The sequence below is a fragment of the Actinacidiphila cocklensis genome, assembly GCF_907177275.1.
Classification (GTDB): Bacteria; Actinomycetota; Actinomycetes; order Streptomycetales; family Streptomycetaceae; genus Actinacidiphila; species Actinacidiphila cocklensis.
Genome location: NZ_CAJSLV010000125.1, coordinates 57,672 through 173,014, shown reverse-complemented (window position 1 = coordinate 173,014; position 115,343 = coordinate 57,672). Strand labels below are relative to the sequence as shown.

The following is a 115,343-nucleotide window of genomic DNA, read 5'->3' as shown; positions in this document are numbered from 1 at the left end:
AGGGGGTGACCAGGTGGAAGGGCCGCTGAGCGACGCGGAGCGGTACGGACCGTGGGCGATCGGGCTGATCGGCTTCGGAGTGGCGGCGTCCGCGCTGGCCCTCTACGTGCTGATCCCCGCCTTCCACGGCCCCGGCTACGACGCGTTCAACCACATCAACGGCGACGGCACGATGACCGGGCACATCCCGTTCGGCACCGCGGTGCGCACCCTGCTGTGGATACTGCTGCCGACCAGCGGGCTGCTGGCGCTGCGGTCGCCGCTGATCGTCGCGGCGATGCCGACCATCGGCTGGCGCTTCCTGTCGCACTACCCGGAGAACTGGGGCACGGCCTGGCACTACAGCGCGGTGCTGATGCCGGTGGTCTTCCTGGCCATGGTGGACGCGGCGGCCCGGTCCAGGCAGAGCCCGCGGCCGTGGCTGCGCTCGTACGCGTCCGGAGTACCGGCCGCGGCGGTCGGCGCGGCGATGGCGCTGACCTTGTCGCTGCCCCTGGCGTCACTCGGCCATACCGACACCTACAAGGTCGACGCGCGCACCAAGGCGGTCGAGAAGGTGCTCGACCTGATACCCGACGGCGCCACCGTGGAGGCCAATGTCGGGCCGATCAGCCGGCTGGTGCACCGCACCACCGTCTACTGGGTCGGCGGCACCAACGGCGTGGTGCCGCAGTACATCGCGCTGGACAACTCCAGCGGGTGGGTGCCGGACCCGCTGACGTACGGCACCCAGCTGCACCCGGGAGCAACGTACACGCAGATAGCCAACCAGGACGGCTACGTGATCCTGCGCCGCAACTAGGACAGGCCCTATGACCCCGGCTCGACCGGGTAGTCGACGTAGGCGAAGTGGCGGCTGTCGGGGGACCAGCTGTTGACGTTGAGGCTGCCCTGGCCGCCGAAGAAGGCGAGCAGGTCGCGCGGGGCGCCGCCGGCGGGGTCCAGCAGGCGCAGCACGACGTCGCGGTCGGCGGGATGGCCCTCGGTGCCGGGCGGGAAGCTGATGTAGAGGACGTGCCGCCCGTCGGGGGAGGGATGGGGGAACCAGTTGACGCGTTCGTCCGAGGTCAGCCGGGTCAGGTCGGAGCCGTCGGGGCGCATACGGAAGAGCTGGGCGTGACCCGGGACGGTGGCGCCGTGCTCGGAGTTGAAGAGGATCCAGTCGCCGTCGGGGGTGAACTCCGGGCCGTCGGCAGGCGCCGGGGTGTCGGTCAGCCGGGTGTCGGGGCCGCCTGCCGCGGGGACGGTGAAGATGTTGCGGTAGCCCCATTCGTCGCCGCCGTACGGCTCCACACCGACGTAGGACAGGGTCAGCCCGTCCGGTGAGACGCCGTGCAGGAAGTGCCGGAAGGGGCCGGGGCCGCGGTCGTTGGTGACCCGGCGGGCCGGACCGCCGGTGAAGGGGACCGCGTGGATGTGCCCGTCGCCCGCGGACAGGTAGACGGTGGCGCCGTCCGGCGACAGCACGTGGTCGTTGTTGGCGTCGGTGATGCCGCCGGTGTCGATGACCTCGGGCAGCACTCCGTCACCGGGTGCGGCGTCGGCGGGGATGCGCAGCAGCAGGCCGTCCTGGTTGAAGACCAGCCAGCGGCCGTCGGGGGACCAGTTGGGCGCCTCCAGGGCGCTGTCCGCGGTCTCGTGGACGAGCCGCGGAAGGCCGCCCTCGATGTCGCCGACCAGCAGCCGGGCGCGCTGCCCGGGGGCCAGCGGCCTTACGTTCGTCCCCGCACCGGTGATCGTCACGCCCGCACTGTAACCGCGGGCGGGGCGGCGGTCGCCGGCCGGGGGCGATCGGGAGGGGACTGAGGACAGGAGGGTGGAGGTGCGGGGGTTACGTGTCGAGGACGGTGGTCAGAAAGTCCGCGGTCCACTGGAGCAGTTCCCGGCCCACGACCGGTTTGCCGCCGATGCGGGCGGTGGACGGCCGGGGCACCAGGACCTGGTGGGTGGCGGGCTTGAGGACGGCGCGCGGGTGCAGCCGGGTCAGCCGCAGCTCCTGCGACTCGCGCAGTTCGACCGGGCCGAAGCGGATGTTGCTGCCCTGCAGGGTGATGTCGGTGACACCCACCTTGCGGGCCAGCATGCGCAGGCCGGCGACCAGCAGCAGGTTCTCCACCGGTTCCGGCAGCGGGCCGTAGCGGTCGACGAGCTCCTCCCGGACGGCGGTGACGTCCTCGGCGGAGTTGGCGGCGGCGATGGCGCGGTAGGCCTGCAGCCGCAGGCGCTCGCCGGGGGCGTAGTCGTGCGGGACGTGGGCGTCGACCGGCAGTTCGATCTTGACCTCGAGCAGCGTCTCCTCCGGCTCGCCGCCCGACTCCAGGGCCGACCGGTAGTCGGCGACGGCCTCGCCCACCATCCGCACGTAGAGGTCGAAGCCGACGCCCGCGATGTGGCCGGACTGCTCGCCGCCGAGGAGGTTGCCCGCGCCGCGGATCTCCAGGTCCTTCATGGCGACGTACATGCCCGCGCCCATCTCGGTGTGCTGGGCGATGGTGGCGAGCCGTTCGTGCGCGGTCTCGGTGAGCGGCTTCTCCGGCGGGTAGAGGAAGTAGGCGTAGCCGCGCTCGCGGGAGCGGCCGACCCGGCCCCGCAGCTGGTGCAGCTGGGACAGGCCGAAGGTGTCGCCGCGCTCCACGATCAGGGTGTTGGCGTTGGCGATGTCGATCCCGGACTCGACGATCGTGGTGGAGACCAGCACGTCGAAGCGCTTCTCCCAGAAGTCGACCACGACCGACTCCAGGGCCGCCTCCCCCATCTGCCCGTGGGCGGTGGCGATACGCGCCTCCGGCACGATCTCCCGCAGCCGGGCCGCCGCCCGGTCGATGGACTCGACCCGGTTGTGGATGTAGAAGACCTGGCCCTCGCGCAGCAGTTCACGCCGGATGGCGGCGCCGATCTGCTTCTCCTCGTACGGCCCGACGAAGGTCAGCACGGGGTGCCGCTCCTCGGGCGGGGTGGTGATGGTGGACATCTCTCGGATGCCGGTGACCGCCATCTCCAGGGTGCGCGGGATGGGGGTGGCGGACATGGTCAGGACGTCGACGTTGGCCCGCAGCTTCTTGAGCTGCTCCTTGTGCTCGACGCCGAAGCGCTGCTCCTCGTCCACGATCACCAGGCCGAGGTCCTTGAAGCGGGTCTCGGAGGAGAACAGCCGGTGGGTGCCGATGACGATGTCCACCGACCCGTCGAGCAGGCCCTCCAGCACCGCCTTGGCCTCGGAGTCGCTCTGGAAGCGGGACAGCGCCCGCACGTTGACCGGGAACTGCGCGTACCGCTCGGAGAAGGTGCCGAAGTGCTGCTGCACCAGCAGCGTCGTCGGGACGAGCACGGCGACCTGCTTGCCGTCCTGCACCGCCTTGAAGGCCGCCCGCACCGCGATCTCGGTCTTGCCGTAGCCGACGTCGCCGCAGATCAGCCGGTCCATCGGGACGGACTTCTCCATGTCCTCCTTGACCTCGGCGATGGTGGTGAGCTGGTCGGGGGTCTCCACGTAGGGGAAGGCGTCCTCCAGCTCGCGCTGCCAGGGGGTGTCGGGCGCGAAGGTGTGGCCGGGGGCGGCCATCCGGGCGGAGTACAGCCTGATCAGGTCGGCCGCGATCTCCTTGACCGCCTTCTTCGCCCGCGCCTTGGTCTTCGTCCAGTCCGCGCCGCCCAGCCGGTGCAGGGTGGGGGCCTCGCCGCCGACGTACTTGGTGATCTGCTCCAGCTGGTCGGTGGGTACGAAGAGCCGGTCGCCGGGCTGGCCGCGCTTGGCGGGGGCGTACTCGACGACCAGGTACTCGCGGGTGGCGCCCTGGACGGTGCGCTGCACCATCTCCACGTAGCGGCCGACGCCGTGCTGCTCGTGCACGATGTAGTCGCCGCCGGCCAGGGTGAGCGGGTCGATGGTCTTGCGGCGCCGGGACGGCATGCGCCCCATGTCCTTGGTGGAGGACCGCTGCCCCGACAGGTCGGTCTCGGTCAGCACGGCGAGCCGCAGCCCCGGGTCGATGAAGCCGTGCTCGATCGAGCCGGTGGCGACGTGCACCACGGAGGTGGCCAGGCCGGTCAGCTCCACGTCGAGCCGGGCGGCGATGCCCTCGCCCGCCAGCACCTCGGCGACCCGGGCGGCCGGGCCGTGGCCCTCGGTGACGTAGACCGTCCGCCAGCCGTCGGCGATCCAGCCCTTGGTGTCGGCCAGCGCCCGTGCGGTGTCGCCGCGGTACAGCTCGGGGGCGCGCATGCCCAGCGCGAGGGTGTCGCCGTCCAGCTCGTCCGCCTCGCCGGCGGCGAAGGGGCTCACCGACCACCACGGCACGCCCAGCTCGCGCGCCCGCTCGCGGACCTCGGCGATCGGCCACAGCGACGCGGCGCCCAGGTCGATCGGCGCCTCGCCGCCGCCGGCCGACGCCGCCCAGGACGCCTCCAGGAACTCCCGCGAGGTCGCCACCAGGTCCGCGGCCCTGGTCCGTACCCGCTCCGGGTCGCACACCACGGTCATCGCACCGGCGGGCAGCACGTCGAGCAGCAGCTCCATGGAGTCGACCAGCACCGGGGCCAGCGACTCCATGCCCTCGACCGCGATGCCCTCGGCGATCTTGTCCAGCAGCTCGCGCAGCTCGGGGTGCCGGCCGGCCAGCTCGGCGGCCCGCGCCCTGACGTCGTCGGTGAGCAGCAGCTCGCGGCACGGCGGCGCCCACAGGCCGTGCTCGGCGACCTCGAGCGAGCGCTGGTCGGCGACCTTGAAGTAGCGGATCTCCTCGACCTCGTCGCCCCAGAACTCCACCCGCAGCGGGTGCTCCTCGGTCGGCGGGAAGACGTCGAGGATGCCGCCGCGCACCGCGAACTCGCCGCGCTTCTCGACCAGCTCCACCCGGGCGTACGCGGCGGCCGCCAGGCCGTCGACGATTGCGCCCAAATCGGCGCTGCTCCCGCTGCTCAGCGCCACGGGCTCCAGGTCGCCGAGGCCCTTGACCTGCGGCTGCAGCACCGAGCGGATCGGGGCGACCACGACCTGTACGGGACCGGCCGACGGGTCGTCGGCCCGCGGGTGCGCGAGGCGGCGCAGCACCGCGAGCCGGCGGCCGACGGTGTCGCTGCGCGGGGAGAGCCGCTCGTGCGGCAGCGTCTCCCACGCCGGGTACTCCACGACGGCGTCGGGCGGCAGCATCGAGCGCAGTGCCGCGGCCAGGTCCTCGGTCTCCCGCCCCGTGGCGGTGACGGCGAGGACGGTGCGGTGCGCCTTGGCGGCGAGTGCCGCGACGGCGAGCGGGCGGGCGGCGGGCGGGCCGACCAGGTCCACGTGCGGCCGCGATCCGGAGACCGCGGCCTGGACCGCCTCAGCCAGCGCGCTGTCGGCGACGACGGCGTCGACCAGACCGTTGAGACTCATACAGGTTCCGTCCCGGGGGGTGGGTCAGGGGGGCGCCGCCACGCCCTGCTTCCACGGGCAACGCGAACCGCCCGACACGTGTCACGGGCCGGGGGTCACTCCAGCGTACGGCCTCCGGCCGGGGTTCACTCCCGGTACGCCTCCCCCCGGGCGCTGCGGGGCGCCCCCGGAACGCACGGCACCCCCGCGCCCTGGCGGGCACGGGGGTGCGCGGGTCGCGTACGGGCGCTAGTCCGTGGCGATGGCGTTGAGGACGTTCATGCGGCCCGCCCGGAAGGCCGGGAGGAGGGCGGCGAGCAGGCCCACCACCGCGGAGCCGATGAAGACGATCACGATCGTCGCCCAGGGGATCTGCAGGATGCCCAGGCCCTGGGAGGCGAGCACCCGCTGCCCGGTGGCGCCCCAGCCGAGGCCGAGGCCCAGGCCCACCAGGGCGCCGAAGAGCGCGATGACGACCGACTCCAGGCGGATCATCCGGCGCAGCTGGCGCCGCGAGGTGCCGATGGCCCGCATAAGGCCGATCTCCCGGGTGCGCTCCACCACCGACAGCGCCAGGGTGTTCACCACGCCGAGGATGGCGACGATGATCGCGAGGCCGAGCAGCGCGTAGATCATGTAGAGCAGCTGGTTGACCTGGCTCTGGATGAGGTCCTTGTAGTCGGCCTGGTCGCGGACGTCGATCTGCGGGTAGGACTTCACGGAGGCCTTGAGCGAGGCGTAGGCCTCCTTCTCCTTGCCGTCCACCGCCTTGGCGAACATCATGAAGTCGCCGGGCATCTTGTCCGCGGGCAGGTAGCTGCGGGCGGTGGCGATGTTGGTGAACATCGACCCGTGCTCGATGGTGGTGTCGTCGCTGGTGATCGCGGCGACCTTCAGGTGCGCGGGCCGGCCGCCGGTCATCAGCACGGTCAGCTCGTCGCCGAGCTTGAGGTGGTGGTCCTTGGCGAAGCCCTCGGGCAGCGACATCGCGTCCTTGCCGTAGGCGTCGGCGAGCTTGCCCTGGACGGTCTTGAGCTGCAGGTCCTGCGGGTAGGTCGGGTCGGCCGCACTCAGGTCCGTCTTGACGGTGCTGCCGGACGGCAGCGTGAGCTTGGCGTTGACGACCGTGTAGTGGGTGAAGTGCTCGATGTCCTTCGTCGAGGTGAGCGCCTTCTCCGCGGCCGGGGTGAGCGTCTGGTTGCCGTTGTTGCCGACCTGGACGATGAAGTCCGCGCCGACCGACTTGTCGAGCTGGTCGTTGGCGGAGGCCACCATGGACGAGCCGACCACCGACATGCCGGCCACCAGGGCCAGGCCGATCATCAGCGCGGAGGCGGTGGCGCCGGTACGCCGCGGGTTCCGCAGCGCGTTGCGCTCGGCGAGGCGTCCCATCGGGCCGAAGAAGCGCAGGACGACCGCGCTCACCGCCCGTACGATCACACCGGCCAGCAGCGGGCCGACGATGACGAAGCCGACCAGGGTGAGCAGCACGCCCAGGCCCAGCAGACCGCCGCCGGAGGAGGCCTTGTCGGCCTGTCCCGCACCGACCAGGGCCAGCGCGCCGGCCGCGCAGACCAGGATGCCGATCGCGGCGCGGATGCGTCCCGCCCTGCCGTCGGCCGGGGTGCCGGCGTCCCGCAGCGCGGCCATCGGGGAGATCTTGCCCGCCCGGCGGGCCGGGATGTAGGCGGAGACCACGGTGACGATGACGCCGATGGCCAGGCCGATGACCGGCGTGGTGGCCTTGATGGTCAGCTCGGAGGTGTCGAGCTTCATCCCGACCTTGCCCATCAGGTTCATCAGCCCGATGGCCAGGCCGATGCCGCCGCCGATGCCGAGCACCGAGCCGGTGACGCCGAGCAGCACCGCCTCGATCAGCACCGACCTGTTGACCTGCCGGCGGCTGGAGCCGAGCGCCCGCATCAGCCCGATCTCCCGGGTGCGCTGGGCGACCAGCATGGAGAAGGTGTTGACGATCAGGAAGATGCCGACCAGGACGGCGATACCGGCGAAGCCGAGCATCGCGTACTTCATGAAGTTCAGGAAGCCGCCGAGGTCGTCCTGGTCCTTCTTCTTGGTCTCGGCCGCGGTGTCGATGGTGTAGCCGCTGCCGATGGCCGCCTTGACGTTCTGCTTGAGCTGGTCGTCGGTGGTGCCGGCGGCGGCGGTCAGGCCGAAGCCGGTGTACTCCGAGGTGCTGCCGAGCAGCTTGGCCTGCGCGGTGGCGGTGTCGATGTAGACGACCGCCGCGCCCGGGTTGGTGGTCTTGAAGGTGGCGATGCCGGAGATGGTGACCTTGAAGTCGCCGGGGGCCGCGATGACCCGCAGCGTGTCGCCGATCCCCAGGTGGTGCTTCTTGGCGGTGTCGGCGTCCAGTACCGCCTGGTCCGCGCCCTGCGGGATGTGGCCGGAGGAGATCTCCACGGCCTTGGTCTCGGTGGGGTCCCAGTTGCTGACGATGGTCGGGGCGCCGGACGACGGGCTGATCTTGTCGTTCTCGGCGTCCGCGACGGTGACGTCCTGGCTGGTCACGTCGGGGTCGGACGTGGCGACGCCGGCCACGTGCACCAGCTTCTGCTGGAGCGAGGCGGGGACGGCGTCCGGCATCCCGGTGGCCTGCCGGTCGTCGACCTTCTTGGCGCTGATGGTGACGTCGGAGGCGGTGGAGCCGAAGAGCTTGTCGAAGGTGGCGGTCATGGTGTCGGTGAACACCAGGGTGCCGCAGACGAAGGCCACCGAGAGCAGGACGGCGATCGCCGAGAGGGCCATTCTGCCCTTGTGCGCGAAGAAGTTGCGCACCGAGGTCTTGAGGACGGTCATGAGGTCCTCCCGCGACCGTCGAAGGACTTCATGCGCTCCAGGACGGACTCGGCCGTCGGGTTGGCCATCTCGTCCACGATCCGGCCGTCGGCCAGGTAGAGGACGCGGTCGGCGTAGGAGGCGGCGACCGGGTCGTGGGTGACCATGACGATGGTCTGGCCGAGTTCGTCGACCGAGCGGCGCAGGAAGCCCAGGACCTCGGCGCCGGCCCGCGAGTCGAGGTTTCCGGTCGGCTCGTCGCCGAAGATGATCTCGGGGCGGGCGGCCAGGGCGCGGGCCACGGCGACGCGCTGCTGCTGGCCGCCGGACAGCTGGGTCGGGCGGTGCTTGAGCCGGCCGGCCAGGCCGACGGTCTCCACGACCCGGTCGAACCACTCGCGGTCGACCTTGCGGCCCGCGATGTCCATCGGCAGCGTGATGTTCTCCGCCGCGTTGAGGGTCGGGAGCAGGTTGAAGGACTGGAAGATGAAGCCGATCTTGTCCCGGCGCAGCTGGGTGAGCTTCTTGTCCTTCATGCCGGTGATCTCGCTCTCGCCGACCCAGATGCGGCCCTCGGTGACCGTGTCGAGTCCGGCGAGGCAGTGCATGAGGGTGGACTTGCCGGAGCCCGAGGGACCCATGATCGCGGTGAAGCGGCCGCGCATGATGTCCACGTCCACCGCGTCCAGCGCGACGACGCGGGTCTCGCCCGCGCCGTACGACTTCGTCACCGAGCGCCCCGCAGCGGCAACAGCTGAACGTCCTCCGTTGCCCCCGGCCTTGGGAATCGTCACTGCCGTTGTCACTGTGTCTCCTGTGTCGTCGTGTGGATCGGGCTGCTGTGTGTACATCAGCCTGCTGGAGCCCGCCGTGCCGCACGATGGGGAAGGTCTCCGTCTTGCTGGTGGGGGTATCCCCACCCCGCCCTATGACCGTAAGGAACGCCTAAGGCGCGAACGTCATCCGCCGGTACGAACCTGGGGTGCCCCAAAGTAGGTGCCTCCCCCTAGGGGACGGCAGGACCCGGCTCGTACCGGGGTAAGGGCCACGCCTCGGCGAGCCGCTCGGGCGCAGGTCAGTGGGCTGCGAGGGTGAGGCGTACGGTGCGGCCGCCGCCGATCAGCGTGGCCAGGGCGAGGTCGATGTCGGGGCCGGCGTACCAGTCCCCCGCGTGGTCGATGGCGTAGACCCGGCCCTCGGCGTCGATGGCCAGCAGGGCGCCGGAGCCGGGCTCCTCGCCGAGCGGGCTGACCTCGGTCTCCAGCGCCCGGCCGAGGTCGGAGAACGTACGCGCCATGTGCAGGCCCACGAGCGGGTCCACGGTGACCGCGCTGGGCGCGACCTGCCGGCCGGGTCCTGAGGCGGGCGGGTAGGCGAGCCCGCCGAACTCGGCCCACGCCTCGACGGCGGCCGGGAAGACGGCGTGCCGGTGGCCGCCGGGCGACACGTGGTCGCGCAGCAGGTCGGCCCAGTCCTCGGCCTGCTTGATGTCCCAGCGGCCGGGCTCCCAGCCGCCGGCCCGCAGCGCGGCGTCGACGCCGACGGGGAATCGCACACTGGCTGTCATCGGGGCGTTCATTCCCCTTCTGCTTCTGCCGACGGGTCGACCGCCCGTACCCCGAAGTGGGCCAGCAGCGGGGCGCAGGAGCGGCAGGGCGCGGCGTATGCGCCGTGCGCGGGGTCGCCGTCCTCGCGTATCCGGCGGGCCGTCAGCTTCGCCCCGCGCAGCGCCTTGCGCGCCTCGCCCTGGGTCAGCGGGCGGCGCGAGGCCCGCTTGCTGCGCTGCGCCTCGACCGCGGCCAGATGCCGTGAAATGAGCACCGGCTCCGCGCACCGGCCGGTGAAGCGCTCACGCTGCGCAGCGGGCAGCGCGTCCAGGAACTCCTGCACGATCGGGTGCAGTACGGGCGGCTGGTCGCCCTTGGCGCCGGTGCAGCTGAGCACCTCGTCGCGGATGGACAGCGCGGCGGCGACCGCGGGCAGGATGCCGTCCCTGCGGTGCCGCAGCGACGGCGGTCCCTCCCGGTGCCGGGGCGCGCTCCAGGTCAGCCTGGGGTCGGCGGCCCCTGCCGGCGGAAAGTGAGTTGTCATGTTTTACGTGCGTCCCTCCGTCCGCCCGCCGGGCGGGCGATCCCCCGTACGTTGATCAGAGTGCCAAACGCGCCGCGAGATGGGGAAGCGGAACACGTCTGCGCGCCCATTGTGTGTGGGCCATGTCACCATCGGGTGACCGAAAGCCGACACGGCAGGCACAGTGCGTACACACCGAACACATGAACGTCACATCCGGACGGCATGAAAGCCACCGGCGGCGTACATAGCGGCGGCGTGACACATGCGCGGCCGCCGGGCGGCCGCACATATGGCCGAGCCCGCCGCCCGAACCCGCCGCCGAGCCGCCGAGCCGCCGAGCCCGCCGAACCCGCCGACCGAACGCTCCGTCATGTGCGCCGCACAGCAGGGACACAGCGTCCGGTCCGGCATGGACGCGAGCCACCGCGAGCAGGGAGTATCGGCAGTCGGCCCGCGCCTGCGGGTCCCCCCACACCGCCGAACCAGGGAATGTGACCTCGATGCACAAGACCCGGCTCCGTCTGGCCGCGGCAGCGCTGCCCGCGCTGCTGCTCGCCGCCGCCTGCTCGTCCGCCGACTCCAAGGACTCCCCCAAGGTCCCGGACGGCACGGCGAACATCCTCAGCGGCAAGGCGCCGCTGACCACCGACCAGCTCAGCAGGGCACTGGTCACGGACTCCGACCTGCCCGGCTGGACCGTCCAGCCGTCGCAGACCGCCGACTCCTCCGACACCTCCACGCTCACCGCGGACAAGGCGGTCTGCCAGCCGCTCGCCGACGTCACCAGCAGCAGTCCGAAGATCCACCGGATGGCGTTCGTCGGCGCGGCCTTCGCCAAGACCACGAAGACCAGCGGCGCGACTCCCGACGTGATCAACCAGATGCTGGTGGCCAGCCATGCGCCGGGCGACGCGAAGAAGGTGATCGAGTCGGTGAAGACCGCGCTCGCCGGCTGCACGGGCTTCACCGCCACCGACAGCTCGGGGACGAAGACGCCCTTCACCGTCAGCAAGGGACCCGCGGTGCCGACCGGCGACGAGTCGGTGTCGTACGTGATGAACGACTCGGCGGACAAGAAGACCGGCGCCGCGCTGGTGGCCGTCGTGCAGACCGGCGACACGGTGACGGCGTACGTGTCGGTGAAGTCCAGCGGCGGCGCGGGACCGCTGCCCATCGACGTGGCGCGCAAGCAGAGCGAGAAGCTCAAGACCGCGCTGGCGGCCAGGAAGTAGCCCGCGCGGGCACCCTGCTGTGAGCAGACCCACAGCGGAGGGGGCGGCCCCGTTGCCGTAAAGTCGCGCGGCAACGGGCCGCCGCCCGGGGGATCGCCGTCGCCCGTGGGACGCCGGGGACGGAAACGACACAGGGGATCGCATCGATGCCGATACGCGCAGACCATCGCCTACTGACCGGTAGGCGGGCCGTGGCCGCCGCCGCGCTGCTGCCCGCCCTCGCGCTCGCGACCGCCTGCGGCGGCGGCGGCAAGGACACCCCGGGGCAGGTCAAGGCGTCCGGCGCGGTGCCCATCGCCAAGCTGACGTCGGCGCTGCTGACCTCCTCGGACGTGCCGCACGTTCAGGTGCTGCCGGCCGGCAGCAAGGAGCAGCTGCTCGGCGCCGCGCAGAAGGCCGACGTGGCGGCCTGCCAGCCGGTGGTCGACCAGTGGAGCAGCCAGCCCAAGCACCCGCGGCAGGTCTACACCGGCGCGATGGTCACCGACACCACGGACAAGGACAAGGGCGCCAAGACGATCTCGCTGACCGTCATCGCCTCGTACAGGGCGGGCGACGCGAAGGCGGTCCTGGACGAGCTGGCCGCGGCGGTCGCCGCGTGCCACGGCTACGCGGTGGTGCGCGGCGGCGTGACCAGCCACTTCGTGGTGAAGCCCGCGACCGCCGCGGCGGGGCTCGGCGACCAGCAGGTCTCCTACACGATCGGCGACACCGCCAAGGGCGCCGCGGGCCAGGTGCTGGTCACCGTGGTCAGGGCCGGCGACACGACGGCGGCCTTCGAGACGGTGCGCGCCGACCACCAGCCGGCGTCCCTGCGCAGCACGATCCCGGTGAAGCAGGTCGCCAAACTGCGCACCGCCGCCAAGGACGGGTGACGCGGCCGGGCACGCCGGTGCAAGTGCCCGTGCGCTGACCGGCGCACGCGCCGGTCAGCGCACCTGCGACAGGCCAGGACAACAGGCCCTAGGCTGTCGTCATCACCCGTACGCACCAGGGGGCAGCAGTCATGACGACAGGTCGGCAAGGGCTGGGGGCGGCGCCTCCCGGCCCCGGAGCGGGGGGTCGGACCGCGCCGCCGAACGCGGCCTATGCCGGGCAGGTCGTGCACTTCCCCGACCCGCTACGGGCCGGCCGCTACCCGCAGGGCGTCTGGATCGACGACGCGGGGCACCCCGACTTCTCGCCGTACGCCCGCGCCGCGGCCGACATAGCCGAGCCTCCCGAGGGCTTCGGCATCGACGAGCTGCGGCTGACCGACTACGTCTCGGCGAACGCCGCACTGCACGCCGCGGGCCACGAGCTGTGGGGCAGCCTGCCCCCGGTGGCCACCCCGCACGGCTGGACCTGGCACCACGTGGCTGGCAGCCGCCGGCTCGAACTGGTCCCGGCCGAGGTCAAGGCGCTGCTGCGGCACCACAGCGGGCTCGCGGAGTCCGTCGCCGACCACGCCAAGCGCGGCACCCGCCCGCTGCAGGAGACCCGGCCGGTGCACTTCGCGCTGCCGAAGGATCCGGTGGCGGTCAGCGAGGCGCAGGTGCGGGACGTCGAGGAGGAGCTCGGCTACCGGCTGCCGGGGTCCTACCGGGCCTTCCTGAAGGCGGCCGGCGGCTGCGCCCCCCGCGGGGTGGCGCTCGACCCCGAGCTGGGGCTCCTGATCGACCAGCCGTTCTTCACCGTCCGGGACACCGCGGCGGCCAACGACCTGGTCTACGTCAACAAGTGCCTGCGGGACCACCTCACCAAGGACTACCTGGCGATCGGGTACATCCAGGGCGGGCTGCTCACGGTGAAGGTGAAGGGCGGGAACGCGGGCTCCGTGTGGTTCTGCGCCTACGACGACGCGCGCGACGGCGACCGCTGGGACACCCCGGCCGACCGGGTCGCGGAACTGCTGCTGCCGTGCGGCGACTCGATCGACGCCTTCCTGCTGCGGCTGGCCGGCAATCCGCCGGAGCTGGAGACGGTCGCGAACCTGATGGTCGACGGCGGTTTCGCCACCGCCGTCGCGGTGGAGGGGTGAGCCGGACATGGTGACATTCGCTCAGGCGCAGGAACGCGCGGAGCACTGGATCAACGGCGACGTGCTGCCCTACGAGCACCGCGAGATCCAGGTCCGCGAGTTCGACCTCGGCTTCGTCATCTGGTCGGAGCCGCGCGAGGGCGGCCCCTCGGCGGACGACGGCGGCGACGTACGGGTGGTCATCGCCCGTGACAGCGGGGAGGCCACCTTGTGGCCGGCCCTGCCCATCGGCGAGTTGATACGCCGCTACGAGGAGGAGTACGGCGCGGTGCCGAACGACGCGGCGCCCGAGCCGCCGCAGCGCATCGACCTGGAGGCGACGTCCTTCCTGCTGAGCCCGCCGCAGTGGCTCCAGGACGCGGCGGACCGCATGGGCATCCCGGACCGCAGGCCGGACAGCGGGAGCGGCTCCAGCTCCGGCTCCGGCTCCGGCAGCGCGGACAGTGCGTCCGGGTCCGGTGAGTCCGCGGGCCGTATCGACTACCGCAGGCCCGCCGTCGCGGAGAGCACGCCGCAGGAGTCCGAGCGGCCCGCGGCCGCGTCCGCGGCTTCCGGCGGCGTGGACTACGTGCGCCGCTCCGCCGTGCCCGAGCAGAGCGGCCCGCAGGACGGCGGCAGTTGGGCGGGCAAGACGGTCAGCGACACCGGCGAGGGCCAGTCGGTGCCGGTGCCCGCCACCGTCTTCGCGCCGCCGATCAGCGGCGCCGACCTCCCGCAGGACCCGGCGCGGCCCGTCTCCTCCGAGGCGCGGACCAAGCTGCTGCCCGGCGGCGGCGGGCAGCCCGAGCAGCCGGCCGGCCCCACGCCGCCTCCGGCCCAGGGCGGGGTGCCGCACACGGTGGGCGGCTCCGCCTATCCCCCGCCGAGCGGCCCCGGCGTCCCCCTGCCGCCGCCGTCCGCGGGCGCTCCGGCAAGCAGTGGCGCCGGCAATGTACCGAGCGGCGCCGCGGACATCGCGGCCATGGAGACGGCGAAGGCGGTACGCGGCAATGTGCCGCCGGCTCCCCCGTCCCCGCAGGGCGGTACGCCCCCGCCGCCTCCCCCGGCGAGCAACGACCCGCACTACGCGGCCACCATGCTCGCCGGACCCGGCACACCGCCCCCCGCACCCTTCGCCGGTGCACAAGGCGGCGGTACGCCCCCGCCGGCACCCTTTGCCGCCGCCCAGGGCACCCCGCCGCCGTACGCCGGCGCGCAGGGCACCCCGCCCCCGCCGCCCTACGCCGGCAGCGGCCAGGCCGCACCCCCTCCCCCGGCGAGCAACGACCCGCACTACGCGGCCACCATGCTCGCCGGACCCGGCACACCGCCCCCCGCACCCTTCGCGGGCGCACAAGGCGGCGGTACGCCCCCGCCGGCACCCTTTGCCGGCGCCCAGGGCACCCCGCCCCCGCCGCCCCACGCGGGCAGCGGCCAGGCCGCACCCCCTCCCCCGGCGAGCAACGACCCGCACTACGCGGCCACCATGCTCGCGGGGCCCTCGGTCACCGGACCCGCGCTGGGCGGTTCGCCGCCGCCTCCGGCGCCCGGGCCGTTCGCCGGCGTGCCCGGCGGCGGTACGCCCCCGCCGCCGCCCTATGCGGGCGGGGCGGGTCCCGCGGCTCCGCCGCCCGCGCCCGCGTACGGCTACCCGCAGCCGCCGGCCGGTGTGCCGACGGTGGGGCCTGGCTACATGGCGGTGCTGCGCTACCGCGGCCAGGACGGCAGCGAGCAGCAGATCATCCGGCGCTCCGCCCCCGGCACCCCGCATCCGGAGTGGCAGATCCTGCACGAGCTGCGGTCGGCCGGGGTGCGCCCCGAGCAGGTGCTCGAACTGCACACGGAGCTGGAGTCCTGCGACCTGCCGGGCGGTTACTGCACCCGGATGATCAGGGAGACCTGGCCGCAGGTGCGGATCAGCCACACCGCGCCTTACGGTCGGGACCACGCGAGCCGCCGGCAGGGCGTGCAGCACCTGCTGACGCACCAGGGCGAGCTGCACCAGGTGGCGGGCGCCCCCGCCCGCCCGCAGCCGCAGCGGGTGCCGATGCCCGACCCGCACACCGTGCTGCGGGTGCCGCCGGTCGGGCTCGACGTGATCGGGCAGGAGCTCGCGGGTGCCTTCGGGCCGCCCGGGGTCTTCCGCTTCGACCAGCGGGCGGTCTCGCGGCAGGGGGTGCCGGACATCGTGGCGCAGACCCTGATGTGGGCCGGGCTGCCGGTGGACTTCGGGCCGTTCTTCTGGGCGCAGGCCCAGCCCGGCCAGCCGGTGCCGACGCTGGCGGAGCTGGCCGCCTCCCGCGGTGTGCAGCCGGCCGCGGACGCGGGCTCGTACCTGGTGATGGGCAACGACTTCGGCCGCCAGCTGTGCGTGCAGTACGGCACCGCGCACATCGTGGCGCTGCCGCTGGAGGCGGGGCCGGCCGGTTCGCCGCCCGCGGCGCCGCAGTTCGTCAACTCCAGCCTGCCCGAGTTCGCCCGCAGCCTGGCGCTGCTCGGCCGGATGTGGCGGCTGCGGATCGGGCTCACGCCCGAGCAGGCGGGGCACTGGACGGTGGACTTCCAGGCGCAGCTGGCCGCGCAGGACCCGGCGGCGATCGCGTCGCCCGACAACTGGTGGTCGGTGCTGATCGAGCAGATGTGGGACGGACTGCTGTAGCCGCCTCGCCGGAGGCGGCGGCGGCCTGACAGGTTCGCCGCGGTACATGGCGCAGGGCCGGGCGGAAGGGTGTGCACCCTTCCGCCCGGCCCTGCGGCGTTTTCCGGGTAGGAGAACAGCCGGAGTGTCGTAGCTCGTACAATTCGGTCATAAGCCATAAATAGATACGAGGGAACGGCGAGGAGTCAGCGGTACGCCAGCGGTAAAAGGGGCAGACGGATGAGCAGCAACACGACCGCATCGTCAACAGGCTTCGAGCAGGCGCGCGGGCGCGGCCACGGCTACCGCCCCGACCAGGTCGACCGCTTCCTCGAAGAGCTGTCGGAGGACCGCGACGCCGCATGGGAGCGGGCCGCCAGACTCACCGTCCTCGCCAACGAGATGGACGCCGAGTGCGCCGCCCTGCGCGAGCAGGTCGGCGCCCTGCCCCCGGAGAACTTCGAGACCCTCGGCCCCGGCGCCCAGGAGCTGATGCGGCTGGTCGAGGAGGAGGCCGCGGCGGTGCGCGAACGCGCCGAGGTCGAGGCGCAGTACGCCAGGGACGCCGCGGAGACCGCCCGCCGCACCCTCCAGGACGAGGCGCGCGCCGCCGCCTCGGCCCGGCTGGCCGCGGCCGAGGACCAGGCCGAGCGGATGCTCGACGAGGCATGCAGCCGCGCCGCCGAGATCCTCGGCCAGGCCCGCGCCGAGGCCGACGTCGTACGGGGCGAGGCCGGCCAGACGCTGGACGCGATGCGGCAGGACGTCGACCGCGGCGTCGCGGAGGCCGAGCAGGAGCGGCAGGGGCGTTTGGACGCCCTGAAGCACGAACTCGCGGAGCGCGACGCCGGGATCGACAGCCGGCTCGCCGGCCTCCTCGCCGACGCCGAACGGCGGCTCGACGCGGCGCACAGGGAGCGGGCCGCCGCCGAGGAGGCGCTGCGCACGCAGCAGGAGGAGGCCGAGGAGCGGGCCGCCGCGATGCTCTCGCAGGCGCGGCTGCACGAGGAGCGGGTGCGCCGGGACAGCGAGCGGTCGCTGCGCGCGCACGAGGAGCACCGCGACGAGATCCGCGCGCATCTCGCGCATGTGCGGGCCACGCTGGCCTCGCTGACCGGGCGCGAGGGCTCGCCCTCGTAACCCCTCGCCCTCGCAACGCCCCGTCCTCGCAACCCCTCGCCCTCGCGACGCCCCGCCCTCGCGACGCCCCGCCCTGCCGGTCGCTGCCGTGTCCCGGGATCTCGGGCCGGCCGTGGCAGGTCGTGCGGTTCCGCGCGGTGCGCGCGTTCAGGCACCGCCGCGCAAGGGCACCATCGCCGAGACGCGGAAGCCGCCGTCGGCCGTCGGCCCCGCGGCGAAACCGCCGCCGTGGGACATGACGCGCTCCCGCATGCCCATCAGGCCGTGGCCGCCGCTGGGCAGCGGGGTCTGGGGGGAGCCGTCGGAGGGGCCGTTGGTGACGAGGACGGCGACCTCGGCCTCGCGGTAGGCCAGGAGTACGACCGCCTTGGCGCCCGCCGCGTGCTTGTGGACGTTGGTGAGGGCCTCCTGCACGACGCGGTAGACGGTGGCCTCGATCCGGGCGCCGCACGGGCGCTCCGCCCCCTCGACGGCCAGTTCGACGCACATTCCCGCGGCCTGCGACTCCTCGACCAGTGCGGCGAGCAGCGCAAGGCTCGGCCCTTCCGCCTCGGTGTCGAGGCGGACGACGGCGGCAGCGGCTGCGGCGGTGGCTGCGGCCGGTGCCGGTACGGGCACCGCGGCCGTCCGCAGCACCCCCAGCATCTGGCGCAGTTCGGTGAGCGCCTGCCGCCCCATGTCGCCGAGCAGTTCCGCGCTGGCCGACGCCTTCTGCGGGTCCTTGAGCGCGACCGCCTTGAGCGCGGCGGCGTGCACGACCATCAGGCTCACCCGGTGCGCGACGACGTCGTGCATGTCGCGGGCGATCCGGGTGCGCTCCTCGGCCCTGGCCCGTTCGGCGCGCTCGGCGGCCTTCTCCGCGAGCAGTTCCAGCTCGCGCTCCAGGCCGTCCGCCCGCTCCCGCAGGCTCTCCACGAGGCGGCGCCTGGCGCGTACGTAGAGGCCGAGCAGCACCGGCGGCCCGGTCAGGCCCAGGGCCATCAGGGCCGCGACGCTCAGCGCCAGCGGCATCCGCAGCGAGGTGCTGCTGTCGGGGTCGCGCAGGTTGTCCTGGAACTGGAGGAAGGCGACGAGCATCGTGCCGAAGCCGTTCATCCCGGCCAGTGCGGCGGTGATCCGCCGCGGCACCTCGGAGGCGGCCAGGGTGTAGAGGCCGACCAGGGAGAGCATGAAGCCCATCTGGGCCGGCGTCATGGCGATGCTGACCAGCACCACCGCGACCGGCCAGCGCCGCCGCAGCACCAGGACCGCGCCGACGAGCACGCCGAGCAGCGCCCCCGCGCCGGTGAGGATGCCGGTGCGGTCGGCGAAGGTCGCGCCCTCGAAGGAGCACTCGATCGCGGAGACCGCGGCCAGCGTGACGTCCAGCACGAAACTGCGCCGCCGCTGCCACCACCACCAGCCGGGGCGGCGCGGCCGGGCCAACGCGATGGCGACCGCCGCACCTCCTCCGGCGCCGTCGTCCGGTACGTGCGCCCCCGTCGTACTCATGGCGTCCAGCGTAGGCGGTGCAGGTACCGGTGCACCGGGCGCATACCGGCCGGGCACCGGGGCGTCACCGGCAGGTCTTCCGCCGTACGCGTCGGCGCTGCCCGGGGCGGCACGAGCTGTCCGCCTGGTGGGCTGGCCGTCTCGCCGGACGGGCCGCGACCTATCCTTGAACGGCCGGACAGCGCGGTCCGCGAGTACGCCGTCCACTTCCCCTGCACAAGGAGCCGCACCTGTGAGCAGCGCCGACACCGCCCCGGACAGCAGTACCGCCAGCAGTACCGCCCTGCGTGCCGACATCCGACGCCTGGGAGAGCTGCTCGGCGGCACCCTGGTGCGGCAGGAGGGCCAGGAACTGCTCGACCTGGTCGAGAAGGTCCGTGCACTGACCCGCAGCGACGGCGAGGCAGCCGCCGCACTGCTGGGCGACACCGACCTGGAGACCGCCGCGAAGCTGGTCCGTGCCTTCTCCACCTACTTCCACCTGGCGAACGTCACCGAGCAGGTGCACCGCGGCCGCGAGCTGCGCTCCCGCCGGGCCGTCGAGGGCGGGCTGCTCGCCCAGACCGCCGACCTGCTCAAGGACGGCGACCCCGAGCACGTACGCGAGTCCGTCCGCAACCTCAACGTGCGGCCGGTCTTCACCGCGCACCCCACCGAGGCGGCCCGCCGCTCGGTGCTGAACAAGCTGCGGCGGATCGCCGAGCTGATGGAGGACGGCCACGGCAACGGCGAGGGCAGCACCGGCGACCGGCGCCGCGCCGACCTGCGGCTGGCCGAGAACATCGACCTGCTGTGGCAGACCGACGAGCTGCGGGTGGTGCGGCCCGAGCCCGCGGACGAGGCGCGCAACGCGATCTACTACCTCGACGAGCTGCACGCGGGCGCGGTCGGCGACGTCCTGGAGGACCTGGCCGCCGAGCTGGAGCGGGTCGGTGTGCCGCTGCCGGCGCAGACCCGCCCGCTGACCTTCGGCACCTGGATCGGCGGCGACCGGGACGGCAACCCGAACGTGACGCCCGAGGTCACCTGGGACGTGCTGATCCTGCAGCACGAGCACGGCATCACCGACGCGCTGGAACTGGTCGACTTCCTGCGCGGCGCGCTGTCCAACTCGATCCGCAACTCCGGCGCGAGCAGCGAGCTGCTGGACTCGCTGGCCACCGACCTGGTGGCGCTGCCCGAGATCAGCCCGCGCTACAAGCGGCTCAACGCCGAGGAGCCCTACCGGCTCAAGGCCACCTGCATCCGGCAGAAGCTGATCAACACCCGGGAGCGGCTGGCCGCCGGCACCCCGCACGTGCCGGGACGCGACTACCTGGGCACCGCGGGGCTGCTCCAGGACCTCCAGCAGATCCAGGACTCGCTGCGCGCCCACCGCGGCGGCCTGATCGCCGACGGCCGGATGGACCGGACGATCCGCACCCTGTCGGCGTTCGGCCTGCAGCTGGCGACGATGGACGTGCGCGAGCACGCCGAGGCCCACCACCACGCGCTCGGCCAGCTCTTCGACCGGCTCGGCGAGGAGTCCTGGCGGTACGCCGACATGCCGCGCGACTACCGCCGCAAGCTGCTCGCCAAGGAGCTGCGCTCGCGCCGCCCGCTGGCGCCGACCCCGGCGCCGCTGGACGAGGCGGGCGCCAAGACGCTCGGCGTCTTCCACACCATCAGGGAGGCCTTCGAGCGCTTCGGCCCCGAGGTCGTGGAGTCGTACATCATCTCGATGTGCCTGGGCTCCGACGACGTCTTCGCCGCCGCGGTGCTGGCCCGCGAGGCCGGCCTGATCGACCTGCACACCGGGGTCGCCAGGATCGGCATCGTGCCGCTGCTGGAGACCACCGACGAGCTGAAGATCGCCGACAAGCTGCTGGACGAGATGCTGTCCGACCCGTCCTACCGGCGGCTGGTGTCGCTGCGCGGCGACGTGCAGGAGGTGATGCTCGGCTACTCCGACTCCTCGAAGTTCGGCGGCATCACCACCTCGCAGTGGGAGATCCACCGCGCCCAGCGCCGGCTGCGCGACGTGGCGCACCGGCACGGGGTGCGGCTGCGGCTCTTCCACGGCCGTGGCGGCACCGTCGGCCGCGGCGGCGGCCCCTCGCACACCGCGATCCTGGCCCAGCCCTGGGGCACCCTGGAGGGCGAGATCAAGGTGACCGAGCAGGGCGAGGTCATCTCCGACAAGTACCTGATCCCCTCGCTGGCGCGGGAGAACCTGGAGCTGACGGTCGCCGCCACGCTGCAGGCGTCGGCCCTGCACACCGCGCCCCGGCAGTCGGACGAGGCGCTGGCGCGCTGGGACGCGGCCATGGACATCGTGTCCGAGGCCGCCCACGGCGCGTACCGCAGGCTGGTCGAGGACCCCGACCTGCCGCCGTACTTCTTCGCCTCCACGCCGGTCGACCAGCTCGGCGAGCTGCACCTGGGCTCCCGCCCGTCCCGCCGCCCCGACTCCGGTGCGGGGCTCGACGGGCTGCGGGCCATCCCGTGGGTCTTCGGCTGGACGCAGTCCCGGCAGATCGTCCCCGGCTGGTTCGGCGTCGGTACGGGCCTGAAGGCGGCCCGCGAGGCCGGTCTGGACTCGGTGCTCGAAGAGGCGCACGGCCAGTGGCACTTCTTCCGCAACTTCCTGTCCAACGTCGAGATGACGCTGGCCAAGACCGACCTGCGGATCGCCCGCCACTACGTCGACTCCCTGGTGCCGGACGAGCTGAAGCACGTCTTCGACGCGATCGAGGCCGAGCACGAGCTGACCGTGCGCGAGGTGCTGCGGCTGACCGGCGAGTCGGAACTGCTCGCCGCGAGCCCGGTGCTGGCGCAGACCTTCCACATCCGCGACCAGTACCTGGACCCGATCTCCTACCTCCAGGTGACGCTGCTGGCCCGGCAGCGCGAGGCGGCCGCCCGCGGCGACGAGCCCGACCCGCTGCTGTCCCGCGCCCTGCTGCTGACGGTCAACGGCGTGGCGGCGGGCCTGCGCAACACCGGCTGATCCGGACGCGGCTCCCCCCGACAGGAGACAGAGCCGCCCCCGAACCCGTCAGGGCTCGGGGGCGGCTCTACTCGTACGCGGTCAGTTCTTGCGGTGGCCGATCAGCCGGGGCCTGGGCTCCAGGCCTGACAGGCCGTTCCAGGAGAGGTTCACCAGGTGGGCGACGACCTCGGCCTTGTCGGGGCGCTGGGCGTCCAGCCACCACTGGCCGGTCAGCGCGACCATGCCGACCAGCGCCTGGGCGTACATCGGGGCGAGCTTGGGGTCGAAGCCGCGCTGCTTGAACTCATGGCCGAGGATGTCCTCGACCTGGGTGGCGATGTCGCTGATCAGCGAGGCGAAGGTGCCGGTGGTCTGGGTGACCGGCGAGTCGCGCACCAGGATGCGGAAGCCGTCGGTGTACCGCTCGATGTAGTCGACCAGCGCGAAGGCGGCCTGTTCGAGCAGCTCGCGCGGGTGGCCGCCGGTGAGGGCGCCGGTGACCATGTCGAGCAGCCGGCGCATCTCCCGGTCGACGACGACGGCGTAGAGGCCCTCCTTGCCGCCGAAGTGCTCGTAGACCACGGGCTTGGAGACGCCGGCCTTGTGGGCGATCTCCTCGACGGACGTCCCCTCGAAGCCGCGTTCCGCGAACAGCGTCCGACCGATGTCGAGCAGCTGCTCGCGGCGCTCCTTGCCGGTCATACGGACCCGGCGCGTGCGGCGCGCGGCGGATCCCGGGGAGGTTGCGGAGCTCGTCGTCGCCCTGTCGTCTCTGCCGTCGCTCACAGATCAATCATGCCGCTTCTTTGACGTCTTCTTGGCGTCGGGCGGCAATCCGCTCCGGGGTCGGCCAGCGGACGTCGGTGGCCCAGCCCGCCATCTCGAACCAGCGGATGGCGCGCGCGCTGGAGTCGATCTGGCCGCGCAGCACGCCGTGCCTGGCGCTGGTGGGGTCGGCGTGGTGGAGGTTGTGCCACGACTCGCCGCAGGAGAGCACCGCGAGCCACCACACGTTGCCCGAGCGGTCGCGCGACTTGAACGGGCGCTTGCCCACCGCGTGGCAGATGGAGTTGATCGACCAGGTCACGTGGTGCAGCAGAGCCACCCGAACGAGCGACCCCCAGAAGAAGGCGGTGAAGGCGCCATACCACGACATGGTGGCCAGGCCGCCCACCACCGGCGGCAGCAGCAGGGAGATCGCCGTCCACAGCCAGAAGTCGCGGGAGATGCGGCGGATCGCGGGGTCCCTGATCAGGTCGGGGGCGAACTTCTCCTGCGAGGTCTGCTCCTCGTCGAAGAGCCAGCCCATGTGCGCCCACCACAGGCCCTTCATCAGCGCGGGCAGCGTCTCGCCGTACCGCCACGGGCTGTGCGGGTCGCCTTCCGCGTCGCTGAACTTGTGGTGCCTGCGGTGGTCCGCGACCCAGCGCACGATCGGCCCCTCGACGGCCATCGAACCGGCGATGGCCAGCGCGATCTTCAGCGGCCTGTTGGCCTTGAACGAGCCGTGGGTGAAGTGCCGGTGGAAGCCGATGGTGATGCCGTGGCAGCCCAGGAAGTACATCCCCACCATCAGGCCGAGGTCGAGCCAGCTCATGCCGCGGCCCCACGCCAGCGGCACCGCGGCGGCCAGAGCCACGAAGGGGATGCAGATGAAGATCAGCAGTGCGATCTGCTCGATGGAGCGCTTGCTCTCACCTCCGAGCGTGGCGCTGGACTGCGCTTCCTGTCCTGACGTCCCGGGGTCCGGATCCCGGGACTCGGTGATCACGTCCGGCTGTGTGGTCATGTCTGTCCCTCGCGGATGTGGAAGTGGGGGGCGGTTATCTGCGGTTACGTCCGTAACCTACGCCGCCGTAAGTATTGCAGCGGCGCACGGCGGGCGACAGGACCGTGTCGGGCGTCCGCCGAACGATCCCTACCCGGATCTCCGTCGCGTCCACCCCGCCGGGTACGGCATGATGGGACCGACTGGTCGGCCGTTCCCGACGCGACACGGGGAAGGTCGAGTTGATCCGCCGTGGTGTAATGGCAGCACTGGGGCTTTTGGTGCCTTAAGTCCGGGTTCGAGTCCTGGCGGCGGAGCAGTACGTGGTCGTAGCCGGGAAGCCCTCGGTATCCTGCGGGTGTCCTGCACTCGAAGCCCAGGAGTCTCCCCTGTGAGCGCCACACGCCCGGCTGCCGTCGTCGTCCTCGCCGCGGGTGAGGGCACTCGCATGAAGTCGGCCACCCCCAAGGTCCTGCACCCGATCTGCGGCCGCACGCTGCTCGGCCACGTGGTCGCCGCGGCCCGCGAGCTGGAACCCGAGCAGCTGGTCGTCGTCGTCGGACACGGGCGCGAGCAGGTCGTCGAGCACCTGTCGGCGGCCGACCCGGCCGCGCTGACCGCCGTGCAGGAGGAGCAGAACGGCACCGGGCACGCGGTCCGCGTCGGCCTGGAGGAGCTGGCCCGGCAGGGCTTCACCCCGGACGGCACGGTCGTGGTGACCTACGGCGACACCCCGCTGCTGACCGCCGAGACGCTGGCCACCCTGGTGGCCGCGCACCGCGCCGACGCCAACGCGGTGACCGTGCTGACCGCGAGGGTCCCCGACCCGACCGGCTACGGGCGGATCGTGCGCGACCTGACCGACGGCCAGGTCAGCGCGATCGTCGAGCAGAAGGACGCCTCGCCCGACCAGCAGGCCATCAGCGAGATCAACTCCGGCGTCTACGCCTACGACGCCGCCCTGCTCGCGGAGGCGCTGACCAAGGTCACCACCGACAACTCGCAGGCCGAGGAGTACCTGACCGACACCCTGGCGATCCTGCGCCAGGCGGGCCACCGGGTGGGCGCCTACACGGCGGCCGACCACCGCGAGATCGCCGGGGTGAACAACCGGGTGCAGCTCGCCGAGGCCCGCCGGGTCCTCAACGACCGGCTGCTGCAGCGCGCCATGCTGGACGGCGCCACGATCGTCGACCCGGGCTCCACCTGGCTGGACGCCGGCGTGGTGCTGGAGCGCGACACCCTGATCCACCCCAACACCCAGCTGCTCGGCAGCACCAGGGTGGCCCAGGGCGCCGAGGTCGGCCCGAACTGCACGCTCACCGACACGGTGGTCGGCGCGGACGCCCGGGTGTCGAACACGGTCGCGCAGGAGGCCGAGATCGGCCCGGAGGCGAACGTGGGGCCGTACGCGTACCTGCGGCCCGGCGCCAGGCTCGGCAGGGGCGCCAAGGCGGGGACGTACGTCGAGATGAAGAACGCCTCGATCGGCGACGGCACCAAGGTGCCGCACCTGAGCTACGTGGGCGACGCCACCATCGGCGACCACACCAACATCGGCGCGGCCAGCGTCTTCGTCAACTACGACGGCGAGGCCAAGCACCACACCACGGTCGGCAGTTACTGCAAGACCGGCTCCGACAACATGTTCGTCGCCCCGGTGGTGATCGGCGACGGCGCCTACACGGCGGCCGGCTCGGTGATCACCAAGGACGTGCCCGCCGGGTCGCTCGCGGTGGCCCGCGGGCAGCAGCGCAACATCGAGGGCTGGGTCGCCCGCAAGCGCCCGGGCAGCGCGGCCGCGCAGGCGGCGGAGCGGGCCAAGGAGTCCGAGTGACCCTTGCGGGAGGGTGGCGCGGCGCGTCTTCGAACGGGTGAGCCGCGCCTTTCCGCAGGCCCCGCGCGCGTCGTCGAACGGGTGAGTGAGGGCCGTCTCATCGGCCCCTCCGAGGTGCACAGATGCGCCGGAGGGGGCGTACCGTGTGGGGTGCACACAATTCCGCCAGCACGCCCACTTCGGGGCGTCGCTGTGTCGAACACCAGTCGAACACCAAGGAGACGGTGCAGTGACCGGGATCAAGACGACCGGTGAGAAGAAGCTGATGCTCTTCTCCGGCCGCGCCCACCCCGATCTGGCGGAGGCGGTGGCACGGGAACTCGAGGTCGAGCTGGTGCCGACCAAGGCTTTCGACTTCGCCAACGGCGAGATCTACGTGCGGTTCCAGGAGTCGGCGCGCGGCGCCGACTGCTTCTTGATCCAGAGCCACACCCGCCCCATCAACCAGTGGATCATGGAGCAGCTGATCATGCTGGACGCCCTGAAGAGGGCCTCGGCGCGCAGCATCACCGTGATCGTCCCCTTCTACGGGTACGCCCGGCAGGACAAGAAGCACCGCGGCCGCGAGCCGATCTCGGCCCGCCTGATGGCCGACCTGTTCAAGACCGCGGGCGCCGACCGCATCCTGACCGTCGACCTGCACACCGACCAGATCCAGGGCTTCTTCGACGGCCCGGTCGACCACCTGTTCGCGCTGCCGATCCTGGCGGACTACGTCGGCTCCAAGGTCGACCGCGACAAGCTGACCGTGGTCTCGCCGGACGCCGGCCGGGTCCGGGTCGCCGACCGCTGGTGCGACCGGCTGGGCGCCCCGCTGGCCATCGTGCACAAGCGCCGCGACCCCGACGTCGCCAACCAGGTGAAGGTCCACGAGGTCGTCGGCGACGTCAAGGGCCGGGTCTGCGTGCTGGTCGACGACATGATCGACACCGGCGGCACGATCTGCGCCGCGGCCGACGCGCTGTTCGCCAACGGCGCCGAGGACGTCATCGTCACCGCGACGCACGGCGTGCTGTCCGGCCCGGCGGCCGACCGGCTGAAGAACTCCAAGGTCAGCGAGTTCATCCTGACCGACACGCTGCCCACCCCCGGCGAGCTGAACCTCGACAAGATCACCGTGCTGTCGATGGCGCCGACCATCGCCAACGCGGTGCGCGAGGTCTTCGAGGACGGCTCGGTGACCAGCCTGTTCGAGGACAGCCACTAGAGATCGATTTCGTCCGGGGCCTCCCCGCCGGTTACGCTGTGCGCGTTGCTCGGCGAGGGAGGCCCCGGACGTCTGCGTCCGGACCCGGCTCCGTTATCGACGCGCTCCTCATCCTTGTGGATTCGTGGATCGGCCCGTCGGGGCCGGGCGACCGTACCGTCTGCCACCACGAGGAGTGAACCTCATGTCCGAGGTCAAGATCGTCGCCCAGCTGCGCACCGAGTTCGGCAAGGGCGCCGCCCGCCGCATCCGCCGGTCCGCCCAGGTTCCCGCCGTCGTCTACGGCCACGGCGCCGACCCCAAGCACGTCTCCGTCCCCGGCCACGAGCTGCTGCTCGCGCTGCGCACCGCGAACGTCCTGATCTCGCTGGACATCGACGGCAAGTCCGAGCTGGTCATCCCCAAGGCCGTGCAGCGCGACCCGCTGAAGGGCTTCCTGGAGCACGTCGACCTGCTGTCGGTCAAGCGCGGCGAGAAGGTCACCGTCGAGATCCCGGTCAGCACCGAGGGCGAGCTGGCCCCCGGCGGCAACCTGCTGGAGCACGTGCTCAACACCCTGCCGGTCGAGGCCGAGGCCACCCACATCCCCGAGGGCGTCACGGTTAACGTCGAGGGCCTGGAGGCCGGTGCCTCCATCCTCGCCAAGGACATCGCGCTGCCGAAGGGCACCACGCTGGCCGTCGACGAGGACGCCGTCGTGATCCAGGTCGTGGCCGCGCAGGCCGAGGTCACCGAGGAGGCCGAGGAAGAGGGCGAGGCCGCCGAGGAGGCCGCTCCCGCCGAGGAAGCCGCCGCAGAAGAGGCCTGATCCGGCGTCACCGTCCGGTGACTCCCGGCCGCCGCCGTACCCTTCGGGGTGCGGCGGCGGATTCGCGTTCCGCTCCCCGCACGACGCACCTTCCGCGGCACCGCACCGCGCCCGCACCCGCACCCGCCCCGAGACCTGGAGACGTGGATGAGCGACAGCACAGCGCCCTGGCTGGTGGCCGGGCTGGGCAATCCGGGACCGGAGTACGCGGCGAACCGGCACAACATCGGCTTCATGGTGGCCGACCTGCTGGCCGAGCGGATCGGCGGGAGATTCAAGCGCTCGGGCAAGGCGCAGGCCCAGGTCGTGGAGGGCCGGATCGGCCCGCCGGGACCCGCGAGCCGGCGGGTGGTGCTGGCCAAGCCGATGACGTTCATGAACCTGTCCGGCGGCCCGGTCACCGCGCTCAAGGACTTCTACAAGGTGCCGACCGAGCGGATCATCGCCGTCCACGACGAGCTGGACATCCCCTACGCCACGCTGCGGCTCAAGCTCGGCGGCGGCGACAACGGCCACAACGGGCTGAAGTCGATCACCAAGTCGCTGGGTCCGGACTACCTGCGGGTGCGGGCCGGCATCGGCCGGCCGCCCGGGCGGATGGACGTGGCCGCCTTCGTGCTCAAGGACTTCTCCGCGACCGAGCGCAAGGAGCTGGACTGGTTCGTGGACCGGGCCGCCGACGCCGTCGAGGCGCTGATCGCGGACGGCCTGGAGCGCGCGCAGAGCACGTACAACAGCTGACCGCGGCGGCAGCGGGCCACCAGGTTTGACCGGACGGCATGCCATGGCCAAAGATCGCCCGCATGGTCAAACGGAGCCGTTCCCGCCGGGTGGCGGAAGGCGCTTGGGGACTGGTGCTGCTGGCCCGGGTCGCCGGCGTGACCGCGGTGGTGGTGCTGCTGCTGGTGTCGGGCGCCTGGGACTCGTGGCGGACCGCGCAGCACGTGATGCTCACCAAGGGCCGCGAGCGCGGCACGATGACGCTGGTGAGCTGCGGCGACTCGGTCTGCACCGGCCCCTTCGCGCCCAAGGGCACCGCCACCGCCCGCGCCAAGGTCACGATCAGCCTGCCGATCAGGCACACCACCGGCGCGAAGATACCCGTCGCCATCGAGCCGGGTACGGACAAGGCCGTCAGGGCCGGCTGGGGCGGCGTGCTGTTCGCCTGGGTGCCCTTCGGCGGCGCCCTGCTGCTGGCCGCCGTCGTCCTGGCCGGCGGCCTGCGGATGCACCGCACCGCCTGGGCCACGGCCGGCTGCGGCGCGGCGCTGCTGGCCGGCGCCTTCCTGACCCTGTAGGCGGGTCCGCCCCCGGCCCGGGTGGGCACGGGGGCGGACGGTTCACCGGGCGGTGCCGGCGGAGCCGGCGGCCGTGCGGGCGACGGCGAAGATCCGCCGGAAGGGGAAGACCGTGCCGTGCGGCCCCGGCGGATACGCCTTGCGCAGCAGGTCGCGGTACTGGCCGACGAACTCGCGCGCCGCCTCCGGGTCGCCGTCCAGCGCGGTCAGGACCGGGCGCAGGGCGGTGCCCTTGGTCCACTCCAGGACCGGGTCCTCGCCCTGCAGCAGCTGCACGTAGGTGGACTCCCAGACGTCCACCTCCGCGCAGCCGAGCTCGGTGAGGCGTTCCAGGTACTCGGCGGGGCTGAGGATGTGGACGTACCGCCTGCCGTGGCCGTCGAGCCGCCCGCGCCACTGCGGGGTGTCGCACAGCTCGGCGAGCAGGGCGTGGCTGGGCGCGGTGAAGTTGCCGGGCACCTGGAAGGCGAGGGTGCCGCCGGGGGTGAGGTGGTCGAGCCAGTCGCCGAAGCGGTCGGCGTGGCCCGGCACCCACTGGAGCGCGGCGTTGGAGACGATCAGGTCGTACGGCTCGTCCGGCGTCCATTCGGCGGCGTCGGCGCGGCGGAAGTCCAGGGTGCCGCCGCCCGGGGTGGGTCCGGCGTGCTCCGCGGCCGAGGCGAGCATCTCGCGGGAGCTGTCGAGGCCGGTGACACGGGCGGCCGGCCAGCGGTCGGCGAGCAGTGCGGTGACGTTGCCGGGGCCGCAGCCGACGTCGGCTATCCGGGGGGTGTCACCGCCGGGCGGTTCGGCGACCCGGGCGAGAAGGTCGAGGAAAGGGCGGGTGCGGTGGGTGGCGTGCCGGAGATACTGGTGTGGGTCCCACGTCGGTGCTGCGTGCATCGTTCGTACTCCCTGGGTGGTACGGAACCGCTGCCGAAAGCGGAAGGCCAGGTTCTGCCCTTCGCTTCCAGAGTCCTCCCCCGGTTATCTTGATGTCAAGAGACTTCATATCGACAGACCTATTACACTGATCTCCATGGAGGACGAGGTCGACCGTCTGGTCGCTGCATGGCGCCGTGAGCGCCCCGACCTCGACGTCGAACCGCTGGAGGTGCTCAGCCGGGTCAGCAGGCTCGCGCGGCACCTGGACCGGGCCAGGCGGCTGGCCTTCGCCGAGCACAGCCTGGAGCCGTGGGAGTTCGACGTGCTCACCGCGCTGCGGCGCGCGGGCACCCCGTATCAGCTCTCACCGGGGCAGCTGCTCACCCAGACGCTGGTCACGTCGGGCACGATGACCAACCGGATCGACAGGCTCGCGGAGAAGCGGCTGGTCGAGCGGCTCCCCGACCCCTCGGACCGCCGCGGGGTCCTGGTCAGGCTCACCCCGGCCGGGCAGGACCGCGCCGACCGGGCGCTGGCCGGCCTGCTCGCCCAGGAACGTGCCATCCTGGGCGAGCTGAGCCAGGCCCAGCGGGCCGAACTGGCGGCGCTGCTACGACAGCTGACCGCGCCGTTCGACAACGTCCCCGGCTGAGGGGACCAGTTCCACCGGTCCCACGCCCGCCCGCCGGGCCAGCGCCACGGCCGCGAGCGTCGAGTGCACACCGAGCTTGCCCAGCACGTTCTGCATGTGCGTGCGGACCGTGTGCGGGGACAGGAACAGCCGCTCGGCGACCGCCTTGCGGCCCAGGCCCGCGACCATGCAGCGCAGCACCTCCTGCTCGCGCGGCGTCAGCGACTCGACCAGCTGCTCGCTCTCGGTGCGGTGCCTGCGGGCCGCGGTCAGCTCCCGCAGCACACCGGTCAGCAGGGCGGGCGGCAGATGCGTCTCGTCCCGCAGAACCCCGCGCACCACGGCGAGCAGCCGGGACAGCGAGCAGTCCTTGGCGACCCAGCCGGACGCGCCGGCCTGCAGTGCGACGGCCGCACGATGCGGGTCGTCCCGCTCGGCCAGCACCACCGTGCGGGTGCCCGGGTGTTCCGCGCGGACCCTCTCGACCAGCGCGAGGCCGTCGATGACGGGGTCGCGCGGCTCCGCCCGCCGCTGCTCGGACAGCGGCGGCACGGCGGCCAGTTGCGGCCTGTGGTCCCGCGGACCTGTGCCCAGGTCGGCGTCGACCAGCAGGACGTCGTAGCGCCGGCCGTCGACCGCCGCGCGGTCCAGGCAGCGCTGGGCGGCGGGCCCGCTGCCGGCCGCCGAGACGTCGACGTCGGATTCCGCCGCGAGTGCGGCGGCGAGCGACTCGGCGAAGATGCGATGGTCATCGACGACGAGCACGCGGATTCGTCCCACGGACACCACTCCCGCTGTACGGCACTCCCCCAGTGGCAGGGCCTGTTCGCGTGGGATCCGGCACCCGTGGCGGGACCGCCGCCCCGGGCACGGGTGCCGAATCCCGTGCGTCTCGCCCCCTGATGAACGCCGGCCCCCACCGGCGTTGTGGGAAAAGCGTAGGGGTTTCCCCGGACATTGGCGCCGTCTTGACGGAACTTGCCCATCCGGGCAACTTCGCCCCCTTCGGCAGGGGGAGCCCTGCCGAAGGGGGCCGGGAGTCAGGACAGGCGGTGGGCACCCTGCGCGGGGGTGGAGGAGAAGATGCGGGACGCCGGGAGGGCGGCCTGGACGGCGGCGGTGACCACCGGGACGGACTCGGCGGGGACCAGGGCGATCGCGGAGCCGCCGAAGCCGCCGCCGGTCATGCGCGCGCCCAGCGCGCCGCAGGCGAGCGCCGTGTCGACGACCAGGTCGAGCTCCGGGCAGGAAACCTGGAAGTCGTCCCGCAGGGACACGTGGCCGGCGGTGAGGACGGGGCCGATGTCCCGGATGCGCCCCGCGTCCAGCAGCGCGATGACGTCCTCGACGCGCCGGTTCTCGGTGACGACGTGCCGGGTGAGCCGCCGCAGCCGCTCGTCGGGCAGGGCGTCGAGGGCGGCGCCCAGGCCCTCGTAGGGCACGTCCCGCAGCGCGGACAGGCCCAGCGCCGCGGCGGCCGCCTCGCAGCCGGACCGCAGCGAGGCGTACGCCCCGTCGGCGTGGGCGTGCTTGACACGCGTGTCGGCCACCAGCAGCGTGAGGCCGTTCCCCGCCAGGTCCAGCGGCACCTGCCGCTGTTCGAGGCCGCGGACGTCGAGGTGCAGCGCGTGTCCCTCGGTGCAGCACGCGGACGCGGTCTGGTCCATGACGCCGACCGGCGCACCGACGTAGACGTTCTCCGAGCGCTGGCACAGCAGCGCCAGCTCCTGCCGGCCGATCTCCACCCCGTGCAGGTCGCCGAGCGCGAGCGCGGTGACGACCTGCAGGGCGGCGGAGGAGGACAGGCCGCCGCCGACCGGCACCGTGCTGTCGTAGTGGATGTCGGCGCCGCCGACGGGGTGTCCCGCCTCGCGCAGCGTCCACAGCACCGCGGCCGGGTAGGTGGCCCAGCCGGCGCCGGTACCGGGGGCGAGGTCGTCGATCCGCAGCTCGACGACGCCGCCGTCCATGTCGGCGGAGTGCACCCGCAGCAGGCCGTCGTCGCGGCGGGCGACCGCGGCCCTGGTGGTCTGCGGGAGCGCGAAGGGCAGCACGTGGCCGTCGTTGTAGTCGGTGTGCTCGCCGATCAGGTTGACCCGTCCTGGCGCCTCCCAGCAGCCTTCGGGCGCGCGCCCGAAGACGTCCTTGAAGGCTATGCCGAGGTCCGTCATCGTGCGTCCTCCCCGAGGGATTGGGCGAAGTTCCAGGCGTCGCGGACGATCTCCGCGAGGTCGGTGCGGGTGGGCTGCCAGCCGAGCCGGTCCCTGGCGCGCTGCGCGGAGGCGACCAGCACGGCGGGGTCGCCGGCCCGGCGCGGCTGCGCGGACTCGGGGATGGGGTGCCCGGTGACCCGGCGGACGGTGTCGATGACCTCGCGGACGGAGAATCCGCTGCCGTTGCCGAGGTTGCAGATCAGGTGCTCGCCGGCCGCCGCATGATCGAGCGCGAGCAGGTGCGCCTCTGCCAGGTCGGCGACGTGGATGTAGTCGCGCAGGCAGGTGCCGTCGGGCGTCGGGTAGTCGTCGCCGTAGACGGCGATGGCGTCCCTGCGGCCCTGGGCGACCTGCAGCACCAGCGGGATCAGGTGCGACTCGGGGTGGTGCCGCTCGCCGTACTTCCCGTACGCGCCCGCCACGTTGAAGTACCGCAGGGACACCGCGGCCAGGCCGTGGGCCGCGCACTCGCCGCTGATCATGTGGTCGACGGCGAGCTTGGTGGCGCCGTAGGGGTTGGTGGGGGCGGTGACCGCGTCCTCGGTGATGGGGACGGACGCCGGCTCGCCGTAGGTGGCGGCGGTGGAGGAGAAGACCAGGGTGCGGACCCCGGACGCGCGCATGGCGTCGAGCAGTTCGAGGGTCCCGCCGACGTTGTTGCGCCAGTACTTGGCCGGGTCGGCGACCGACTCGCCGACCTGCGAGGACGCGGCGAAGTGCAGCACCGCGTCGTAGGAGCCGTCGAGCACCTTGGCGGCGTCCTGGATCCGGCCCTCGACGAAGTCGGCGCCGTCGGGCACCCCTGCGCGGAAGCCGGTGGACAGGTCGTCGAGCACGGTCACCCGGTGCCCTGCGGCCAGCAGATGGGCGCCGACCACCGACCCGACGTAGCCGGCTCCACCGGTGACCAGCAGCTTCCTGGGGCTCTTACTCACTGGCTCGCTACCTCTCGCAGTCGCAGCGCGGCGGCCTCCGGCGGCACGTCGTTGATGAACGCGCCCATGCCCGATTCGGACCCCGCAAGGTACTTCAGCTTGCCCGATGTGCGGCGAATCGTGAAAAGTTCCAGGTGCAGTCCGAAGTCGCGTCGCGCGGGTTCGCCGAAGGGCGCCTGGTGCCAGCCGGAGATGTACGGCGTGGGCGGCTGGTCGGGACCGAAGATCCGGTCGAAGCGGCGCAGCAGCTCCAGGTAGACGCGCGGGAACTCCGCGCGCGCGTCCTCGCCGAGGGCCAGCAGGTCGGGCACCCGGCGGTTCGGGAAGAGGTGCACCTCGTACGGCCAGTGGGCGGCGTGCGGGACGAAGGCGGTCCAGTGCTCGCTGGAGAGCACGATCCGCCGGCCGTCGGCGATCTCGTCGGCGAGCACGTCGTCGAAGAGGTTGCGCCCGGTGCGCTCGCGGTGCTCGGCCAGGGTGCGCAGCATCAGCGAGGTGCGCGGGGTGACGAAGGGGTAGCCGTAGATCTGGCCGTGCGGGTGGCCGAGGGTGACGCCGATCTCCTTGCCGCGGTTCTCGAACGGGAAGACCTGGACGACGCCGGGCAGTTGGGACAGCTCCCGGGTGCGGTCGATCCAGGCGTCGAGCACCAGCCGGGCGCGGGCCTCGGTGAGGTCGGCGAAGGAGGCGTCGTGGTCGGAGGTGAAGCAGACCACCTCGCAGCGTCCCGCGTCGCCGGCCAGCGAGGGGAAGCGGTTCTCGAAGACCACGACCTCGTAGTCGGTGTCGGGTATCTCGCTGAGCCGGTCCTGCGTCGACGGGCACAGCGGGCACTCGTCGGCCGGGGGGTGGTAGGTGCGGCCCTGGCGGTGCGAGGCGATGGCCACGGTGTCGCCGAGCAGCCGGTCCTGGCGCAGCTCGGAGTGGGTGGCGACGGGCTCCAGCGGACGGCGGTCGACGGCGTCGCGGACCACGGCGTCGGCCGTGTCCTCAGCGTCGTAGTAGATCAGTTCGCGGCCATCCGCGAGCCGGGTCGTCGTCTTCTTCACCCTGCAGACCCCTCACACCACAATCACTCAACATAACCGCACACAATGAATCATGACAGAACAGCGCAGTCAATGCGCGAGGGCAGGTGAAGTTGAGTTAATAAGCTGTACGAAGGGTGCTGTCGGTTTCGGGCACAACCAAACAAAGCCGAACAGAAGCGTGACCGGACCTGGCCGTACCCCACGCAGGGCGGTGGAAAGCCGCCCGGGTCAGCGCGGCCCCGGAGCCGCCGCACGGTCGAGCAGGCCGGTGCGTGCGGCCAGCGCGGCCGCCTCCAGCCGGGAGCCGACCCCCAGCTTCATCAGCACGCGCTGCACGTGCGTCCGCGCGGTGCTGGGCGCTATCCGCATCCCGGCGGCGATCAGCCGGGTGTCCTCGCCCTCGGCGACCCGGACCAGAACCTCGATCTCCCGCGGGGTCAGCATTTCCAGCAGCCGCATGCCCTCGTCGTCCGGCTGCTGCGCCGGGTTGAGCAGCTCGGCGAAGGCGCCCTGGAGCAGCGGCTGGGCCACCGCCACCTCACCGGCCCTGGCCTTGGCCAGAGCCCGCTCCACGCCCTCTATGCGCTCGTCGTGCCGCACGTAGCCCGACGCGCCGGCCGCGAAGGCCGCCGCGATGCCGCGCGGGTCGGACACCGGGCCGAGGACGACCACCGCGATGCCCGGCCGCTCGCGCTTGATCCTGGCGACCGCGTCGAAGGCGCCGGGCTCCGCGGGCGCCGCCGTACCGAACAGGCACACCTCGGGCAGCCGGGTCAGCACCAGCTCCGCCGCGCCGCCCGAGGGCGCGGACGCGGCCAGCACGCGGTGCCCGCGCAGCTTGAGCGCCGAGGCCAGCGCCTCGGCGAGCAGCCGGTGGTCGTCGACCACGACGAGGCGTACGCCCATGTCGGCCATCCCCCATCCCCCCGGGGGTCCGCTCCGCCGCCGCCCCCGTTCCCTGTCCATACCGCGCCCGAGCCGGTCCCAACCGCCGCCGCGCACGGTATGGGTCCAGGCCGCGAAGTTACACGCTTGCCCCAGACCCGCGCGCCCCCAACCGGGCAGAATCTCCGGGAATTCCGGACTGCCTGCCGGCAGGGGGCGCGCGGATCGGGCGGTCGCCGGGACGGCTGAGCGCCCGGCGGACCGTCAGTGGAACTCGACCAGGTACATCTCGTCGTCGTTGCCCTCGTAGACGGTGTGGGTCACCTGGTAGAAGTGCCCGTTGTGCCAGTAGGGGTAGTTCTCCAGGTCGGACAGGTCGACGTGGTCCTTCGAACCGTCCGTGAAGCCGGCGAACTTCTTCATCGCACCGGTCGCCGGGTCGACGGTGACCAGCTGGCCCGGCACGTCGTAGTCCGGCGGTTCGAGGGCGAGCACCTGGCCGTCCACGAAGTCCACCGCGAGGATGTCCTGCTTGTCGGCCGGCTTGGCGACCCACTTCTGCTTGCCGTCGCTGGTGTTGAACGCGACGATGCCGCTCAGCACCTGGCCCTTGCTGTCGCCCTGGCTGCGCAGCGTCAGGTAGACGGTGTCCTTGCTGACCAGCACGTTGTGCACGTCCTGCGCCCCGTTGTCGCCGAGGGAGACGTCGTACTTGTCGGTGCCCAGCGAGATCCTGGACTGCATCCGGCCGCCGGCGAGGGTGACGACGTCGGTCGCGCTGCTGTTGTCGGTGCCGAGCACCACCACGACCGGGTCGGTGGAGACGATCGCGTTGACCTCGGTGCCGCCGGGGGCGGTCCAGGTCCACTTCGCCTTGCCGTGGTTGTCCGGGTCGATGACCTGGACCTTGTAGGTCTGGTAGTCGCAGTTGACGATCACCACGAACTGGCTTCCGCCGCCGTAGCCGTCGTCCTCGCAGTTGCCGTTGCCGCCCTGCCACAGGATGGCGTGGCTGGACAGCCGGTAGCCGATGGAGCCGCTGAGCCAGTCGACGCCGACCGTGTCGCCGCTGATCGCCATCTGCGAGTAGTCGAAGTCCGTCTTGCTGCCGGTGGCGCCCGGCAGGTCCACCGACCACTTCTGCGCGCCGGTGGTCAGGTCGAAGACCATCACCTTGTTGCAGCTGGGGCCGTACTGGATCGCCGCCAGGTTCTGGTAAGTGTCCCTGGCCGCCGCGCAGTCGCCGCGGGAGGGCGCGGGCAGCGTCCAGGCCTGGTTGCCGGTGGCCTCGTCATAGGCGACGACCTTGTCGATCTCGCCCTTCACCACGTACTTGTCGGTGAACCAGATCCCGAAGACCGTCTTGAGGTTGTCCTTCTCGGCGACCTTGTCGGCCGGCTTGTTCCAGCCGAACTGCAGCTCCGTGGAGTGCGGTGCGGAGGTCGGGGCCGGGCCGCCGCTGCCGGTGGGCTTCGCGGTCGGCTTGGGGTCGGGGTCGTTGCCGCCGCTCTTGGTCGCGAGGTAGACACCGCCGGCGGCCAGCAGCACCACCGCCACCACGGCGGCGATGATGATCACCAGCTTGTTGTTCGAGCGCCCGCCGCCAGGACCGCCCGGATACGGCTGCTGCGGGTAGCCGTACGGCCCCTGCGGCGGCACCTGGCCGTACTGCGGCTGGCCCGGGTACTGCGGGGCACCGCTCGCGTACGGCGGGGGCGGCGGACCCTGCGGCTGGAAGGCCGCCTGGGTGGGCGCCTGCGCGTACGGGTTCTGCGCCGGCGGCACCGGCTGCGCGTACGGGTTCTCGCCGGGCTGCGGCTGGCCAGGGGCCGGGTAGCCGTAACCGCCGCCCGGGGGCGGCGGCGGGGTCTGCGCCGGATAGCCGTAGCCGGGCGGCGGGGGCGGGGTCTGCGGCTGCTGCATCTGCGGCTGCTGCGTCTGCGGAGGCGGCGGAGGACCCGGTGGGGGCGGCACAGCGCCGTCGGACGGCTTCCCGAACTCGGGCGGGTTGCCTGGCGGCGGGGGCGGCTGCGACATCAGCGGGACCTCTTCGAACTCATGCTGGGGGTCGGGTTGGCGGAAATTCTTTCTATCACTCCGCCAGGGTTGCCCCCGCAGGCCGCCGCTGTTCCGTTACCGGCCTGCTACACGTTCTCCCCGACCCCGCACCGCCGCCTCCGTTGCCGCCTACTGCCCGCTGTCGTCGGCGAGTTCCAGCCAGCGCATCTCCAGGTCCTCGCGCTCCTCGCGCAACGCCCGCAGCTCCGCGTCGATTTCCGCGACCTTCGCGAAGTCCGTTGCGTGCTCGGCGATCCGCGTGTGCAGCGTCTTCTCCTTGTCGCCGAGCTTGTCCAACTGCCGCTCGATGCGCTGCAGTTCCTTCTTCGCCGCCCGGGTGTCGCCGGCCGGCCGCTCCTTGGCAGGCGGCGCCGGCGGCACGGCGGCCTGCTCGATCGCCCGGCGGCGCTCCAGGTACTCGTCCACCCCGCGCGGCAGCATCCGCAGGGTCTGGTCGCCGAGCAGCGCGAAGACCCGGTCGGTGGTGCGCTCCAGGAAGTACCGGTCGTGGCTGATCACGGCCATCGAGCCCGGCCAGCCGTCCAGCAGGTCCTCCAGCTGGGTCAGCGTCTCGATGTCCAGGTCGTTGGTCGGCTCGTCGAGGAACAGCACGTTCGGCTCGTCCATCAGCAGCCGCAGCACCTGCAGCCGGCGCCGCTCGCCGCCGGACAGGTCGCCGACCGGCGTCCACTGCTTCTCCTTGGTGAAGCCGAACTTCTCGCACAGCTGGCCTGCGGTCATCTCCCGGCCCTTGCCGAGGTCGACCCGCTGCCGTACCGCCTCCACCGCCTGGAGCACCCGCCAGGTCGGGTCCAGCTCCGCGACCTCCTGCGACAGGTACGCCAGCCGCACCGTCTTGCCGACCACGATCCGTCCCGCGGCCGGCTGCCGGTCGCCGTCGCTCACCGCCGCGTCGGCCAGGGCCTTGAGCAGCGAGGTCTTGCCCGCGCCGTTCACCCCCACCAGGCCGACCCGGTCACCGGGGCCGAGCTGCCAGGTGATGTGCCGCAGCAACTGCTTCGGCCCCGCCGTGACGGTCACGTCCTCCAGCTCGAAGACGGTCTTGCCCAGCCGGGAGTTCGCGAACTTCATCAGCTCCGCGGTGTCCCGCGGCGGCGGCACGTCCTCGATCAGGGCGTTCGCCGCCTCGATCCTGAACCGCGGCTTCGACGTCCGCGCCGGGGCGCCCCTGCGCAGCCACGCCAGCTCCTTGCGGACCAGGTTCTGCCGCTTGGTCTCCTCCGTCGCCGCGATGCGCTCGCGCTCGGCGCGGGCGAAGACGTAGTCGCTGTAGCCGCCCTCGTACTCGTAGACCGAGCCGCGCTGCACGTCCCACATCCGGGTGCACACCTGGTCGAGGAACCAGCGGTCGTGCGTCACCACCACCAGCGCGGACCTGCGGGAGCGCAGGTGCTCCGCGAGCCAGGCGATGCCCTCCACGTCGAGGTGGTTGGTCGGCTCGTCCAGCACGATCAGGTCCTGCTCGTCGATCAGCAGCTTCGCCAGCGCGATACGGCGCCGCTCACCGCCCGACAGCGGCCCGATCACGGTGTCCAGGCCCGCGGGGAAGCCCGGCAGGTCGAGACCGCCGAACAGCCCCGTCAGCACGTCCCTGATCCGGGCGTCCCCCGCCCACTGGTGGTCGGCCCGGTCGCCGACGACCTCGTGCCGCACGGTCGCGGCCGGGTCGAGGCTGTCGTGCTGCGTCAGCACGCCCAGGCGCAGCCCGCCCTGGTGCGTCACGCGCCCCGTGTCGGGCTCCTCCAGCTTCGCGAGCATCCGCACGAGGGTCGTCTTGCCGTCCCCGTTGCGCCCTACGACGCCGATGCGGTCGCCCTCCGACACGCCCAGGGAGACGGCGTCCAGCAACGCCCTCGTGCCGTACGTCTTGCCGACGGCTTCGACGTTGACCAGGTTGACGGCCACTCTTGACTTCTCCCAGCGCCAGAAAACAACTCCCCTCTCACCCTAGTCGCCCCCACCCGCCCGCCCGCCCCCGGCGGCCCTGCGGTCCTGCCCCTTGCGTGCACCCTCCCTGCCAGGGGCGAACACTGTGCGGCGGAGGACGCAGGCTGGCCAAAAGGGCGCGGGAAACTGCGGGCCCGGCCGACACGGCGGGAAAGGCGACCGGCCAGGGCAAGGGGCAGGACCTCAGCGGCACTGGGGTATCCCCGGGCGAAGCTCTGGGGGCGGAACTGCGCGCCCGCCCCCGCCGGGCGCAAGGCGTCATGGCACCGCAAGGGGAACCCCCACCGCGGGAAGGTCCCGGGACTACCCGGAAGGGCACCCCGGGGGGACCCCGGGTCAGACGATCGTCGCGCCCGCCGCAGGTGACAGCGCGGGGTAGGCCCCGCCCGGGAAGGCGCCGGCCAGCTCCGCGGCCGCGGCCGCGGAAGGCGCGAGGAAGGCACACGTAGGCCCTGAGCCCGAGACAAGTGCGGCAAGGGCGCCGGCGGCAAGGCCGGCGCCAAGCGTGTCGGCGAGCGCGGGCCGCAGCGCGACGGACGCGGCCTGCAGGTCGTTGGACAGCGCCGCGGCCAGCGCGGCGGCCGACCCCTCCCGCAGCGCGGCGACGAGCGCCGCGTCCGCGCCGGGCGCGGGAAGGTCCGCGGCGAGGTCGCTCCCCCCGCCGGCCAGCCGCAGGCGGTCGCACTCGCGGTAGACGTCCGGCGTCGACAGGCCGCCCTCCGCGACGGCGAAGACCCAGTGGAATTCCCCGCCGACTTCCAGCGGCGTCAGGATCTCCCCGCGCCCGGTCCCGAGCGCGGCACCCCCCACCAGGGAGAAGGGCACGTCGCTGCCCAGTTCCGCGCACAGCGCGAGCAGCTCCTCGCGGGGCGCCCCGAGGCCCCACAGCGCGTCGCACGCGACCAGCGCGCCGGCCGCGTCGGCGGACCCGCCGGCCATGCCCCCGGCCACGGGGATGTCCTTGTCGATGTGCAGGTGCACATCCGGCTCGACGCCGTACCGCTTGGCGAGCGCCACCGCCGCCCTGGCGGCGAGGTTCGTCGCGTCGAGCGGGACCCGGCCCACGTCCCGCCCGGCCGCGGTGATCCGCAGGCCGTCCGCGGGCGTCGCGGTGACGTGGTCGTAGAGGCCGACGGCGAGGAAGACTGTGGCCAGGTCGTGGAAGCCGTCGGGGCGCCGGCCGCCGACGGAGAGCTGGACGTTGACCTTGGCGGGCACACGGACGGTGACGGTGCTCACGGGCATGGGCTCCTCAGCTACGGCTACGGCGAACAGCTACGGCTTGTGCTCGGCGACGGCCGCGAACTCCTCGACCGTCAGTGCTTCCCCGCGGGCCTGCGGGGACACCCCGGCGGCGACCAGCGCGGCCTCCGCGGCCGCTGCGGACCCCGCCCACCCGGCGAGTGCGGCCCGCAGCGTCTTGCGGCGCTGTGCGAACGCGGCGTCGACCACCGCGAAGACCTCCTGGCGGCTCGCCGTCGTACGCGGCGGGTCGCGCCGCACCAGGGCCACCAGCCCGGAGTCCACGTTGGGCGCGGGCCAGAAGACGCTGCGCCCGATGGCGCCGGCCCGCTTGACGTCGGCGTACCAGTTGGCCTTCACGGACGGCACGCCGTAGACCTTGTTGCCCGGCCCCGCGGCGAGCCGGTCGGCGACCTCGGACTGCACCATGACGAGGGTGCGCTCGATGCCGGGGAAGGTCGCGAGCATGTGCAGCAGTACGGGCACGGCGACGTTGTACGGCAGGTTCGCCACGAGGGCCGTGGGCGGCGGGCCGGGGAGCTCCGTCACCGCCATGGCGTCGCTGTGGACCAGGTCGAAGCGTTCGGCCCTTGCGGGCAGCCGCGCCGCCACGGTCGCGGGCAGCGCCGCGGCCAGGACGTCGTCGATCTCGATCGCCGTGACATGTGCGGCGGCTTCCAGCAGGGCCAGGGTGAGCGAGCCGAGGCCCGGTCCGACCTCGACGACCGTGTCGTCGGGCCTGACCCCCGCGGTCCGCACGATCCTCCGTACGGTGTTCGCGTCGATCACGAAATTCTGCCCGCGCTGCTTCGTCGGCCGTACGCCGAGCGCCGCGGCCAGCTCCCTGACGTCCGCGGGTCCCAGAAGGGCGTCGCTCTCAGTGCCACTCACGCGCCCTAGGCTAATCGTTCCCTCCCTCCCCCCGGTCCACGCGGCCCCGGGACCTTCTCCCCGCGGCCTGCCCAGGCGCGCGCTGGCGCAGGAGGTGGCGGCTCGCGCGCTAGCGCAGGAGGTGGCGGCCGCACACCGGCCAGGGGGCGGTGCCGCGCGTGGCGTAGAGCCGTTGCGCGCGGACCGTCTGTTCCGCGGGGCCGGCGTTCTGGGGGAGGCCCCGGCCGCCCAGGCCGCGCCAGGTCCTGACGTCGAACTGGTAGAGGCCGCCGTAGCGCCCGGACGGGTCCACCACGTGGGGCCGCCCACCCGACTCGCAGAGGGCGAGCGCATGCCAGTCCAGCCCCGGAGATGCCGCGGAGGCCCGGGAGGTCCCGGAGGTCACTCGGGGCCGGGGAGACCGGGCAGGGCGGCCCGTCCCGACCCGGCGGACCTCGGCGACGGGCGCCCGGGTGACCCGGGACCTCACGACGCGGGTGGCGCTCGCCACACCGTCGACGGTACGGACGTCGTAGCGGAGCTCGCGCAGCCCGGCCCGCCCGGCCACGTCCACGACGGTGGTCCCGCGGGGCAGGGACGGGTCGCGGTGCCGCACGACCCGGTAGGGCACCGGCTCCCGGCGGGTCGCCTGCGCGGTCCGCACCCGGGCGACCGTCACGGCGAGCCCGTCCTGCGGGAAGGCGCCCGCGCCCGGCGACACCGTGTCCTGGGGGCCGAGGAGGAGCCCGGCGTCCGCGACGGCCCCGCGGACGGTCATCGCGTGCGTGCGCACGATGTGCGCGCGCCCGTCCGCGACCACGGTGACCCTCCGCTGCGTGCGGACCGACAGCACCAGCCCGTGCCGCCCGATGGCGGCGCCGCGCGAGGCGTCGAGGAAGGCGCCGTCCGCCCGGACGCCGAGCTGCCGCAGGGCCGCGGCGACGGTGGTCCCCGTCGTCCAGACCCGCTGCTGCCGCCCGTCGAGCGTGAGTGTCAGCGGGCGGCCGTAGCGTACGGCCACGGTGTCGCCGTCGTGCAGGGGATGCCCGGGCGCGGGCGCCACGATGTCGTGCCCGCCGACCGCGATGTGCTGCTGCCGCAGGACGCCGTCGACGTCCGCGGCGAGGGTGTGCACGGTCCGCACCCGCCCGTCGACGGTGAGCCGGACGGTCTTGTCGGCCACGACATACGCCCCGGCGCCGCCGGCGAGCACCGCCACGACGAGTGTCTGCGGTACGAGCCTGCGCGCGTGTCCGGCGAGTTGATTGCCCACGACGCCGGACCTTAAAGCCTAAAAGCCGCAAAGTGCCGCATTCACCTCACGTGTCGTAGCCGAACGCCCGTGCGGTATTGGCGGCGATCGCGGCCGCGAGCTGGTCCTCGTCGTCTCCCCTGGCCGCGGCCATCGCGCGCAGCGTGACCGGAATGAGGTAGGGCGCGTTCGGCCGACCGCGGTAGGGCACGGGGGTCAGGAAGGGCGCGTCGGTCTCGACCAGCAGCAGCTCGCGCGGGGCGACGGCGACCGCGTCCCGCAGGTTCTGCGCGGTCTTGTAGCTGACGGTCCCGGCGAAGGACATGTAGTAGCCGTGCTCGGCGCACACCTTGGCCATCTCGGCGTCGCCCGAGTAGCAGTGGAAGACCACGGTGGAGGGTGCGCCCTCCTCCGCCAGGATGCGCAGCACGTCCGCGTGCGCGTCCCGGTCGTGGATGACCAGCGCCTTGCCGCGGCGTTTGGCGATGTCGATGTGCCGCCGGAAGGAGTGCTGCTGGTCCGCGACGCCCTCGGGTCCTGTGCGGAAGTAGTCAAGGCCGGTCTCGCCGACCCCGAGGACCTGCGGCAGCGCGGCGAGCGCGTCGATGGCGTCGATCTCGGCGTCGAGCCCGGCCCGGCCGCCGCCGGACGCGCGGTCCGCGACGCGCGGCGCCTCGTTCGGGTGCAGCGCCACGGAGGCCCAGATCCTGTCCCAGGCGGCCGCGGTCTCCGCGGCCCAGCGCGACCCTGCGAGGTCGCAGCCGACCTGGACGAGCGTGTCGACGCCGACAGCGGCGGCCTGGGCCACGGCGTCCGCGACGCTGCCGGACTGCATGTCGAGGTGGGTGTGGGAGTCGGCGACCGCGACCCGCAGCGGCTCGGGCGCCGGCGGTGCGGTCGGCTTCTTGCTGTCCCTGTCTGGCATGCCCCCGATCCTAGGGACCCGCCCCGAGTGCCCGCGGCGGCGGCCCGTGGGCGCGGCAATGTCCCCAGCCCCGCCGCTATGTGCGCAGGCTCGGCAATGTGCCGAGCCCACCGCTCACTCCCCCGCCTGGCCCCTGTCGTGCCCGCGGTGCAGGAAGTGCAGGGACGGCCAGTGGCGCGGCGTCCTTGCCGCGCCCGGCGGCACCGCGGCCGCCCGGTGCGCCACGGGCTGGGCGGCCGCCACGCCCGCGACCCGCCCGGCGCACATGATGCGCACCCGGTGCCCGTCGCAGTTGTCACAGGTGGGGTGGGTCAGCGGGGACGGCACCTGGGTGCCGTCGGCGAGGTAGGTGACGTAGGAGCGCCCGAAGGTGTCGACGTGGTGCTCGATCTCGTAGGCCTGCTCCCAGCCGTGGCCGCAGTTCATGCAGGCGAAGGAGTACGCCTCGTGCACGACGTTCGCGCCGGCGTCGGCGGCCTGGGGCCTGGGTCCGCTTCCTATGGTGTCGCTCATGTGCAGCTCCTGCGCGCCCTCCGGGCACCGCGCCCGGAACGGGACTTCCACTCCCCAGCGAACGCCCCGTTTCCGGCCGCCGCACGGGCCGTGTCCGAAGCTTGGACCAGATTTGGGGTCTATGGGAGAGATGGCGTGGATTTGCTTTGCCACACCCACAGTTTAGTCCGCGCACCCCCGCCGGCCGGGCCGGCGCACTACCGCCGGCCGCAGGCCGTACGGCAGGACCCGCACGCGGCAGGCGCGCGCGTCACGCCCCGCCGTGCTTGGCGGCGACGACCGCGTCGAAGACCTCCCGCTTGGGCAGCCCGGCGTCCGCCGCGACCGCCGCGATGGCCTCCTTGCGCCGCTCCCCCGCCGCCTCGCGCGCCGCGACCCGGCGGACGATCTCGGCGGGGTCGAGGTCGGCGGGACCAGGCGCCGGTGCGCCCTCCACCACGACGGTGATCTCACCGCGTACGCCGTCCTCCGCCGCCCAGCGCGCCAGCTCCGCCAGCGGCCCGCGCCTGACCTCCTCGTAGGTCTTGGTCAGCTCGCGGCACACCGCGCCCCGCCGCTCGGCGCCGAAGACCTCGGCCATGGCCGCGAGGGTGGCGTCGATGCGGTGCGTGGCCTCGAAGTAGACCAGCGTCCTGCGGTCCGCGGCGACCTCGCGCAGCCGGGCCAGCCGCTCGCCCGGCTTGCGCGGCAGGAAGCCCTCGAAGCAGAAGCGGTCCACCGGCAGCCCCGAGACGGCCAGCGCGGTCAGGACCGCGGAAGGCCCGGGCACCGCGGTGACGGTGATGCCGCGCTCGACGGCCGCGGCGACCAGCCGGTAGCCGGGGTCGGACACCGACGGCATCCCGGCGTCGGTGACCAGGACCACCCGGGCGCCGCCGGCCAGCGCCTCGACCAGCTCCGGCGTCCGGCCGGCCTCGTTGCCCTCGAAGTAGGACACGATGCGCCCGCCGGGCTCGATGCCGAGCGCCTGGGTGAGCCGCCGCAGCCGCCGGGTGTCCTCGGCGGCGACGACGTCGGCGCCGGCCAGTTCGGTGGCGAGCCGCGGCGGGGCGTCCGCGGGGTCGCCGATGGGGGTTCCGGCCAGTACGAGGACGCCTGCGGCTTGCGTGGTCACCCGCCAAGCTTCCCACTCCCCGCGGCCTGCCGGGCCGACCCCCGGCCACCGGACGCGGGGGCCGGACGCCGACCGGCTTTGCGGGACAAACAGGGGCGCCGGGCACCGACCTCATCACATTTTCAGAGGCGTTCCCTACGATGGGCCGGTGACGAGTGAGACCGCGACGCAGGACCGGGCCGCCGAGGCTGTTCCGGCACAGCCGCAACAGAGCCCCTGGGCGCAGCGGCTGCGCAGGTTCGGCTATGCGGAGAGGCCGCGGACCGACACCCGCGAGCGCCTGGTGCCACCCTTCCCCGAACCGGGGACCAGGTTGTGGCGGACGCTGGGCGCGAGCGAACGGCTCTCGCACCTGCTGGCCCGCTTCTCCGGCTGGCTCGGCCCGATCCTGGTGGCCGTGCTCGCCGGCGGGCTGCGCTTCTGGCACCTGGGCACGCCCCGCGAGGTCGTCTTCGACGAGACGTACTACGCCAAGGACGCCTGGTCGCTGCTCCAGCTCGGCTACGAGGGCACCTGGCCGGACGCCAAGATCACCAACCCGGACCTGCTGGGGCACCCGCAGACGATCCCGCTGTCCGACGCGCCCGGCTACGTGGTGCACCCCCCGGCCGGCAAGTGGGTGATCGCGCTCGGCGAGTGGATGTTCGGCATGAACCCGTTCGGCTGGCGCTTCATGATGGCGGTGCTCGGCACCCTGTCGGTGCTGATGCTGTGCCGGATCGGGCGCCGGCTCTTCCGCTCCACCGCGCTGGGCTGCCTGGCCGGGCTGCTGATGGCGGTGGACGGCCTGCAGTTCGTGATGAGCCGGATCGCCCTGCTCGACCTGGTGATCATGTTCTTCGCGCTGGCCGCCTTCGGCTGCCTGCTGGTGGACCGCGACTGGTCCAGAGCCCGGCTGGCCCGGGCGCTGCCGGTGGACGAGTCAGGCTGGGCGGGTCCTGACCGGAAGGTCGGCGACCGCGTCGGCATGGGCTGGCGCCCGTGGCGTATCGCCGCCGCGGTCTGCCTCGGCCTGGCCGCGGCGAGCAAGTGGAACGGCCTGTACTTCCTGGCGTTCTTCACCGTCATGACGCTGGCCTGGGACCTCGGCTCGCGCCGCCTGGCAGGCGCCAGGCACCCGCTGCGCGCGGTGCTGCGCAAGGACTTCGGCTGGTCGGTGCTGACCATGATCCCGGTCACGGTGGTCACCTACCTGGCGACCTGGACCGGCTGGTTCATGTCCAGCAACGCCTACAACCGGCACTGGGCCGACAACCGCGGCGGCACCTGGTCGTGGATCCCGGCACCCCTGCGCAGCCTGTGGCACTACGAGTACGAGGTCTACCAGTTCAACGTGACGCTGCACACGCCCCACCCGTACCAGTCCAACCCGTGGAGCTGGCTGGTCCTGGGACGTCCGGTGTCGTACTACTTCGAGTCGCCCAAGCTCGGCCAGGACGGCTGCCACAGCACCGGCGGCTGCTCCAAGGAGATCCTGGCGCTGGGCACCCCGCTGCTGTGGTGGTCGGCGTGCTTCGCGCTGCTGTACCTGCTCTACCGCTGGGTGCTGCGCCGCGACTGGCGGGCCGGCGCCATCCTGTGCGCGGTGGGCGCGGGCCTGCTGCCGTGGCTCCACTACCAGGACCGCACGATCTTCTACTTCTACGCCGTCTCCTTCGTGCCCTACCTCTGCCTCGCGGTGGCGATGATGGTGGGCGCCTTCCTCGGCCCACCCGGGGCGGGCGAGGGACGCCGGATGTGGGGTGCGGTCGGCGCGGGCACGCTGGTGCTGCTGATCATCTGGAATTTCATCTACTTCTTCCCCATCTACACCGGCATGACCATCCCTTACAGCGGCTGGCAGGCCCGGATGTGGTTCGACTCCTGGGTGTGAGTCGGCGCAACCCCCCGGGCGCCCCTAGGGAGAGCGGGTACAGTGCTCTTGTGAGCGCGCTCATTTGAACGCGTTCAGGGGGTGGGAAGAAGGGGGTTCTCGGTGCCTGTGGCACGGGGGGTCAAGGCCGGCATCATCGGTGCGGTCTTCATCGGCATGGTCGGCGTCGCAGGTTACGGCGCCTACAACATCTACTCAGGGCTCGACGGCAAGAGCACCGGCACCAAGCCGGCCGCCACGGCCGACAGGGACGAACCGCTCACCGCGAAGGACGTCAACAACACCGCGACCGACTTCCTGGCCGCCTGGTCGGCGGGCGACGACACGAAGGCCGCCGCGCTGACCGACTCCGTCGAGACGGCGAAGGCGGCGCTGGCCGACTACCGCCAGAAGACGAGCGTCAGCAAGGTCGCGGCCACGCTGGACCCGTCGGACGGCGCGACCGGCTCGACCGCCACCGCGGGTCCGACCGGCGCCATCGTGTCCTTCACGGTCAAGGCGACCATCTCCTACCAGGGCATCGCCCCGAAGATCTGGTCGTACGTCTCGACCTTGACCGTCGGCCGCAACACCGTCGGCGACCCGGCCGTCAAATGGGCGCCCGCCGTCCTGGAGCCCGACCTCAAGGACGGGTTGTCCCTGGTCACGGGACTCGCGACCTCGCCGGACCTGGACCTGGTCGACCGGCACGGCAAGACGATGACGGCAGCGCAGTATCCGGGCCTGACCGACGTGTTCACCGACCTGCGCAAGCGGTACGCGGACGCGGACCTCGGCGGCACCCCGGGCATCGAGACGTACGTGACCAACGCGGGCGGCGAGCTGCTCAAGACGCTGTACGTGGTCAAGCCGGGCAAGAACGCCAAGCTCAAGACCACCCTGGACGCCGGAATCCAGGCCGCGGCCGAGAAGGCGGTGCAGAAGCACGCGCAGTCCGGCGTGACCGCGCTGGACACCCACGACGGCACGGTCCTGGCCATGGCGGCCAACCCGCCCGGCGGTACGAACTACGCCCTGTCGCTCCAGCCGCCCGGCTCCACCTTCAAGATCGTGACCGCGACGGCACTGATGACGGCCCCCGTCACGAAGGACACCCCGCGCCTGACGCCGGGCTCGGTGTCGCAGTGCGTCGACGGATACGCGGCCCTGGGCGGCAAGCCGTACCACAACGTCACGCCGGACAAGCAGAACGCCACACTGGCCTGGGACTTCTCCCGGTCCTGCAACACCGGCTTCATCCGGCTCTCGAAGTACCTGGCCCCGGACTCGCTGACGAAGGTCGGCGAGAAGTACTTCGGGCTGGTCGGCGACAGCCGCCCCTGGTACACCGGCACCGGTACCACCGACGGCAGCATCCCCGGCGGCACCGGCGACGAGTTGACCTCGGAGATGATCGGCCAGGGCCGGGTCCTGATGAACACCCTGAACATGGCGTCGGTCGCCGCGACCGTCCGCGGCGGGCGCTTCCACCAGCCGTCGATCCTCGACGACACGAAGCTCATCGAGAACCGGCAGACCTGGAACGCCACACCGCTGCCGCCGCAGGTCCGGCAGAACCTGATGTCGATGATGAGGCAGACCGCCGACAGCGGCACCGCCGCCGGCCTCCTGAACGGTGTGAACTGCCCCTGCGGCGCCAAGACCGGCTCGGCGGAGGAGAGCAGCGACGGCGTGCCGACCGGCTGGTTCACCGCCTACAGCGACGATGTCGCGGCGGCCGCGATGGTCATGCAGGGCGACCACGGCAACAAGTCCGCGGGACCGATCGTCGGGGACGTCCTGCGCGCCGCCCCGTAGCCGCCCGCCGTACCACGCAAGGTGCCCCCGCCCGCGGCAGGACCGCGGACGGGGGCACGTACGTGCGGGGGGGCTCAGCCCAGTACCACCGGCAGCCGCAGGTGGCCGTGCGAGATGAAGGACCCGACCGGCTCCAGCTCCTCCTGCGGCACCGCGAGCGCCAGGCCGGGGAAGCGCTCGAAGAGCGCGGGCAGCGCGATCTCCGCCTCCAGCTGGGCCAGCGGTGCGCCCAGGCAGCGGTGGACTCCGTAACCGAAGGCCATGTGCTCCTTGTTGATCCGCAGCACGTCGAACTGGTCGGCGGTCGGCCCGTGGTAGTCCGGGTGGCGGCCGGCGGCGGCGTAGGCCGCGAGGATCGCCTCGCCCTTGGCGATGTGGACGTCGCCGGAGGTGATGTCGTCCACCGCGTACCGCAGCGGCAGGCTGGCGACCGGCGCCTCCACCCGCAGCGTCTCGTCGATGACGTCGCTCCAGTTGGCCTTGCCCTCCCGCACCAGGGCGAGCTGGCCGGGGTGGGTGAGCAGGGCGTGGACAGCGTTGTCGAGCAGGTTGACGGTGGTCTCGTGGCCCGCGCTGATCATCAGGATCAGGGTGTCCACGAGCTCGCCCTCGGTCAGCCGGGAGCCGTCCTCCTCGCGGGCGGAGATGAGCACGCTGGTCAGGTCGTCGCCCGGCGTCTCCCGCTTGAGCGCGACCAGGTCGGTGAGCACCTGGTGGATGCCGGCGAAGGTCGCGACGGCGTCCTCCGCGCTGATGGCGGTGTTGAAGATGTTGTCGACCAGCCGCCGCAGCTCCGTGCTCATCGCCTCGTCCTCGACGCCGAAGAGCTGGCTGATGACCTGGATCGGGATCGGGTAGCAGTACGCCTCCCGCAGGTCGACCGGCTCGCCGGCCGGCGTCTTGGCGAGGCCGTCGAGCAGGTCGGCGGTCAGCTGCGTGATCCAGGGGCGCATCGCCTCGGTGCGGCGGGCGGTGAAGGCCATCGACACCAGCTTGCGCAGCCGCCGGTGGTCGCCCCCGTACGCGGTGAACATGTTGGTGACCGCGACCCAGGTGAACAGCGGCCAGTCAGGGGTGATCTCGCCGTTGGCCCAGGCCGCCCAGTGCTGCCGCGGGTCCTTGGAGACCCGCGGGTCGGTCAGCAGCTCCTTCAGCAGCGCCTGGTCGCTTACCGCCCACGCCTTGACCCCGCCAGGAAGTTCCACCAGCGCCGCGGGGCCGCGTTCACGGATACGGGCTCCCTCACCGTGGATATCCCGCCCTGCGGGGTCGATGACGAGGGGGCCGGCGTCGTCGGACCCGGGGACGGCGGGGCGGTCTCGGTTTTCCATGCGATGGCTCCAGGGGTCTCGTCCGCGGCGGCCGGCGCGGTGACGGTGATCGGCGGGTATACGACGGGCAGGGCGACCAGCGCCCGGTGGAAGGGACCCTGGCGCCACTCCAGCTGGCCGACCTCGCAGTCGAGTTCGATGTCGGGGATGCGGTCCAGCAGCTTCTCCACCGCGACCGCCGCGATCAGCCGGGCCGGGCTCTTGGCGGGGCAGGTGTGCGGTCCCGCGCTCCACGACAGGTGCGCGCGGTTGCCGCCGCGCCGCTCGCCGCTGAGCGCCGGGTCGGTGTTGGCGGCGGTGAAGCTGACCAGGATCGGCCGGCCGGAGACCAGTTCGACCCCGTCGACCTCGGTGTCCTGCAGGGCGTAGTGCACCGCGTAGTTGGCCAGCGGCGGGTCGGCCCACAGCACCTCGTCGAGCGCCTCGTCGACCGGCAGGCTGCCGCCCGCCAGGTCGCCGGCGAAGCGGTCGTCGGACAGCAGCAGGAGCAGCGCGTTGCAGATCAGGTTCTGCTCGGGCTCGGTGCCCGCGCCCATCAGCAGGGCGAGCTGGTGCAGCATCTCCTCGTCGCCGAGCTGCGCCGGGTGCGCCATCATCCAGGACGTGACGTCCGCGCCGGGCTCGCGTCGCTTGAGGGCGACGAGTTCCGCCAGGCCCTCGGTGAGGATCTGGTTGGCCTTCTCGGAGTCCGCGTCGGCGTCGAAGATGCCGGACATGCCGACGACCAGCTTGTCGCCGATGTCGGCGGGGCAGCCGAACATCCGGTTGAAGACCAGCAGCGGCAGCAGCGCGCCGTACTCGCCGAGCAGGTCGGCGGTGCCGCGGGCGCCGATCCGGTCGATGAGGATGTCGGCGCTCTCCTCGACGTAGCCGCGCAGCGCGTTGGGGTCGACCTGGCCGAGGCTGTCGGTGATCACCCCGCGGTAGCGGGCGTGCGCCTCGCCGTCGGTCCACAGGGCGTTGGGCCGGTACATCATCATCGGCACCACCGGGCTGTCGGCCGGCACGGAACCGTCCGCCAGCGCCCGCCAGTTGCGCGGGTCCTTGGAGAAGCGCTCGGGGCTGCGCAGCACTTCGAGGGCGCTCTGGTAGCCGAGCACGAGGTTGGCGTCGACGCCGGGCGCGATCTCCACGGGCGCGACGCTGCCCTGGGCGCGCAGCGCCGCGAAGGTCGCCTTGGGGTCGGCGGCGTGCTCGGGCCCGTAGAGGCGCAGGGCGCCGCCGGCGTGGGCCGGGCAGCCCGGCGGCGGGACGGCGGCCGGTGCCGGCTGCGGTACGGGGGCGGGCTCTGGCGCGCTGGGGGACGTCATCCGGTTCAGGACTCCTGGTCGGCGGGGACGGGGCGGGTCTGCAGGTGTTCCACCAGGGCGATCAGCGCCTTGGTGGAGGAGGTGGCGTCGCGGGCGTCACAGCTGACCAGCGGGGTTTCCGGCAGCAGGTCCAGCGCCTCGCGTATCTCGTCCTCGGGGAAGTCCGGCGAGCCGTCGAACTGGTTGACGGCGACGGCGTACGGCATGCCGTGCTCCTCCAGCAGCCCCATCACGTCGAAGGACTGGTCGAGCCGCCGGGTGTCGGCCAGCACCAGGGCGCCGAGCGCGCCCTGGAGCATGTCGGTCCACAGCCGCGTGAAGCGCTTCTGGCCCGGCGCTCCGAAGAGGTAGAGCACCAGGCTCTCGCTGAGGGTGAGCCGCCCGAAGTCCATGGCCACCGTGGTGGCGGTCTTGTCGGGTACGCCGGCCAGGTCGTCGACGTGCGCGCCGGCCTGGGACAGCGGCTCCTCGGTCCGCAGCGGCCTGATCTCGGACAGGGTCCCGACGAAGGTGGTCTTGCCGACCGCGAAGTGCCCCACGATGAGGATCTTGGCGGCGGTCCTGACCGAGTCGGCCACGTAGGAGGGTGTGTCGCCGTCCGGGAGGACGAGGGCGCGGTCAGAGGCGGGCGCGGAGCCCATTGAGCACCTCCTGCAGGAGCTGGACGTCGGGGAGTTGCGCCTTGGGGATGGCGGCCCGCGCGATGATGTGGCCGCTGTCGATGAGGTCGCTGATCAGCACCTTGGTGACGCTGAGCGGCAGCGCGAGATAGCCCGCGACCTCGGCGACGGACAGGGCTCCGCCCCGGCACAGCTCCATCACCGCGCGCCGCTCGGGTGTCAGCCCGGCCATCGGACGGCCGGTCACGGCGTTCACCAGCGAGACGATGTCCAGGGTGTTGCGCGTCGGGTGGGCGCGGCCGTCGGTGACGACGTACGCCCGCACGAGCCCCTGCTCCCGCCTGCGCGGCGGGGTCATGACGGGACGGTGGTGCCCGGTCGGGTGGCGGCCGCGTCCTGGCGGGGCGGGCTGGTCAGCTCCTTGCCGAGCCTGTCGACGAGCTTCTGCATGCGGTAGGTGACCATCTCCATGTCCACGTCCTGCGTGGAGGAGACCGCCAGATACGCGCCCGCGCCGGCCGCGACCAGGAAGACGTAGCCGCCCGCGAACTCGACCAGCGTCTGCTGCCAGGGCGAGCCGTCCTTGCCGCAGAACTCCGCGGTGCTGCGGCTGATGGACTGCAGCCCCGACAGGGCCGCGGCCTGGCGCTCGGCCTCGTCGCGGGCGATGCCCTGCGAGTGCGCCCTGAGCATCCCGTCCGCGGACAGCAGGATCGCGTGCCGCGCCTCGGGGACCTTCAGGACCTCGTCGAGCATCCAGCCCAGCTCGTTGGCCATATGGTCGTTCATTCCTGAGTCGTCCCTTCGTCATCGGCCGATTCCGCGCGCCCGGAGCGGGTGCCGCGGGCGAACGCACCCATACGGGATGCGGTCTCGTACGGGGTGCGGATCGGCCCGGTGTCCTCGTCGGGCAGGGGCTCCGCGGTACGGGCGTGCCGGGCCGCGACCTGCTCCCCGCTGGCCTCCCGCCGGCGGCGCTTGGGCAGGCCGCCCACGGTGGCACCGGTGATGGGGGTCTGGGGCACCTCGTCGTCACCGGGCGCCCGCTCGTGCACCGGTTCCGCCGCCGCGGGGGCGGCGACCGCCGGCTCCGCGGCGACCGCCCGCACGGCCGGCGTACGCACCGGCAGGTCGTCCTGTGCGGCCGCCCGGTGGTGCGCGGCGCGGGCGACCACGGGGGCCGCGGCGGTGCCGGCGGTCACCAGCAGCGCCTTGGGCAGGAAGAGGACGGCCCGCACCCCGCCGTAGGGCGACCTGGTGTCCACCGACACCGAGAAGCCGTAGCGGGCGGCCAGCACGCCGATCACCGCGAAGCCGAACTGCGGCGGGTCGCCGAGCCGGTTGATGTCCAGGTTCTCGCCGCCGCCCAGCCGCTCGACGGCGAGCGAGACCTCCAGCTCGTCCATGCCGACACCGGCGTCGTCGATGACGACCGTGGTGCCGTTGTGCGCGGGGCGCAGGGTGACCTCGACCGAGGTGTTCGGCTGCGAGTGCCGGGTGGCGTTGTCCAGCAGCTCCGCGACCGCGAGCACCACCGGTTCCACCGCCCGGCTGATCACGTCGATGTCCGGGCCGGGGCCGATCTCGACCCGCTGGTAGTCGCGGATGCGGGACTTGGCGCCGCGCAGCACGTCGATCAGCGGCGAGGCCGCGCGCTGCCGTCCCGGCCAGGAGCCGCAGAGCACCGCGATGGCCTGGGCGCGCCGTGCGAACTGGGAGTTGGCGTGGTCGATCTCCATCAGGTCCTGCAGCACGTACGGGCTGTCGTGCCGGTCCTGCATGTCGGAGATGGACAGCTGCTGCTCGTTCGCCAGCGCCTGGACCGAGCGCATCGCCGCCTTGAGGGTGGCCTTGGCCGACTGGTCGGCCCGCACCCTGGCCTTCTCGACGGCGCCGACGAAGCGGTTCACGACCTGGTCCATGCGCTGGCCGTAGGCCGCACCGGCCAGCCGGTCGTCCCGCAGCCCCTGCTGGGGCCGCCGTCCGCCCAGCTCCACCGCGGGCAGCCTGACGTCGACCAGATGAGCGAGCTCCGCCTCACGGACCCGTATGTCGGCCTCGCGGCTGCGCACCTCCTGCTCGGCGGTGGCGAGCCGTTTGCCGAGCCGGGCCGCGGCGGCCGCCTGCCGGACCCACATCACGAGGGCCACGACTGCGACGACGGCGACAGGCCAGAACACCACTCCCGATATGTGACTAGTCATCAGATCCTCAGGATTCGGGGAGGCCGATCAGACCGGGGCAGCCCATCGGATCCCGGTGCGTATGGGGCACACACCGGGACGCGCACGGCGGTGGGCGTGGTCAATACCCGACGCGCACACCCGCCGTGGGAAGGGACTGCCTGATCATCCTAGTCATGAGCCTGGGGGACAAGGGCCGTCTGGTGAGGGAGTTGTGACTTCTCGTCAGCCAGGGCCTCGTCCCCGCCCCCGCCGCGGCGGCAGACCCGGCCCCGCCACCGCGGCGGCACCACTCATGGAAGACCCGCGCCTTCGCCCCGCGGTCGACGACATCGCCCCAGGTCATCGACGTCGACGGGTGAAGCCGCCCGCCCGGTCGGCCCTCTCCTCGATGTGCCCGCGGCAGGCACCCGCACGACCGGCAGGGCGGGGACGTAGCGACGAGCCGGGGGTGCAGCGAGGCAGAGATCATACGAAGCTCAAACTTCATGTTTTTGCTCTTCCGAATTCTGACGACTTGTGCGACCGACTGGATGCAACATCCTGCGAACCGTTGATCCCTCACACCGGCGTCGCTACGATTGGCGCGACAGCTGGCCAGAGCAACCCTTTGGCCCAGGTCGCAAGCACACTGAAGCGCCACAGTAAAGCGGAGAACGAGCCTCCGCAGGCATTCGGGGAATGTGCAGTCGCCCCTCGGAACAGGTGCGCGGCGAGCCGGAGGAGGGGATGTGGGGAAATCAACATGATTGATGTCCGCCATCACCCCAGGAAAGGGATCCGGAAAAGCGGCCTGTCATCCCGCAAAACGAAATGAGCCACGCCATGAGACTTGCAGCGACCGCCGCCACCCTCGGTGCCGCCGCGTTGATCGCCGGCCTGGGCACGGTGAGCGCCCAGGCAGCCACCACCTCCGTCGTCACCCCGAACGCCTGCGAGAACTTCACGCACCCGAACAACTCCAGCGCGACCTACCTCACCAACACCGGGACGAAGAACATGTACTCGGGGGCGGAGAGCTCCTGCGGGGTGACCGGGTACCTGAACCCGGGCAACATCTTCGACGCCTACTGCTGGCACGGGAACGCGGCGGGCCAGGAGTGGATCTACGGCCTGAACTCCTCGACCGGCAAGGCCGGCTGGGTCTACGCGCCGAGCATCGTCAAGGTCAGCGGCACGCTCAACCCCTGCAACGGTTAACTGAGCCCGCCGCTGCCGAAGGCCCCCCAGGGCGGCCGCCCGCCGCGTGAGCCACATGCGGCGGGCGGCCTGGTTCGGCAGGCCTCCTGGTTCGGCAGGCGGTCCGGCTCAGGGGGGCGGACGGTTCCGGGGGGAACGGTTCGGGGCCGGACCGGCTCGGGGGAGCGGTCCGGCCCTGGGGAGCGGTCCGGCTGCCGTACCCTGGCCGCATGGGCAGGACCGTGGATGGGCGGATGAACGTCGTCACCGCGCTGGTGCGAGCGTCCTTCCTGGTCAACGCGGTGTACGCGGAGACCGCCAGGGAGTACGGGCTGACCGCCCAGCAGGGGCAGTTGATGTGCGTGCTGATGCCGCAGCCGTACGGGATGGGCGAGCTGGTCGACATGCTGGGGCTCGCCAAGTCCAGCCTGACGGGCCTGGTCGACCGGACCGCGCAACGCGGCCTGGTGCGGCGCGAGCCGGACCCCGAGGACCGGCGGGCGGTCAGGGTCGCCCTCACCGACGAGGGCAGCGAGGTGGTCGAGGCCTTCTACGCCGAGACCTGCCGCCGGGTCGAACTGCTGCCCGCGAGCCTGCCGGAGGCCGACCGGGACGGCCTGGCCGAACTGCTGAGCCGGGTGGTGACCGACAACCAGGTGCCCGTCGTCTTCATGGACGCGGACGAGCCGCCGCGACGCTGACCCGGCGTCCTCGCTGCGGCCCCCTCAGGCGGTACCGGCTTCGGTCTCGGTACCGGCCTCGGTCGCGGCGCCGGCTTCAGTCGCGGTCGCGGTCGCGGTGCCGGTTCCGAACAGCTCGGCGAACCGCCCGACGAAGAGGTCGGCCCCCTTGTACGCGGCGACGGTCGAGGCGGGCAGCAGCGCGGGGGCGGCGCCCGGCGACTCCGGCGGGAACTGGCCGACACCGCCGCCGGGGCCGAGCGGGAGCAGGATCGAGGGGACGGGCGAGGGCCGGTAGACGGCACCGGGCCGGTCGCCCCGCACCTGCGCGAGGACGTTCTCCGCGACGACGGCCGCGTGCTTCATCGCGTAGCCGGCCATCTTCGCCTCGGCCAGGTCGGTCAGGTCGCCGAGCGCGTACAGGTTGTCGTATCCGCGGACCTGGAGCGTCCCGGTCACCCGCACCTGGCCCTGCCGCGTCATCGCGTCGGGGGTGAGACTGCCCGCGAGGAAGCCGCCGTTGACGCGGACGCCATGGCAGCGGAACCAGATGTCGGCGCCGATCTCGCCGCCGCCGGTCGTGGCCACGGTGAAGGCGTCCGCCCGCCCCGCGGGGACCGGCGGCGGGTCGGCCAGTGCGGTGCCGAGCCGCAGCTCGACGCCCAGGCCGTCGAGCTGGCGATGCAGCTCGGCGCGCAGCTCAGGCGTGAAGGACGGCATGATCTCCTCCGCCGGGTCCACGACGGTGATCCGCTTGCCGGGCCAGACCGCTGCGATCTCCCCGGCCAGTTCGAGGCCGACCGGCCCGGCCCCGGTGATCAGCACGCGGGCCGCGCCCGACAGCTCCTTGTGCGCGGCCCGCAGCTGGTCGAGCGCGTCGGCCGCGTCGTCGGTGTCGGCCTTCGCCGGGAAGGGGTAGTCGGAACCGGTCGCCAGCACCACGTAGTCCGCCTCGACCCGCCGGCCGTCCGCGAGGGTCACTCCCCCGGCGTCGACGCCGGCCGCCCGCCCGCGCACCACCCGGCCGCGTGCCAGCAGCCTGTCGTACGGGAAGAAGATGTTCTCGGCCCACTCCGGCTGCACCAGCGCCCGCAGCGACCCCGCCGCGTGCACGAACGCGTCCTTCGGCTCGACGAGGACGACCTCGATCCCGGCGTCGGCGTCCGCGTCCAGCGCCTTGGCGACGGCGGCACCGCCGTACCCGCCGCCGACGACCGCAACAGTTCGGCCCATGGTTTCACCCCACGATGTGATGTGGCATTGTCATTCGTACTACGAACCATAATAGTTCGTAGTACGAACAGCAAGCATGGGAAAGGTCCACGTGGGAGCGGTGGGACAGGGCAGAGTGCCGCCGGACGCGGCAATGTACAGCGGGTTTACGGCTCGACGGCCGCCTCGACCGCGTCGGCGAATCCGGGGTTGCTGAGCAGGATGCCGCCGTCCACCGGCAGCGTCACCCCGGTGATCCAGGCCGCGTCGGACGACGCGAGGAAGGTGACGGCGCCCGCGATGTCGGCCGGCTCGCCGATCCGGCCGAGCGGGTAGAGCGGCGCCGCCGCGGCGAGCACCGCCTCCTTGCCCTCCCAGGCCGGGGTGCGGATGGTGCCGGGCGCGACCAGGTTGACCCGCACCCCGCTGGGCGCCGCGTGCACCGCCAGCGTGCGGGTCAGCGACATCAGGCCCGCCTTGGCCGCGCTGTAGGAGTGGTTGCCGAAGTAGGAGATGCCGTTGACCGAGCCGATGTTGACCACCGCACCGCGCCGGCCGGGCGCGGCCGCCAGGTGCGGCAGCGCGGCCCGGGTGCAGCGCACCGCGCCGATCAGCGTGACGTCGAGGTCGAGCCGCCACTCGTCGTCGTCCTCGTCGGCGAAGTCGGGTTTGTGCTCGCCGCACCGGTAGGCGTTGTTGACCAGCACGTCGAGCGTCCCGAAGGCCTCCACCGCCCGCGCCACGGCCGCGTCCACCGAGGTGCGGTCGGCGACGTCGCAGCCGCATGCCTCGGCCTTCCCGCCGGCGGCCCGGATCGAGGCCGCTGTCAGCTCGGCCCCCTCCTGGTCGACGTCCGCGATCAGCACCCCGGCGCCCTCGGCGGCGAACCGCCGGGCGGTCGCCTCACCGATGCCGCGTGCCCCGCCCGTGACGATCACACCGAAGTCCTCGAAGCGTCCTCTCATCGGGTCAGCGTATGCACTCCCGAAGCGCCCTGACCAGGGCCTGCGCGCGGGGGTCCGCCGTGACGTTGCGCTGCATGCCGTTGGTGACGTAGCCGAACCCGATCTCCGTGCCGGGGTCGGCGAAGGCCAGGCTGCCGCCGCGGCCCGGGTGGCCGAACGACCCGGGGGCCAGCAGCGGGGACGACGGTCCGTGCAGCATGTAGCCGAGCCCGAAGCGGGTGTTGACCACCAGCACCCGGTCGGGGCCGTCCGACTCCGCCGTCCTGGCCGCGGTCACCGTCGCGGGCGCGAACAGCCGCGGCCCGTCCGCCGGCTCGCCGACCAGCGAGGCGTAGAAGCGGGCCATCGACCGGGCGGTGGCGACACCGCCGGACGCCGCCAGCTCGCCGGCCCGATACGCAGGGTCGTTCTCGTCGGGCAGCGGGGTGATCGCGGCGAAGGCCCGCCGGGTGAGCGAGTCCGGGTCGGCGTAGGCGTCGTTGACGGACTGCTTGGCCCGGGTGCGCAGCCCGCCGGACACCGCGGGTTCGGGCACCTCGACGTCGGCGATCCTGCCGACCTGTCCCACCCGGTCCTCCGGCAGGCCTATCCACAGGTCGAGGCCGAGCGGCCGGCTGATCTCCTCGGCCACGAAGCGCCCGATCGACCGCCCCGAGGCGCGCAGCACCAGCTCACCGGCCAGCCAGCTGAAGGTCTGCGCGTGGTAGCCGTGTTCCGCGCCCGGCGGGAAGAGCGGCTGCTGCGCGGCCACCGCCCGCGGCCCGGACACCCCGTCGAGCGCCTGCCCGGGAGTGAGCGGCACATCGAGCGCGGGCACCCCTGCCCGGTGCGCGAGCACGTCGCGTACCGTCACCCGCTCCTTGCCGCGCGCCTTGAACTCCGGCCAGTACGTCCCCACCGGCGCGTCGAGGTCCAGCTGCCCGCGCTGGTGGAGCAGCAGCAGGCAGGCGGCGGCCACGCCCTTCGTCGCCGACCGCACGGTCTGCGCGGTGTCCTGCCGCCACGGCCCTCCCCCGTCGGGCGCCGCCGTACCTCCCCACAGGTCGACGACCTTCCGCCCCTGCCGGTAGACCGCGACCGCCGCGCCCCGGTCCCCGCGGCGCGCGAAATTCCCCGCGAAGGCGGCGCGGACCGGCTCGTACCCCGGTTCCACCGACCCGTGCACCTCGGTGGCGTCCATGACCCGCCCCCCTTCCCTTCGTCCCTGACCCTGCGGCCTCTCCCCTCCATGGTGCACGAGGGGTGTGACAGCCGGGCAACGGCCTGCGGCCCCGGCGCGTGAGGTGCGCCGGGGCCGCGACGTGCGGCGGACCCGTGACGGGACCGCGGTCCTGGCCTTGCGGCCAGGTGCGGTCCCGTACGGGCCCGGTGGGGGGATCCGCTGTCTACGTGCTACGACAGCGGCGGGTATGCGTTGGCGATCAGCTGGTGGAACTGGGCCGAGAACCAGTGGCCCGCCAGCGGGGCGTTGGGCAGAGCGCCCGTCGGGTTGTTGCCGTTGCGTGCGTTGCCGCCGTAGGTCGGGTCGCACATCTGGTCGAAGCCCTTGCCCTCGTCGTTGCTGACGGCCTGGCTCGCACCGTCGGACTCGCCCGGAGGCTTGACCCAGACGTAGGCGTCGATGCTCGTCGCGGGAGCTGCGGTCGGCCGTGCGCCGATGCCCGCACCCGACTGGTTGCACCAGTTGCCCGCGTGGATGCGACGGTCGATGCGGCCGCCGTTCACGTAGGTGTCCACGCTGGTCGTGGCGCCCGGACCGGTGGGACGCGCGGTGCCGCCCCAGCCGTTGCGGCTGGTGTCGATCAGCATGCCGATGCTGGACGAGAAGCCGTCGGAGACCAGCTGGTTGCGCAGGCCGACCGCGTAGGACTGCTCGTCCACGTAGTTGTTCCAGTCGACCCACTTCGACTGGCGCACCGTGGTGCCGTTGACGTTGTCGGTCACCTTGAAGTTGGGCTCCACGGTGGCGCTGTAGTTGGCCGTGTTGACGATGAAGCCCTGCACGTCGGCCACGCTGGCGCCGTTCGACGTCGCGACCTTGTAGAACTCCTGCGCGGAGGGGGCGAGGTTGCTGTCCCAGCCGAGCCAGGCGTGGTGGCCGGCGTCGAGGTAGTTGTACGTGTTGCCGAGCGCACCCAGCTTCGCGAGGGCGTAGCTGACGCCCTTCTCGTAGTTGCCGTTCGCCTTCATCGTCGCGCACGCGTCGGTGGAACCGGCAGTGCCGCCCGCGTTGGTGACCAGGTTGGGCAGCGAGTCGGGCTCGATGATGTTGACGATCCGCAGACCCGAGTAGGCCGAGTTGCCCTCGAGCGCGGCGATCGGGTCGATGTACTCGCTCTGGTAGCGGCCGATGTCCGTCGGGCCCAGTTCACCGTTGGAGGCGAGGGCCGAGCAGTCCCGGCCGGGCAGGTCGTAGATGACCAGCTCGATGGTGAGCGGCTGCCCCGCGGCCTGCTGCACCGCGGCGTCCAGGTGGGCCTTGAGACCCTTCGCACCGTTCACACCGCTGATCGCGGCGATCCGGTCCAGCCACACGGCGGTGGACTGGTTCGCGATCGCCTGACCGCCGTCACCGGCTGCCAGCGCGGACCAGTCGGAGTTGACGTAGCCCTTCGCCCCGACGTACGGGTTGTCGACCTTCTGGCCCGGAGGCGGAGTGGTCGGCGGCGTGGTGGGCGGGGTGGTGGGCGGCGTCGTCGGCGGCGTGGTCGGCGGCGTCGTGGGAGGAGTGGTCGGAGGCGTGGTGCCGGTGCCGCCACCGCAGGCGACACCGTTCAGGGTGAACGCCGTCGGCGAGGTGTTGGTACCGCTGTACGACCCGTTGAAGCCGAAGGTCGCCGTCCCGCCGGTCGCCACCGCACCGTTGTACGAAAGGCTGGCCGCGTTGACGGCCTTCCCGCTCTGGGTGACTGTGGCGCTCCAGCTCTGGGTGATCTGCTGGTTGCCTGCGAAGCTCCAGCCGAGGTTCCAGCTGGTCAGCGCGGGGCCGGTGTTGGTGATCGTCACCTGCGTGGTGAAGCCGGTGTCCCACTGGCTCACGTTGTAGGCGACCGAGCAGCCGGCCGAGGCCGCGGAGGCGGACGTGGTGCTGAGAGCAGCGGCCACACCGCCTGACGCGACGACCATCAGGCCCGCGGCCAATGCCGCTGTTCTGCGTCGGACTATCGGGACTGCCATGTGCGAACAACCTCCATAGGGGGGATGGGCCTTCGAAAGGGCTTCGAGAGGTCATGGGAGGTGGTGCGGTGATTCATTGTTCGGTTACACGCTCTTAACGTGGGAGCGCTCCCATACTGCGGAGCCGTCCTGCTCCTGTCAATGCTTGAAGCACGACAAGGCGCTACGCGCCAGGCCGAGTTACCCCCGCCCTGCACCATCTCCGCAGGTCACGGCCGTCCGCGCCCGGCAGGTCGCTCCGGCCGACCGCCCCTCCACCCGGCCGCGCCCTGCCCCGGCTTCGCACCCCGAACCCCCCGAGCCCCAGGAGGGCGGGACGCGTCCAAGAGCTACGCGGTGGCCGCGGCCGCGGCCCTTCCCGCGGCCCGCCCGGAGAATATGCATCCGCCCAGGAACGTCCCCTCCAGCGACCGGTAGCCGTGCATTCCACCGCCGCCGAATCCCGCCGCCTCACCGGCCGCGTACAGCCCGCCCAGCGGCTCCCCGCGCCCGGCTCCCGCCGCATCCGCCGGCGCATCGGGCGACGGCGGCGCAAGGACCCGCCCGGCAAGATCCGTCTCCAGCCCGCCCAGGGACTTCCGCGTCAGGATGTTCAGCCGCACAGCGATCAGCGGCCCGGCCTTCGGGTCGAGCAGCCGGTGCGGCGACGCCGTACGGATCAGCTTGTCGCCGATATAGTTCCGCGCCCCGCGAATCGCCGTGACCTGCAGATCCTTCGTGTACGTATTCGCGATCTCCCGGTCCCTCGCCTCGATCTCGCGCCGCAGCGCGCCCTCGTCGACCAGGTCCTCCCCGGTGAGCGCGTTCATTCCGCGCACGAGCGCGCCGAGTTCGCTCTCCACGACGAAGTCGGCCCCGTTCCGCTTGAAGGCCTCGACGGGGCCGGGAGCGCCGGGCAGCGCGCGTTTGAGAACCTCGCGCACGCTCCGCCCGGTGAGGTCCGGATTCTGCTCGGAGCCGGAAAGCGCGAACTCCTTCTCGATGATCTTCTGCGTGAGGACGAACCACGTGTATTCGTGCCCGGTACGCATGATGTGTTCGAGGGTACCGAGCGTGTCGAATCCGGGAAAATAGGGTACGGGCAGCCGTTTTCCGGTCGCGTCGAGCCACAGCGACGAGGGGCCGGGCAGAATGCGGATTCCATGCCTGGCCCAGATCGGGTTCCAGTTCTCGATGCCCTCGGTGTAGTGCCACATACGGTCGCCGTTGATACCGGAGGCGCCGGCCGACTCCGCTATGCCCAGCATCAGCCCGTCGACATGGGCGGGGACGCCGGAGAGCAGCTTCTTCGGCGCCTTGCCGAGCCGTTCCGGCCAGGCCGCGCGCACCAGGTCGTGGTTGCCGCCGATGCCGCCGCTGGTCACGATGACGGCCTGCGCCTTGAGGGCGAACTCGCCCGCGACCTCACGCGAACTGGCCTTGCCGCGGGCCGCGTCACTTGCCACCAGCACCTCGCCGGTCACCCCGTCGACGGCGCCGCCGGCCGTGCTCAGCCCGGTCACCCGGTGCCGGAAGCGCAGCTCGACCCGGCCCCGGGCGACCGCCTCCCGCACCCGCCGTTCGAACGGCTCCACCACCCCGGGACCCGTACCCCACGTGATGTGGAAGCGCGGCACGGAATTGCCGGGGCCGGTCGCCAGGAAGCCGCCGCGCTCGGCCCAGCCCACCACGGGGAAGAGCCGCAGCCCCTGCTCGCGCAGCCACGCCCGCTTCTCGCCCGAGGCGAAGTCGACGTAAGCCTGCGCCCATTGCCGCGGCCAGTGGTCCTCGGGCCGGTCGAAGCCGGCGGTTCCCAGCCAGTCCTGGAGCGCCAGCTCCGTACTGTCCTTGATCCGCATCCGGCGCTGCTCGGGCGAGTCGACGAAGAACAGCCCGCCGAACGACCAGAACGCCTGCCCGCCCAGCGACGCCTCCGGCTCCTGGTCGACCAGGATCACCTTCCGCCCGGCATCCGCCAGCTCGGCGGTGGCCACCAGCCCCGCTAGACCCGCACCCACCACGACGACGTCCGCGTCCAGCGCCATCCGCCCGCCTCCAGCTCCACGTGCCCGACCTACTGAGTGGTAATGCACGTTACGCGAGCCGACCCCGCCAGGTCAGCGCCCCTGCACGCCCCCCGCAGCGACTCCCCGCCGCCGTGCACCGGTACATTCCCGGCTCATCCGGCGATCAGCCGCCATCTCCTCTCACCGTCGTCCCACTCGTCCGTGGCGGTGAGCCCGGCCCCGGCCGCCACCGCCGCGGATGCCAGGTGGTCGGGGTGGATGTGCGCGACCAGCGTCGTCACCCCCTGCGCGCAGAGCCATCCGACCAGCCCGCGCGCGGCCTCGGTGGCAATCCCCTGCCCTTGCCACGGCGTTCCCACCACCCAGGCGATCTCGGCCCGCCCTCCGACCACCGTCGCCTGCACCGTCCCGGTCAGACAATCCGCGGATTCCAGCCGCACCACCCAGTTGCACCACGACACCGCGGCGTCCCCCGACCCGGCGACCAACCGCTCGTACCGCGCCCGCAGCCCCTGCGGGGTCTGCGGGGTGCCGCCGATGAAGTCGTGCAGCCTCGAGTCCCCCAGTACCTCGGCCATTTCCTCGGCATATTGCGCCGCCAACGGCAGCAGCGTCAGCCGCTCCGTGGCGATGACCTCCGCTTCCACTCCCCGCACCGCGCCTCCCGGCCCCGTCCCCGTCGCCCGCCGCCCGGGCCTGCACCGGACCGTACGCCCCCGCTCACCGCCGCCTCTGGTCGGCCCGGCGGCCGGTGGGGACACGGGGGCAGTCCGGGGGCGCACAGGGGTGAAAAGTTGCTGGCGGTCCGGGCGCCCCGAACCATGGGTGGGGTGAGCGACGGCGCGTACCTACGGTTTCCGCATCTGCACGGCGACATGCTCTGCTTCACCGCGGAGGACGACGTCTGGGTGGCCCCGCTGGGGCCACCGGGCGGCTCACCGGGCCGCGCCTGGCGGGTGACGGCGGACCGCACGCGGGTGGGGCCGCCGCGGCTGTCGCCCGACGGGGCGACGATCGCCTTCACGAACTGGCGCAGCCTGGACCCCGAGGTGTACCTGGTGCCGTCCGAGGGCGGCACCTCACGCCGGCTGACGTACTGGGGCAGCGCCGACACCCGGGTGTGCTCCTGGGCTCCCGACGGCCATGTACTGGCGGTTTCCTCGCACGGGCAGCCGTTCTCCTACTTCACCTGGGCGCACAGCGTGCCCGTCGAGTGCGGCCCGGGCGGCCCGCTGCCCTGGGGGCCGGTGTCGGACATCGCGGTGCGCGACGACGGCGACGGTGAGCGCCGCACCCTGCTGCTGACAGGAACCCCGCCGCACGAGCCGCACGCCTGGAAGCGCTACCGCGGCGGCGCGACGGGACGGCTGTGGCTGCACGGCGAGCGACTGGTGCCCGACATCGACGGGCACCTCGCGTCGCCGATGTTCGTGGCCGGCCGGATCGCCTTCCTGTCCGACCACGAGGGCGTCGGCAACCTCTACTCCTGCCTCCCCGACGGCACCGACCTGCGCCGCCACACCGACCACGCCGACTTCTACGCCCGCAACGCCGCCACCGACGGCGAGCGCGTCGTCTACCAGTGCGCGGGCGATCTGTGGCTGGTCGAGGACCTGGCCGCAGCCGACGCCGTCCCGCGCCGCCTCGACATGCGCCTGGGCGGCGCCCGCAGCGGCCGCCGCCCGTACCAGGTGCCGGCCGCCGCCAACGTCGACGGCCTGGCCATCGACCCCACCGGTCGCGCCAGCGCCGTATGCGTCCGCGGAAGTCTGTACTGGCTCACTCACCGCGACGGCCCGGCCCGCACCATCGCCGACGCAGCGGGCGCCCGCGTCCGGCTGCCCGAGATGCTGGGCGACACCGGCCTGGTCGGCTACGTCACCGACGCGGAGGGCGAGGACGGCCTGGAACTGGCCCACCTGCCCGGCCGCGCCTCGCGCGCGCTGAGCCGCGGCCCGGAATCGGCCGCCGAGGCGGCCGAGACGGCCGTCGCCCTGGGCGCAGGCCAGGAGGCTGCCGAGCCGGCGGCCGAGCCGCCTGCGGCCCCGGCGGACGCGGCGCCGGACACGGAGCCGGTGGGGGCCGGACGGTCGCGTACGGCGGCGGGCGGTGATCGTATTCCGCCGGGCGACAATCGCATTCCGGAGGGCGATGATCACACCCCGGCGGGCGATGGTCGTACCGGCAGAACCGGCTCCACCCGCGTGGCCTACGTCGACGGCGCCGTCACCGCCGGCGTCGGTGACGGCGGCGGTGACGCGGGACCGCCGCCCGGCGACACCTCCGACTCGGTCACCCGTCTGGCCGTGGGCCGGCTCGGCCGCGTCCTGGAACTGGTGTCGTCGCCCGACGGCGGCACCCTGGCGGTGGCCTCGAACGACGGCCGCCTGCTGCTGGTGACCACCGGTGTGGCCACCGACATGGCCGTGGACGGCGGGGCGACCCGCTACGACGACACCGACGAAGACGCCGACGTCAACCCCGGCGAGCAGAACCCACCCGGCACGGTGAAGGAGCTGATCCGCTCCACCAACGGTCCGGTCCGCGACATGGCCTTCTCCCCCGACTCGGCATGGCTGACCTGGTCGCACCCCGGCGTCGGCCGCTCCCTGCGCTCGGTCAAGATCGCCCGGCTGTCCGACCAGACGATCATCGACGTCACCAACGGCCGGTTCGAGGACGAGCAGCCGGTCTTCACCCGCGACGGCCGCTATCTGGCGTTCCTGTCCTGGCGCGGTTTCGACCCGGTGTACGACGTCCATACCGGCGACCTGTCCTTCCCGCTGGGCTGCCGCCCGTACCTTGTGCCGCTCAACTCGGCGACGCCGTCCCCCTTCGCCCTGCCTGTCGACGGCGGACCAGTCGGCAGCGCGACCGGCAGCGGCCTCGACCCGGGCGAGAGCGGCGGCGACAGCGACGGCCCGGTCGTCGTCGAGGCGGAGGGCCTGCCCAGCCGGGTGACGCCCTTCCCCGTGCCCGCGTCGAAGTACTCGTCACTCGAACCGGTGCAGGGCGGCCTGGTCTGGATGCGCTGGCCGATCTCCGGCGCCCTGGGCGAGACCTTCGTCAACCCCACCGACCCGTCCCCCCGCCCGAGCCTGGAGTTCTTCAACCTCGGCAAGTCCAAGAAGACCGAACTGGTCCACCACATGGACTGGTACGCCGTCAGCGGCGACGGCCGCCGCCTCGCGGTGTACGACGAGGGCGAACTGGCGGTGCTGCCCGCCACCGAGCGCGGCGACGACGACACCACCGTCTACGTCGACATGCGCCGCATCCTGCACGAGGTGGACCCGGGCGCCGAATGGCAGCAGTCCTATGCCGAGGCGGGCCGCCTGATCCGCGACTACTTCTGGGCGCCCGACATGTGCGGCGTCGACTGGCGGGCCATCCTCGACCAGTACCGCCCGCTGGTGGACCGGATCGCCACGCCTGACGAGTTCGCCGACCTGCTCCGCGAGGTCCTCGGCGAACTGGGCACGTCCCACGCCTATGTCGCCGCCGCCCGCCGGAACGAAGGGCCGCCGCACTACCAGCGCCCCATCGGCCTGCTCGGCGCCGACTTCCAGCACAACAAGGACGGCACCTGGACGGTGATCCGCATCCTGCCGGGCGAGTCGTCGGATTCCAAGGCCCGTTCCCCGCTGGCGGGCACCGGCATCCGCGAGGGCGCCGTCCTCACCCACGTCGACGGCCGCGCCGTGGACCCGCACGCAGGCCCCTTCCCGCTGCTCGCGGGCGCCGGCGGCACCACCGTGGAGCTGACCTTCCGCCCGCCGGGCGGCCGCGGTGCACCCCGCCGTGTGGCCATCGTCCCGCTCATCGACGACCGCCCGCTGCGCTACCAGCACTGGGTCGCCAAACGTCGCAAGGTCGTACGCCGGCTCAGCGGCGGCCGGTGCGGTTACCTGCACATCCCGGACCTGGGCGGCTCCGGCTGGGCGCAGTTCAACCGCGACCTGCGCAAGGAGGTCGCCTATGACGCCCTGCTGGTCGACGTCCGCGGCAATGCGGGCGGCAACATCAGCGAACTGGTCATCGAGAAACTCACCCGCACGGTCCTCGGCTGGGACCTCACCCGCAATGCCCAGCCCGTCTCCTACGCCGGCAATGCACCGCGCGGCCCGGTCGTGGCCATTGCCGACGAAGCAACCTCCTCCGACGGGGACATGATCACCGCGGCTTTCAAACTCCTCGGCCTCGGCCCGGTGGTGGGCCTGCGCACCTGGGGCGGCGTGGTCGGCATGACCGGCCGGCACCGCCTGGGCGACGGCACGGTGATCACCGTGCCGATGAACGCCGCCTGGTTCGACGCCTACGGCTGGTCGGTGGAGAACCAGGGCGTGCCGCCGGACATCGAATGCCTGCGCACACCCCTGGACTGGGCGGAGGGCCGCCACGGCCAGCTCGACGTCGCCGTACGCACCGCCCTGACGCTGCTCTCGCAGCACCCCGCGGCCACCCCTCCCGACCTGTCCTCACGCCCGGACCGCGCCCGCCCGCCACTGCCCCCGCGAACGCCTCCGGCGCCCCGCTGACGGCCCTCGGGTCCCCCGGCTGGCCGCCCGCACCGCCGGCATGGCAGCCTCCCCGCAATGGACACTCACAGCAGCGGTGGCGGCGAGCGGGCGGCCTGGCCGCGATCTGCCGACGAGGCGCTGGCCGAGCAGGAGCGGCTGCGCGCCCTCGCGGACCTGACCTCGCCGGGGCCTGCGCCCGGCAATGTACGGCTGGTTGCGGGCGTGGACGTCTCCTATGCCACGCAAGGCGACGCCCTTGTCGCGGCCGCCGTGGTCCTGGACGCGGCGACGCTGGAAACCGTCGAGGTCTCCGTGGTGGAGGGGACGGTGACCTTCCCGTACGTACCGGGCCTGCTGGCGTTCCGCGAACTGCCCTCGGTCATAACGGCGCTGGAGAAGCTGACCTGCAGCCCGGATCTCCTGGTGTGCGACGGCTACGGCATCGCACATCCCCGCCGCGCGGGGCTCGCGGTGCATCTGGGGGTGCTGACCGCACTGCCGTGCTTCGGCGTCGCGAAGACCCCGTTCGTCTTCGGTCACGACAACGTCGGTGAAGAGCGCGGCGCCGCCGCCCCGTTGACGTCGGACGACGGCGAGGTGGTGGGCCGGGCGCTGCGGACGCAGCGGGGCGTCAAACCGGTGTTCGTGTCAGTGGGCCACGCGATCAGCCTGGACCACGCCTGTGCCCATACCCTGCAACTCGCCTTCCGGTACCGCCTTCCGGAAACCACCCGCAGAGCCGACCACCTCAGCCGGGAGCGCCTGCGCGCGATCACCCGCTGAGCGCCGTGGCCCCGCATGGGAGAAGGGGCGCCCCGAGGGGCACCCCTTCCCTGTGTCACGGTATTCGCGCGACCATCTCAAGGCGCGACGTCAGCTCCAGTCGTCCTGGGGCTCGTCGTTGGAGTCCTCGCCCATACGCCGACGAGCCTGCTCCTGGCCACGCTGGGCCTGCTCGTCGAGGCGACCGCCGGAGCGCTCCGAGGCTTCCTGCCCTGCGCGCTGCATGCCCTCGTCGGCCTGCCCGGAACCCTGACGGCGGGCTCCCTTGGCCTTCTCGGCGTACTCGCTCGCCTTGTTCCTGATGTCGTCCATACCGCCCATGATTACTCCTCCTGGAGTGTGTGGGGATGCGGCCTCGACCAGACTTACATGGGGGGACAACCAGCGCATCCCGGGACAATCAACTGCCAATCGCCCCAGGTCAGCGGCACTTTGTCGTTACGGAACGTGATGGTCGGCGGTGCGGGCCGACTCGTCCGCGGCTCCTCCCCGACCCACAAGACCCCGGCGCACACCCGCGTTGCGGGCCAGCGCTGGTGCCGCCCGCCGCATTTCGCGCCGCCCGAGCGCCCCGCCGAGGACCGACGGCAACGCGCCCCGCATCGGCTGCATGCCGCGCAGCCACCACTGCGCATAGACATGCGGCGAACGGCGGGCAATACCGGCGACGATACGGTCCACCGCCGGCTCCAGCGGATAGGTGCGGTTGGCCGGCCACGGCAGTCTTGCGCGCAACTCCCGCAGCACGTCGTCCTCGTCGGCCCCGCGCACCATGTCGGTGTCGGTCCAGCTGAGATATCCGACGCCAACTGTCACGCCGCGGTGGCCCATTTCCGCCCGCAGGCTGTGCGCGAAGGCCTCGACTCCCGACTTGCTCGCGCAGTACGCCGCCATCATGGGCGCCGGAGTGATCGCGGCGAGCGAGGCGATCTGCAGCAGATAGCCGCGGGATTCGAGCAGCGCCGGCAGGAACGCGCGGGCGGTGGCGATACTGCCCAGCAGGTTGACGTGGATGACGCGGTCGAAGGCGTCGGGGTCGGAGTCGAGGAAGGGACCGCCGGTCGCCACGCCGGCGTTGGCGACGACGACGTCGATCCGTCCGAAGTGAGCAATCACTTCCCCGGCGACCTGCGCCATGGCGGCCCGGTCCGTGACGTCCGCGGTCCAGCAGGCCGCGTCGCCGCCCAGCGACGCGGTGACACGCTTGAGTTCGTCCGGCTCCAGGCCGACCAGCGCCAGCCGGGCGCCTTGCGCGGCAAGCTTGCGGGCCAGCAACTCACCCACCCCGCGTGCGGCGCCGGTCACCACCACGACCTGACCCTCTACCGATGATCGGCTCATGCGCTCTTCTCCTCGACTGCGGGGTCACCCTGTTCAGTGGCGGCGTCGACATCGCCGTCAACTACGGCGGCCGGCACTGCATGTGCCGCAACCAGCGCACGAATGGCGGACTCCACGGCCGCCGGGTCTTCGATCGGCGTCATATGGCCGAGCCCGGGCAGTTCGGTGAGACCGACACAGTGCGGAAGCACCTCCGCCATACCGCGTGCGTGCACCTTCGGCGTGAGCTTGTCGTGGGTGCCCACCAGGACGGCGGTCGGCGCCTCCAGCGCGGCGATCTCCGCGTCGAGGTCGAGGACTGCGAGCACCCGCCCCCACGCGGCGCGCTGCTTCGCCTTGCAGGCGTGCACGATCCGCGCGGTGAAGGCCGCCTGCTCCCGTGTCGGCGCGGTCCCCAGGACGCCGTAGGCGAAGGCGGCCCGCGACATCGGGGTGACCGGCCCGAGCGGCAGCCGCGAGGTCAGCAGCTGGCGGTGGAAGACCCGCCGAAGCCACCGGGAGGAGAACCGCGGCGGCAGTACCTCGGTCTTCCCGAGCAGCCGCCCGCTGCCGGTGCTCGCCAGCAGCGCGGCTGCCGTACGGCTGCGCACGGCAGCCCGCCCGGACGCCGCCATGATCGTCATACCGCCCATGGAGTGCCCGGCCAGCACGGCCCGCTCGCCCTCCGGCAGAACCGCCTGCAGTACGGCTTCCAGATCATCGGCCAGTACGCCGGTTCCGTAACCCGCGCGGGTGGTCGGCGCCGCACTGCGGCCGTGGCCCCGCTGGTCGTAGGCGATCACCCGGAAATCCGACGAGAGCAGGCGCACCACCGGCGCCCAGAAGAGGATCGAGCACGTCCAGCCGTGCGCGAGGACGACGGCAGGACCGTCGGCGCGGCCGAACTCCTCGACATGGATGCGGGTTCCGTCCGCCGACACCACCTGCAGCGTGCGACGCGCCGGCACCGCTTCGTAAGGGAGCGTCATGACGCGACCTCCGCCCGGTTCGTACGATCGTCGCCCACCGGCGGAGCATCACCCTCGGCGGGGCTGATCAGATCGTATTCGGAGACTTTCAACTGCCTGGTCGCGCGCCGGAATTCCGCTGTGGTGCCGGGCCATGCCGTGGTGTTGCGCCCGTTCGCGTCCAGATACCAGCTCTTGCAGCCGCCGGTGTTCCAGACCGTACGGGCGGCGCGGCGCTGCGTCTCCTCGTTCCACGCGGCCACTGCCGCGGGTTTGGCGTCCATGGCCGCGGCACCGGTGCGCGCCAGGGTGCGCATGTAGTCGGCGACGTAATTGAGCGATGATTCGATCATCAGGATCATCGAGCTGTTACCGAGGCCGGTGTTGGGGCCGATAATGAACAGCAGGTTGGGGAATCCGTCGACCGTGCAGCCCCGCAGCGCCGCCATTCCGCCCTTCCAGTGCTCGGCCAGCGTGCGCCCGTCCGCGCCGATGACGCGGTCGCCGATCGGCATGTCGGTGACGTGGAAGCCGGTGCCGAAGATAATCGCGTCGACCTCGCGCTCGGTGCCGTCGGCGGTGACCACGGAGGAACCCCGGACCTCGGCAAGGGCGGCGGTGACGACCTCGGTGTTGGGCTGCGCAAGCGCCGGGTAATAGGTGTTGGACAACAGGATCCGCTTGCAGCCGATCGTGTAGTCCGGGGTGAGGCGGGCGCGCAGCGCCGGGTCCTTGACCGACCGCCGCAAATGGCTGCGGGCGATGCGCTCCGCGGCCTTCATCAGCTTCGGCCGCTTGACGAACGCGCCGACCTGGAACTCCCTGATCAGCCACAGCAGGCCGCGCCTGGCCTTGGCGGTGCTCGGCACTTTGCCGTGGAGCCAGCGCTCCGCACCGCTGACCGGGCGGTCGACCCGCGGCATCACCCACGGCGGGGTGCGCTGGATGACGGTCAGGCGGCCGACCTCGGGCTGGATGGACGGCACGATCTGGATGGCCGACGCACCCGTCCCCACCATGGCGACGCGCTTGCCCTTGAGGTCGTAGTCGTGGTCCCAGCGCGAGGAGTGGAAGACCCGCCCGGGGAAGTCCTCGATGCCGGGGATGTCGGGGATCTTCGGGTCGGACAACGGGCCGGTCGCCGACACAAGGACATCGGCGGTCAACTCGCCGGCCGCCGTGGTCACCTCCCAGCGCCGCGCGGCGGCGTCCCAGCGCGCCTGCTTCACCTCTGCGCCGAAACGCAGATGCGGACGCAGCCCGAAGACGTCCGTGACGCGCTCCAGGTAGGCGCGGATGTGCTGCTGGCCGGAGAAGGCACGCGGCCAGTCGGGGTTGGGTGCGAACGAGAACGAGTAGAGGTGCGAGGGCACGTCGCAGGCGCAGCCCGGATAGCTGTTGTCGCGCCAGGTGCCGCCCACCGCATCGGCCCGCTCCAGGATCACGAAGTCGGTGATCCCCTCGCGCCGGAGCCGTACGGCGGCTCCCAGACCGCCGAATCCGGACCCGATCACCGCCACCCGCACGTGTTCGCGGTTGTCGTCGCCCATGGCACCGCCCTTCCTTCCGCCGGGTCGTCTGCGGTACGGGAACCGCGACCGGTCCCCGTACCGCAGCACACCTTGCCATCAATCACTGGCATTGTTGGGACTGTAGGGCACGGCAGGTTACCTGCGGTAGGGGCTGGGCCGAAATCCCTTGCACGGCCGCGCCGGATCCACTCGCCGGGCCGTGCGCGGACCGCGCTCACCACGCGCCGGACACAGGCGGCGCACGGCTCGGCAATGTGCGCCGCCCACGCGAAGAACGCGGCCTGGAGCAGGGTAAGGAACGCCGCACCAGGATGAAGCCCCTTACGCAAACGCATAGGCTGGGCGGGTGAACGACCGCGTGGACGACACGAGCACAGTGGATGGCGCCGGCGCACGCTCCGGCGGACAACCCGGCGCGCGCGAATACCGCGTTGAGGAGCTGGCAAGAGCGGCCGGCATACCCGTCAGGACACTGCGCTTCTACCGCGAAAGGCGCCTCCTTCCGCCACCGCGACGCGACGGCCGTATCGCCTGGTACTCCGAGAGCCACCTCGCCAGGCTGCAGACGATCGCCGCGCTCCTGGAACGCGGCCACACCCTCGGCGGCATCGCAGAACTGATCACCGCATGGGAGAACGGCCGCACGCTCAACGGCGTGGCAGAGCTGCTCGGCCTCGGCGGCACCCTCGCGGCCCCCTGGTCCGACGAGACCCCGGTCGTCCTGACCCCTGAGGATCTCGCCGACTACTTCGGCGACGACGCCAGCCCGGAGAACCTGACCGCGGCTCTGGAAATCGGCTACATCTCCGTGGCGGGCGAGAGCGCACTGCACACCAGCCGCCGCCTGCTCGACGTGTCGGCCGCCCTCGTACGCGAAGGCGTACCGCTGGCGGCGGTCCTCGCCGCGGGCCGGGAGGTGCGCAGCCACGTCGACGCCATTGCCGAACTGTTCACCCAGGTCGTCAAGACCCATGTACTCGGCCCACTGGACGACGTACCGCCCGAGCAGGCCCAGCACATCTCCGACGCGATGCAGCGCCTTCGCCCGCTGGCCAAGGACATCGTCGACGCCGAGATGTCGCTGGCCATGGAACGCCGGGTGCGCATCGAGATCGACGCGTGGCTGCGCCGCCAGGCTGCCGCCTCGGACTCCGCGGCCGGCGCGCGGCACTCCGCGCCGTCCGAGGCCCAGCGAGACCCGCAGCGGCCCGCCGAGGGCGGCTGACCCGCGTATCGCGAGCGCCGCGCCCGACGACCTGCAAGAGTGGACAACAGTGACCCCTGGGAGGTGTCCCCCGTGCAACAGCCCCACGACGCCAGTGCGGAGCAGGCCATACTCGGCCGCATCAGCAAGATGGTCGCCGACGAGAAGGTGCTTCGCGATCTTCTCGCCGACGCCGGACCCGAAGGTGCGGACGAACGCGCGCGCCTGACCGCGCTGGAACACGAACTCGACCAGTGCTGGGACTTGCTGCGGCAGCGCCGCGCCCTGACCGAGGCAGGCGAGGACCCCGGTGGCGCCCGTGTCCGCCCCTCCTCGACGGTGGAGGGCTACCGGTCGTGACGACTCCCGGCGCAAAGGGCGACGCCGCGGCGGTGAGCGTCGCCGACGACCCGCAGGCCCGCCGCTACGAGGCCATGATCGGCGGCGAGCTGGCCGGCACGGCCGCGTACATCCGCACGCCCGAGGTGATCGCCTTCATCCACACGGAGGTGGACGCCGCCTACGAGGGCCACGGGATCGGCTCCGCACTGGCCCGGACCGCCCTGGACGACGCCCGCGCACAAGGGCTGCGGGTTCTGGCGATCTGCCCGTTCATTGCCGGGTGGCTGGCCAGGCACCCGGAGTACGACGATCTGCAGTTCGTACCGGAGAGCAGCGTCAGCGACTGACAACCGGAGCCGGTGCCCGCCAGCACCCGGCACCGTGATGTCGTTTTCTCGCCAGACCAGCACGGTGACGAGGAGCGATGCTGGTGGGGTGCATACGGACTTCGACGCCTGCGTACGCGCCGTCCAGTCGAAGGACGCCCGTTTCGACGGGTGGTTCTTCACGGCGGTGCTGACTACCCGCATCTATTGCCGGCCGAGTTGCCCGGCTGTCCCTCCGAAGGTCAAGAACATGACCTTCTACCCGAGCGCCGCCGCAGCACAGCAGGCCGGCTTCCGCGCCTGCAAGAGGTGCCGCCCCGACGCCAGCCCCGGCTCACCGCAGTGGAACGAGCGTGCCGACCTCGTCGCCCGTGCCATGCGGCTGATCGCCGACGGCGTGGTGGACCGCGACGGCGTCCCGGGGCTCGCCACCCGGCTCGGCTACAGCGCCCGCCAGGTGGAGCGCCAGCTGCTCGCGGAACTGGGCGCGGGACCCCTCGCACTGGCCCGCGCCCAGCGCGCCCAGACCGCGCGGCTGCTCATCGAGACCACCACCATGCCCATGGGCGAGATCGCCTTCGCGGCGGGCTTCGCCAGCATCCGCACCTTCAACGACACAGTGCGCGATGTCTTCGCCCTTGCGCCCGGCGAACTGCGCGCCCGGGTCGCCAGGGGCCGCCCCGCGGCCACGGCAGGCTCCATCGCACTGCGGCTGCCCTTCCGCCGCCCCCTCACCCCGGACAACCTCTTCGGCCACCTCGCGGCGACCGCAGTCCCAGGCGTCGAGGAATGGCGCGCGGGCGCGTTCCGCCGCACCCTGCGGCTGCCGCACGGCCCGGGCATCGTCGAATTGCGGCCGGAAACCGATCACATCGGCTGCCGGCTGTGGCTCACCGACTGGCGCGACCTCGCGCAGGCGATCAGCCGCTGCCGCCGGCTGCTCGACCTGGACGCCGACCCGCTGGCGGTGGACGCGCTACTGTCCGCCGACCCGGTTCTCGCTCCGCTGGTGGCCAAGTCACCGGGCCGGCGGGTGCCGCGGGTCACCGACGGGCCGGAGTTCGCGGTGCGCGCGGTGCTCGGGCAGCAGATCTCGACAGCCGCGGCCCGCACCCACGCCGGCCGCCTGGTGAGGGCCTACGGCGACCCCGTCGACGACCCCGCAGGCGGCCTGACCCACCTCTTCCCCTCCCCCGCCGCGCTGGCCGCCCACGACCCGGCGGAGCTGGCCATGCCGCAGAGCCGCAGGAACACGCTGGCAGCCCTGCTGAGCGCCCTGCAGAACGGCCACCTCGACCTGGACGTCGGCAGCGACTGGCAGCACGCACGGGCGCGGCTGGAGGCCCTGCCGGGCTTCGGGCCGTGGACGGTCGAGACGATCGCCATGCGGGCGCTCGGCGACCCCGACGCCTTCCTCCCGACCGACCTGGGCGTCCGCTACGCCGCCCGTGACCTCGGCCTGCCCGGCACACCGGCGGCGCTGACCCGGCATGCCGCGGCCTGGCAGCCGTGGCGGGCCTACGCGACGCAGTACCTGTGGGCGACGGGCGATCATCCGATCAACGTCCTGCCCACCGACCATCCTCAACCGGAAGGCGCTTCACGATGACGACGACGGCTCGCACGACCAAGGCTGCGACCCTGAGCGCATCCGCCCACACGATCATGGACAGCCCGGTCGGCCCACTGACCCTGGTCACCCGCGAGGGTGGCCTCGCGGGCCTGTACATGACGCAGCAGCGGCACAGGCCACCGCAGGAAACCTTCGGCTCGCAGGTCGCCGCCGACGACATCCCGGTCCTGGCCCGTACCACCGAGCAGCTGGCCGGGTACTTCGCCGGCGACATCACGGACTTCGACATCGACTTGTCGACATCAGGCACGCCGTTCCAGAGTCGGGTCTGGGCAGCCCTGCGCGACATCCCGTATGGCGAGACCGTTTCCTACGGCGAACTCGCCGCGGTCCTGGGGCAGCCCACTGCCTCCCGCGCAGTGGGCCTCGCCAACGGCAAGAATCCGGTCGGGATCATCGTCCCCTGTCACCGAGTGGTCGGCGCCAACGGCAGCATGACCGGTTACGGCGGCGGCCTGGAGCGCAAGCGCTGGCTGCTGAGCTTCGAGAGCGGCGCCCAGCAGGCAGTCTTGAGCTGACGTCCGGGCGGCTCAAGGTCCCCGCCGGGCGGGGCGTCAACCTGACGCCCCGCAACTCACCCCTCGGCCAGCGCCGCGCTCACCGGCTCGGGTGACGCGACGACGTCACTGCCACCGTCGTCGCCGCCGTCCGCCATCCCGCCGGAACGCCGTCGCCGCCACCAGCCGTAACCGGCAAGTGCGGCAACCCCGAGCAGCGACACCCCGGCGACGGCCTCGCCCTTGTGCAGCCCGGGCGGGGTGAAGGAGCAGGAGACGGACGTGGCACTGCCGTCAGCCGGCAGAGGTACGGACAGCAGACCCAGATACGGCCGACCGGGGTGGACGCTGCCGTTGCCCGCCGAGCACTGCCACCCGCTGATGGCCGGCGCCGCGATGACCGCGAACCCGCGTGAACCCCGCGGCAATTGCGCGGTGATGCCGTCGTCCGTCACCTGCTCGGATGTGGCAGCGGTCGCAGCGATCTGGCGTTCCGCAGCGGCGAGCTTGCCCATGTTGAGGCAGCCGATCGCGTCGGTGCCGAACGTGTTGGTCTCCAGGACGCGCATCGACAGCAGCACATGGCCGTCGGCCGGCGCATCACCCACATGCTCAGCAGCGGCCCGCCTCGACGTCGGGCGCCCCGTGAAGCGGATTTTCGGACCGCCGTCCGGCGGCTGCACACGGCTGAACACGTTCGGCGTGTAGAGATAGACCTGATCGCCCGCCGGGCAGACCGCATCGAGCTTGTAGGTGCTCCGCTTGGGATTGGCGTAGCCGCCGACCACATGGAAGCGGTCGCCGTCCGGCGGTATCAGGTTGCCGTCCCCGTCGTGCAGGGTGATCGGTCCCGGGGTGTCATAGACGTTGTGGCCGAGCAGCAGTTCCTGGTTGCGATAAGGCGATTCACCGTAGCCCGACGCGGGCTTGTCCGAGTGCACGGTGACCAGGGGCGGCACCTGCTGCCGGGTGATGGTCGAGGGCACCTTCTTCTGCGGGTTCCCCGGGTCGTGGGGGTCGAGCACCTGGTGGGACCGGGCACCGACGGAGAAGATCACATCGGTGACCGGACTGTTGAGGCTCTGCAGCGACCGTCCGTGCGAGGTCCACCCCCCGCCGAGCGAGGTCAGCGTGTAGGTCCAGATGTCGGGCGTCAGGCTGCTGTAGTAGGCGGCGCCCTGTCCGCCGACCATCATCGGATCGTTGCCGACGGTCTGCTCGCGGCCCGGGTCGGTGCGGTAGTCGGGCCAGTTGTCGGCCGACGCAATTGCCGCGACCTGCGAGTTCTGGCGGTTGCCCCACGGGGCGTAGTCGTCGAGCCTTTCGATGCGCTTGCGGTCGGACCAGGCGTTGGTGAAGGCCGACTGTCCGATCTGTACAACGACCAGGGCCACGACGGCGGCCACCACGAGACCCCTGCTGCGTACGAGTTCGGCACGCCCGAGCAGCAGCAGCGCCCCGATGGCCAGCACAAGGCCTGCGCCGAACACCGGGTATGTACCGGGGCTTGCCACCCCGTCGGCCGCGCCGACCGCGGCAATCACCGCCACGATGCCCATGGCCCCGGCGCCCCAGGCGATCTGCCGCAGCTTCGGCAGGCCGTGTGCGAGTCCCAGCCAGGCCGCGATGACCATCACACCGCTGAGCACGAAGGTCTGCCGAAACGCGCTGCCGTTGGGTGTGGCGAACGCATGCCATGCCAAGTGCGTCGGCTTCCACTGCATCGACAGCGTCACCGCCAGCACAAGGCCGGTCCACACCGTCCGCGTGCGCCGCGGCACATTCGGGTGGAAGGGCAGCACGAAGGCCAGCAGCAGCGCAGCAGTGTCGAGGTACACCGCCGGCGTCGCGAAGGTGTACGTGCCCGGCAGCAGGCGCACGAAGATGTCGGCCCAGGACGCCGGCTGGAACTCCTGGACCGCCCCCGGGTAGGCGAGTTTCGTGCCCTTGACGATCGTCAGCAGCAGCGGCGCGGTCAGACCGATGCCCAGCACCATGGACCGTGACGCGCGGCCGATCGACGTCAGCCAGTGCCGCCGGGTGGCGTCAGGCTCCATCAGCAGCAGTGCGATCAGCACCAGGGCCGAGCCGAGCGTGGCCATGTACGCGATGTAGAAGTTCGCCGTCCAGCCGAGCGCGACCACTGCCACCGACAGGAAAGGCCGCCGCCCTGTCCGCGCCCATTCCACGACCATGCAGAAGAGCGGGAAGGCGATCAGTCCATCCAGCCACATGGTGTTGTACGACGCCGCGGCGAGCGTCCAGCCGCACATCGCGTACGACGCGCCGAGCAGCCCCGCGGCCCACCAGCGCCCTCCGCGCAGCGTCAGCAGCAGACAGGCCATGGCCGCGGCTGCAGCGCCGATCTTCAGCACGGTGATGAAGTAGACGGCCAGGTCGATGCGGTCCCGCGGGAAGACCCCGACCAGCAGGGCGAACGGGCTGGAGAGGTACGTACCCAGGTCCGGCAGGAAGCTGGTGCCGTAACCGGACTGCCAGTTCAGCAGCAGCCCGCCGTCGGCCTTGCCATGAAGCAGGTCCCACAGATGGGCGTGGTACGGGATGAACTGGTTACCGAGGTCGTTGACGCTGCGGGTGCGCTTCCCGAAGGGATAGTTCTGCGCGAAGGCGTCACCGACGCAGAAGGCCAGCACTGCGGAGAAGGTGCCGAACAGCGCTGCCCGCCAGCGGTTGGCGGCACCGGCGGGGTCTTGCTGAACTGCCATCGGTCGATTTCCCCCGCTGTGCGCGATCCTGGTGATGTCGCCAGATCGTAGGCACGTATGCCCATCGGAATGATGGCGACCACCGGGCGAGCAGGTGAACAAGGAGCGCCCTGCCGGTGGTGCGCACTCGGTGTGCGAACCGCCCGGCAGGGCGCTCACCCGCGCGGGTGAGGTGCGGGTCAGATCACCGCCGGCTGCCGTTCCTCCGCGGCCGCCGGCTGCGCCTGAACGGCGAGGTTCTTGCGCAACTGCTCCCCCTCCACATCAACGTTGGGCAGCACGCGGTCCAGACGTCGCGGCAACCACCACGCGGCACGCCCCAGCAGCGCCAGCACCGCGGGCACGATGGTCATACGAACGATGAACGCGTCGAATGCCACCGCAATTGCCAAGCCGAATCCCATCATCTTGATCATCGGCTCAGACGATCCGATGAATCCGGCGAAGACGCTGATCATGATGACCGCGGCCGCTGACACCACCCGTGCGCCGTGAGTGAATCCGGTGACCACCGCCTGCCCCGGCGTCTCGCCGTGGACATAGGCCTCGCGCATGCGGGTGACGAGGAAGACCTCGTAGTCCATTGCGAGGCCGAACACCACACCGATCAGGAAGATCGGCATCATGCTCATGATCGGTCCGGTCTGCTCCACTCCGATCAGACCGGCCAGCCAGCCCCACTGGAAGACCGCCACCACCGCACCGAGCGCGGCGAGCACCGACAACAGGAAGCCGAGCGCAGCCTTGAGGGGCACCAGGACCGACCGGAACACGATCATCAGCAGCAGGAAGGCCAGGCCGACGACCAGCGCCAGGTAGGGCACCAGCGCATCGTTGAGCCGCTGCGAGACGTCGATGTTCATCGCGGTGGTGCCGGTCACCAGGACCTCGGCGCCGGTGGCTTTCGTGAACTCACCCGAATGGCCTCGGATGACATGCACCAGGTCCTCGGTCTGCGCGCTGCTCGGCTTGGACTCCGGCACCACACTCAGCGTCGCGGCGTCACCCTTGGGGTTGAACGCCGGTTCGGTCACCGTCTTGACGTCGTCGAAACCGGCGATCGCCTTCTTGACCTGTTGCGCCGCCGCCTTGGGGTTGTCGCTGTGCGCACCATCGACCACGATCATGAGGGGCCCGTTGAAGCCCGCTCCGAAGCCGTCGGACAGCATGTCGTATGCCTTGCGCTGGGTGGTGCTGACCGGCTGCGAGCCGTCGTCGGGCAGACCCAGTTGCATGCTGCTCATCGGTACGGCCGCCAGCCCCAGCGCGACCACGCCCGCCAGCAGGAACGGAACGCGCCGTCGCACCACCAGCCGCGCCCAGCGCGTCCCCATGTTGGGCTTGCCGTCGGCGACCGCTCGGCCCTTGCGCACCTTGCGGGTGAGTACCTTGGGACCGGCGAAGCCGAGCAGCGCAGGAATCAGGGTCAGGGCGATCAGCACGGCCAGCGCCACGGTGCCGGCCGCCGCGAGGCCCATCTTGCTGAGCATCGGGATGTTGACGACCGACAGGCCGGCCAGCGCGATCAGGACGGTGAGTCCCGCGAAGACGACCGCGGACCCGGCGGTGCCGACCGCGCGCCCTGCCGCGTCCTCGCCGTCTCGGCCCTCCATCAGCTCATGGCGGTGGCGCGAGACGATGAAGAGGGCGTAGTCGATGCCGACCGCCAGTCCGATCATCGACGCAAGCGTCGACGACGTGGCGGACAGGCCGAACGTGCTCGCCAGCGCGGTGATCGACGCGATACCGACGCCGACACCCATGATGGCGGTCAACAGGGGCAGCCCTGCCGCGACCAGTGAACTGAACGTGATCAAGAGCACGACCGCGGCAATACCGACGCCAATGACCTCGCTGTTGCCCGTGGACGGCGACGCCTCCAGCGCGGTGCCGCCTGCCTCGACCGTCAATCCGGCGTCCCTGCCGTGCTGAGCGGCGTTCTCGATCGCGTTGTGCGTGGCATCGGTGATCTCGGCGGACTTGGCCTGGTAAGTGACCGTCGTATAAGCGGTGGTGCCGTCCTTGCTGACCGCGTCTGCGGTGTACGGATCGGCGACCGTGGCCTTCTGGGGGCTCTGCCCCAGCTCGGCGACGACCTTCTCCACAGCAGCCTTGTTCGGCCCGGCGGTGACCTTCTGGCCGCCGGGCGCCTTGAACACCATGCGCGCGCTGGCGCCGTCGGCGTTGGTCCCGGGGAAACGTTCATGCAGCAGGTCGAAGGCCTTCTGCGCCTCCGTGCCCGGCACCGTGAAGTTGTCCGCCGGCGCAGACGGTGCTGTCGCTGCGCCGACACCCGCGAGGGCGAGCAGCGCGACCCAGACGAGGACGACGTATCGCCGTCGCCGGAAGGCGAACCGGCCCAGTTTGTAGAGGAAAGTGGCCATGGAGGCAGGGGCTCCCGTCAGGAAGGGTCGGAAATGGGCGTGTGGAACCAGCCCGACGACGAGAGCGGCGTGTCAGGTAGGGCAGGTCAGAAGGTCTTCAGAAAAGTGAGCGGCGGCATTGGGGCATACCGAACCGCTCAAACGGCGTGCTTGTGCGCTGATCGTCCCGTTGGTGAGACGTACTGGTGGGGCTTATGACAGGCCGAGAGCGGGGACGACCACGGCGTCGATGTATCTGTGGCTGTACTCGGGATCGGCGTCGATGCCCTCGATGATGGGACGCGCCATTGCGCCGCCGAACAACATGTGCGGGATGAACTCGCTCGCCGGGTTGTCGGCGGCCAGTTCACCGCGGTCCACCGCCCGCCGCACCAGAACGCGGAAGCTGTCCAGCTCCGGCTCGATCAGCAGTTCCCGCAGGGCGCGGAAAAGATCTTCGTTCCGGAAGGCGGCGTGCGCGAGGCCGCGCATCAGCTCCTGGTCGCGCTTGGTCTCGTTCTCGTCGTGGCAGCGGATCAGCTCGTGCAGGTCCCCTGCGATCGACCCGGTGTCGATGTCCGCGAGGGACACCGGCTTGGAATGCCGCAGCGCGGTGGCGACCAGTTCCGGCTTGCCCTTCCACTGGCGGTAGAGGGTGGCCTTGCTCGACCGCGTACGGGCAGCGACCGCGTCCATGGTCAGCGCTTCGTAGCCAACCTCCCGCAGCAGCTCGACCACCGCCTCGTACAGTTCCCGCTCACGCTCGGGAGTCAGGCGGGTACGACGCGCGGCGGACGCCTGAGCCGTCATGTCCTGACCTCCGAAATCCACTGGTTGGCGGGCACAGCGTACGGCGTCGTTCTATGAGTCGGATACAGCGCGTAGCCTCGTCATCGAAACGATGTCGTACACCTAGAGCGTAGACGACCCACGATCGAAACGCCACCGTTTCGATCGTGGGTCGTATCACTCGCCTGCCGCGCAACCGCACTGTCCGCCCCGCGGTCGATTCCCGACGCACATTGCGCAGCCGACGAAGGTCGTCACCTGTCCCCGCGGCAAAACGCCGGCGCCGGCAGCGGCCTCACGCCGGCAGGGCCAGGGTGTGCCCGGTGTGTTCGACCTTGGCGCGTAGGTAACGGACATTGGCGTCGGAGATGTGCACCCCGGTCGGCACCCGCTCGGCCACCTGCGTACCGAGCTGAGCCAATTGCCGCGCCTTGTCGGGATTGTCGCTCAGCAGCCGGATGGCAGCCACCCCGAGTGCGTTGAGCATCTGCGCCGCGGCCGTGTAGTCGCGCTCGTCCTCGCCCCGGCCCAGCGCACGGTTCGCCTCGTACGTGTCCAGGCCGTCGTCCTGCAGCGCGTATGCGTCGAGCTTCGCGTACAGGCCGATACCGCGGCCCTCCTGTCGCAGGTAGAGGAGATAGCCGCCACGCTCGCCTATACGCTCCAGGGCTTCCCGCAGCTGCGGGCCACAGTCGCAGCGCTGGGAGCCGAAGACGTCACCAGTGAGGCATTCCGAGTGCGGCCGCACCAGCGGTACCGCCACGCCCTCGTAGTCGCCGATCCCGAGCGCCAGATGCTCCTTGCCGTCGGCCAGCCCGGTGAAGGTGAAGACGTCCACGGTGGTCTCCCACCCGTCGGAGAACCGCAGCGGAACGCGCACCTTGGTACGGACAGCGGCGGCGGGCGGTACAGCGGACACCGCTGCGGGCACCGGGCTTGCGTCTGCCGACATAGCGACTCCCTCGTAAGATCTTGAAAACTCAAGCTCTTGCGGGCGCCGGAATATTTCCGCGTCGGCCCGTGGCCCACGTCACATCATCGGTTCAACGGCGGCCTGCCGAGCGGCGGTCGGAGGGACTACTACTACGACCATCGGGTCATACGCCCCCCAGTCGCCAACACTCCGCACGGCTCAGGCATGCTGACGCGGTGAGAAGAGCGGTCGGTCACGGCAGCGATCAGGCGGGCGTGTGCATTCGGTACTGACCGGGTTCCTGCCCATCTGGGCCGTCACCGCGCTCGGCTGGCTCGGCGGCCGCTACCGCCTCCTCGGCGACGGTGCCCAACACGTGCTGGGCAGGTTCGCGTTCACCTTCGCAATGCCGTCGCTGCTGTTCCTGACCATGGCCAAGTCCCATGCCGGTGACCTTGCAACCGCCGGTGTCGGCGTCTTCGCGGCAAGTCTCGTCGCCGTCTTCGCAACAGGCCTCGCGCTCAGCCGCTGGGTCTTCCACCGCCGCCAGGCCGATCAGGCGATCGGTGCGATGTGCGCGGCATACGTCAACTCGGCGAACCTCGGCATCCCCGTCGCTGTGCACGTCCTGCACGACACGTCGTTCATCATCGCGGCCGCCCTCTTCCAGATGCTGTTCATCACACCGCTGATCCTGGTGCTCATAGATCTCGACACTCATCGCGGCAGCGGCGACCTCTGGCCGCGCATGCTGCGACTGCCGTTTCGCAATCCCGTCATCGCCGCGTCGGCGGCCGGCCTGGTTGTCGCCGCCTTCGGCAAGGGTGACGACCTGCCCGGCGCGTTGACATCGCCCCTGCAGATACTCGGCGGCGCCGCCGTGCCCACGGCGCTCTTCGCCCTCGGCATGTCCCTCAACGCCCGCACCCGCCCGACTCCCGCGGGCCGCACGGAACGCCGCCTCCTGGTTGCACTGAAGATCGCGGTTCAACCGGCGCTGGCTTACGTACTCGCGCGCTACTGTGTCGGGCTCTCCGGCCACGCCCTCTTCGCCGTGGTGATGTGCGCCGGATTGCCGACCGCGCAGAACGCGTTCATCTTCGCCTCCGAGTACGACCTGGACACCGACCTGCCTCGCGACACCGTGCTCCTGTCCACCCTGCTGTCCATGGCGTCGCTGTCGCTGATCGCCTATCTGCTTGCCTAGCCGCACGAACCGGTCCCCCTATGCCCTGCTTAGCACAGGCCGGCTGACGTACCAGGGGTGTGCGGGGGGCGTCGGCGTGGAGTCGGCGTCGAAGGCAGAGGCCGACCAGATCGCCCTGGCCGACGGCGCCGCGGTGTTTCGCCCCGGACTTCATCCGCGGGCATTGGCGGCTCCGCACGCCGCCTCCGGCCGCCCACAGACCCGCGGTGTCCGCTGCTGCCGCCTCGCGCCTCCTGCGCCTCCGTGGTCGCACTGGTGCTGGACGAGGCGCAGACGCACAACCACGGTGGCGGAGTTGCCACACCCCTCGCCTCGGCTCCGGCTCGGCAATATCGACGACCGAAAGCGCCGGCCTTCCGGGGAAGCCGCACAGGCGGATCTCCTGACGGACATGGTCATGGCATACGAGTGCCGGAAACGACAGAGATCCCGACTGACCATGATGGCCAGCGGGATCTCGTCAATCGCTCCCGCTCTCTCGCGAGAACGGAATTGTTGTGGACCTGAGGGGATTCGAACCCCTGACCCCCTCGATGCGAACGAGGTGCGCTACCGGACTGCGCCACAGGCCCTTGCAACGAGGGAAACTCTAGCATCCCGGCACGGGTGGTCGTGAACGCGATATCGGCTGGCGGGAGCGCTACTCGTTTGCCGCGCGCGGACGGTCGGGGTCGGCGTACTGGTCGAACAGCGGAGTGCGGGTGGTACGCGGTCGCGGACGGGCCGGAGGGGCCGCCGGCGGCGCGGTGGGCTCGGGAGTCGGCGTCGTCCCCGAGCGGGCTGAGCTCCAGGTGTCGGCCGCGGTGAGGTCCACGCCGTCAGTGGTGCGCGGCGCGACCGGGGCAGTGACGTAGGTGGGCAGCGGCACCGGTACGGGGTCCCAGCCGTCGTCTGCCGACTGCTGGGCACGCTGCTGATCGACCCACTCGGCGTGGTCCGTCTGCTCGACCAGCGCGCGGCGGTCGGCCGTACGCGGTGACGGCGTGGGAACCGCCGGAGCGGGCGCCGCGGCTTCCTCGGCGGGCACAGCAGGCAGTTCCGCCCGGGCTCGCTCCTGGCGGGCGCGGTCAGGCCGGGCACGCAGGCGCCGCGCCGCCTCCGCGGCATGGCGCTGATCCAGGCGTACCTCGTAGCGACGGCGTTCCTGGCGGCGCATCTGGCCGATGTAGACCGTCAGCAGCGCGGCCGGGATCGCGGGCGCCCAGAGCAGCCCGAAGCCGCCCACTGCCGCGGCGACGGCGCCGACGGTGAACGCGAGGAAGAGCAGCGTGGTCGTCCGGCGGCGCCGGGCGAGCACCTGAGCACGGGGGTCCGGGCGCGTCGCGCCGGTTCCCGCCGTACGGTCGCGGCCGGCGACGGGGCGCACCTCGGTCGCGGGCACAGCAAGGCCGCGGACGTCCACAACGTCCGCGGGGTCGAGGTCGTCCTCGACGTCGCCGCTACCGGGCTCGACGTTCTCACCTCGCGCTTTGGCGACGCGCCGCTCCATCGCCGCCCGCCCGGACAGCAGCCGGATGGCGGTACTGAAGCGTTCCGTCGGACGCGCTTCGTTGAGCTCGTCCTGCCTACGGAGCCACATCGGCACCAGGTAGGCAGCCCAGGCCCCGACGATGACTGCGTAGATGAGGCCACTACTGCTCACGCGTTACACGGTAGGGGGGATCGAGACACGCCATACGGAATTTGGCCCGGTGTGTCGCACGATCTGGCTGATAGGCCGAGATTTTTTTGCGATAGGCTTCATTTTCGAACAGTTGTCTTATTTTTGGGATGCACCGGGCTTCGCCTGATGCCACCGGTTGAGCAAGCCTTCGGGTACTTCCTCGGCGGTGAGCGCGTAGACCAGATGGTCGCGCCAGCCGCCGTCGATATGGAGATACCGCGGGCGGAGCCCCTCCTCCCGGAAGCCGAGCTTTTCGGCGACCCGGCGGCTCGGTCCGTTCTCGGGCCGAATGCACACCTCGACGCGGTGCAGTCCGACGCGGCGGAAGCAGTGGTCGACGGCGAGCGCGACCGACGTCGGCATCACCCCGCGGCCTGCCACCGCCTCGTCCACCCAGTAGCCGATGTGCGCGGAGCACATCGACCCCCAGGTGATACCCGCGACGGTGAGCTGGCCTGCCAGCCGGCCCTGGTAGTCGATGACGAACGGCAGCATGCGTCCGGCGCTCGCCTCGCTGCGCAGATGGCGCACCATCTGTCGATATGTCGGCCGCTGGGCGATGTGGCCCGGTGGCGCCGGCGGCACGGTGGCCTCCCAGGGGCGCAGCCAGTCGCGGTTGCGACGGTTGACCTCACGCCATGCACGCTGGTCGCGCATTCTGATCGGGCGGAGGGTGATGTCACCGTCCACCAGTTCCGTCGGCCAGGACCCGTTCAGCTCGGTCTCCCAGGGACTGAAGGTTCCGAAGGCGCGGAAGTCGGATGATCGCCGCCCTGAATCTGATCAACTGCGTGCGCCAGGAGAGGGGTGAGTACCGCCAGCCCGTCCTTGACCCCGCCGGTCGACCCGGGGAGGTTCACCACCAGTGTGCGGCCCGCGACCCCCGCAATACCGCGGGAAAGTACCGCGGTCGGCACCTTCTCCCGCCCTGCGGCCCGGATCGCCTCGGCAATGCCGGGGATTTCGTAGTCCAGCACCTGGCGCGTCGCCTCAGGGGTCCGGTCGGTCGGTGAGATGCCGGTGCCGCCGGTGGTGACCACGACGTCGTAACCGGCGGCTGCTGCCGCCCGCAGCGCCTGACCGACCGGCTCGCCATCCTGGACGATCTGCGGCCCGTCGACAGCGAACCCGAGGGCCTCCAGCGCGCTGACGATCAACGGTCCACCGCGGTCCTCGTACACTCCCGCGGCTGCGCGATTGGAAGCGGTCACAGCAAGTGCCCGCATGGCAGCGGTTCCACCGGTCATGATCGGTGCCAGTCGCCGGACTTGCCGCCGGTCTTGTCCTCGACTCGCACGTCTGTGATGACCGCTGCCTTGTCCACGGCTTTGACCATGTCGATGACGGTGAGGGCCGCGACGCTGACAGCAGTCAGCGCCTCCATCTCCACGCCGGTGCGGTCCGTGGTCTTGACCGTGGCGGTGATCTCCACTGCGTCGTCCGCGACCTCCAGGTCGACGGTGACGCCCGAGACTGCCAGCGGATGACACAGCGGGATCAGCTCAGGGGTTCGCTTGGCACCCATGATGCCGGCGATACGCGCCGTGGCAATTGCGTCGCCTTTGGGCACGCCGCCACCACGCAGCAGTTCTACGACGTCAGGGCTGACCAGGACCCGCCCGCTCGCGCGGGCGGAGCGGGCGGTCACGTCCTTGGCGGAGACGTCGACCATATGGGCCGCGCCTGCCTCGTCGAGGTGGGTGAGGTGATGCTGCGCGCTGCTCATCGTTCTCCCGGTGCGGTCTCTAGGGCAGACACCGTACCGGCAGGCGCGGCTCCGCGCCCCGGGACCCCGCACGCACCGTTCCGGGGACCTAGCCCAGCACCACGACGTCGACCTCGCCGCCGGCTTCCATCGAGGTCACAGCCTCGGGGACGACGATCAGGGCGTTGGCATGGGCGAGTGCTGCAACCAGGTGCGATCCGGCGCCACCCACCGGGGTCACCGTGCCCGAGGTCCGGTCGTAGCGGCCGCGCAGGAACTGGCGGCGCCCTTCAGGTGAGCTGTCGATCGCGGTCACGCACGCGGCCCGTACGACGTCCCGGTGCACGGATTCTGCGCCCATCAGCGTCCGGATGGCGGGGCGGACGAAGAGTTCGAACGAGACGTATGCACTGACCGGGTTACCGGGCAGGGCCAGCAGTGGGATGCGGTCGGGGCCGACCCGGCCGAAACCCTGCGGCTTGCCCGGCTGCATGGCCAGCTTGCGGAACTCGACGTGGCCATGAGCGCCGCCCGAACCGTCCTCGGCGTCGTCCATTGTGCCGCCGAGGGAAGACAGCGCTTCCTTTACGACGTCATATGCACCGACGCTGACGCCGCCGGTGGTGACGATGATGTCGGCGCGGACCATCTGGTCCTCGATGGTGGCGCGCAACGTCTCGACCTCGTCGATGACGGCGCCGACACGATAGGCAATGGCTCCGGCGTCACGGGCGGCGGCAGTCAGGACGAAGCTGTTGGAGTCGTGGATGCGCCCGGGTCCCAGTTCGTCACCCGGCTGGACCAGTTCGCTCCCGGTCGACAGCACGACAACGCGCGGGCGCGGCCTGACCTTGACCTGGCCGCGGCCGATCGCAGCCAGCAGGCCGATCTGCGGGGGGCCGAGGACCGTACCCGCGGCGAGGGCCAGCTCGCCTGCCGCGACGTCGCTGCCTCGTGCTCGTACGAACTGCCCCTTCCTGGCCCCCTGGTGCACCCGCACCTCGCCGCCGGCACCGGACGGGTCCAGGCTGTGAGCGGCCATCGTGGTGGCCGGTCCACCGCCGGTTCCCCCGTCGGTCCACTCGACTGGGACTACGGCCTCAGCGCCGGGCGGCAGCGGGGCGCCCGTCATGATCCTCGCGGCCTGGCCGGGGCCGACCGCGGGCAGCGCGTCGCTGCCCGCAGCCACGTCGCCGACGACTTCCAGCACGGCGGGATGCTCCAGCGTTGCGGCCTGCGTGTCGGCGACACGTACCGCATAGCCGTCCATGGAGCTGTTCTCGAACGGCGGCAGCGCCACCGGCACAGTGACGTCCTCGACCAGCACACATCCCTGGGCATCGAGCAGTTGCAGCTCGATCGCCTCCAGCGGGGTCAGCTGGCCCAGGATGCTGTCCAGGTACTCGGTGACGGACCACACATGGTCGGCGCCGTGGCTCACTCTTGCATCTCCTCGGTGACGTACGAACGCAGCCAGGTCCGGAATTCCGGTCCCAGATCGTCACGCTCGCATGCCAGTCGGACAATCGCCCGCAGATAGTCGCCCCGGTCGCCGGTGTCATAGCGGCGGCCGCTGAAGACGACGCCATGTACCGGGCCGCCCGTGTCGTCCCTGTGGGACAGGTCGCGCAGGGCGTCGGTCAGCTGGATCTCGTCATTGCGACCGGGGACGACCTTACGGATGGCGTCGAAAACCGCGGGATCCAGGACGTACCGGCCGATGATCGCGTAATTGGACGGCGCCTGATCGGCTTCGGGCTTCTCCACCAGGTCGGTGACCCGGACGACATCACCGTCGCCGGTGGGCACTATGGCGGCCGCACCGTAGAGGTGGATCTGCTCGGGCGCGACCTCCATGAGCGCGATGACGCTTCCACCGTACTGCTCCTGCACGTCGATCATGCGGGCGAGCAGCCGGTCGCGCGGGTCGATCAGGTCGTCGCCGAGCAGCACCGCGAACGGCTGGTCCCCTACATGCGGCTCAGCGCACAAGACTGCGTGGCCAAGGCCCTTGGGATCACCCTGGCGTACGTAGTGCATGGTGGCGAGGTCACTGGATTCGCGCACTCGCGCGAGCCGCGACTTGTCACCCTTGCGGCTGAGTGTCTCCTCCAGCTCGTAGTTGCGGTCGAAGTGATCCTCCAGCGGGCGCTTGTTCCGACCGGTGATCATGAGCACATCGGACAACTGCGCCGAGACGGCTTCCTCGACCACGTACTGAATCGCCGGTTTGTCCACCACAGGGAGCATCTCCTTGGGTGTCGCCTTGGTCGCCGGCAGGAAGCGGGTGCCGAGACCGGCTGCTGGGATCACAGCCTTGCTGATCCGGGTACGTGTGCGCGTCATGCGCTACACCATAGCGTTCGCGTATGTGAGGAAGATGAAGAACCGGATCATCACAGCTGGTATACAGCGGTCGTGGATGGTATGAGCAGGATTCGAGCGCAAAAGACGGAGCTGCGGGCACAAATCCTGCGCGCCAGAGGCAAGTTGACCGTCGACCAGCGCGAGGTGGCGGCGAGGGCGCTCACGGAGAGGGTACGCGGCCTTCCCGAGTGGTCCGACATGGGCACCGTGGCCGCCTACGTCTCGATGGGCACGGAGCCCGGCACAGGCCCGCTCATCGAGGGACTACGCAAGGCCGGTACCCGAGTACTACTGCCCGTCCTGCTGTCCGACAACGACCTCGACTGGGCCGAGTACAACGGCCCTGACGCCCTGGCGCGGGCCAGGCGCGGGCTGTTCGAGCCGACCGGTCCCCGGCTGGGACCCGACGCCGTCACACAGGCCCAGCTGATACTGCTGCCGGGTCTCGCCGTGGACTCCAACGGCGTGCGTCTGGGCCGCGGTGGCGGCTCCTACGACCGCGCGCTCGCCCGAGTCCGGCGGGCCGCCACCCACCCGGCTCTGGTCGTACTTCTGTACGCGGACGAGGTGGTCGCGTCGGTCCCGAACGAACCTCACGACCACCTCGTGGACGCCGCCCTCACCCCTGAGGGCGTGCACCGCTTCCGCGGTTGACGTTTCCCGGCGTAAGGGCACAGCGTCTCGGGCGGACGTCGTTTTCGCGCACCATGTACGCCGGGTTACGGGGTCAGCGCCATCTTCGCCTTGGCCGCCCGGTCCACCCGATCATCGGAGAAGTACCAGGGCAGCAGCTCGTTGTTGGCCCATTTGTCGGTCTGGTCGGTGTAGTGAGCGTTGTATGCGTGGCCTGAGGCGCCGGTGAGGTTGATCCAGCGGGACTTGTCGAGGTCCTGGAGATTCACGATCATCCGCATCGAGGGGACCCAGACAACGTCGTATCCGCCTGCGGCATTCCAGCCGGTCGCGTCCACGGCAGCCTCGCCGCCGCTGAGCTGCCAAGGTCCGCGGTTGAGCAGCCACTTGATCACACCCGGGCCGTCCGTGCCGAGCGTCTGGTTCCTCAGGTCGAGCTTGTGCAGCCGGCCCCAGCTCCAGGTGTTTATGTCCTTGCCCAGGTCGGCGGTGAGCTCATAGCGGGCGTCCTTCATGGCCTGCTCGAGCAGCTGGTCGCGGGTGCTGTGGTGGGCCTTGTTCGTGTCGGTACCGAAGAAGGCGGTGGTGGACATCGTCCACCAGGCGTTGGTCTGGTTGGGGAGTACGTCGCGCAGCACCTCGAACCAACGGTCGCCGCCGTCCGGCTGCGCCTCTGCGGGGTCGCGCTCACCGCACTCCTGCACGGTGACGATGCCCTTGCCGTCGAGGTTGTCGACCGGCCCGGTCTGGCCGACCGGCGGCACCCGCAGGCACTGCCCTTCGGGGCGCAGCTCCTTCGGCAGCTTGTTGCCGAAGGCCAGCTTGAGCACATTGCGCCACACGGCGTTGAAGTACGCCGCGGCAGCGGAGTCGGCGTCCTGGTTGTAGTCCCAGCCCTCGAGTAGCTTCTGTGCGTTGCGCACATAGCTGTTCTTGTCGTTGGTGATGTCGACCTTCAGAAGGTAGGGAACCAGCAGCTTGGCGATCTCGCTGCTGTCGTCGCCCTGCATCGACTGCATGTCGTCCATGGAGACCTTGCCGCCGTCCTTGATCTTGGACGCGATGAGGTCGTTGATGCGCTGGCTGCGGGTGCCGTATCCCCAGTCCTGGGTAAGCATGAACGGGTACTTGCTCTGGTCGATGACCGCCTGGTTCGCGGTCACGATGTACCCACGGGGCGGGTTGTACTCGTACGGCATGGACTTGAACGGGATGTTCTCGCCCCACTTGTAGTGCGAGTCCCAGCCGGGCACGGGATACGTGCCGTCATCGCCGTCGGGGCGGATGGGCACCTGCCCGGGTGCCTGGTATCCGATGTTGCCCTTGGTGTCCGCGTAGATCAGGTTCTGCGACGGCACCGCGAAGTCGGCGGCAGCGGTCCTGAAGTGGTCGAAGTCGGTCGCCCTGTCGAGCTCGAAGACCGCATCCATCGTCTTCGAAGGGGTGAGAGCCGTCCATCTGAGAGCGACCGCATATCCGGCGTTGACACCACCTGGTGCGTCCGTGACGGGCGCGGTCTGTCCCACGGTGCGGATCTCGTCACTTCGGTCGGAGATCAACGGGCCGTTGTTGGTGCTTCGCACGGTGATCACCCGGTCCTTGCCCCCGGCGACCTTGATGACCTCCTTGCGGGTCGTGAACGGCTTCTGCTTGCCGTCGTAGAGGTAGGTGCTCGCCGTCACCTTCTCGAGGTAGAGATCGGTGACGTCGGCACCCAGGTTGGTCATTCCCCAGGCGATGTCCTGGTTGTGACCGATCACTACACCGGGCATGCCCGAGAAGGTGTAACCGGCCACGTCGTACGGGCAGGCCGTGCTCACCGTGCGGCAGTGCAGTCCCATCTGGTACCAGAGTGAAGGCAACTGCGGTGCCAGGTGCGGGTCGTTCGCCAGCAGCGGCTTGCCCGTGGTGGTGTATGCGCCGGACACCACCCAGGAGTTGGAACCGATGCCGCTCCCGGTAGGGCCGAGCATCGCCGGCATCTGGTCGATGATCTGCGAGATTCCGGCAAGCTGGCCGTCGACACCACTGCTCAGCCCCTGCGGACCGGCGGCGTTCGAGGGCGTGTAGTCACGGGTGACCGGGTCGACGGAGCCTGCATCGACGATCGGCAGATTCCGGTCATAGGGGTAGGCGGGGTACAGCTGCTTGATCTGCGACTGGCTGAGCCGGCTCGTCATCAGGGCGCGGTCGATTTCGTCCTGCATATTGCCGCGCAGATCCCACGCCATCGCCTTGAGCCAGGCCACCGAGTCGACGGGTGTCCACTGCTCGGGCTGGTAGTTGTTGCTGAACTTCAGCGCGGCGTACTCGACGGAGAGCCCGGCACCGCTGTGCTCCTTGAGGTATGCGTTGACGCCGTCGCTGTACGCCTGCAGATATTGCTTGGTACTGGCGTCGAGCTTGGTGTTGTACTCCTCCTGCGCGATGCCGTGCCAGTTCAGGGTGCGCAGGAAGGCGTCCGTCTCGACCTGGCCCTTGCCGAACATCTCCGACAGCCGCCCGGACGTGAGATGGCGGCGTACGTCCATCTCATAGAAGCGGTCTTGCGCCTGGACGTAGCCCTGGGCGCGGAAGAGGTCCCGCGGTGTGTCTGCGTAGAGCTGCGGGATGCCGTAGGCGTCGCGCTTGACGTCGACCGGTGCGGACAGGCCGTCGAGCTTGAGCGAGCCGGACGTCTGCGGGAACGAGGCACGGACCGTACTGACGCTCCAGTACGAGCCGAAGCCGGCGCCTGCCACGAGCAGCAGCACGATCGTGATCACGATGTAGCGGACGCGGCGGGACTTCTTCCGTGCGGGCATCGCTGTCCTTCGAGGGGCAGGGCGGACCAGATGATCAAGGTGCTCGTTGTGCAAGGGCAACCATAGGCGCATGCCCTGCGGGCCTCGGACGCGGAGTCGAGCCAGCCATAAGGTGGACCATGCAACGTCAAGAGAGGGTAAAATATTAGACTAGGCAACAAAGTTGAAAGGATCGAGCCCCTGACTGTCCACCACCTGAATGAGATCCTGCTGGTCGGCGCGGCAGTGCTGCTCGTCGCCGTCGTAGCCGTCCGCCTGGCCTCCCGGAGCGGGTTGCCGACGCTGCTCATCTACCTCGGCATCGGTGTCGCCATTGGACAGGACGGCCTGTTCGGCTTCACGTTTGACGACGTCGAACTGACCCAAGTACTGGGTTACGCCGCACTTGTGGTGATTCTCGCCGAGGGTGGACTCGGTACGAAATGGCATGAGATCAAACCCGTCATGCCCATTGCCGCCGTTTTGTCGACGGTCGGTGTCATTGTCAGCGTCTTCATCACGGCGGGCGCAGCGCATTACGTGGTGGGGCTCGATTGGCGGCAGTCGCTGATCATCGGCGCGGTGGTGTCGTCCACCGATGCCGCCGCAGTGTTCTCGGTGCTGCGCCATGTACCGCTGCCCAAACGTGTGACCGGCGTCCTGGAGGCCGAGTCAGGGTTCAACGACGCACCTGTCGTGATCATGGTCGTCGCCTTCTCCGCGACCGGCCCGATCGACTCCTGGTACTACTTGCTCGGCGAAATCCTCCTCGAGTTGGCCATCGGGGCCGCGATCGGACTCGCCGTGGGCTGGATCGGCGCGTACGGCCTCAAGCACGTGGCCCTGCCGGCCTCCGGCCTGTACCCGATCGCCGTGATGGCCATCGCGGTCGCCGCCTACGCAGCCGGCGCCATGGCTCATGGCTCGGGCTTCCTCGCGGTGTACATCGCCTCGCTCATCCTCGGCAATGCGAAACTGCCGCACCGCCCGGCAACGCGCGGCTTCGCGGAGGGACTGGGCTGGATCGCCCAGATCGGCCTGTTCGTGCTGCTCGGTCTGCTGGTGACACCGCACGAATTGGGTGACGACGTCGTGCCCGCCCTGATCATCGGCTTGTTCCTGACCGTGCTCGCGCGGCCGGCGGAGGTCGTGATCAGCCTGCTGCCGTTCCGCATCCCCTGGCGCGAGCAGGCACTGATGTCGTGGGCCGGGCTGCGCGGCGCTGTACCGATCGTGCTGGCCACCATTCCCATGGTGGCCGGAGTGGGCGACAGTCGCAGGATCTTCAATATCGTCTTCGTACTGGTGATCTTCTACACCGTTGTCCAGGGTCCGACGCTGCCCTGGCTGGCGCGGCGCTTGCGCCTCAGTGGGACCAGCGACGCGGCAGACCTGGGGATCGAGTCGGCACCGCTCGAGAGGCTCCAGGGCCACCTGCTCTCCATGGCCATTCCAGAGGGTTCACGCATGCACGGCGTCGAGGTCAACGAACTTCGCCTTCCCACCGGATCGGCCGTCACCCTCATCGTCCGTGACGGCGCCAGCTTCGTCCCCCTGCCGTCGACCACTCTGCGGCGCGGCGACGAACTGCTCGTCGTCGCCACCGACCCGGTTCGGGACGCCGCGGAGGACCGTCTGCGGGCCGTGGGACGCGGCGGCAAGCTGGCGGGGTGGCTCGGGCAGCGTGACAGGCAACGCCAGGTGTGAGGGGGCGGCCGGACCCGGGAGGTGCACCTGCGCTGCCACGTACCATGGTCAGGTAATTGTCGAGTACAACCTCTGCCTGATGCAGAGCCGGCGTGGATCACCGCGCTGAGCGGACGGCTCTCGGCGCGGCGTGACGGCTCTCAGCCGCAGTCGCGCTACCAGGCAGCAGAAAGACCAGGCTGTGGCATCCACGGTGCCCACCTCGCCGTCCCCGTCGTCTTCCTCACAGCATGACCTTGCCCGTGCGCCGGGCTACCGGCAGCTGCTGCGCACACCTGGGGTGTGGGCGTTCGTCCTTCCGGGCTTCGCTGCGCGGCAGCCTTTCGCCATGCTCACGATCAGCATGGTGCTCCTCGTAGAGCACACCACCGGCTCCTACGGCACCGCGGGGGCCGTTGCCGCCGTCACGGGCGTGGCCATGGCCGTCTGTGCGCCGCGCGGCGGACGGCTCGCCGACCGGTTCGGGCAGCGTGCCGTGCTGATTCCCGGAATCGCGCTGCACGCCGCCTCTGTGGGCGCCCTGGTGGCCCTGGGGCTTGCGCATGCACCAGCCTGGGCACTCTTCGCAGCGGCGGTGCCGACCGGCGCGACCGTGCCCCAGATCGGGCCGATGGTGCGCTCCCGCTGGGCGGTGGCCCTGGCCGGCCCCTCGGCTCGGCCCTCGCCGCTCATGCAGACCGCAGCCGCTTTCGAATCGGTGACCGACGAGTTCACCTTTGTCATCGGCCCCGTTCTCGCCACGGCACTGTGCACGGGGGTGCATCCGGCGGCCGGGCTCATTGCCGAGGCGACGCTCACGCTTGCGGGCGGAAGCCTCTTCGCGGCGCAGCGGAGAACGGCACCTCGCCCGCACCGCACGGCGGCCGGCAGCGACTCGCACCACGGCTCGGCGTTGTCCGTGCCAGGAGTGCGCGCGCTGGTGATCGCTTTCCTCGGTATAGGCGCCGTTTTCGGCGGCATGCAGGTGTCGATCACCGCATTCACCCAGGAAGCCGGTCACCCGGGCCTCAGCGGAGTGGTCTACGGCACCTTCGCGGCGGGCAACATGCTGGCGGGCGTGGCCTACGGCGCCGTCACATGGCGACGCAGTCCCCGTCGGCGCCTGCTGGCCGGGTACGCGGCCCTGACGCTTGCCTGCGTGCCGTTGTGGGCGGTACAGGCCCTGCCGGTGCTCGGCGCACTCGGCCTGGTGGTGGGGCTGTGCATCGCGCCGGCCCTGATCACCGGATACACGCTGGTCGACGCCTTGGTGCCGGCAGCGACCAGGACCGAGGCCTTCACCTGGCTGACGGGGGCAGTCGCGCTCGGCCAGGCAGCAGCGGTCACCGTTGCGGGCCTGCTGGCCGACCACGCCGGTTCGCATGCCGGCTTCACCGTGCCTCTGACCGGCACAGCTGTGGCGTTCGTGATGCTCGCGGTGCTGCGCGGGCACCTGGTGCCGACGCCGCGGGGAACGATTGCGGTGGGTGCGATCGGTCACCGTCGGGCGGTCACGGTGGACTGACGCACGGAAATGCTGCACTATTGAGCGTCGTTAGCACTCATTAAGTGAGAGTGCCAGGAGGAGCTAGTGCCGACGTATCAGTACCAGTGCACCGAGTGCGGCGAGGGCCTTGAGGCGGTGCAGAAGTTCAGCGATGACGCGCTGACCGTGTGCCCCAACTGCGGCGGACGGCTGCGCAAGGTGTTCTCCGCCGTGGGCGTGGTCTTCAAGGGCTCCGGTTTCTACCGGACCGACAGCCGCGGCTCCTCGTCCAGCAGCGCACCCGCCACCAAGAGTGGCAGTGCGGGCACGGACAGCAAGCCGAGCGGAAGTTCCTCGTCGAGCTCGACCTCATCCGGGTCCTCGTCGAGTTCCTCCGGCTCCTCGTCCACGTCGAGCAGCTCGTCGGCCGCCTGAGGCGACTGGCCGCAAGCCGCTGGACCTGCGTGACTTCACGAACCTCCGTCGCGTGACGACGGGGGTTCGTCGCGTTCCGACCCGGCTTAAGGTGATCTCCATGGTGCACAGCAGCGATGCGACACAGGAGCGGGCCGAGATCGGCGTGATCGGCGGGTCCGGCTTCTACTCCTTCCTCGACGATGTGACTGAAGTCACGGTCGACACCCCCTACGGGCCAGCCAGCGACTCGCTCTTCATCGGAGCGGTGGCTGGGAGGCGAGTGGCGTTCCTGCCGCGACACGGGCGGGACCACCATCTACCACCACACAAGATCAATTACCGGGCCAACCTGTGGGCGCTGCGCTCGGTGGGGGTGCAGCAGGTTCTTGGCCCGTGCGCGGTGGGCGGGCTACGCGCACAATACGGCCCCGGGACGCTGCTCGTGCCCGACCAGCTTGTGGACCGCACGAAGTCACGAGCACAGTCGTACTTCGACGGGGAGGCCAGGGCGGACGGCCAGGTGCCGAATGTCGTGCACGTGACGTTCGCCGATCCGTACTGCCCGGTGGGCCGAAAGGCCGCAGTGAGCACCGCCCGGGCGAGCGGGTGGGAACCCGTGGACGGCGGGACGCTCGTCGTGGTGGAGGGACCTCGCTTCTCCACTCGCGCAGAATCGCTCTGGCATGCCGCACAGGGCTGGTCGGTGGTCGGCATGACCGGGCACCCGGAAGCGGTGCTCGCACGGGAACTCGGCCTCTGCTACACCTCCTTGACGTTGGTCACGGACCTGGACGCGGGCGCGGACACCGGGGAAGGCGTCTCTCACGAGGAGGTGCTGGAGGTCTTCGCAGCCAACGTCGGGCGCATGCGGGACGTGCTCTTCGAGGTGATCGGCGCCCTGCCTGACAACGACGAACGCAACTGCCTGTGCCCTGAGGCGCTGGGCGGACAGGACCCGGGGATCACGCTGCCGTAGCCGGCTTCGAGCAGGCACCGCGGGCGCCTGGAGCACTCAGTATGCCGGTTATCCACAGGCGTGAAGTTATCCACAGGCGCCCGCCGCATCGTCCTGGATGTGCGCGATGGTGGGGACATCGACCGAATGTCCGGTCGATGTCCCTTCGCATCTGGCGGTGATGTTCATGCGCGCACCCGCGTCCCCCCTGTCCAGCTCGACAGCCGATCCGACTCCAGCTCCCGCACGCTTCGACATCTCGTTGTTCGCCCAACCGACGCCCCCTGCTCCCGGCCCGTCGCAGTCCACGGGCCTGGAGACCCCCGAGCCCTACACCCCGCCCGGTTGCACGGTTCCGGTCTTCCCGCCGATCAGGGCGGGTGGACGCGGCGGCCGGCGTCTGATGCCGCGGACGTTGCGGTTCAGTCGCCGGCCGCTCGCCCTCGGGCTGGCCGTGGCGGCTGTCGCTCTGGCGGTGTCGGCCGCTCACAGCTCCCCGACGCGCACGCCGAGGACCACACACGGATCGGCGCACCCACCGGTGTCGGCCCGTGGAGTCCCTGACGTGGCGGAGGAGATCGTCAGGGCTCCGGTGCGGATCACCGACGCGGCCGCGGTACGGCTGCTGCGACCAGGTGACCGGGTGGACGTGCTGGCAGCGGCGCGGGTGGTGGCGTCCGGGGTACCGGTCGTCGCTGTCCCCGAGCCATCGGGCGGCCAGGGCACGTCCGTGACATCCGAGGGAAGCAACCTGCCGACTGCCGATGCCGATGCAGTCACCACGGGAGGGGCGCTGGTCGTCCTGGCGGTGCCACGGCGCATTGCCGCGGCACTGTCCGGCGCTGCCGTGTCGTCCCCGCTGGCGGTGGCACTGTGCTGAATCACCCTTTCGTGAAAGGCGATTGGACGGGTCAGCCCCGGATTGCCTTCCATGGCGGAACCTTTCATTCCGTCAGGCCGGCACCAGGGAAGAGGCACGTCGATGAGCGAAGCGGGCAAGCCGAGCCTGCTGGCCGGCTTCAAAGAATTCATCATGCGGGGGAACGTGATCGACCTGGCGGTCGCGGTCGTCATCGGCGCGGCGTTCAGCAGCGTCGTGAACTCCGTCGTCAACGGGATCATCAACCCGCTGGTCGGTGCCTTCGGTACGAAGGACCTCGCTGGCTACTCGTCCTGTCTCAAAGGCCCGTGCGTGGTCAACGACAAGGGCGACCTGACCAGCGGTATCCACATCCTGTGGGGCTCGGCGCTGAGCGCAACGCTCACCTTCCTGATCACCGCCGCAGTCGTGTACTTCCTCATGGTTCTCCCGATGGCGCGCTACCTGGCGCGTCGGGCGGCCCGGCAGAAGCCGGCGGAAGTCGTGGCGCCGGTGGCGGAGGAGGTAGAGGAGATCACGCTGCTCCGCGACATCCGCGACGCGCTGGTGGCCCCCAGGTCCGGTGGCGCGGGCTGACTGCGGGCGTCGAACGGGTTCAGAGGTGGTGCGGCGGCTTCTCGCTGAGGAAGCGGGTGAAATCGTCGTCCGCGGAGCCGGACAGCGGATCGCCCCAGCCTCGGTCTGTGTCATCCGAGGACGGTCGGTCGAGCGGGTCATCGAAGACCAGTCCCGCGGATGCGGCTCTCTCACGCGGGACTACGCCGGCCCCGGACGAAGTCTGCGACAGCTCGGTGTCGGGGGCCGCGGCATCGCCGGCGGACCCTGAGCCGCCACCCGCCCCGGGGTGGCCCATGGCCCCGTCCGTGGCTGAGGTGTGCTCGGAGTCTGCGGCGGTACTCATGCCTCAAGCGTACGGCGCTGGCCCCGGCCGCCCATCCGGCCCGGCACCCAAGCAGGTGGGGGGAGGTACTCCAAGCGTCCGTTTGACGGGGCCCGACGGATATACCTGGCCTCATGCACGCACCAGAACCGAAACCTCACGCCGCCCGCCCTCACACTCCGGCGCAGGAGGCGGACGTCGACCGAAGCGACCTCGCGTACCGCCGCTGGTTGAGCGAGGCAGTGGGCAAGGTCCAGGCGGACGCGAACCGGTCCGCCGATACCCATTTGCTGTCCGTGCCGCTGCCGGCGGACTGGGGCATCGACCTCTATCTGAAGGACGAGTCGACCCATCCGACCGGGTCGCTGAAGCATCGCCTGGCCCGTTCGCTGTTCCTGTACGCCCTGTGCAACGGCTGGATCCGCCCGGGGCGCCCGGTGATCGAGGCGTCCAGTGGATCGACGGCAGTGTCGGAGGCCTATTTCGCGCGCCTGATCGGTGTCCCCTTTGTGGCCGTGATGGCCCGCGGGACCGTACGGGCGAAGGTGGACCTGATCGAGTTCCACGGCGGCCGATGCCACCTGGTGGACGGCCCGGGCGAAGTGTACGAGGCAGCGACCCGGTTGGCCGCGAAGACGGGCGGCCACTACATGGACCAGTTCACGTACGCAGAGAGAGCGACGGACTGGCGGGGCAACAACAACATCGCCGAGTCGATCTTCCGGCAGCTGGCAGCGGAACGTCACCCCGTGCCGACATGGATCGTGGCGACCGCGGGAACTGGTGGGACGTCGGCGACTCTGGCCCGGTATGTGCGCTATGCGCAGGCGACCACCGGCATCTGCGTGGCCGATCCGGAGAACTCGGCGTTCTTCCCGGGCTGGCGGGACGGCGATCCGGCAGCCGTCACCTATACCGGCTCCCGGATCGAAGGGATCGGCCGGCAGCGCGTGGAGCCGAGTTTCGTGCCGGGGGCCATCGACCGCATGATGCGGGTCCCGGACGCGGCGTCGATCGCGGGCATCCGGGTCCTTGAACGGCTGCTCGGCCGCCGTGCGGGCGCGTCCACCGGCACAGGGCTCTGGGCGGCGTTCCGCATCATCGCCGAGATGCGCGCGCGCGGCGAGCACGGCAGCGTGGTGGGGCTGCTGTGCGACCCGGGTGAGCGCTATCTGGAGAAGTACTACGCGGACACCTGGCTCTCGACTCAGGGCATCGACATCACGCCGTACGTGGAGCGCATCGAACGTTTTCTGGTCACCGGGTCACTTGAAACGGTGAATCCGCCTGGCGGCGGCTGAGCAGACCACAACGGTGGACGCCAGTCGACCCTGGCGGCGGGCACTTGCGATGGGTCGGTGCCGGAGCCGACATGTGTCGGCGTCGTGGAGGGTTGGCGTATTCCCGCTGACGGACCTACCCAAATGATCATACGATCACCTGTGCGAACGATGCGGCTGCCGCGCGTTCGTGACGGGGAATTACGGGGATCACACGGGGAAAGCAGGGACGCGGCGATGACCGATGCCCGGACGCAGGACGGCACTGGCGGGAGTGGGGCGTCGTCGCACGCTCATGACGTACTGCTCTCATGGGGTCCGACGGTGCTCTTCGCCATGGTTCTGCCGTGGATCACCTACCACCAGCTCGCCGGGCGCGGTGTGCACGGGGCGCCGGCGCTCCTGCTGGTCTCTGCCTGGCCCGCGTTGGAGGTCGGGCTGTATTTCGCGCTGCATCACCGGGTGGACGAGTTCGGGATGCTCATATTCGCGGCGCTGCTGTTGGCAGCCGCCGCTGCGGCTGCGGGCGGCGGGCGCTGGATGGGTGTCCGTGCGGATGCGGCGTTCACCGGGCTGGTCGGGGTGGCTTTTGCTGTGAGTCCGGCTTTCGGGCGGCCGCTGACCTTCTGGTTCGGCCGGCGGTTCGCGGCCGACGGCTCGGCGGCGGCTGCGCGATGGAACGGGTTGTGGCTGCGGAGCGCGGCCTTTCGGGCCGTGCAGTACCGGCTGACCGCCGCCTGGGGTGCCGGCTGCCTGGTCGAGGCGGGTGTCATGGCCGTGCTTCCGCCACGGTTGCCGCGGGGCGAGGCGGATGCGGCATCGCTTGCCGGGCCGGCAGTGGTGGCCGCGGCTGTGGTGGCGTACACGGCCTGGACCGGCAGGGCGTTTGCTGCGAGCGGTCAGACGCCGGCTGCACCTAGCAGCGCGCCCACGGCGTAGGTCACGGCCATGGCGATCGCGCCACCGGCGACGTTCCGGGTGACCGCTGGGCGTACGGGTGCGCTGCCCAGCCGGGCGCTGATCCAGCCGCAGCCGGTCAGGGCGGCCAGGACTGACACCACTGTCACTGCCAGTCGCCAGTCCTGCGGTGGCAGCACGATGGCCAACAGTGGCAGCAGTGCGCCGACGGTGAAGGAGACGAAGCTGGCCCAGGCGGCATGCCAGGGGTTGGCGAGAGCGTCGGGGTCGATGCCGAGTTCGACGCGGGCGTGGGCGCCGAGGGCGTCGCGGGCGGTCAGTTGCTCGGCGACCTCTCGGGCGAGGTCGTGGGTGATGCCGCGGTCCTCCAGCAGACCGGTCAACTCTGCGAGTTCGGCCTGCGGGGTGGCCGCCAGCTCCTCGCGTTCCAGGGCGAGGGCGGCACGCTCGGAGTCCCGCTGGGTGCTCACCGACACGTACTCCCCCGCAGCCATCGACAGCGACCCCGCCATCAGGCCCGCAAGGCCCGCGGTCAGCAGTGCCGACCGCGAGTCGGTGGCTCCCGCGACGCCCACGACCAGGCCGGCGGTGGAAACGATGCCGTCGTTGGCGCCGAGGACAGCGGCACGGAGCCAGTTCAGCCGGGTGCTCAGCCCTTCGTGGTGCGGCTCGTTCGGGTGCGGTCCCGCGCCGCCCGGCTCCTCGGCCCCGGCGCTGTCGTCAGTCATGCCACGAAGCGTCTCACCCCCAGCCCCGGCCGGATCGGGCGGCGCACGGGTGCGCGGACGGGCCGAACCCCGGCGCGGGGGGGATGCACCGGGGTCCGGGTCTGTGGGGCCGGTCCGCGGGCGGACCGGCGTTATGGAGCTGTCAGGCGGCTTCGTAGTCCAGGCCGGTCGCGCGGGCCATCCGCTTCAGGTCGGCGAGGGCGTGCTTCTCGATCTGCCGGATGCGCTCGCGGGTGAGGCCGTGCTCCTTGCCGACCTCCGTGAGCGTACGCTCACGGCCGTCCACGATGCCGTAGCGGGCGCGGATGATGGAGGCGGTGCGGTCGTCGAGCCGGTCGATCAGTCCGTCCAGCTCCTCGCGGCGCAGCATAACCAGCACGGAGTCCTCCGGGGACGGCGCGGCGCCGTCCTCGACCAGGTCGCCGAACTCGGTCTCACCTTCGGCATCCACCGACATATTCAGGGATACCGGGTCACGTGCCCAGTCCAGAACGTCCGAAACACGCTCCGGGGTGGAGGCCAGCTCGGTGGCGATCTCGGCGGGCTCGGCGTCGCGGCCGTGTTCGCGGTTGAATTCCCGCTGCACGCGGCGGATCCTGCCGAGTTCCTCGACCAGGTGGACCGGCAGCCTGATGGTGCGGGACTGGTCGGCGATGGACCGGGTGATGGCCTGCCTGATCCACCACGTTGCGTAGGTGGAGAACTTGAAGCCCTTGGCGTAGTCGAACTTCTCGACGGCGCGGACCAGGCCGGCGTTCCCCTCCTGGATCAGGTCCAGCAGCGGCAGGCCGCTGCGCGGGTAGCGCCGGGCCACGGCGACGACGAGCCTCAGGTTGGAGCGGATGAAGACGTCCTTGGCCTGCTCGCCCGCGGCCACCAGGGCCTCGAGCTCCTCGCGCTTGCCGTCGCTGCCCGCGCCTGCGGGCAGCTCCGGATCGCCGGCGAGGATACGCTCGGCGTAGACGCCCGCTTCGATGTCACGGGACAGCTCGACCTCGCGGGCGGCGTCGAGCAGCGGCGTACGCGCGATCTCGTCCAGGTACATGCCGACGAGGTCGCGGTCGGCTACTTCCCCGCCTGCTGCGCGAACGCTGCTGGTCCCGCCTGCGTGACGACGGGCGACGGCACGGGTTGCCATGCGTGCTCCCTTTACGAAGGTGCGGTCGGTCTCGGTCGGACCGGGTACGGTCACAGCCGTTGCCGTGGAGTTGCTGGCGCAGCCTTTGGGGTGGCTGCCGTAGCTCTTCGGCTCTGCTGTGCGCTTGCCCCATCCGATCGGGATAACGACTGGAATCCGGACACAATTCCCATGTCGTCACCTATTTTTTATGATCATGCAGTACCCTGTCCCGCCACATTGAGAGGTCATGTCATGCCGGAACGTACGGAGGTCCAGGTCAGAGCCGGTAGGGACGATGATCTGGTGGCGCTCACGGACATTTACAACCACTACATCCGTGAGACGCCGATCACTTTCGACATCAGCCCCATCACCCCCGACGAGCGCCGCCCCTGGTTGCTCTCCCACCCGGAAGACGGCCCACACCGCCTCTTGGTTGCTCAGCCGGAGAGCGACGGGCGGATTCTGGGCTACGCGACCAGCAGCCCGTTCCGCCCCAAGGCGGCGTATGCGACGTCCGTGGAGACCAGCATCTACCTGGCACCGGACGCGGGCGGCCGCGGCATCGGCACGCTGCTGTACACGGCGCTGTTCGAGGCGCTGGCCGAGGAGGACGTACACCGTGCGTACGCGGGCGTGACGCTGCCCAACGAGGCGTCCATACGTATCCACCAGCGTTTCGGGTTCAAGCAGATCGGGGTGTACGAGGAGGTCGGCCGGAAGTTCGGCGCCTATCACGACGTGGCGTGGCTGGAGAAGCGGCTGAGCTGAGCGGCTCGGCCTTGGCGGAAGCCGCCGCGATGGACTGAAGTATTTGAAGATTCAATAAAGCGCCGCTACCGTCGTCCCGTACGCTTGAACATTCAAGGAGGGGCCATGACCGCAGCTGCCACGGAGCGCATGCCCGCGCTCTACCTCTCGCACGGCGCTCCGCCGCTCGCCGACGACCCCGTATGGCCGGGGCAGCTGGCGGCATGGGCGGCCGGCCTGCCGCGTCCCAAGGCCGTGCTGGTCATCTCGGCCCACTGGGAGGACGCTCCGCTCGCGATCGGCGCCACGACCACCGTGCCGCTGGTCTACGACTTCTGGGGCTTCCCCGAGCACTACTACCGGGTGACCTATCCGGCGCCGGGCGCGCCCGAGCTGGCGGAGGACGTGCGCAAGCTGCTGCGCCGGGCCGGCAGCCCCGTGCAGGACGTCCCGGACCGCGGCCTTGACCACGGCGCATACGTGCCGCTGGTGGAGATGTTCCCCGGCGCCGACATCCCCGTGCTGCAGGTGTCGATGCCGACCCTCGACCCGGCCGGGCTGCTGGACATCGGCCGCCGCCTCGCACCGCTGCGCGACGAAGGCGTGCTGATCGTGGGCAGCGGCTTCTTCACCCACAATCTCGCCGCACTTCGCCACGCCGGCCCGAAGCCGCCGACATGGTCCACGGAATTCGACGACTGGGGCCGGCGGGCGCTGGACGCGCAGGACGTCGACGCGCTGCTGGACTTCGAGCACACCTCGCCCGCCGGGCGGCTGGCGCACCCGCGGACAGAGCACTTCGCCCCGCTGTTCGTTACGCTCGGCGCCGCCGAGTCCGAACTCGGCAGCCAGCGCAGCATCATCGACGGATTCTGGATGGGACTCGCGAAACGCTCCCTCCAGCTCGGCTGAACAGGAAGACACCTCACCCATGCCCATGCATAAACGACGCATCGCGATCGGCGTGGCCGTCCTGGCCGGCGCTGTGACCCTGGCCGCGTGCGGTTCCGACAGCAAGAAGGACCCGGCCGGCACTCCGAGCGCGGCCGGCGGCGACGACAAGCCGGCGGCGTCCTCGGTGAGCTGGCCCGCGCCCTCCGACGCCAGCGCCCAGGTGAAGGCGGCGGGGCTGCCGATGCTCGGGCAGGAGGGCCAGGTGCTGCACATCCACAGCCACCTGGACGTGTTCGTGGACGGCAAGGCGGTGACCGTACCGGCGGAGATCGGCATCGACGTCCCCAAGCAGCAGATCAGCCCGCTGCACACGCACGACACGACGGGCGTCGTGCACATCGAGTCGCCGGTGCAGGCGGAGTTCACCCTCGGGCAGTTCATGACCGAGTGGAACGTCCCGATCGGCAACGACGTCCTCGGCACGTTCAAGACCGGTGGCGGCAAGGAACTGCACGTCTACGTCAACGGCAAGGAGCAGACCGGCGACCCCGCAGCGATCAAGCTGGGCGCGCACGAGGAGATCGCCGTCGTCTACGGCGCACCGGCCGACAAGGTGCAGGTGCCGTCGACGTATGCGTGGCCGGAAGGTCTGTAGGACAAGCAGCCTGCGACGTCACCGCTGCGCGGCGTCCGTACCGTCGTACGACCGGCGGTACGACCAAACGACGGGTCCCCACCCTTCCGAGTGAACGGAAGCGGTGGGGACCTGCCGTTGGTACGGCAACCGGGCGGCCGGTGCGACCGTACGATCGCATCGGCCTGCGGTCAGTGTGCGATGACCGGGATGGCGAAGTCGTCGTCGGCCGACTTGTCGCCGTCGACACGCTCCGGGCCGCTCTGCACGCCGGCGTTGACCAGGACGAACGCGAGCACCGAGGAGAGCAGCAGGATCGCCGTCGCCCAGTAAATAGCGACGGAGTAGCCGTGCACCATGGACTCGTTGACGAACAGCCGGTGCTGCAGGTCGGCCGGCGACTTCAGGTGCGAGGACACCCAGGTCGCGGACGCGCTGGTGGCCAGGGTGTTCAGCAGCGCGGTGCCGATGGAGCCGCCGACCTGCTGCGAGGTGTTGACCATTGCGGAGGCGACGCCGGCGTCCTCCGGCCGGACCCCGTGCGTGGCCAGGCTCATCGCCGGCATGAAGGCCGTACCCATGCCGAGGCCCATGAGGATCAGGCCCGGCAGCAGCACCGCGGAGTAGGACGAGTCCACCTTGATCTGCGCCAGGATGCCCATGCCGACGGCGGCGACCAGGAAGCCGGGAGCCATCAGCAGGCGCGGGCGGACGCGCAGCATGAGCCGCGTGCCGATCTGGGTGGAGCCGACGATCATGCCGGCGATCATGGGCAGGAAGGCGAAGCCCGACTTGATGGCCGAGTAGCCCATCACCAGCTGCAGGTAGTACGTCAGGAACAGGAACAGGCCGAACATGCCGATGATGGCCAGGCCCAGCGACAGGTAGACGCCGCCGCGGTTGCGGTCGGTCACGACGCGCAGCGGCAGCAGCGGAGCCGCGACGCGGCTCTCGACGAACACGAACGCCGCCAGCAGGACCACGGAGGCCACGAGCAGGCCGAGGGTGACGGGGGCCGTCCAGCCGTCGCTGTCGGCGCGGGTGAAGCCGTACACGAGGGCGACGAGGCCGGCGCTGACCAGGACCACGCCGGGGGTGTCCAGGCGGTTGCGGTTGCGGCCCTCGGCGGGCTCGCGGATGACGGCGACGGCGCCGATGACGGCGACCACGGCGAACAGGATGTTCACGAAGAGCGCCCAGCGCCAGTTCAGGACCTGGGTGAGCACGCCGCCGAGGATCAGGCCGACCGCGGCGCCGGCGCCGGCGATGGCGCCGTAGATGCCGAACGCCTTGGCGCGTTCCTTGGCGTCGGTGAACGTCACCGCGACCAGCGACAGTGCGGCGGGTGCGAGAAGGGCGCCGAAGACGCCCTGGAGGGCGCGGGCGCCCAGCAGCATGGCGGTGTTCACCGCGGCGCCGCCGATGGCGGAGGCGGCCGCGAAGCCGAGCAGGCCCACGATGAAGGTGTTCTTGCGTCCCCACAGGTCGGACACCCGGCCGCCGAAGAGCAGCAGGCCGCCGAAGGCCAGCGTGTAGGCGGTGATGACCCACTGCTTGTTGCTGTCGGAGATCCCCAGGTCGGCCTGGGCGGAGGGCAGCGCGATGTTCACGACGGTCGCGTCGAGCACGACCATCAGCTGGGCAATGGCGATGAATATCAGCGCTGTCCAGCGCTTCGGATCCGGCTGATGTGTTTCAGGCATGACTGGTCTCACTATTGGATGCGGAGTGACAGGACGTGGGGACGTGTGTCAGCAGTGGTCCGGCGCCACGCTGCAGCGGGGGATCGGGGTCAGGGATCCCAGCCGGCCTTCGGGTTCGGGTCCGGCTCTGCTCAGGCAGGACGAGTTGCTGCTCGGGCTGCGCAGGTTCGCGGACTCGGCGAACCTGATCACGCTATAACCCGACTGATGGGTATTGCGAACGGTTTATGGCTGGCGGGCTTGCAGATCCTCCAGGGTCACGGCTTCCCCGGTGAGCACGGAGCGCGAGGGCGCGCGCAGGCCGTCGAGGAACAGTTGCAGGTGGCGACGGACGAAACGGTCGAAGCCCGCGCAGCAGGTGCCCGGTAGCGGCCGGGTGAGCTGCGTCACGGCGACCATCAGGTCACCGACGGCGATGTCGGTGCGCAACTGGCCCGCGCTCTGGGCGCGTTCCATGATGGCGCTGATCGATCGTTGCATCTGTTCGACCTGGCTGACGACCGCGGGGTCCTGGCGGTCGAAAACGTCGGAGAGCAGGGGGCACAGAGCGCCGATCCGCTCGTCTGCCGATTCGAGGACGAAACGGCACAGCGCGGTGAACGCGTCCGGCTCCTGCGCCAGGGCGTCCTCGGCTCGTTTCACTGTACGGGCCATCACTGACAACGTGACCTGGCGGATCAGCTCCGTACGATCGGTGAAGTGCCGGTAGAGCGTGGCATTGCCGACGCCCGCCCTGCGCGCCACCTCGTCGAGCGCGACGTCGGGGCCGAGTTCGACGATCGCCTCGCGGGCGGCGGCGATTATGCGTTCCCGGTTCCGGGTGGCGTCCGCGCGCAGCCGCACCGCTCGCGGCGGCACGGCGGTCTCCATGTCGAGCGGCACAGCGGACTCCCCCCGGGGTGTCGTGGGTGGCATGGGTCAGTCACGAATCCGAAACGGACAATCAGTCTCCGTTTCCGAGTCACCACACTAAACGGGGGCCTGGTCCCCGGATATTTCGGGGTGGCCGGGTGACTCGCGTCACATACGCGCGGGCGCCAGGCGTGCGGTTGGTGCGGCGGCGCGCGGCGGTGCACGGCACCACGCGGCGGGCTTTTATTGAAGGTTCAAGAAGTGGCCTTACCATGAACGCCATGACATGGCTGACCGAAGAGGAGCAGGCGACCTGGCGGGCGTTCCTGCACGCCACGATGCTGCTCGAGGACCATCTCGACCGTCAGCTGCAGCGCGACGCCGGCATGCCGCACATGTACTACGCACTGCTCAGCACGCTGTCCGAGACGCCCGGCCGCCGGATGCGGATGACCGAGCTGGCCGAGCAGGTCAAGATCACCCGGTCCCGGCTGTCGCACGCGGTCGCCCGCCTCGAGGGCAACGGGTGGGTGCGCCGCGAGAACTGCCCCACCGACCGGCGCGGCCAGGTGTGCGTCCTGACCGAGGCAGGCCATGCCGAGCTGGTGCGCACCGCGCCAGGGCACGTCGCCGCCGTCCGGTCGGCGATCTTCGACCGGCTCACGGCGGAGCAGACCCGGCAGCTCGGCGACATCTCGCGGGTCATTGCCGAGGGATTGCACCAGCCGGAAGGCGCCGATGTGCCCTGGCTGCGCTGAAGGTCGCGCGGCGCGGTCAATGCCGCGCCGCGCAACTCACCTGCGGGGGGTGAGCGCGCGCGAAGCGGCCGCCGCTCATGGTGTGGCCGGGCGTACGCGGCCGGAACGCGCCAGCCAGCGTCCCTCGTGCCGGCTCACCTCGATCGGACGGCCGAAGCACTGCGTCATCCACTCACCGGTGAGCACCTGTTCCGCGGGTCCGGAGGTCAGCACCCGGCCCTCCTTGAGCAGCAGGACATGGCCGATCGCCGGTGACAGCTCCTCCAGGTGGTGGGTGACGGTGATGGTGGCCAGCCCCGCCCTGGTCGTCGCGAGCCGGTGCATGGCGTCGATCAGGTCCTCGCGCGAGGGCAGGTCGAGGGCGTTGAACGGCTCGTCGAGCAGCAGCAGCGACGGGTCGGCCATCAACGCCCGCGCCACCAGGATGCGGGCGCGCTGGCCGCCGGAGCAGACCCCGTAGGCGCGTTCGGCGAGTTCCTTGATCTCCAGCTCGGCGAGCAGCTCGGTGGCACGGTCGCGCACCTCGCTGTCGTACTTGCGCCACAGCGGCTGCACGGTGCCGGTGTGGCCGGTCAGGACGACCGTGTGCGCGGTCGCGTCGAGCGGCACCTTCTGCGCGGAGGAGACCAGGCCGATGCGGGCGCGCAGTTCGCGCATGTCGACCCGGCCGAGCCGGTGGCCGAGGACGTCTACCGTGCCGGTGGTCGGGTGCATGAGGGCGCCGATCAGCCGCATGGCCGTGGTCTTCCCCGCGCCGTTCGCGCCGAGCAGCGCCCAGTGCTGGCCCGCGCGCACGGTCCAGTTGATGTCGTCGAGGATGACCTGGCCGGTGGTGTAGCGACGAACACTGACGCCGTCCAGGACGGCGATCGCGGTGGGCGTGGCACCTGTCGCGTGGGCTGTCATGGCCGAACGATAGCTGTATACACCAGCTTTATGGGTCCGGTTTCCGCGATGTGGATACGGCGACGGCGCGGGCGGTCAGGGGACGGCAGGCGCGGGGTTCTCGTCCGAGGCCGACTCGGCAATACGCGGCGGCCCCGGCCGGAACAGCAGGAAGGTGACCACGAAGCCGAAGGCGAAGAAGCCCGCCGACCACCAGTACGCGACGGCGTAGCTGTGCAGTTGCGACTGGGCGATCGCGCCCGGTGTCGGGCGGCGGCCGACGAGGTAGCTGGTGGCCGCGCTCGTGGCGAGGGTGTTCAGCAGCGAGGTGCCGACCGAGCCGCCGACCTGCTGGCTGGTGTTCACCATGGCCGAGGCCACACCGGCGTCCTGCGGCTTGTTGCCGGCGGTGGCGAGGTTCATCGCCGTGGCGAAGATCAGGCCCAGGCCGAGGCCCAGCAGGAGCAGCGGCGGCATGACGTGCGCCACGTAGGTGCTGTTGCCGTTCAGCGAGGTCATCCACGCCATGGCGCCGGCGGACAGCAGCATGCCGGTGGGCACGATCGGTTTGGCGCCGAATTTCGGCACCAGCACGTTGGTCGTCGTCACGGAGGCGACCACCAGCACGGCAACCATGGGCAGGAAGGCGAGGCCCGTCTTCACCGGTGAATACCCGAGCGTGCGCTGCATGTAATACGTCAGGAAGAGGAACACGCCGAACATTCCGGCGCCGGACAGGAACATCGCAATGAACGACGCTCCGCGGTCGCGGTCGGCGACCACCCGCATCGGCAGCAGCGGGTGCCTGGCACGCTGCTGCCACCACACGAACGCCGCCAGCAGGACCGCGCCGGCCAGCAGGAAGCCCCAGGTGCTGGGGGCGCTCCACGGATGCCGTTCGGCGTTGGAGAAGCCGTAGACGATGCAGAACAGGCCGCCGGAGACCAGGAGCGTGCCGGGTATGTCGAGGTCGGGCCGGTCGGGCGGGGTCCCCGGGCGCAGCAGCCGCATGCCGCCGATGAAGGCGATGGCGGCGAAGATCAGATTGACGTACAGGCACCAGCGCCAGTCCAGGTACTCGGTGAGGATGCCGCCGAGCAGCAGCCCGACCGCCGCGCCGGCGCCGGCGATGGCGCCGTAGATTCCGAAGGCCTTCGCGCGCTCCTTGGAGTCGGTGAAGGTCGTCGTCAGCAGTGACAGGGCGGCGGGTGCCAGGATCGCGCCGAAGGCGCCCTGCAGGGCTCGGGCCATCACCAGGATCTCGAAGCTCGGCGCGGCACCGCCGATCGCCGAGGCCACGGCGAAGCCGACCAGGCCGATCAGGAAGATCCGCTTGCGGCCGACGAGGTCGGCGAGACGCCCGCCGAACAGCAGCAGCGAGCCGAAGGCCAGCGCGTACGCGGTGACGACCCACTGGCGGGCGCCGTCGCTGAAGCCCAGGTCGCGCTGGGCCGAGGGCAGCGCAATGGTCACGATCGTGGCGTCCAGTACGACCATCAGCTGGGCGAGGCCGATCACACACAACACCCACCAGCGGTGGGCGGGGGGCTCGGAGAGGTCGTCCTGTCCGGACGGCGTGCCGGCCGGGTTGACCCGGCCGGCGGCCGCTGATGTCTCGGGCGAGCTTCGGGCCATGGCGTGGATCTCCTTTGCGCTTGCGCGCGTCCCCCCGGAATTTCCACGCTAGGCCCAGCTCAGCGCCCTCGCCATGTGGGACGCCGCGGCCCCCGTGGGGAGGGCGGCGGTGCCGGGCAGGGCGGGGCGGGAATCCACCGCGACCGCCATCGGACGACCGTCCCTGGTGGCGATGACGGCCACGGAGTGTGGTGCTGCACCTGCACAACGATCACTAACCGCGGTGTCGAAACAGCTAACGCACCCTCACCCGTTCGGCGTGACCCGATGGGCGGACCGGCGTCAACCGGTGTAGTCCGCGCTCACCCGGGCGGCGTCGGCGAGTTCGCCGGCGTCCGGCGTCAACCGGACGCCGCGAGGGTGACTTCCGCGGAGCGGTGTCCGAGCAGGTCACCCTTCCGGGGCCAGGGCGGCGAGCTGCTGGTCGAACGGAACGAACGTCTCCCCGGCCTCAGCACCAGTCCCGCCCCGTGGCACCGGGCGGGCGGTGACCTGGGCGGTGAGTTCGGCGGCCGCGCGGTCGATGCGCAGCGCCAGGGAGTCGTCGCCCGCGGCGCCCCAGTCCTCGGTGGCCGCGTACACCGCCGTCGGCACCACGACCGCCCTGAGGTAGCTGAAGAGCGGGCGCATGGCGTGTTCCAGGACCAGGGAGTGGCGGGCGGTGCCGCCCGTCGCCGCGATCAGGACCGGGGTGCCGGCCAGCGCGTCCTTGTCGATCACGTCGAAGAACGACTTGAACAGGCCGCTGTAGGAGCCGGTGAAGACCGGGGTGACCGCGATCAGGCCGTCGGCGGAGGTGGCGGCGTCGACGGCGTCGCGCAGCTGCGGGCCGGGAAAGCCGGTGACCATGTTCTGCGCGATCTCGTTGGCGAGGTCGCGCAGCTCGACGACCTGCACCTCGACCTCGCCGTCACCGCCCGGATTGTCGACATTGCCGTCGGTGACGTCCCGCCGCACGGCGGCCGCCAGCCGGTCGGCGAGCAGCCGCGTCGAGGACGGGCGGCCGAGTCCTGCGGTGATGACGACGATGCGCCTGGTCATACGTCGACCTCCTTCGTGTCGCGGCGGGCGAGCAGGGACTGGTGGGTGGGACCGTCCGGCACGTCGGCCGGGCGCCCCTTGGCGAACTCGCGGCGCAGGACGGGGACGACCTCCTCGCCGAGCAGGTCGAGCTGTTCGAGCACCGTGCGCAGCGGCAGCCCCGCGTGGTCCATCAGGAACAGCTGCCGCTGGTAGTCGCCGAAGGTCTCGCGGAAGGCCAGCGTCTTGTCGATGACCTCCTGCGGCGACCCGACGGTCAGCGGCGTCTGCTCGGTGAAGTCCTCAAGGGACGGGCCGTGCCCATATACCGGCGCGTTGTCGAAGTACGGCCGGAACTCGCGTACCGCGTCCTGCGAGTTCTTTCGCATGAACACCTGACCACCCAGTCCGACGATCGCCTGCTCGGGCGTGCCGTGCCCGTAGTACGCAAAGCGTTCGCGGTACAACTCGATGAGCTTCTTGAAGTGCTCCTTGGGCCAGAAGATGTTGTTGGCGAAGAAGCCGTCGCCGTAGTACGCGGCCTGTTCCGCGATCTCGGGGCTGCGGATCGAGCCGTGCCAGACGAAGGGCGGCACCCCGTCCAGCGGGCGCGGGGTGGAGGTGAAGGACTGCAACGGCGTGCGGAACTTGCCGGCCCAGTCGACGGTGTCCTCCCGCCACAGCTTGTGCAGCAGGGCGTAGTTCTCCACGGCCAGCGGTATGCCCTGCCGAATGTCCTTGCCGAACCACGGGTAGACCGGGCCGGTGTTGCCGCGGCCCATCATCAGGTCGACGCGGCCGTCCGCCAGGTGCTGGAGCATCGCGAAGTCCTCGGCGATCTTCACCGGGTCGTTCGTGGTGATCAGCGTGGTGGACGTCGAGAGGATCAGCCGGTCGGTGCGCGCGGCGACGTAGCCGAGCATGGTGGTGGGCGACGACGGCACGAACGGCGGGTTGTGGTGCTCACCGGTGGCGAAGACGTCGAGCCCGACCTCCTCGACCTTCTGCGCGATGGTGACCATCGCCTTGATCCGCTCGTGCTCGCTCGGCGTGCGTCCGTTCGTCGGGTCCGTGGTGACGTCGCCGACTGTGAAGATCCCGAACTGCATCTCACCCACCGTCCAATTGGTTGATTGTTCAACCACCCGAACGAAAGGCCCCCCGCGACTATTCCCGCCCCCCTTCCACAGGGGGCGGGAAGGCAGGCCGGGCGGTCAGACGGCGGCGGGGACGCGGAAGCGGTTGATGGCCTCGGCGTGCTCGGCGCGCAGCTGCTCGTCGCGGACGCCGAGGCCCTCCTCGGGGGCCAGGCACAGCACGCCGACCTTGCCGTGGTGGAGGTTGCGGTGGACGTCGGACGCGGCACGGCCGGTCTCCTCCAGCGGGTAGACCCGCGACAGCGTCGGGTGGATCCGCCCCTTGGTGACCAGCCGGTTGGCCTCCCATGACTCACGGTAGTTGGCGAAATGGGTGCCGATGATGCGCTTCAGGCTCATCCACAGGTAGCGGTTGTCGTACTCGTGGGTATAGCCGCTGGTGGACGCGCAGGTGACGATGGTGCCGCCCTTGCGGGTGACGTAGACCGAGGCGCCGAAGGTCTCGCGGCCGGGGTGCTCGAAGACGATGTCGACGTCCTCGCCGCCGGTCAGCTCCCGGATGCGGCCGCCGAAGCGCTTCCACTCCCGCGGGTCCTGGGTGTGCTCGTCACGCCAGAACCGGTAGCCCTCGGCGTTGCGGTCGATGACCGCCTCCGCGCCCATCCGGCGGCAGATCTCCGCCTTCTCCGGGCTGGAGACCACGCAGATCGGCGTCGCACCGCCGGCCAGCGCGAACTGCGTGGCGTACGAGCCCAGACCGCCGCTCGCGCCCCAGATCAGCACGTTGTCGCCCTGCTTCATCCCCGCACCGTTGCGCGACACCAACTGCCGGTACGCGGTCGAATTCACCAGCCCGGGGGCGGCAGCCTCCTCCCAGGACAGATGCCTGGCCTTCGGCATCAGCTGGTTGGACTTGACCAGCGCGATCTCCGCCAGCCCGCCGAAGTTGGTCTCGAAGCCCCAGATCCGCTGCTCAGGGTCGAGCATCGTGTCGTTGTGCCCGTCACTCGACTCCAGCTCGACCGAAAGGCAGTGAGCGACCACTT

At 71.3% G+C, this 115,343-nt stretch carries 98 protein-coding genes and 2 tRNA genes (2 of these 100 cut by a window edge); 39 read left to right on the top strand and 61 right to left on the bottom strand.

Translation table 11 applies throughout. The features are described from left to right. Positions 1-802, top strand: the 3' end of a protein-coding gene (locus NFU81_RS40095) for a DUF2079 domain-containing protein (protein WP_251502181.1). The gene continues 803 nt to the left of window position 1, outside the view; the window shows 802 of its 1,605 coding nt (coding positions 804-1,605); its start codon lies beyond the left edge, outside the window; the stop codon is at positions 800-802. Between the two features lie 8 nt (positions 803-810). Here NFU81_RS40095 and NFU81_RS40090 read toward each other — a convergent pair whose 3' ends face one another. The 6 genes from NFU81_RS40090 to NFU81_RS40065 form a co-directional block, all read right to left on the bottom strand. Next, complete coding sequence (locus NFU81_RS40090; protein ID WP_251502179.1) at positions 811-1,743, bottom strand: TolB family protein; 933 nt, start codon at positions 1,741-1,743, stop codon at positions 811-813. An 88-nt stretch (positions 1,744-1,831) separates the two neighbouring features. Beyond that, entirely contained in the window at positions 1,832-5,371 is a 3,540-nt protein-coding gene (gene mfd / locus NFU81_RS40085; RefSeq protein WP_251502177.1) for a transcription-repair coupling factor, read from the bottom strand. A gap of 228 nt (positions 5,372-5,599) precedes the next feature. Then, entirely contained in the window at positions 5,600-8,170 is a 2,571-nt protein-coding gene (locus NFU81_RS40080) for an ABC transporter permease (RefSeq protein WP_251502175.1), read from the bottom strand. Further along, positions 8,167-8,955 carry an ABC transporter ATP-binding protein gene (locus NFU81_RS40075; RefSeq protein WP_251502173.1) on the bottom strand — a complete coding sequence of 263 codons (789 nt, stop codon included), beginning with the start codon at positions 8,953-8,955 and terminating at the stop codon, positions 8,167-8,169. The genes NFU81_RS40080 and NFU81_RS40075 overlap by 4 nt, the downstream gene beginning before the upstream one ends. 269 nt (positions 8,956-9,224) lie before the next feature. After that, complete coding sequence (locus NFU81_RS40070; protein WP_251502171.1) at positions 9,225-9,728, bottom strand: SUKH-3 domain-containing protein; 504 nt, start codon at positions 9,726-9,728, stop codon at positions 9,225-9,227. Next, positions 9,725-10,240 (bottom strand): YwqJ-related putative deaminase, encoded by a 516-nt coding sequence (locus tag NFU81_RS40065; protein ID WP_251502169.1) that lies wholly within the window; start codon positions 10,238-10,240, stop codon positions 9,725-9,727. Before NFU81_RS40065 ends, NFU81_RS40070 begins: the two co-directional genes overlap by 4 nt. A gap of 482 nt (positions 10,241-10,722) precedes the next feature. Between NFU81_RS40065 and NFU81_RS40060 the strand changes: the two genes are divergently transcribed. The 5 genes from NFU81_RS40060 to NFU81_RS40040 all read left to right on the top strand — a co-directional run bounded on the left by NFU81_RS40060 (position 10,723) and on the right by NFU81_RS40040 (position 17,231). Next, entirely contained in the window at positions 10,723-11,454 is a 732-nt protein-coding gene (locus NFU81_RS40060; RefSeq protein WP_251502167.1) for a sensor domain-containing protein, read from the top strand. Between the two features lie 146 nt (positions 11,455-11,600). After that, on the top strand, positions 11,601-12,329 hold the full coding sequence (locus NFU81_RS40055; RefSeq protein WP_251502165.1) for a hypothetical protein: 729 nt from the start codon (positions 11,601-11,603) through the stop codon (positions 12,327-12,329). 131 nt (positions 12,330-12,460) lie between these two features. Next, positions 12,461-13,474, top strand: coding sequence for an SMI1/KNR4 family protein (locus NFU81_RS40050; RefSeq protein ID WP_251502163.1), 1,014 nt, complete (start codon positions 12,461-12,463; stop codon positions 13,472-13,474). A gap of 7 nt (positions 13,475-13,481) precedes the next feature. Beyond that, a complete protein-coding gene (locus tag NFU81_RS40045; protein ID WP_251502159.1) occupies positions 13,482-16,112 on the top strand; it encodes an SUKH-4 family immunity protein in 2,631 nt (876 codons plus the stop codon). Positions 16,113-16,331: 219 nt separating this feature from the next. Next, positions 16,332-17,231, top strand: a complete 900-nt coding sequence (locus tag NFU81_RS40040) for a coiled-coil domain-containing protein (RefSeq protein WP_251502156.1) — start codon at positions 16,332-16,334, stop codon at positions 17,229-17,231. Between the two features lie 147 nt (positions 17,232-17,378). Here NFU81_RS40040 and NFU81_RS40035 read toward each other — a convergent pair whose 3' ends face one another. Continuing rightward, complete coding sequence (locus tag NFU81_RS40035) at positions 17,379-18,722, bottom strand: sensor histidine kinase (RefSeq protein WP_251502154.1); 1,344 nt, start codon at positions 18,720-18,722, stop codon at positions 17,379-17,381. 232 nt (positions 18,723-18,954) lie between these two features. Here NFU81_RS40035 and ppc point away from each other — a divergent pair, with 232 nt between their 5' ends. After that, positions 18,955-21,711: a phosphoenolpyruvate carboxylase gene (gene ppc / locus NFU81_RS40030; RefSeq protein ID WP_251502151.1), complete on the top strand. Its 2,757-nt coding sequence runs from the start codon at positions 18,955-18,957 to the stop codon at positions 21,709-21,711. A gap of 81 nt (positions 21,712-21,792) precedes the next feature. Here the strand turns inward: ppc and NFU81_RS40025 are convergent, their stop codons facing one another. Both NFU81_RS40025 and NFU81_RS40020 read right to left on the bottom strand, forming a co-directional pair. Then, the gene (locus NFU81_RS40025) at positions 21,793-22,395 is read right to left on the bottom strand and encodes a TetR/AcrR family transcriptional regulator (protein WP_422665402.1); all 603 of its coding nucleotides are present in this window, start codon (positions 22,393-22,395) and stop codon (positions 21,793-21,795) included. Positions 22,396-22,486: 91 nt separating this feature from the next. Next, complete coding sequence (locus NFU81_RS40020) at positions 22,487-23,482, bottom strand: acyl-CoA desaturase (RefSeq protein ID WP_251502145.1); 996 nt, start codon at positions 23,480-23,482, stop codon at positions 22,487-22,489. A 225-nt stretch (positions 23,483-23,707) separates the two neighbouring features. On the opposite strand from NFU81_RS40020, the gene NFU81_RS40015 reads away from it, so the two are divergent. The 6 genes from NFU81_RS40015 (at position 23,708) to NFU81_RS39990 (ending at position 28,611) form a co-directional block, all read left to right on the top strand. Beyond that, positions 23,708-23,778 (top strand) — tRNA-Gln (locus NFU81_RS40015). Positions 23,779-23,852: 74 nt separating this feature from the next. Beyond that, positions 23,853-25,298: a bifunctional UDP-N-acetylglucosamine diphosphorylase/glucosamine-1-phosphate N-acetyltransferase GlmU gene (gene glmU / locus NFU81_RS40010; protein WP_251502142.1), complete on the top strand. Its 1,446-nt coding sequence runs from the start codon at positions 23,853-23,855 to the stop codon at positions 25,296-25,298. A gap of 229 nt (positions 25,299-25,527) precedes the next feature. Next, positions 25,528-26,505 carry a ribose-phosphate diphosphokinase gene (locus tag NFU81_RS40005; protein WP_251502139.1) on the top strand — a complete coding sequence of 326 codons (978 nt, stop codon included), beginning with the start codon at positions 25,528-25,530 and terminating at the stop codon, positions 26,503-26,505. A gap of 184 nt (positions 26,506-26,689) precedes the next feature. Beyond that, positions 26,690-27,313 (top strand): 50S ribosomal protein L25/general stress protein Ctc, encoded by a 624-nt coding sequence (locus tag NFU81_RS40000; protein ID WP_251502136.1) that lies wholly within the window; start codon positions 26,690-26,692, stop codon positions 27,311-27,313. Positions 27,314-27,460: 147 nt separating this feature from the next. Then, positions 27,461-28,054, top strand: coding sequence for an aminoacyl-tRNA hydrolase (gene pth, locus NFU81_RS39995; protein ID WP_251502133.1), 594 nt, complete (start codon positions 27,461-27,463; stop codon positions 28,052-28,054). A gap of 62 nt (positions 28,055-28,116) precedes the next feature. Then, positions 28,117-28,611: a hypothetical protein gene (locus NFU81_RS39990; RefSeq protein WP_251502130.1), complete on the top strand. Its 495-nt coding sequence runs from the start codon at positions 28,117-28,119 to the stop codon at positions 28,609-28,611. A gap of 42 nt (positions 28,612-28,653) precedes the next feature. Here the strand turns inward: NFU81_RS39990 and NFU81_RS39985 are convergent, their stop codons facing one another. Beyond that, on the bottom strand, positions 28,654-29,493 hold the full coding sequence (locus NFU81_RS39985; RefSeq protein ID WP_251502127.1) for a trans-aconitate 2-methyltransferase: 840 nt from the start codon (positions 29,491-29,493) through the stop codon (positions 28,654-28,656). 136 nt (positions 29,494-29,629) lie between these two features. On the opposite strand from NFU81_RS39985, the gene NFU81_RS39980 reads away from it, so the two are divergent. Then, complete coding sequence (locus tag NFU81_RS39980) at positions 29,630-30,127, top strand: MarR family winged helix-turn-helix transcriptional regulator (protein ID WP_251502124.1); 498 nt, start codon at positions 29,630-29,632, stop codon at positions 30,125-30,127. On the opposite strand, the gene NFU81_RS39975 is transcribed toward NFU81_RS39980, so the two are convergent. From NFU81_RS39975 to rsmI, 13 genes are all read right to left on the bottom strand, one after another. Further along, on the bottom strand, positions 30,086-30,886 hold the full coding sequence (locus tag NFU81_RS39975; RefSeq protein ID WP_251502122.1) for a response regulator transcription factor: 801 nt from the start codon (positions 30,884-30,886) through the stop codon (positions 30,086-30,088). The genes NFU81_RS39980 and NFU81_RS39975 overlap by 42 nt on opposite strands. Positions 30,887-31,146: 260 nt before the next feature. Then, positions 31,147-32,277 carry a galactokinase gene (gene galK, locus NFU81_RS39970; RefSeq protein WP_251502119.1) on the bottom strand — a complete coding sequence of 377 codons (1,131 nt, stop codon included), beginning with the start codon at positions 32,275-32,277 and terminating at the stop codon, positions 31,147-31,149. Next, a complete protein-coding gene (gene galE, locus NFU81_RS39965) occupies positions 32,274-33,254 on the bottom strand; it encodes a UDP-glucose 4-epimerase GalE (protein ID WP_251502116.1) in 981 nt (326 codons plus the stop codon). Before galE ends, galK begins: the two co-directional genes overlap by 4 nt. Continuing rightward, positions 33,251-34,303 (bottom strand): galactose-1-phosphate uridylyltransferase, encoded by a 1,053-nt coding sequence (galT, locus tag NFU81_RS39960; RefSeq protein ID WP_251502113.1) that lies wholly within the window; start codon positions 34,301-34,303, stop codon positions 33,251-33,253. Before galT ends, galE begins: the two co-directional genes overlap by 4 nt. 210 nt (positions 34,304-34,513) lie before the next feature. Beyond that, a complete protein-coding gene (locus tag NFU81_RS39955; protein WP_251502282.1) occupies positions 34,514-35,191 on the bottom strand; it encodes a helix-turn-helix transcriptional regulator in 678 nt (225 codons plus the stop codon). A 243-nt stretch (positions 35,192-35,434) separates the two neighbouring features. Beyond that, positions 35,435-37,093, bottom strand: a complete 1,659-nt coding sequence (locus NFU81_RS39950; RefSeq protein ID WP_251502110.1) for a PQQ-binding-like beta-propeller repeat protein — start codon at positions 37,091-37,093, stop codon at positions 35,435-35,437. 264 nt (positions 37,094-37,357) lie between these two features. Further along, complete coding sequence (locus NFU81_RS39945; protein WP_251502107.1) at positions 37,358-39,154, bottom strand: ABC-F family ATP-binding cassette domain-containing protein; 1,797 nt, start codon at positions 39,152-39,154, stop codon at positions 37,358-37,360. A 378-nt stretch (positions 39,155-39,532) separates the two neighbouring features. Then, complete coding sequence (locus NFU81_RS39940; protein ID WP_251502104.1) at positions 39,533-40,441, bottom strand: 4-(cytidine 5'-diphospho)-2-C-methyl-D-erythritol kinase; 909 nt, start codon at positions 40,439-40,441, stop codon at positions 39,533-39,535. Between the two features lie 30 nt (positions 40,442-40,471). Further along, complete coding sequence (gene rsmA / locus NFU81_RS39935) at positions 40,472-41,329, bottom strand: 16S rRNA (adenine(1518)-N(6)/adenine(1519)-N(6))-dimethyltransferase RsmA (RefSeq protein ID WP_251502101.1); 858 nt, start codon at positions 41,327-41,329, stop codon at positions 40,472-40,474. A gap of 109 nt (positions 41,330-41,438) precedes the next feature. Then, complete coding sequence (locus tag NFU81_RS39930) at positions 41,439-42,581, bottom strand: resuscitation-promoting factor (RefSeq protein ID WP_251502099.1); 1,143 nt, start codon at positions 42,579-42,581, stop codon at positions 41,439-41,441. A gap of 46 nt (positions 42,582-42,627) precedes the next feature. Next, positions 42,628-43,485, bottom strand: coding sequence for a TatD family hydrolase (locus tag NFU81_RS39925; RefSeq protein ID WP_251502097.1), 858 nt, complete (start codon positions 43,483-43,485; stop codon positions 42,628-42,630). A 114-nt stretch (positions 43,486-43,599) separates the two neighbouring features. Next, positions 43,600-43,998, bottom strand: a complete 399-nt coding sequence (locus NFU81_RS39920) for a hypothetical protein (RefSeq protein WP_251502091.1) — start codon at positions 43,996-43,998, stop codon at positions 43,600-43,602. Positions 43,999-44,248: 250 nt separating this feature from the next. Further along, entirely contained in the window at positions 44,249-45,112 is an 864-nt protein-coding gene (rsmI, locus tag NFU81_RS39915) for a 16S rRNA (cytidine(1402)-2'-O)-methyltransferase (protein WP_251502088.1), read from the bottom strand. Between the two features lie 148 nt (positions 45,113-45,260). Here rsmI and NFU81_RS39910 point away from each other — a divergent pair, with 148 nt between their 5' ends. Both NFU81_RS39910 and NFU81_RS39905 read left to right on the top strand, forming a co-directional pair. Then, entirely contained in the window at positions 45,261-46,985 is a 1,725-nt protein-coding gene (locus NFU81_RS39910; RefSeq protein WP_251502085.1) for a dolichyl-phosphate-mannose--protein mannosyltransferase, read from the top strand. Between the two features lie 102 nt (positions 46,986-47,087). After that, the gene (locus tag NFU81_RS39905) at positions 47,088-48,782 is read left to right on the top strand and encodes a penicillin-binding transpeptidase domain-containing protein (RefSeq protein ID WP_251502056.1); all 1,695 of its coding nucleotides are present in this window, start codon (positions 47,088-47,090) and stop codon (positions 48,780-48,782) included. Between the two features lie 74 nt (positions 48,783-48,856). Here the strand turns inward: NFU81_RS39905 and NFU81_RS39900 are convergent, their stop codons facing one another. From NFU81_RS39900 to NFU81_RS39875, 6 genes are read right to left on the bottom strand one after another with little or no spacing between them, the layout of a single operon-like run. After that, the gene (locus NFU81_RS39900) at positions 48,857-49,987 is read right to left on the bottom strand and encodes a cytochrome P450 family protein (protein ID WP_251502053.1); all 1,131 of its coding nucleotides are present in this window, start codon (positions 49,985-49,987) and stop codon (positions 48,857-48,859) included. After that, positions 49,951-51,423 carry a cytochrome P450 gene (locus tag NFU81_RS39895; protein ID WP_251502050.1) on the bottom strand — a complete coding sequence of 491 codons (1,473 nt, stop codon included), beginning with the start codon at positions 51,421-51,423 and terminating at the stop codon, positions 49,951-49,953. Before NFU81_RS39895 ends, NFU81_RS39900 begins: the two co-directional genes overlap by 37 nt. Before the next feature lie 5 nt (positions 51,424-51,428). Further along, positions 51,429-52,064 (bottom strand): GTP-binding protein, encoded by a 636-nt coding sequence (locus NFU81_RS39890; RefSeq protein WP_251502047.1) that lies wholly within the window; start codon positions 52,062-52,064, stop codon positions 51,429-51,431. Continuing rightward, a complete protein-coding gene (locus tag NFU81_RS39885; RefSeq protein WP_251502044.1) occupies positions 52,042-52,401 on the bottom strand; it encodes a DUF742 domain-containing protein in 360 nt (119 codons plus the stop codon). Before NFU81_RS39885 ends, NFU81_RS39890 begins: the two co-directional genes overlap by 23 nt. After that, the gene (locus tag NFU81_RS39880) at positions 52,398-52,832 is read right to left on the bottom strand and encodes a roadblock/LC7 domain-containing protein (protein WP_251502041.1); all 435 of its coding nucleotides are present in this window, start codon (positions 52,830-52,832) and stop codon (positions 52,398-52,400) included. The genes NFU81_RS39885 and NFU81_RS39880 overlap by 4 nt, the downstream gene beginning before the upstream one ends. Beyond that, a complete protein-coding gene (locus NFU81_RS39875; RefSeq protein ID WP_251502038.1) occupies positions 52,829-54,247 on the bottom strand; it encodes an ATP-binding protein in 1,419 nt (472 codons plus the stop codon). The genes NFU81_RS39880 and NFU81_RS39875 overlap by 4 nt, the downstream gene beginning before the upstream one ends. A gap of 804 nt (positions 54,248-55,051) precedes the next feature. On the opposite strand from NFU81_RS39875, the gene NFU81_RS39870 reads away from it, so the two are divergent. Then, complete coding sequence (locus NFU81_RS39870) at positions 55,052-55,426, top strand: hypothetical protein (RefSeq protein ID WP_251502036.1); 375 nt, start codon at positions 55,052-55,054, stop codon at positions 55,424-55,426. Between the two features lie 233 nt (positions 55,427-55,659). After that, complete coding sequence (locus NFU81_RS39865) at positions 55,660-56,106, top strand: MarR family winged helix-turn-helix transcriptional regulator (RefSeq protein WP_251502280.1); 447 nt, start codon at positions 55,660-55,662, stop codon at positions 56,104-56,106. 24 nt (positions 56,107-56,130) lie between these two features. On the opposite strand, the gene NFU81_RS39860 is transcribed toward NFU81_RS39865, so the two are convergent. From NFU81_RS39860 to NFU81_RS39835, 6 genes are all read right to left on the bottom strand, one after another. Further along, positions 56,131-57,318: an NAD(P)/FAD-dependent oxidoreductase gene (locus tag NFU81_RS39860; RefSeq protein WP_251502033.1), complete on the bottom strand. Its 1,188-nt coding sequence runs from the start codon at positions 57,316-57,318 to the stop codon at positions 56,131-56,133. Between the two features lie 146 nt (positions 57,319-57,464). Beyond that, complete coding sequence (locus NFU81_RS39855; RefSeq protein ID WP_251502030.1) at positions 57,465-58,262, bottom strand: SDR family NAD(P)-dependent oxidoreductase; 798 nt, start codon at positions 58,260-58,262, stop codon at positions 57,465-57,467. A 4-nt stretch (positions 58,263-58,266) separates the two neighbouring features. Further along, positions 58,267-59,442: a serine hydrolase domain-containing protein gene (locus tag NFU81_RS39850; protein WP_251502027.1), complete on the bottom strand. Its 1,176-nt coding sequence runs from the start codon at positions 59,440-59,442 to the stop codon at positions 58,267-58,269. A 212-nt stretch (positions 59,443-59,654) separates the two neighbouring features. Beyond that, positions 59,655-61,439 (bottom strand): glycoside hydrolase family 6 protein, encoded by a 1,785-nt coding sequence (locus NFU81_RS39845; protein WP_274037050.1) that lies wholly within the window; start codon positions 61,437-61,439, stop codon positions 59,655-59,657. 329 nt (positions 61,440-61,768) lie between these two features. Further along, the gene (locus tag NFU81_RS39840) at positions 61,769-63,463 is read right to left on the bottom strand and encodes an FAD-binding dehydrogenase (protein ID WP_251502024.1); all 1,695 of its coding nucleotides are present in this window, start codon (positions 63,461-63,463) and stop codon (positions 61,769-61,771) included. Between the two features lie 134 nt (positions 63,464-63,597). Beyond that, on the bottom strand, positions 63,598-64,101 hold the full coding sequence (locus tag NFU81_RS39835; RefSeq protein ID WP_251502021.1) for a GNAT family N-acetyltransferase: 504 nt from the start codon (positions 64,099-64,101) through the stop codon (positions 63,598-63,600). Positions 64,102-64,266: 165 nt separating this feature from the next. Here NFU81_RS39835 and NFU81_RS39830 point away from each other — a divergent pair, with 165 nt between their 5' ends. Next, positions 64,267-67,983 (top strand): S41 family peptidase, encoded by a 3,717-nt coding sequence (locus NFU81_RS39830; RefSeq protein WP_422665401.1) that lies wholly within the window; start codon positions 64,267-64,269, stop codon positions 67,981-67,983. A 57-nt stretch (positions 67,984-68,040) separates the two neighbouring features. Further along, the gene (locus tag NFU81_RS39825; protein WP_251502018.1) at positions 68,041-68,748 is read left to right on the top strand and encodes an endonuclease V; all 708 of its coding nucleotides are present in this window, start codon (positions 68,041-68,043) and stop codon (positions 68,746-68,748) included. 90 nt (positions 68,749-68,838) lie between these two features. On the opposite strand, the gene NFU81_RS39820 is transcribed toward NFU81_RS39825, so the two are convergent. The 4 genes from NFU81_RS39820 to NFU81_RS39805 form a co-directional block, all read right to left on the bottom strand. Further along, positions 68,839-69,069 (bottom strand): Rv0909 family putative TA system antitoxin, encoded by a 231-nt coding sequence (locus tag NFU81_RS39820; protein WP_251502015.1) that lies wholly within the window; start codon positions 69,067-69,069, stop codon positions 68,839-68,841. Between the two features lie 117 nt (positions 69,070-69,186). Then, entirely contained in the window at positions 69,187-70,089 is a 903-nt protein-coding gene (locus NFU81_RS39815; RefSeq protein WP_251502012.1) for an SDR family oxidoreductase, read from the bottom strand. Beyond that, the gene (locus tag NFU81_RS39810; protein WP_251502010.1) at positions 70,086-71,057 is read right to left on the bottom strand and encodes an alpha/beta fold hydrolase; all 972 of its coding nucleotides are present in this window, start codon (positions 71,055-71,057) and stop codon (positions 70,086-70,088) included. The genes NFU81_RS39815 and NFU81_RS39810 overlap by 4 nt, the downstream gene beginning before the upstream one ends. After that, entirely contained in the window at positions 71,054-72,586 is a 1,533-nt protein-coding gene (locus tag NFU81_RS39805) for a flavin-containing monooxygenase (protein WP_251502007.1), read from the bottom strand. Before NFU81_RS39805 ends, NFU81_RS39810 begins: the two co-directional genes overlap by 4 nt. 358 nt (positions 72,587-72,944) lie before the next feature. Here NFU81_RS39805 and NFU81_RS39800 point away from each other — a divergent pair, with 358 nt between their 5' ends. The 5 genes from NFU81_RS39800 (at position 72,945) to NFU81_RS39780 (ending at position 76,591) form a co-directional block, all read left to right on the top strand. After that, positions 72,945-73,793 carry a MerR family transcriptional regulator gene (locus NFU81_RS39800; protein ID WP_251502275.1) on the top strand — a complete coding sequence of 283 codons (849 nt, stop codon included), beginning with the start codon at positions 72,945-72,947 and terminating at the stop codon, positions 73,791-73,793. Between the two features lie 72 nt (positions 73,794-73,865). Next, on the top strand, positions 73,866-74,132 hold the full coding sequence (locus tag NFU81_RS39795) for a DUF2630 family protein (protein ID WP_274037054.1): 267 nt from the start codon (positions 73,866-73,868) through the stop codon (positions 74,130-74,132). After that, positions 74,129-74,461: a GNAT family N-acetyltransferase gene (locus NFU81_RS39790; RefSeq protein WP_274037055.1), complete on the top strand. Its 333-nt coding sequence runs from the start codon at positions 74,129-74,131 to the stop codon at positions 74,459-74,461. The genes NFU81_RS39795 and NFU81_RS39790 overlap by 4 nt, the downstream gene beginning before the upstream one ends. 88 nt (positions 74,462-74,549) lie before the next feature. Beyond that, positions 74,550-76,049 (top strand): AlkA N-terminal domain-containing protein, encoded by a 1,500-nt coding sequence (locus NFU81_RS39785; protein ID WP_251502005.1) that lies wholly within the window; start codon positions 74,550-74,552, stop codon positions 76,047-76,049. Beyond that, positions 76,046-76,591, top strand: a complete 546-nt coding sequence (locus tag NFU81_RS39780; protein ID WP_251502002.1) for a methylated-DNA--[protein]-cysteine S-methyltransferase — start codon at positions 76,046-76,048, stop codon at positions 76,589-76,591. Before NFU81_RS39785 ends, NFU81_RS39780 begins: the two co-directional genes overlap by 4 nt. Before the next feature lie 56 nt (positions 76,592-76,647). On the opposite strand, the gene NFU81_RS39775 is transcribed toward NFU81_RS39780, so the two are convergent. From NFU81_RS39775 to NFU81_RS39760, 4 genes are all read right to left on the bottom strand, one after another. Beyond that, on the bottom strand, positions 76,648-79,296 hold the full coding sequence (locus tag NFU81_RS39775; RefSeq protein WP_251501999.1) for a YfhO family protein: 2,649 nt from the start codon (positions 79,294-79,296) through the stop codon (positions 76,648-76,650). A 179-nt stretch (positions 79,297-79,475) separates the two neighbouring features. After that, positions 79,476-81,680, bottom strand: a complete 2,205-nt coding sequence (locus NFU81_RS39770) for an MMPL family transporter (RefSeq protein ID WP_251501996.1) — start codon at positions 81,678-81,680, stop codon at positions 79,476-79,478. Positions 81,681-81,872: 192 nt separating this feature from the next. Then, positions 81,873-82,469, bottom strand: a complete 597-nt coding sequence (locus NFU81_RS39765) for a TetR/AcrR family transcriptional regulator (protein ID WP_251501994.1) — start codon at positions 82,467-82,469, stop codon at positions 81,873-81,875. 274 nt (positions 82,470-82,743) lie between these two features. Further along, the gene (locus NFU81_RS39760; RefSeq protein WP_251501991.1) at positions 82,744-83,400 is read right to left on the bottom strand and encodes a GTP cyclohydrolase II; all 657 of its coding nucleotides are present in this window, start codon (positions 83,398-83,400) and stop codon (positions 82,744-82,746) included. 238 nt (positions 83,401-83,638) lie between these two features. On the opposite strand from NFU81_RS39760, the gene NFU81_RS39755 reads away from it, so the two are divergent. Beyond that, on the top strand, positions 83,639-84,568 hold the full coding sequence (locus NFU81_RS39755; protein WP_251501988.1) for an AEC family transporter: 930 nt from the start codon (positions 83,639-83,641) through the stop codon (positions 84,566-84,568). Between the two features lie 498 nt (positions 84,569-85,066). On the opposite strand, the gene NFU81_RS39750 is transcribed toward NFU81_RS39755, so the two are convergent. From NFU81_RS39750 to galU, 7 genes are all read right to left on the bottom strand, one after another. Continuing rightward, a tRNA-Ala gene (locus NFU81_RS39750) sits at positions 85,067-85,140 on the bottom strand. 68 nt (positions 85,141-85,208) lie between these two features. Continuing rightward, complete coding sequence (sepX, locus tag NFU81_RS39745) at positions 85,209-86,210, bottom strand: divisome protein SepX/GlpR (protein ID WP_251501985.1); 1,002 nt, start codon at positions 86,208-86,210, stop codon at positions 85,209-85,211. 117 nt (positions 86,211-86,327) lie between these two features. Then, the gene (locus NFU81_RS39740) at positions 86,328-86,948 is read right to left on the bottom strand and encodes a GNAT family N-acetyltransferase (protein WP_251502269.1); all 621 of its coding nucleotides are present in this window, start codon (positions 86,946-86,948) and stop codon (positions 86,328-86,330) included. Continuing rightward, entirely contained in the window at positions 86,945-87,478 is a 534-nt protein-coding gene (locus NFU81_RS39735; protein ID WP_251501983.1) for a MogA/MoaB family molybdenum cofactor biosynthesis protein, read from the bottom strand. Before NFU81_RS39735 ends, NFU81_RS39740 begins: the two co-directional genes overlap by 4 nt. Beyond that, positions 87,475-87,957, bottom strand: a complete 483-nt coding sequence (gene moaC, locus NFU81_RS39730) for a cyclic pyranopterin monophosphate synthase MoaC (protein WP_251501981.1) — start codon at positions 87,955-87,957, stop codon at positions 87,475-87,477. The genes NFU81_RS39735 and moaC overlap by 4 nt, the downstream gene beginning before the upstream one ends. An 88-nt stretch (positions 87,958-88,045) precedes the next feature. Then, positions 88,046-89,377 (bottom strand): molybdotransferase-like divisome protein Glp, encoded by a 1,332-nt coding sequence (glp, locus tag NFU81_RS39725; protein WP_251501979.1) that lies wholly within the window; start codon positions 89,375-89,377, stop codon positions 88,046-88,048. Continuing rightward, positions 89,374-90,282: a UTP--glucose-1-phosphate uridylyltransferase GalU gene (galU, locus tag NFU81_RS39720; protein WP_251501976.1), complete on the bottom strand. Its 909-nt coding sequence runs from the start codon at positions 90,280-90,282 to the stop codon at positions 89,374-89,376. The genes glp and galU overlap by 4 nt, the downstream gene beginning before the upstream one ends. Before the next feature lie 81 nt (positions 90,283-90,363). Here galU and NFU81_RS39715 point away from each other — a divergent pair, with 81 nt between their 5' ends. After that, positions 90,364-90,957 carry a 5-formyltetrahydrofolate cyclo-ligase gene (locus NFU81_RS39715; protein ID WP_251501973.1) on the top strand — a complete coding sequence of 198 codons (594 nt, stop codon included), beginning with the start codon at positions 90,364-90,366 and terminating at the stop codon, positions 90,955-90,957. Between the two features lie 65 nt (positions 90,958-91,022). On the opposite strand, the gene NFU81_RS39710 is transcribed toward NFU81_RS39715, so the two are convergent. Beyond that, the gene (locus NFU81_RS39710) at positions 91,023-93,740 is read right to left on the bottom strand and encodes a penicillin acylase family protein (protein WP_251501970.1); all 2,718 of its coding nucleotides are present in this window, start codon (positions 93,738-93,740) and stop codon (positions 91,023-91,025) included. A gap of 144 nt (positions 93,741-93,884) precedes the next feature. On the opposite strand from NFU81_RS39710, the gene NFU81_RS39705 reads away from it, so the two are divergent. From NFU81_RS39705 to mscL, 6 genes are all read left to right on the top strand, one after another. Continuing rightward, entirely contained in the window at positions 93,885-95,426 is a 1,542-nt protein-coding gene (locus NFU81_RS39705; RefSeq protein ID WP_251502267.1) for a potassium/proton antiporter, read from the top strand. 193 nt (positions 95,427-95,619) lie between these two features. Then, complete coding sequence (locus NFU81_RS39700; protein ID WP_251502265.1) at positions 95,620-96,930, top strand: MFS transporter; 1,311 nt, start codon at positions 95,620-95,622, stop codon at positions 96,928-96,930. Positions 96,931-96,996: 66 nt separating this feature from the next. Next, positions 96,997-97,326 (top strand): FmdB family zinc ribbon protein, encoded by a 330-nt coding sequence (locus NFU81_RS39695; protein ID WP_251501967.1) that lies wholly within the window; start codon positions 96,997-96,999, stop codon positions 97,324-97,326. Positions 97,327-97,426: 100 nt separating this feature from the next. Next, positions 97,427-98,284, top strand: a complete 858-nt coding sequence (locus NFU81_RS39690) for an S-methyl-5'-thioadenosine phosphorylase (protein WP_251501964.1) — start codon at positions 97,427-97,429, stop codon at positions 98,282-98,284. A 544-nt stretch (positions 98,285-98,828) separates the two neighbouring features. Then, positions 98,829-99,143 carry a hypothetical protein gene (locus NFU81_RS39685; protein WP_251501961.1) on the top strand — a complete coding sequence of 105 codons (315 nt, stop codon included), beginning with the start codon at positions 98,829-98,831 and terminating at the stop codon, positions 99,141-99,143. Positions 99,144-99,245: 102 nt separating this feature from the next. Beyond that, positions 99,246-99,719, top strand: a complete 474-nt coding sequence (gene mscL, locus NFU81_RS39680) for a large conductance mechanosensitive channel protein MscL (protein ID WP_251501958.1) — start codon at positions 99,246-99,248, stop codon at positions 99,717-99,719. Positions 99,720-99,738: 19 nt separating this feature from the next. Here mscL and NFU81_RS39675 read toward each other — a convergent pair whose 3' ends face one another. Then, entirely contained in the window at positions 99,739-100,044 is a 306-nt protein-coding gene (locus NFU81_RS39675; RefSeq protein WP_251502289.1) for a hypothetical protein, read from the bottom strand. A 113-nt stretch (positions 100,045-100,157) separates the two neighbouring features. Between NFU81_RS39675 and NFU81_RS39670 the strand changes: the two genes are divergently transcribed. Then, entirely contained in the window at positions 100,158-101,324 is a 1,167-nt protein-coding gene (locus NFU81_RS39670; protein ID WP_251501955.1) for a PLP-dependent cysteine synthase family protein, read from the top strand. 303 nt (positions 101,325-101,627) lie between these two features. After that, positions 101,628-102,242 carry a VC0807 family protein gene (locus NFU81_RS39665; RefSeq protein ID WP_251501952.1) on the top strand — a complete coding sequence of 205 codons (615 nt, stop codon included), beginning with the start codon at positions 101,628-101,630 and terminating at the stop codon, positions 102,240-102,242. Here NFU81_RS39665 and NFU81_RS39660 read toward each other — a convergent pair. Both NFU81_RS39660 and NFU81_RS39655 read right to left on the bottom strand, forming a co-directional pair. Next, a complete protein-coding gene (locus NFU81_RS39660; protein WP_251501949.1) occupies positions 102,203-102,949 on the bottom strand; it encodes a VIT1/CCC1 transporter family protein in 747 nt (248 codons plus the stop codon). The two genes, NFU81_RS39665 and NFU81_RS39660, sit on opposite strands and share 40 nt — an antisense overlap. Positions 102,950-103,091: 142 nt before the next feature. Continuing rightward, positions 103,092-104,087 carry a sigma-70 family RNA polymerase sigma factor gene (locus NFU81_RS39655; RefSeq protein WP_251501947.1) on the bottom strand — a complete coding sequence of 332 codons (996 nt, stop codon included), beginning with the start codon at positions 104,085-104,087 and terminating at the stop codon, positions 103,092-103,094. 234 nt (positions 104,088-104,321) lie between these two features. Between NFU81_RS39655 and NFU81_RS39650 the strand changes: the two genes are divergently transcribed. From NFU81_RS39650 to NFU81_RS39640, 3 genes are all read left to right on the top strand, one after another. Beyond that, positions 104,322-104,840 (top strand): GNAT family N-acetyltransferase, encoded by a 519-nt coding sequence (locus tag NFU81_RS39650; protein ID WP_251501944.1) that lies wholly within the window; start codon positions 104,322-104,324, stop codon positions 104,838-104,840. Positions 104,841-104,945: 105 nt separating this feature from the next. Next, positions 104,946-105,731, top strand: a complete 786-nt coding sequence (locus NFU81_RS39645) for a dioxygenase family protein (RefSeq protein ID WP_251501939.1) — start codon at positions 104,946-104,948, stop codon at positions 105,729-105,731. A gap of 25 nt (positions 105,732-105,756) precedes the next feature. Then, positions 105,757-106,368, top strand: a complete 612-nt coding sequence (locus NFU81_RS39640; protein WP_251501936.1) for a hypothetical protein — start codon at positions 105,757-105,759, stop codon at positions 106,366-106,368. 170 nt (positions 106,369-106,538) lie between these two features. Here the strand turns inward: NFU81_RS39640 and NFU81_RS39635 are convergent, their stop codons facing one another. Continuing rightward, positions 106,539-108,050 carry an MFS transporter gene (locus tag NFU81_RS39635; RefSeq protein WP_251501933.1) on the bottom strand — a complete coding sequence of 504 codons (1,512 nt, stop codon included), beginning with the start codon at positions 108,048-108,050 and terminating at the stop codon, positions 106,539-106,541. A gap of 225 nt (positions 108,051-108,275) precedes the next feature. Continuing rightward, positions 108,276-108,920 carry a TetR/AcrR family transcriptional regulator gene (locus tag NFU81_RS39630; protein WP_251502264.1) on the bottom strand — a complete coding sequence of 215 codons (645 nt, stop codon included), beginning with the start codon at positions 108,918-108,920 and terminating at the stop codon, positions 108,276-108,278. A 263-nt stretch (positions 108,921-109,183) separates the two neighbouring features. Between NFU81_RS39630 and NFU81_RS39625 the strand changes: the two genes are divergently transcribed. Beyond that, positions 109,184-109,660 carry a MarR family winged helix-turn-helix transcriptional regulator gene (locus tag NFU81_RS39625; RefSeq protein ID WP_308208378.1) on the top strand — a complete coding sequence of 159 codons (477 nt, stop codon included), beginning with the start codon at positions 109,184-109,186 and terminating at the stop codon, positions 109,658-109,660. 75 nt (positions 109,661-109,735) lie between these two features. On the opposite strand, the gene NFU81_RS39620 is transcribed toward NFU81_RS39625, so the two are convergent. The 5 genes from NFU81_RS39620 to ccrA form a co-directional block, all read right to left on the bottom strand. Next, entirely contained in the window at positions 109,736-110,566 is an 831-nt protein-coding gene (locus NFU81_RS39620) for an ABC transporter ATP-binding protein (RefSeq protein WP_251501927.1), read from the bottom strand. 75 nt (positions 110,567-110,641) lie between these two features. Next, entirely contained in the window at positions 110,642-112,180 is a 1,539-nt protein-coding gene (locus NFU81_RS39615) for an MFS transporter (RefSeq protein ID WP_251501924.1), read from the bottom strand. A gap of 390 nt (positions 112,181-112,570) precedes the next feature. Further along, a complete protein-coding gene (locus NFU81_RS39610) occupies positions 112,571-113,221 on the bottom strand; it encodes an FMN reductase (RefSeq protein ID WP_251501921.1) in 651 nt (216 codons plus the stop codon). Continuing rightward, positions 113,218-114,309 (bottom strand): LLM class flavin-dependent oxidoreductase, encoded by a 1,092-nt coding sequence (locus NFU81_RS39605; RefSeq protein ID WP_251501918.1) that lies wholly within the window; start codon positions 114,307-114,309, stop codon positions 113,218-113,220. The genes NFU81_RS39610 and NFU81_RS39605 overlap by 4 nt, the downstream gene beginning before the upstream one ends. A 105-nt stretch (positions 114,310-114,414) precedes the next feature. Continuing rightward, positions 114,415-115,343, bottom strand: partial view of a crotonyl-CoA carboxylase/reductase gene (ccrA, locus tag NFU81_RS39600; RefSeq protein WP_251501916.1) — the 3' portion only. It continues 418 nt past the right edge of the window; 929 of the gene's 1,347 nt are visible here — the last part of the coding sequence; its start codon lies beyond the right edge, outside the window; it ends in the stop codon at positions 114,415-114,417.

Excerpts from the sequence above, each read along its gene's own strand:
- NFU81_RS40045 (WP_251502159.1), top strand. The coding sequence starts at position 13,482 with ATGGTGACATTCGCTCAGGCGCAGGAACGCGCGGAGCACTGGATCAAC.
- NFU81_RS39985 (WP_251502127.1), bottom strand. The coding sequence starts at position 29,493 with ATGCACGCAGCACCGACGTGGGACCCACACCAGTATCTCCGGCACGCC.
- mscL (WP_251501958.1), top strand. The coding sequence starts at position 99,246 with ATGAGCGAAGCGGGCAAGCCGAGCCTGCTGGCCGGCTTCAAAGAATTC.
- NFU81_RS39825 (WP_251502018.1), top strand. The coding sequence starts at position 68,041 with ATGGACACTCACAGCAGCGGTGGCGGCGAGCGGGCGGCCTGGCCGCGA.
- NFU81_RS39855 (WP_251502030.1), bottom strand. The coding sequence starts at position 58,262 with ATGAGAGGACGCTTCGAGGACTTCGGTGTGATCGTCACGGGCGGGGCA.
- NFU81_RS39815 (WP_251502012.1), bottom strand. The coding sequence starts at position 70,089 with ATGAGCCGATCATCGGTAGAGGGTCAGGTCGTGGTGGTGACCGGCGCC.
- NFU81_RS39980 (WP_251502124.1), top strand. The coding sequence starts at position 29,630 with ATGGAGGACGAGGTCGACCGTCTGGTCGCTGCATGGCGCCGTGAGCGC.
- NFU81_RS39675 (WP_251502289.1), bottom strand. The coding sequence starts at position 100,044 with ATGAGTACCGCCGCAGACTCCGAGCACACCTCAGCCACGGACGGGGCC.
- NFU81_RS39620 (WP_251501927.1), bottom strand. The coding sequence starts at position 110,566 with ATGACAGCCCACGCGACAGGTGCCACGCCCACCGCGATCGCCGTCCTG.
- NFU81_RS39845 (WP_274037050.1), bottom strand. The coding sequence starts at position 61,439 with ATGGCAGTCCCGATAGTCCGACGCAGAACAGCGGCATTGGCCGCGGGC.
- NFU81_RS39990 (WP_251502130.1), top strand. The coding sequence starts at position 28,117 with ATGGTCAAACGGAGCCGTTCCCGCCGGGTGGCGGAAGGCGCTTGGGGA.
- NFU81_RS39840 (WP_251502024.1), bottom strand. The coding sequence starts at position 63,463 with ATGGCGCTGGACGCGGACGTCGTCGTGGTGGGTGCGGGTCTAGCGGGG.
- NFU81_RS39690 (WP_251501964.1), top strand. The coding sequence starts at position 97,427 with ATGGTGCACAGCAGCGATGCGACACAGGAGCGGGCCGAGATCGGCGTG.
- NFU81_RS40080 (WP_251502175.1), bottom strand. The coding sequence starts at position 8,170 with ATGACCGTCCTCAAGACCTCGGTGCGCAACTTCTTCGCGCACAAGGGC.
- NFU81_RS39605 (WP_251501918.1), bottom strand. The coding sequence starts at position 114,309 with ATGCAGTTCGGGATCTTCACAGTCGGCGACGTCACCACGGACCCGACG.
- moaC (WP_251501981.1), bottom strand. The coding sequence starts at position 87,957 with ATGAGCAGCGCGCAGCATCACCTCACCCACCTCGACGAGGCAGGCGCG.
- NFU81_RS39715 (WP_251501973.1), top strand. The coding sequence starts at position 90,364 with ATGAGCAGGATTCGAGCGCAAAAGACGGAGCTGCGGGCACAAATCCTG.
- NFU81_RS39660 (WP_251501949.1), bottom strand. The coding sequence starts at position 102,949 with ATGACTGACGACAGCGCCGGGGCCGAGGAGCCGGGCGGCGCGGGACCG.
- NFU81_RS39625 (WP_308208378.1), top strand. The coding sequence starts at position 109,184 with ATGACATGGCTGACCGAAGAGGAGCAGGCGACCTGGCGGGCGTTCCTG.
- NFU81_RS40035 (WP_251502154.1), bottom strand. The coding sequence starts at position 18,722 with ATGAGTACGACGGGGGCGCACGTACCGGACGACGGCGCCGGAGGAGGT.
- NFU81_RS39615 (WP_251501924.1), bottom strand. The coding sequence starts at position 112,180 with ATGGCCCGAAGCTCGCCCGAGACATCAGCGGCCGCCGGCCGGGTCAAC.
- NFU81_RS39710 (WP_251501970.1), bottom strand. The coding sequence starts at position 93,740 with ATGCCCGCACGGAAGAAGTCCCGCCGCGTCCGCTACATCGTGATCACG.
- NFU81_RS39650 (WP_251501944.1), top strand. The coding sequence starts at position 104,322 with ATGCCGGAACGTACGGAGGTCCAGGTCAGAGCCGGTAGGGACGATGAT.
- NFU81_RS39655 (WP_251501947.1), bottom strand. The coding sequence starts at position 104,087 with ATGGCAACCCGTGCCGTCGCCCGTCGTCACGCAGGCGGGACCAGCAGC.
- mfd (WP_251502177.1), bottom strand. The coding sequence starts at position 5,371 with ATGAGTCTCAACGGTCTGGTCGACGCCGTCGTCGCCGACAGCGCGCTG.
- NFU81_RS39925 (WP_251502097.1), bottom strand. The coding sequence starts at position 43,485 with ATGCCAGACAGGGACAGCAAGAAGCCGACCGCACCGCCGGCGCCCGAG.
- NFU81_RS39875 (WP_251502038.1), bottom strand. The coding sequence starts at position 54,247 with ATGACTAGTCACATATCGGGAGTGGTGTTCTGGCCTGTCGCCGTCGTC.
- NFU81_RS39765 (WP_251501994.1), bottom strand. The coding sequence starts at position 82,469 with ATGACGGCTCAGGCGTCCGCCGCGCGTCGTACCCGCCTGACTCCCGAG.
- NFU81_RS40065 (WP_251502169.1), bottom strand. The coding sequence starts at position 10,240 with ATGACAACTCACTTTCCGCCGGCAGGGGCCGCCGACCCCAGGCTGACC.
- NFU81_RS39810 (WP_251502010.1), bottom strand. The coding sequence starts at position 71,057 with ATGACGCTCCCTTACGAAGCGGTGCCGGCGCGTCGCACGCTGCAGGTG.
- NFU81_RS39860 (WP_251502033.1), bottom strand. The coding sequence starts at position 57,318 with ATGGGCCGAACTGTTGCGGTCGTCGGCGGCGGGTACGGCGGTGCCGCC.
- NFU81_RS39640 (WP_251501936.1), top strand. The coding sequence starts at position 105,757 with ATGCATAAACGACGCATCGCGATCGGCGTGGCCGTCCTGGCCGGCGCT.
- NFU81_RS39805 (WP_251502007.1), bottom strand. The coding sequence starts at position 72,586 with ATGGGCGACGACAACCGCGAACACGTGCGGGTGGCGGTGATCGGGTCC.
- NFU81_RS39735 (WP_251501983.1), bottom strand. The coding sequence starts at position 87,478 with ATGACCGGTGGAACCGCTGCCATGCGGGCACTTGCTGTGACCGCTTCC.
- NFU81_RS39865 (WP_251502280.1), top strand. The coding sequence starts at position 55,660 with ATGAACGTCGTCACCGCGCTGGTGCGAGCGTCCTTCCTGGTCAACGCG.
- NFU81_RS40020 (WP_251502145.1), bottom strand. The coding sequence starts at position 23,482 with ATGACCACACAGCCGGACGTGATCACCGAGTCCCGGGATCCGGACCCC.
- NFU81_RS39895 (WP_251502050.1), bottom strand. The coding sequence starts at position 51,423 with ATGACGTCCCCCAGCGCGCCAGAGCCCGCCCCCGTACCGCAGCCGGCA.
- NFU81_RS40040 (WP_251502156.1), top strand. The coding sequence starts at position 16,332 with ATGAGCAGCAACACGACCGCATCGTCAACAGGCTTCGAGCAGGCGCGC.
- NFU81_RS39850 (WP_251502027.1), bottom strand. The coding sequence starts at position 59,442 with ATGGACGCCACCGAGGTGCACGGGTCGGTGGAACCGGGGTACGAGCCG.
- NFU81_RS40060 (WP_251502167.1), top strand. The coding sequence starts at position 10,723 with ATGCACAAGACCCGGCTCCGTCTGGCCGCGGCAGCGCTGCCCGCGCTG.
- NFU81_RS39950 (WP_251502110.1), bottom strand. The coding sequence starts at position 37,093 with ATGCAGCAGCCGCAGACCCCGCCCCCGCCGCCCGGCTACGGCTATCCG.
- galK (WP_251502119.1), bottom strand. The coding sequence starts at position 32,277 with ATGACGGACCTCGGCATAGCCTTCAAGGACGTCTTCGGGCGCGCGCCC.
- NFU81_RS40000 (WP_251502136.1), top strand. The coding sequence starts at position 26,690 with ATGTCCGAGGTCAAGATCGTCGCCCAGCTGCGCACCGAGTTCGGCAAG.
- NFU81_RS39780 (WP_251502002.1), top strand. The coding sequence starts at position 76,046 with ATGACGACGACGGCTCGCACGACCAAGGCTGCGACCCTGAGCGCATCC.
- NFU81_RS39645 (WP_251501939.1), top strand. The coding sequence starts at position 104,946 with ATGACCGCAGCTGCCACGGAGCGCATGCCCGCGCTCTACCTCTCGCAC.
- galU (WP_251501976.1), bottom strand. The coding sequence starts at position 90,282 with ATGACGCGCACACGTACCCGGATCAGCAAGGCTGTGATCCCAGCAGCC.
- NFU81_RS39610 (WP_251501921.1), bottom strand. The coding sequence starts at position 113,221 with ATGACCAGGCGCATCGTCGTCATCACCGCAGGACTCGGCCGCCCGTCC.
- pth (WP_251502133.1), top strand. The coding sequence starts at position 27,461 with ATGAGCGACAGCACAGCGCCCTGGCTGGTGGCCGGGCTGGGCAATCCG.
- NFU81_RS39885 (WP_251502044.1), bottom strand. The coding sequence starts at position 52,401 with ATGACCCCGCCGCGCAGGCGGGAGCAGGGGCTCGTGCGGGCGTACGTC.
- NFU81_RS39920 (WP_251502091.1), bottom strand. The coding sequence starts at position 43,998 with ATGAGCGACACCATAGGAAGCGGACCCAGGCCCCAGGCCGCCGACGCC.
- NFU81_RS39870 (WP_251502036.1), top strand. The coding sequence starts at position 55,052 with ATGAGACTTGCAGCGACCGCCGCCACCCTCGGTGCCGCCGCGTTGATC.
- NFU81_RS40025 (WP_422665402.1), bottom strand. The coding sequence starts at position 22,395 with ATGACCGGCAAGGAGCGCCGCGAGCAGCTGCTCGACATCGGTCGGACG.
- NFU81_RS40050 (WP_251502163.1), top strand. The coding sequence starts at position 12,461 with ATGACGACAGGTCGGCAAGGGCTGGGGGCGGCGCCTCCCGGCCCCGGA.
- NFU81_RS39630 (WP_251502264.1), bottom strand. The coding sequence starts at position 108,920 with ATGGAGACCGCCGTGCCGCCGCGAGCGGTGCGGCTGCGCGCGGACGCC.
- NFU81_RS39775 (WP_251501999.1), bottom strand. The coding sequence starts at position 79,296 with ATGGCAGTTCAGCAAGACCCCGCCGGTGCCGCCAACCGCTGGCGGGCA.
- NFU81_RS40070 (WP_251502171.1), bottom strand. The coding sequence starts at position 9,728 with ATGAACGCCCCGATGACAGCCAGTGTGCGATTCCCCGTCGGCGTCGAC.
- NFU81_RS39880 (WP_251502041.1), bottom strand. The coding sequence starts at position 52,832 with ATGAACGACCATATGGCCAACGAGCTGGGCTGGATGCTCGACGAGGTC.
- NFU81_RS39955 (WP_251502282.1), bottom strand. The coding sequence starts at position 35,191 with ATGGGCGTACGCCTCGTCGTGGTCGACGACCACCGGCTGCTCGCCGAG.
- NFU81_RS40055 (WP_251502165.1), top strand. The coding sequence starts at position 11,601 with ATGCCGATACGCGCAGACCATCGCCTACTGACCGGTAGGCGGGCCGTG.
- NFU81_RS39670 (WP_251501955.1), top strand. The coding sequence starts at position 100,158 with ATGCACGCACCAGAACCGAAACCTCACGCCGCCCGCCCTCACACTCCG.
- NFU81_RS39760 (WP_251501991.1), bottom strand. The coding sequence starts at position 83,400 with ATGTCGGCAGACGCAAGCCCGGTGCCCGCAGCGGTGTCCGCTGTACCG.
- NFU81_RS39940 (WP_251502104.1), bottom strand. The coding sequence starts at position 40,441 with ATGCCCGTGAGCACCGTCACCGTCCGTGTGCCCGCCAAGGTCAACGTC.
- NFU81_RS39770 (WP_251501996.1), bottom strand. The coding sequence starts at position 81,680 with ATGGCCACTTTCCTCTACAAACTGGGCCGGTTCGCCTTCCGGCGACGG.
- NFU81_RS39890 (WP_251502047.1), bottom strand. The coding sequence starts at position 52,064 with ATGGGCTCCGCGCCCGCCTCTGACCGCGCCCTCGTCCTCCCGGACGGC.
- NFU81_RS39830 (WP_422665401.1), top strand. The coding sequence starts at position 64,267 with ATGGGTGGGGTGAGCGACGGCGCGTACCTACGGTTTCCGCATCTGCAC.
- NFU81_RS39820 (WP_251502015.1), bottom strand. The coding sequence starts at position 69,069 with ATGGGCGGTATGGACGACATCAGGAACAAGGCGAGCGAGTACGCCGAG.
- NFU81_RS39635 (WP_251501933.1), bottom strand. The coding sequence starts at position 108,050 with ATGCCTGAAACACATCAGCCGGATCCGAAGCGCTGGACAGCGCTGATA.